This window comes from Chryseobacterium sp. 22458 (assembly GCF_052044975.1).
Classification (GTDB): Bacteria; Bacteroidota; Bacteroidia; order Flavobacteriales; family Weeksellaceae; genus Chryseobacterium.
This window is the reverse complement of record NZ_JBQEOA010000001.1, coordinates 1,484,030-1,599,372: the sequence shown is the minus strand read 5'-3', so window position 1 is coordinate 1,599,372 and position 115,343 is coordinate 1,484,030. Positions and strand designations below refer to the sequence as shown.

Sequence of the window (115,343 nt, the reverse complement as noted above, 5' to 3'; positions counted from 1 at the left end):
TTACGGATAACCTTTTGATGTACTAAGGTTGTCTCCTGACAAAATATTATTCTGGAAAAAATATAAATGGAATCTGTCTCAAAGCTGATGATTAGGCTAATATCGTAGCCTGTTAATGCATTATTGGGACAGCCTGTTTCTTATTCGATTATTTTACAGGCTTCTTTAATTTATAATTTCCGCTTGTCTGATCTTTTTCTATCGTGTAGCCGTTGCTGAGTTCCAGAGTCCAGCCATCTCCGGATATTTTTTTATCTGTTGTCTGGGTAGGATTGGATATGGAAATTTTATCCCAGTTTGGGCTCATCAATGCTCCGTTTTCAACTGTCAGGATGCCCCATTTATCTGTCACCCTGATGTTAGGATACACCGTACCTTTATCTTCTATCGGTACAATATTCCTTGGATCAAAAGAGATATTCATTTTCTCAAATTTGATCTCAAAATGCGGCTGATCAATGAATTTAAGCGTATACTCAGCAATCAGTTTTTTTGTTTTTTCTTCTCTTTCCGTTTCTTCTTCAATGATCACTCTTCCGTTATAAACATCAGCCCGGTTGCTGGCAGCTTCTTTTAAACCGTCAGGAATTTTGATCCGGAATGCTTTCACAAAATAATCCGTCAGATCGGTTGTGTCAGAAATTTTCCTGTTCCAGCTTTTATTTTTGGTATGCAGCAGATATCCATAGACCGGAGTTGTATGATAAGCAAATGAACGTACAAAGGTGGGTTTTTTTAAAAACTCGTCGATTCCGCTCGTGAGAAATTGGGGCATCTGTGCTTTGCTTCTTCCGCTGAACATGGCTCCTGTAAACTCAGCAATTCCTTCATTAAGCTCCAGCAAATTTTCAGTGGTATTTGAGTTCTTGTAAAGCGAATGCCTGTATTTTCTGAACATCAGAGCGTTAGTCAGATGCTTTTGTATTTCTTTTTCTGATGATGACTGAACTGCTTTCTTCAATGCCTCCATTTCCAGGCGGAGGTAGATTCTTCCGTCTTTCTGGTCCAGATGATTATTTTCAGCGTTGCTGAGCGTAAAACCTAATGAAGGCTGTATGCTATGAAACGACTCATGAGCCAGTAAATTGAGCCTGTTTTCCTTATCTTGAGGAAGCGGAAGCATGATCATTGCCCATCTTTTTCCATTCCAGTTGATTGCTGTATTGGCAATATTGATCTTATCCTGTAAAATCCCTGAATAGACATTTCCGGTAAGCTTTAACAGACCTTCAGTGTCAGGTTCATTGGCAAAAATTTCCCTTGTTTTAGGATCAACCAAAAGCATGGGGCCATATAAATCTTTATTCCATAACCCGGTATTCTGCTTTGAAGCTGTTTTTATTTCATCAAAAAAAACAGGAATGTTATCATAGGGTTTATGTTGTTCCTGAGCGATTGCGTTTTTTGTCAATAAAAGAAATGCAGTTATTAAAACAGTCTGTCTCATCGTAAATTTTTCTTTAGAATATGGTTTATAGTTTAAAATGCCTTGCTTTCGGGCGGTCCGAATATCTTAAAATTTTTTGTTTATCTCTTATAAATCTGTTTGATAAAACCCGCTGTCAGAATACATCCTGTTGTAGTCATTAAAATGTCGTAAAAATCCATCGGGCTTCCCATAAAGTATTGAATGATTTCCCAAATAATTAACCCGACAAAAGTAAAAAAAGTGGAGAACATCAGTTTTTTATTGAATGAACTGTCAGTCTGGAAAATCAATTTATAGTAAATGAAAAATACGGCACAAAATCCTGTTGCAGCAAAGAAATTGGGTAAAGTACCCTGGAGAAAATCAATGGCAGGAGAGAGCTGTAAATGTTTTGCTCTAAACCATTTCAGAATAAAAACAGCCGACATGGAAATTATTCCCCAATACCAGATCAGTTTTAATTTTCGATCGGTTTTTATATTGGATCTTATCTCATTTTTAATTTCATTAAAAGCCATCCTTGTTATTTTGAATAATTTATCTGTTTAATTTTGAATAAATGACCGTATCGATGAATTTTCCGTCATAAAATTCATTTTCTTTAAAATGTCCTTCCTTTATAAATCCGCATTTCTCCAGTACTCTTGCAGAAGCTATATTCTCAGGATCAATAAGCGCCTCAATTGAATGAAGTTCCATAGCAGAAAAACCATAATCCACCACAAGATTAATAGCCTCTGTGACATAGCCTTTTCCCTGATAACCGGGAAGCAGCATATAACCTATTTCTGCCCGGTAATGCTCCGGTTTAATATGATAATATCCTATTGTACCAATCATTTTAGAATCATCTTTTAGCGTTATGGCCCAATTGATAAGCTTATTGCTGCTGATTTTCTCCTCGATTATTCTTAGGTGTTCCGAAATCTCTTCAAGATTGGCAGCCGGTGGCTTAGGAATATATTGCATTATCTGAGGATCGGAACGTAAGGCAAAGAGCTCATGAATATCATTGGAGTCAGCACGCCGCAGTTTTAATCTTTCCGTTTCCAGCTCCGGAAATGTTGAGAAATCTATTGTAAGCATTATTAGTTTTGTATTTCGGTAAAGTTATAAAACTTTTCCACTGGCTGCTTCACAATATGGGATGATTAAAGAAATATTTTAAATTATTTAATGAAAAGGTTTGCCTATTTCATTTTCTGTATAAGAAATGATTGTTATTTTCACTCTTCAATGCTTATTGTTTTTTATCATTTATATTCCTTTGTATCATAAGTACAATGCAAATTCATGGAATAATTAAATATGGTATTAGTCTTTGAATTAAGTTAAATTCAACATACATTTATACCTTATTATTAAACATGAAAACGATAGAAATAACTGAGCTGAGATCAGAAAGGTTGATCCTTATTCCGTATACTGTAACCTTATGTGAAAATTTTTTGAACAATAACTTTAATGATCTTGATATTCTGAAGCTGAAAAGAGGTGAGGGCTGGCCTGATGCGGACGTGCTTGAAACATTGCCCAGGATCATCAATAATTTATCCAGGGTAGAAGGACCAACGGGATTTGAATCCTGGATGATCATAAAAAAAGATACAGGAGAGGTTATTGGTGATATTGGTTTTAAGGGTTTTGATGAGGAAACCAATAGCTGTGACATAGGATATGGAATCATTGGATCTGAACGCAGAAACGGTTATGCTGAAGAAGCTGCAGGAGTACTCATCCGCTGGGCATTTTCAAATGAGAGAGTATCCCACATCACAGCCCGATGCTTACCGGAAAATACAGGCTCTGTTAATCTGTTAATCAAACTGAATTTTGAAGAAGACAGGAGGGATGCCCAAATGATTCATTGGATTCTTCGCAGGCCGCTAACTAATGGGTAAGTTAATTACCCGTATTTTCAGAATTTTATTTTGTAGTAAGAACAAACTTCAGGTTTGCAAAATCTGTTTTAGCTTCAACCAAAGTACAGATTCCGCTGCTGTAGGTATAAGTAGTAGTGTTTCCGTTGGGCAGATTGATTCTGTATCTTTTGGAATCAACCTTCTGAATAGGAACCATTTTCTGGAATTTTTCCGAGAAAACAGATTTTAAATTTTCTGGCTCATTAAAATACAGAGTTGCGGTGGAGCAGAAAACAGACTGTTTTAGAGAACCATTCGCACCATCTTTATCCGAAAGATTATAAAAACTCCCGTTCCAGGTCGTTGTATTGTTCACTTTTAGTTTTCCGTTCATTGTCCGGTAAAGTTTTGCCTGTTGCAGAATATTTTGTTTAAAAGTAACATCCATTTTGTCATAAATCTCAATACTGTAGAGAATTTTTACTTTAGCCCGGGATTCAAAAAGATATTCGGTGGTATTGTCTTTTAAAGAACGTTCCACACGGATGGTGCCAATGGTTTTATAATCTTTTATAATAGAATAATTCAGATATTCTTTGATAACCGGTGTTACCATATTAGGTTGAAAATACCCCGGCAGCAATATTGAAAAAATCAGGAATGCTTTCATTATATGTCTTTTTTATAATAATTAACAGTTTCTTTGATAAGGTTGGCTATTGGCGTGCAGTGAAAGTTCAGTTTTTTACATTGGTAAATCCTTTCCTCTGCATTCATAACAGACATATCTGTAATGCAAATTTAGATATGCGAAAAGATTGAAATGTTCCGTAAGATAAATGCGAACTTATTAAATTAGTGAATTTTAATTATTTGAAAATGAGGTTGTTAAAATAAACCTACGTTCCGGTTTATAATCCTGAACCATTTTTTAGGGATCAGTCCCAAAAGTTGTGGATGTAGTGTTAAGTTTCTAAATTTGGAGGATGTATATTCCTGATGAATTAGTAAAGCTGTTACTTCCTGATTTTTTAGTAGAGCATTTTGATATCCTAAAAGCAGAAGATATTAAGGGAGTCCTTCATATCGAATTTGAGGAGAAGAATATTATCCCCCAAGAATTTTCTCATCGCCCCTATTTGTCTAATGGTTTTCATTCTTCGATTCTGGTTGAAGACTTTCCCTTAAGAGGAAAACAGGTTTTACTCCATATAAAAAGGAGAAGATGGCTTGATAAAACCACAGGAGAAGTACTTCAAAGAAACTGGAGTCTGATCGCAAAAGGAACTCGTATGACTGAGGATTTTGCGATGTTCTTAAAAAAAATTAGTCGATACTAAAGCATTCTCCTGCAAAGCTATTGCAGAGCTTTATGGACTTAACGGGAAAAAGTTTCAGAGACAATACAAAAACAGTCTTAGCCGGTTTGAATCCTGGCAACAAAAAACCCATGCTGAATATTGGCTTATTTTTCCTGAAAATATCTCAGAGCAACTATCAATTGATGAAGTTTCCTTATCAGATGGTGAGCTTTACACTGTCCTTACTTCGAAAATAGCAAAAGGCAGAAAAGGTAGTATTGTAGCCATTGTTAAAGGTACCAGGAGTGATAGGGTTGTAGAGCATCTTTTAAAAATAGACAGAAGGCTTCGTCTGAAGGTAAAAGAAATTACTCTTGATATGGCAGGTTCAATGAAGCTTATTGCCAAACGGTGCTTTCCTGATGCCTTGCAGGTAATAGATCGTTTTCATGTTCAGAAATTAGCTATAGAAGCCCTTCAGGAACTTAGGATCAGACACCGTTGGGAAGCTATTGAAAGGGAAAATAATGCTATTGGAGCTCCTTCAGAAGGAAACCAGGATATACAGAGTTTTGAGAACGGAGACAGCCGGAAACAACTTTTAGCAAGAAGTAGATATTTACTTTATAAAAGTCGTGAAAAATGGACGCTCTCTCAAAAACATAGAGCTCATATTCTTTTTACAGAATATCCTGATTTGAAAGAGGCTTATCAGTTAACGGATGACCTTAGAAAAATATATAATCAGAATATTCAAAAGTCTGTAGCGATGACTAAGCTGGCTCATTGGTTCAGAAAAGTGGAGGAAGCTGATTTTAAATCATTTTCTATCCTAAGAAAAACAATAATGAATCATTACAAGGAGATCTTAGCTTTTTTTGATAAAAGAAGCACTAATGCTTCCGCAGAATCTTTCAATGCTAAAATTAAAAACTTCAGAATGCAACTCAGAGTAGTGAAAGACAGAACATTTTTCCTCTTTAGACTAACCAAACTTTTTGCTTAGTCCACAACTTTTGCGCTTGATCCAGCGTACGTATATTTACCGAATATATAAAAAACAAATCCTCGAAAATCTTAGATTTTCGAGGACTTTTGCGGAGAGTGAGGGATTCGAACCCCCGGACCTGTTACAGTCAACAGTTTTCAAGACTGCCGCAATCGACCACTCTGCCAACTCTCCTTAAACTCCGGTAGTACCGTTGTTTTCAGTGGTGCAAATATAGAAACATTTTTAATACTGACAAAATATTTTTCCAATAAAATTGATTTTTTTTCAGTTGTCATCAGGGTTTACAGCGGTATGAAAACAAAAAAACCAGTGCTAAAACCTAACTTTCAGTTACTTAAATCTATGTTTGCTATGTTGTGAAAATTTTAAAATTTAACGGGAGTTTAAACAAATAGGTTCAAACAGAAGACTGAATTTGATTTCGAATATAAATAAGCTTTTCAAAAATGATGCACATTACCTGAAAATATATTCTGTTTTTGAATTGTGTATAAGAAAAGATGAGACAAATTCTTGCCTCATCTTTGATTTTTATTAAGGTAAACTTATCTTTTTACCCTGTTCAGGAAAAATATAATTAACCTTTAAAGGATTGTTTTCCAGGAGCTCCTTTTTTATAATTTCCGGATTATCTTTTGTCGGTTTTCTATGGGTAACTACAATATTCAGATCCTGTAGATTTTTTTGTCCCGTTTTTTCTCTGAGTTTTTCCAGTTCTTCCAATAAAAGATTGGGAGTAAGGTGACCAAACAACAGATGTTCCGGCTGGCTGTTCGGGAATGAAACTTCTATGAGTATGGTGTTTAATTGCTTCTTTTTCACCAGTGGAGTGATGCGTTCCCAGAGTTTATTAAGCTGTTCAGACTTCTCAATCCGGTCAGCTCCTGTATCTCCCAGGTAAAGAAGATAATGGTCATCTCTTCTGACAAGGGCAGCACTGCTTTTATAGGGATTTACGTGGCTCAGTTCATAGCCTGTTATAAAAAACGGAGTTTGAGGTGCCGGAATCTCTGTTCCTTCCTTAAGTTCGTTGTAATGATATTTTCCGAGCATCGGTTTTTGTCCCTGATCAGCGAAATTGATCCAGGTATCTGTGATGAAATAATGGTTTTGTAAAATTTGAACCACCGGTGACATGGCAAAAATATCCTTTTTAGAGTCTGCAGGAGAATTGATAATAAGGCCGGATAAATGATCCAGGTGGCCATGTGAAATAAAATAACCTTTGATTTGCTCTTTCAGAACCATTTCTTCCGGTCCGTTAAGGCTGTTCATCTGAATGGCTTTTCGTATGCCGGCATTCACTGTACCTGCATCAAGGCAGATAAATGTATTGTCTTTAGGGGGGGCTACTAAATAGGCAGATAAGTTGTCCTCTTGTTCCCCGCCATAGATGCCTAACGGAATAAGATCAAAATTTTGTGCCTGGCAGGTCATATGCATGATGAAGGCAAGTAAAGAAATTGCTGTTTTTTTCATTTTTTTAAGCTAAAAAACCTATCCTTTGGGGATAGGATAGGCAAATTTACATTATTTTTTCCCGATAAGAGGCCTTGCAAAAAGGGAATCCTTTGCCGTAGTCGTTAAAAATAAGCATGAATTGATCTGCTTTTCTGTCTTATGGATAATCAGGAATGTTTTTACCCAGAATGATATCTCTTCTGATTGTCATAAGCCCATCTTGCATATATGGCTTTACGATTCCTGAGCCTCCTCTTCCGGGTTGTTTTTTTCTCATGGCTTTTGTCAGGGAAGGATCATCATCAAACAGGTATTCATCCAGATAGTATTCATTTTTATCCGGTTCTTTGATGGTGATATGGATGTGCTCAGGTTCACTGCCGTCAGGATAGGCAGCAGGCCTGAAGGTATAAAATGTATATTGCCCGTTTTTTCCGGTCTTTACCCAACCCCGGAAAAATCCATGCCGTTTTGCCCAGCCTGTTTCATTGCCTCTGGTTTCATAAATCCCTTGTCTATTGGTGTGATAAATGTATACAATGATATTTTCTGCCGGTGTTTTTCCGTCTTTTTTGAAAACAGTTCCGGTTACCTTTAGCTGGGGTTTGTTTTGCCTGAATTTTGGAAGTGTATCTACGGGAGTTAATGTTTTATTTTGGTACTCATAGATCGCTTCACAGCCTTCACAAGGTCCTCCTATATTTTTTTTGATCTGACCTTGGCAGGATGTTAAACCTGATATCGTCAGTAGAATCCAGAAAGAAATACTTTGTTTTTTTAAGTCCATAGCTTGTCATGTTTTTTATGTGAATGTATTGGCGAAATTATGGACTGAAAAAAGGTTGTAAAAATAAAATGTTTTATCCTGATGAATTGGTAAGCTGACCTGAGGTACCTGTCGTAAAGCGTTTTTTGAATTCAGAAGCATAGGTCCTGCTCAATCTTACCAGAGTACCATCTGTCATCTGCAGATCATAATCGCCATTCAGGCGGGATTTGAATGAGCGTATTTTGGAAAGATTAACTACAGCGGATTTGTGTACACGGATAAAGACCTGATCATCCAATTGTTCAAGCATTGATTTCAACGTTTCAGAATGCAGATATCTTTTGTTTTCAAGGTGAATAGAAACATATGGAGTGGCAGAAGTGATCTGTATAATGTCTTCCGTATGGATGATCACATTATCTTTTCCATTATGGATAACGAATGTAGGAGAGACTGTGGCTTTTTCTGTATACACAGCATCAGGTTTCCGGACCGGGAGATATTGATAACCTAGAACAAATCCTGCATAGATAAGAACGGCTATAGAAAAGTCGTGGGTGAGTGTGTAAGAAAAGAATTTAAAAAGATCATATCTGCCCTGATAAAAAAAGAGAGACAAAATAGTTGCAATAAAAGGAAGCATTATAAGATGCACCGTAATCGGTAATATGATGAATAGTGCTGTTTTTGTATAGCTTATATGTGTTTCAGATTTCAACTTTTGATATAGAACCATTATTATGGGAATGTAGAGGACCCAAACGATCTTAAACAACAATGATTCGCTGAAATGAAAACTATAGCCGCTTCTTTTGGCCTCCCAGAAATCCTGAAACATATTTATAGTTGTAATGACAATAATGATTCCGGAAAGTATCATGAATAACTCTCCTGTATTCAAAGGAAAACGGAAGGGGGTTATCTTATTTGAAATCGGGGATGTCATCTCTTATAGTTTTTGTAGACTTTCGTTTTTTATCAAATATACTAAAATCATTGTGATGATGTTGAGTTACAAAATCTCTGTTGTTAAATCCGGAGCAATACCGCTACCTTCCGGAAATAGATTGAAGAATAAAGCTAAAACAGGGTGTTTAAAAAATATAATCAGAGATTTTATATGGTCAGTCCATGGTTGTTTTTGACTTCAGCCATGACAAATGTACTGTGCGTACTCCCGATAGAATCTACTGATCCTAGCTTATTGAATACAAAATCCTGATAATGTTTCATATCCCGGACCTGAACTTTGAGAAGAAAATCAAAATCCCCGGAAATATTATAGCATTCAGCAACTTCTTCGATTTCCAGAATTTCCTTTACAAAATCATACCCCACAGAACGGTCATGAATCTTTAATTTGATCTGGCAGAAAACAGTGAATCCACGGTTAAGCTTTTCAGCATCTAAAACAGCAGCGTATCTTTTTACAAAGCCTTCCTGCTCAAGCCTTTTTACCCTCTCAAAAACAGGGGATGGAGAAAGGCTTACCTCTCTGGCGAGCTCTTTCACAGTGAGTTTTGCATTTTTTTGAAGCAGCCTGAGAAGCTGTACGTCCTTATCATCGAGTTGTTCCACAGAATATTATTCTTTTAAATTATAAAATCGGTCAAATGTACAGAATTATATTCTTTTAAAATTATTATTAAAAGATTTGTTTGCTTAATTTAATGTGTCTAATTATTCATTTATTCTGTATGATTAATTTTACACAAAATTAAAATCTTTTATCAATGCTGTTGAGTGTTTATAAAAGAAACCGTTCTTTATATACTTCATCAAACAGGAAAGGTTTTACTTAAGGTAAATTAATAGGGAATCATGTGAGAATCATGAGCTGTCGCGCAACTGTAAGCAGCATATCAAAGGTTTCTGTCCAAAGATATCCACTGCCAAAAGCGGGAAGGATGACGGAAACCGCTGCAAGCCAGGAGACCTGCCTTTACTGAATTGACAATGCTTTCGCGGTCTGAAGCTTTTGGTCAAACAGATGATATATTGTATGCATTTTCTTTTTTGAGGATTTGCAGCATTCAGTATATCATTGTTTTCTATAGGTTTTCCGCAGAAGTATTACGAAGCATTTCAAAGAGCTTTATCATTAAGTTTAATTAAAAAAGTTTAAGAAAATGCAAACTCACATTCTGGGCTATCCGCGTATTGGTAGCAAAAGAGAACTTAAAAAAGCCTGCGAACAATATTGGTCAGGTCAAATTGTTTTGGAAGAACTTCTTGCTGCAGGAAGAAAGATCTGCAACCAAAACTGGACTATCCAAAAAGAGGCCGGGATAGACCTCATCCCGTGTAATGACTTTTCATATTATGATCAGGTATTGGATATGAGCCTTATTGTAGGTGCGGTACCATCACGTTACCACGAAGTAGTGCTTAAGAAAAACAATACTGAGCTGGATCTTTACTTTGCTATGGCAAGAGGCTATCAGAAAGAAGGATTGGATATCACAGCGATGGAAATGACCAAATGGTTTGATACCAATTACCATTATATTGTTCCTGAGTTTTACAAAAATCAACAGTTTAAACTAAGTTCGGATAAAATATTCAATGAGTTTGCCGGAGCCAGACAGGCTGGAATCAAAGCAAAACCTGTTATCATAGGGCTTGTTTCCTATCTTCTTTTGGGAAAGGAAAAAGAGGAGGGGTTTGATAAGCTGGATCTGGCAGAAAACCTTCTTCCTGTGTATATTGAAATCCTTACAAGACTTAAGGAACAGGGCGCTGAGTGGATCCAGTTTGATGAGCCGTTTTTAGCACTGGACCTAACGGAAAAAGCAAAACAAACGTATCAGTGGGTGTATGCTGAAATAAGAAAAAAGTTTCCCAAATTACAGTTTATTATTACTACTTATTTTGACGGATTAAAAGACAATCAGTCTCTTGCTGTCTCACTTCCGGTAGATGTTTTGCATATAGATCTGGTTAGAAATCCTGAGCAAATGGAAGAAATAGTGAAGATCATTCCTGAAAATTTAAGTCTTTCATTAGGCCTTGTTGACGGAAGAAATATCTGGAAGAATGATTATGAAAAGTCTTTGAAATTTATTACAGAAGCCGTTGATAAACTTGGATCTGAAAGAGTATTCATTGCTCCATCTTGTTCCTTACTTCATTCACCTTGCGATCTGGATGTTGAGACTGCCCTTAATCCTGAAATTAAAAACTGGCTGGCTTTTGCAAAACAGAAAGTAAAAGAAGTTGTTACCCTTAAAGAACTTGCTGCCGGAACAGACAATGAAAATAGTCTTGCAGATTTTGAAGAAAACAAAAAGGCTGCAGAAAGCAGAAAAACATCTTCCCTTATTCATAATGATAAGGTAAAGCAAAGAGCTCAGGCGGTCACCAAAGAAGATGCGCAAAGGAAAAATGCTTTTAAAACCCGTAAAGAAGAGCAGCAGAAAACATTACAGCTTCCTTTGTTTCCTACCACCACTATCGGATCATTTCCACAGACAGCAGAGGTAAGAAGCTGGAGAGCCCAATTTAAAAAAGGAGCCCTTACGTCCGAACAATATGATGCTTTGCTGAAAGAAGAAACCCGAAGAACTATCCGCTGGCAGGAAGATATCGATATTGATGTACTGGTTCACGGAGAGTTTGAACGAAATGATATGGTGGAATATTTCGGGGAACAATTGGAAGGATTTACATTTACGAAAAACGGCTGGGTGCAGAGCTACGGAAGTCGTTGCGTAAAACCTCCTGTAATTTTCGGTGATGTATCACGGCCAGCGCCTATGACCGTTTACTGGTCTCAGTATGCACAGTCTCAGACTGATAAATGGGTCAAGGGAATGCTCACAGGACCTGTTACCATCTTACAATGGTCTTTTGTTCGTGACGATCAGCCTCGCTCTGAAACCTGTAAGCAGATTGCCTTAGCGATTCGTGATGAAGTGGTGGATCTGGAGAACGCAGGGATCAGAATTATCCAGATCGATGAACCGGCGATCAGGGAAGGCCTTCCTTTAAGAAGAACCGACTGGCAGAACTATCTGAAATGGGCTGTGGAAGCTTTCAGAATTTCAGCCAGCGGAGTAGAAGATGCCACACAAATCCATACTCATATGTGCTATTCTGAATTCAATGATATTATTGAAAATATTGCTGATATGGATGCAGACGTGATTACCATAGAATGTTCCCGTTCCCAGATGGAACTTCTGAATGCCTTCGCCGACTTCCAATATCCGAATGAAATAGGCCCCGGTGTTTATGATATTCATTCGCCAAGAGTTCCGTCCAAAGAAGAAATGGCTGAGCTGTTGAGAAAAGCGCAGAACGTAATCCCTGCCCATCAGCTTTGGGTAAACCCGGATTGTGGATTGAAAACCAGGCATTGGGATGAAACTGAAAAAGCTTTAATAGCTATGGTTGCTGCTGCTAAGGAAGCATCTGTTGCATATGCGGTTTGTTAGTTTATTAATAAAATAATACCAACCCTTTACAAATAGTAAGGGGTTGGTTACTTATAGGCTTAGTATTAATAAAGTTTCTGAATGCGAAAGAATACCTCTCGCTGGTACAAGTGTCAGTGTATAGCAGGTTTCTCTCTGATCTCAGTGCCTGTTATTATAGGTGATGGTAAATTATCTTGGATGATTATGAAAAGCGAGACGTTATATTACCCAAATATCCTATTTTTACAACTTCTTTAAAAAACAATCAATAACCTTATTTAACCATTCTTTCAGACATGCAAAACACTTTTCCGGAAATGAGATCAGAGTCTTATAACCCAGGATATATTTCCGGGTTGAAATGGGGAATTACTGCTCTATTTGCCCTGTTGGCGATTGTTTTGCTCGTATTGCTTATATCAGATTTTTCTTCTAATCATATTTCTTCCCTCATAATCTATTGATTTCTTTTTCTTATTTTCGGGGCATTGGCTGGGGGATTGGTTTATGATATTGTCAGAAGTAAAGAACATAAAGTCAGTTGTTTGATAGTCAGCCAGAAGGGAATCTTATTTCTCAATAGCAATAACAAGGTTCTTTCGGAAATTAAATATCAGGATTTGGTGAAAAGTGAAAATCCGTATACAAAAGATCTGTTTTCTGAGACGGCTACAGGAAAAACGGATTTCAGAAAAAATTTTTTCGTTCATGAAAAAGGGGAGAACCGGAAAGTAAAAAAGAAACAAGTCAATTTTGATATCATTCCTTTGAAGAACAGGTATGATCTTATCGGACATTTTCTGAAAGGAGTAACGTTATTCAGGCCGGATCTGAGCATTGATCCTGAAGTGTATAAAGATTTTTATCTTGATGAAAAAACGTTTCGTTTTATGCCGGAAAACCTTAAAAAAGATATCGTGCTGAAGGTTGTTATTCTTGCAGTTGTTATCCTTGTGCTTGTCTTTATTATTCCGCTTTTTAAATAATTGATTGCAGTGATCATTTGTGTTTAAGAAAAAATCACTACTTTTATCACAACCAAGTAAATAGCTCGTTTTGAGAAGAACTCTTAAACTTATTACAGCTTAGTATCAGTCTCAGTAACCACAGGCTGATCATTCTTTCGTTCGGATAAATCTTATCTGAACAGGTTTTCATTTCATCCTATTATTACTCACATTGCTTGTAAGAGCATAATGATTTGCTATTCCGACATGGCCGGTTTTACCGATCAAAAACCGGAGTAGGAATCCACCTGTATCTTTTATTGAAGTATACTTCTCTGAAGCCTGTAATGCGTGAATAATAGGTAAAACTTACCAAAGAATATTAAGCACGATTATAAGTAATGAGTATACAGCATATATGGGAGATCAGAGCGAAAAACACTCCCTTGTTAAAAAAGAAATGCAATCATTGTGACAGCGACAGATTTGCATGCAGCGATAAATTCAGATTAAATGCCCAAAAAAAGAATATTGATATCTGGTTAATTTACAGATGTGTAAAATGTAATAATACGTACAATATGACCCTGTTTTCAAGGATCAGGACAGAATCTGTCAGGAAAGAAATATTCAGTAAAATGTCTGAAAATAATACAGAAATAGCCTGGGAATATGCATTTTCCCATGAGATAAGACGTAAAAATAATGTTGAAGCCGATACTGATAGCGTAGAATATGAAATATTATACCATGAAATTCACGAAGAAGAAATGATAAATCCGGATAGTGAAATGCTCACATTTAAAATAAGGTAACTATACGTTACTTTACACAAACATAAAAAAGTAAAGACCAACTACGACAGTTGGTCTTTTTTATTAATAATTTTAAATTTAACGTTATGAGAAATAAAAAAGAATCTATTTATCAAGCCCTTCAAGTATTAATGCAACTTGTTCAGGGCTTAGGCTTGCTTCCAATGAAGTCTTCACAAGCTGCTTAGTGTCTTCTATTGATTGGTTGTAAATAACTAATTGTTCTCCTGATAAAGAATCTTTAAGAGCTTTTAATTTATAGCCTAAGATAATTAAATTGACATTAGTTCTAAATTCATCTTCTTGTTGTGGTGTCATAATTTTTTGATTTTTAGTTTATCCAAATATAGTGAAAAAGGTATAATTTTTGTATTTTTGTAGAAATATTTATCGAACAAAAAAGGAAGCGTTAGCTTTATTCTGTTAATCTGAAATCTGGAAAATTTCTTTAATACAATGCAGAATAAACAGTGGACACTTGCACCAATATGGTGTGGGGTTGTCTTGTTTATATTGTATTGGCAATCCAGAGCCACAGATTAATAAGCAAGAGTTACAAACCCACGCCTTTCTTATTTATAATCAAATTTCTACATCGGGTTTGGGTGGATTTTAAAAAATTCATCTTATGAAAAAACTATTTTTTACACTTTTAGTAGCATCAACACCAGTATTATTTTTTGCACAGGAAGAAAAACCGAAAGAAACTGCAAAAGAATGTGATTTACCTAAAGACTTCAAAGAGCCAATCAAGAACAAACGTTTGAAAAAATTCGTAGCCATTGATAATGGAGTTGAAGAGAAAGAAGTAACCATTATCAGAGCACAAAACGGATTAGGTAGCGGAATCTATACAGCCTGTGTAAAGGGTCAGTCTATCCAATATCAGAAGATGGGGACTGTCTTTATGAGGGAATCAAATAATCCTTTCAAAAAGTAATTAAAGGATTTGCACAAATGCAAAAAAATAAATTCTTGAAAGTTCTTTTTGATAATGAACTATTCTTTCCTAAGTATAAGAATACTTCCAAAATGACATTTGGAAATTATTTGAAAACAATGGTATTAAATTGTATTTCATTTTCGGGTGGAGTGATATTTTTGGGTATGATTATTTTAGGAGCTGATATGCTTTTGAATTTAATTACGAGAAATAATGGAGAAAAACATATACTATATTTTGAACCACTATCAATGAATTATTATGTGATAGTTTCATTATGTGTTCTATTCTCTATTTATGCTTTGTTTTCTTTGTTTCACTATATATTTTATAGTTTTGATTACTTAGGAAAGCTATTAAGAATGAGTAAAAACGGTAAAGAATAATAAAAGGATTAATCGTGGAATTAATGCTTTTTGATTAGACATACAGTATCCTTATTTTTGTAATAATATGATTAACACCAATATAAAATCAGCTTTTGAACTTGCTCAAATTTTTCCTACTGAACAGGCTTGTATAGACTATTTGGAGGTTATGAAATGGAGCAAAATTCCTGTAAGCCCTTTTGATTCTACATCCAAAGTATATAAGTGTAAAAACAATCAGTATAAATGTAAAAATACTGGTAAATACTTTAATGTTAAAACAGGAACAATGTTCGAAAATTCAAAGGTTAGTCTTAGAAAATGGTTCTTAGCTATTTGGCTTGTTACTTCTCATAAGAAAGGAATAAGTTCTATACAGTTAGGAAAAGACATCGGAGTAAGACAGGCAACCGCATGGTTCATGCTCCAAAGAATCAGAGCCTGTTTTGGTATCGAAAACAATAACGAGCTAGAAGGAATTGTTGAAGCAGATGAAACATTCTATGGCGGTAAGAACAAAAATCGCCACAAAAATAAAAAGGTTCCACACTCACAAGGTAGAAGTTTCAAAGACAAAGTTCCTATTATGGGTATGCTTCAACGTGGAGGAAAGATGAACGCTTTTGTTGTAAATGATACAAAGAAAGATAGTATTCAACCTTTGATTTGTAGATATGTGAATCCAGAAACAACAATATTAATAAGTGATGAATGGTGGGCTTATAAAGGCTTGGATAAATATTATACTCACAATGTAATCGACCATTCTCGGAAAGAGTATGTAAGTTTGCAGGATAATTCAATACACACAAATAATATAGAAGGTAGTTGGAAAATCTTGAAAAATTCAATTTCAGGAATGTACAACCATGTTTCTAAAAAGCATCTTCAAAAGTATGTAGATGAATTTGTGTATAGATTTAACCTGAGAAAGGTCACAGACCAAGAAAAATTCATACATTTACTACAAAATAGTAATGTAAGAACTAGATACACAGAATTATGTCAATAAAGACAATTAAACAACTAAAAGAACAAGGAATGAAATACACTATTATAGATGGTGAAACATATTTCTTGGTAGAAGATGTCAAGAAAAATGAAGACTATCTTATAGTTGATTTAACACAAGTAATTCATAAAAACGGAATAGATATAATTCACGAAAAATACATTCATGAATTATCAGATTTCGATAAAATGATAAAACGAACATTAAAAAAAGATAACTAAATTGTTAATTATCTTTACCTTAATATAGTTTGGCTTTATATTTGTTACAATAGAAAAAGAGAGAGTGCCTCAACACTCTCCCTAAAAGTTCCCTTAAAAACTTTTTAATCTACATATTTAAACAGGAACCCACATAGGGAACGGTCTTTTGTAATATATCTTCACCCCGTTTACCAGACGAGATTTACGAAATATTAACTTATGCAAAACGCCATTAATCATCTTCGTTTCTAACATAATCTATCGAAATTTATTGAGGATGGTTAAACCTTAACAATTGCATCCTCTGACAAAAGTCAGGCGCTATCCAAAGGGATAACTAAAGCCCTCTTTATAAGGATAAGAGGGCTTGTTTTTTCGTTATTAGTAAAAAATATTCACTTAAAATAATTTTTGGGGTTATAGCATTGCTATAAACTTTTGCTTTGTTTCTTATTTCATGTAATGATTTTTAGTTTTAAAGCAAGTGAACTTTTCACATTGAAAAAGCTGGTAACAATTCCAAATACTAACAACAATAAATCTCGATTAGATGATGATTAATGTATGGCAAATATATAAAAACTTTAATAAGAGAGCAATAATAGCTCTCTTTTATTTTAACACGCTTGTGTAAACTTGCGTATAATTACCTAAAATAAAATGTCCTTTTGATTTTAATCTCAGAATATCAGCTGTTATCAGAACAGCTCTGAACCTTTCATCGGCTAAGCTGATCCGGCTTATTGAAGCTGATGCCATATGGTTTGACGGAAAACCCCTGCTAAAGAAACATAAAATTAAAAATGGAGATATTGTTCAGGTGCATAAGGCGAAGCTGAAGAGCGTTCTATAGAAAATGAATTCAATATAAAGATTGAATAAAAGTAAGGACCATTTCACCCGAAATGGTCCTTTTTATATGATAAAACAGTTTCTGTTTAAAAAATTAAGACGAAAAATCATCCAGCATATCTGCCGATGGAACAAAAAATAAAGTTCCGGTTTCTGCGGTGCTGAAATCCAGAATACGGTCGTAATTTCCTGCCGGATCTCCGATGAACATATTCGTGAGCATTTTCTCTACCGTACTGAAGGTGCTTGCATAGCAGATAAAATACGTTCCCATTTCGTTGGTAGAAACATTCCCGAAAGGCATATTATCCCGGACTACCTTAAAATCATCCCCTACATTGGCCAGTGCGATATGGGAGTTTTTAGGTTTTACCTCATCATCCATTTCTATATCCTGTTCTTTTGACCGGCCGATGACCTTTTCCTGATCTTCTACAGACAGAGATTTCCAGGCGTTCATATTATGGAGGTATTTCTGTACAAACAGGTAGCTTCCCCCTTCATATTGTGGATCTGCATCTCCAATGATGGCAAAAAAATCACGGTCTTTCCCATGCGGATTTTCAGTTCCATCTACAAAACCTAAGATTGATCTGCTGTCCCAATAACGGAATCCCTGCACCTCAACCACAGAGTCTGCAATATCATTCATGAAATCTGAAATGGTGGCAGCCATATCATAAGCAAAGCTTTTTTCATCGGCACGGATATGGAAGTGAAGATCACCTCTGGTACTTACAGCCGTATGTTTGCTGCCCTGTATGGCTTCGAATTTTTTGAATTCTTTTGGAAGGGGAGCAGGCAATTCGAGCTGCAGCCACGCTTCATACCCAATTCCCATTACACAGCTTGCTTTTGAATCCGGGAAACGGTCAAGGGCAGAATTATTCAGATTAATGATAAGAGCACACATTCTCTGGAAAACAGATTTTATTTTAGAAGGATCTGCATCCTGCTTGAAATTCCACACCAGAAAATACGTATTGTTATTGGGATAATCGGTGACATTTTGGGCGTTCATGTTTTTTTGTGTTTCGTTTGCTGGCATTTTTATTTCTTCTGATAAATTAAATTTAATAAATGATTATGGTACCGGGAGGTTTTTCTGTTCTTTTTGATTATTGCTTTTGTGTATTCATCGGTAGGGTTTGGGGTGGCTCCGGGTATTTGGTATTGGCAATTGGTTTTTAAGAGCTTTTCTCACTTTTCATACGCATTCAGAATCAAAACAGGTTTCACTCCGAAAAGCTGAGGAAAGAATCCAATACTTATCCAAACAACAATCAAACAGAGATAAGCGTCCGGAATACACTTACCGCATTTCCTGTAATTCTGATTCTTTGGGGAATGCTGTTGGAAACGGTGACCTCTACTTTCATTTCTCCCATCCGGTTGAGAGTTTCCCCCTGTCTTCCCGTAAATGTAAAAATTCCATCAGATATATTGATGATTTGATTCTGAATGAGATAGCCGCCCAATGGGCCGTTGGCATTTCCGGTAACTGGATCTTCCTGAATCCCGATTGCAGGAGCAAACATGCGGCCGTAAGTAAGAATATCTTTGTCATCAGAATCAAAAGTAAATACGAAGTAACCGTTGCATAATATTTCTCTGCTAAGATCTGCCAATGCTGCAAAATCCGGAGACAGATTATTTAATAAAGTCCTGCTTGTGATCCCGATCATTACTTTTGAATGGCCGGTAGAAGCAATCTGTACCGGACATCTCTTGTCAAGTTCTTCCATTTCCAATCCTAAAGCATGAATAATTTTTTGAGTAATTGAAGGATCAAAAACAGGATTCATACTAAAATCCCCCTGGGTCATGGTAATCTGATAATCATTGTCCTGTCGTATAATATCAATAGGTAAGATTCCTACCTGGGTCTGTATTCTAACCGTACAGGAATCCATCTGATCTTCTATTGCTTTGGCATATAAGGCTCCAATAGTGGCATGTCCGCAGATCGGGACTTCTGTTGTTGGGGTAAAATATCGTATGGAATACTCAAAATCATCACTGTCAGAGCCTGTAATAAAGGCTGTTTCAGAATTATTCAGTTCTCTGGCGATCAGCTGCATTTCTTCATCAGTCAGATCTTCAGCATTCAATACTACTCCGGCAGGATTTCCTTTAAATTTTTCTTTAGTAAAAGAGTCAATCTGATGTACAATGATTTCCTTCATCATCAATTATTAAACGTAAAGTAAATATAGTAATAAAAGGGAAACGAAAATATCCTGCCAATGGATTCAGACAACTGATTTACCCGATCAGTTGCCGGAAACTAAAGTCGGGATGGCGCATTTCTATTTCATTTTCCGATGATGCCCGTTGAGCTTCAGATGCATAAATAAACATCTGTTGTTCATAATCATTGACTGCTGCCTGTATTGACTCATATTTTCCGCAGGTAAGGTTTTCAGATAAAATCAAAGCATCCATCAGCCCGGTATTGACGCCCTGACCGGCAAAAGGTGGCATAAGATGAGCCGCATCGCCTATAAGGGTAACGGGCAATGGGCGTGATGTCTTCCATGGTTTGCTTAAAGGAAGCTTTCGTGTAGGCAGGCTCCGGAAAGATGAGGTTAATTGAAACAGCTGCTGATACAGCTCTCCCCAATTGGAAAAACGTTCTAAAAGAAATTGACGGATACTTTCCTCTCCCTGAAAATTATATTCTGTCTTATCCGGTATTTTAAAGATAACACCATAGGCCAGATTACCATTATTGTTAGGATTTATAACCAGTAGATTTCCCTCATGGGCAGCCATCAGCCTGTTACCATTGCATAAGCGGTACAGCTCAGGATACTGAATTTCAGGTTGTGGAAGATCACCCTGCAGGATCATCGTTCCGGTCTCTTCAATGGCAGTATCCGTAATGTATTTTCTGATACCGGACATTCCACCGTTGGCACCGATCACAAAATCTGCTGAAGCCTGTGTTCCATTTTCAAATAAGATCTGCCATTGGCCATCCGAAACCTTAACATCAGTACATTTTCTATCCCAAACAACGGTATGCTCCCAGAGGCTGCCCAACAGTAATGTTCTGAGGTTATTCCTGTTAATTTCAGGGTTGTCATACCTGTTTTCGTCAGTTATTGCTTTGGTAAACAGAGGTTTTGCTTTTTCATCAGTAACCGTAATTCCCATAGGCACGGCGATATCATAATAGGCATCCAGTAGTCCGGCTTTTTTCATGGCTTTCTGGCCTGTATCTTTATGCAGATCAAGGGTTCCGCCCCAGATCCTCGCCTGCGGATCTTTATCTCTCTCATAAACCGTTACATCTATATGGTGCTGCTGAAGTAATCTTGCCATCGTGAGCCCTACCGGACCAGCTCCTATAATAGCTACTTTTGAATCTTTTAATAACATATTTTTTACTTTTAAATGCTGGTACAAAGTTGAAGGTCATTTTAGGAATAAAATAACTATATTAGATTTAAAAATAATCGTAAAAGACTTTATATTGCAAGATAATCATACCATTCCGGACGTTCTGAAGATATTTGCCGAATTGTTGGGAACGAATCTGAAACAAAGGAAACTGGAAATTCCCTCCCGGTTTGGGAGTGGATATTGTGCCGGATTTATTTTTAATGAACACATACGGATGCTGATCAGCAATTATCAGCTTCATGAGAATATTGTCATGAAGAACCCTGAATTTAATAAGGTCAAGAAAATGCTCTTTTTTAAATTTCAGAATATTTTTCCCGGAACAGAAAAGCGTTCTGAAAAAAATATTGTACGAAAACTGCCTTCAGTACTGATAGGAACAAGTCGGCTCAATACGGATGACAGGGTTTCCATTCATACCAATACGGATACCATTAATATAGAAGTTGATGCAGATTATTTGCGTAAATTATTCCATGACGCAGATCAATCTCCTGTATTGAAAAGCCTGCTGCAAAATACAGAACCTTTTCTGTTTGAGCAGTTGATTTATCCTTCCCTTCAAAATATTGTCAATGAAATCGTTACTGAAGAAGTGGAAGATACTTTCAGACTGTTTTTTTTAAGGATTAAAGCTGAAGAACTGATATGCAGGTTACTGATGGAATTGGAAAAACGGAATGAAAAGCGCCTGTATGCTTTGAATACCCATGATATTGAAAAGATCTATGAGATTAAAGAACACATACTTGAACGCCTTGATATACCACCGGTTATTGATGATCTTGCCCTAAAAGCGGGGATGAGCTCCACTAAGCTGAAACGTCTTTTCAGGCAGATTTTTGGGGACAGCATTTTCAGCTATTATCAGGGGTTCAGGATGAAAGAGGCTGCATATCTGTTGAGTGAAAAGAGGTATACTGTTTCAGAAACAGGTTACGCATTAGGTTTTACCAATCTGAGTCACTTTTCAAAAATCTTCAACGAACATATAGGCATGAAACCGAAACAATATTCAATGATGAACTGACAGGGATCAAAAAATGGGTATTGTGGCTATTAAATATTCTCGCAGATTATGCAGACCCTTATAGAAAATCTGTGTAATCTGCACAATCAGCGAGAGATCATAATCATTTAAAACCTATGGCTTTCAATTTTATTGCAGCTAAAAGTTGCAGAGCAGAGATAGAGTAATTGTATTGTTTTTATTCTCGGGCAGCATTTATCAATCCCATTTATTACCGGTAGAAACCGCATATTTTCCTGCTCCGGTAAAGAAAAAGCTTAAACCGATTAACATATAGATTGCTAAAAGTTCCAGTGCCCAGCCTCCAAAGTCATTAAGTTTAAAAATATTAGCCGTCTGCGCAAGAATGGTCGCCGTAAAACAGTTTGCGGCAAAGATAAGACCCGCCAGCCGTGCCCTGAATCCTATAATCAGCATTACCGGTGCAATGATTTCACCTGCAAATACTCCATAGGCAAAAAAAGAAGGCAAACCATGCATGGTCATCATATCTTCAATAAATCCGATACCGTGGATCAGTTTATTAATTCCATATACCGACATTGGAAATCCAATGGCTATTCTGCTGATTAAAACTCCTAGATCAATGTTCTTTTTCATTTCTTAAATTATTTAAAAGTTATATTTTACAAATGCCCCGATATTTTCCAGGGTCTTTTTTCCGTTGTTGAACTGGTCAAAATTGGTGGCGGCACCATACATCATTTTATTCTGCTTTACTCCTAGTCTGATAAACTGTAATCCTCTCGGATAACCGCTATTGTCAAGATTTCCGATAGCCAGTACACTGAAATATCCCTGCAGGTTTTCTTTCAGGTAAGGCGTATATTCGAAAGAGACAGACTGTTCCAGTGAAAAGCCTTTCTGGTAAGTTGCTCCTATAGAGTAGGACAGTGAATAAGTGGGTTGGGTAATTTTATATTGTACATAAGCACTGAAGAAGGCACCCGGATTTTTCATTCCGAAAGCGGCATTCATGCTCAGCTTTTTGGTAAGATTATATACTAAGGTGTTTCGGATGAAGAATATATTCTCCTTGTCCCGGGTATATTCGGTATCGAACAGGGTAAGGTTGCTCAATTTCAGTCTGTCGTTCAGCTGATAATTGATCGTATGCATATAGGTATAGGAACGGTTCCCTAAGACAAGATCGGGGGTGTAAGAAAGTTTCTGTGCATTCAGTTCTAAAACCGCTGAAGCTAGTATTGTTATGGCGATTAATTTTGCCTTCATATTTCACTCATTAAAATCTGTGAGCAAAATTATTCAGGCCGGAACGGAATAAACTTAAGAAATCTTAAGAAACGTCTGAGAGGTGTTTTTTTCTCAGATAGCTCAGATATTCTACGGTGATTCCCAGATAGGAAGCGATCATGTATTGGGGGAAACGCTGTTCAATATTACGGTAAGCGGTAACAAAGTTTCTGTATTTGGTGTAAGCGTCTACCCTGGAATGTTCAAACGTTCTTTCCTGCAGGGTAACATAGGCAGACTGTATTTTCAGCCGCCAGAATTCAGAGATGGCAGGAACTTCCGTGTATAGTAATTCCAGATTATTTTTGCTGATCTGTACGATTGTAGTATCTTCATTGGCCTGGATAAACATTCTGGAAGGTAATTCACTCAGATAACTGTACAGATCATTCACCCACCAGTTCTCAATACCCAGCTGGGTGATATTTTCCTTACCTTTTTCATCAATATGGTAGGCATAAAGACTTCCTTGGACAATGAAACGCATATGTCTTGAAATCTGCCCTTCACGGAGCAGGTAATCCTTCTTTTTAAGGCTGATAAATTCCAGCTTTTGAATAATCAGATCAATTTCGTTGTCTTTTAAAGGAACAATTTCCTGGAAATGTTGTGTCAGCTGAGAAATAATGATATCTGTATCCATAATGAAGAATTGAAAACCTGCAGTTTCAGAGAATATTGCAGAGCTGCAAATTTACGTAAATATTATGGGACTTCCTGAGCGGTTAATTAAGTCGAAAATAATAGCGTTTCCGGTATTATGGGCAAATTGATGATGAAATTTTATTATATTTAACTGCGTGAATTGTAAGTTGTCAGATTCCGGACTTTTTTAGAAAAAGGTTGATGTATGATATTGAAAATTAACTATGGCATTAATAAACGATTTAGGTAAAATTATTGTATTTCTGTTCTTACTGTTGAGTGTTTTTCTGATAACAGCAAAAGCAGAACGCAAACTACCCAATTATTTATTTGCGGCCTTTCTCTTAATTTCTGTGGTTGATCTTTCCGGCTTTTTTCTGCCACCATCGGACTCTAAGATCATTAAAGGATTTAAACTGTCCAGTATCTTATTACAGCTTCCTTTGTATTTTCTATACGTTAATGCAGCCTGTTATTATAATTTTAGACTTAAGAAAAAGCACCTTTTACATGCCTTGCCTTTTGTATTCTTTTGGGGGTGGTTTGGGATAGCAGGAATTACCGGGCAAAATGACCGCATACTTGATATGGCTTCTACCGTTCAGTACTATGGTTATATCATTGCCGTATTTATAACCCTGAGAACATTCAGAAGATTGTACCGGGAAAACTATTCCAGCAATCATCATCTTACGTATAAATGGCTGATGCAGACCACGATTCTTTTTCTGATCGGGAACTGTTTTGTTATGCTGAGAGGTTTTGTAGAAGATAACGAAACGGTTTTTATGTATTTGTATACATTCTCGTCCCTTTTTGTATTATTTGTGATCAGCTGGTTTGTCTTGAATGCACTCTACCGTCCCAACCTTCTGGCAGGAATCAACAAAGATCTGGAACCTGTAAAATCTGTAGAAAAACCCAAAGAAGAACCTGAGCAGCTGAAAGTACTCCTGAATTTTATGCAGACAGAAAAACCTTACCTGGATGATAAGCTTACCCTTCAGAAACTTTCAGAGCAGATTCAGCTTCCGGAAAAGCAATTATCTGTACTGATCAATCAATATACAGGTAAACACTTCTTCGATTTTATTAATGAGTTTAGAATTAATGACGCTAAGAGATTCCTCAAAGATCAGCCCCAACTTACTGTAATGGAAATATTATATGAAGTGGGATTCAATTCCAGATCTTCTTTTTATACAGCATTCAAAAAAGAAACAGGGGTAACTCCTACAGATTACAGAAAATCAGGTGTTTAATAAGTGTCCGGTTTAAAGTCGGACTGATTTTCTTCCAAAAAAGTGTCCGGTTTCCGTTACCCGGATGTTTAAATGATCACAAAGTTTCAGATTTGCTTCATCATTAAATACTACAACAAATGAAGCCAACAATTAAACTGACACTGTTTCTTTTTTATGTCCTGAATTTCGGGATCTTTTCTGCACAATCCGGAACAAAAGATGAAATCAGGAAAGCTGATTCACTTATCAACAGTTATTCTGATCCCAACGCTCCCGGAATGGCAGTAGGGATTATAAGAGACGGAAAAATTCTTTACAAAAAAACATACGGATTTGCTAATCTTGAAGACAAAATTCCGGTAACGGATTCTACAGCTTTTGATATTGCATCGGTTTCCAAACAATTTACTGCATTTATTGTGCTTTTAGCCGGGAATGAAGGCAGACTGTCTTTAGAAGATGATATCAGAACGTATCTGCCGGAACTGAAAAATCTGCCTTATAAAATTACGATCAGGCAGCTGGCTAACCATACTCACGGATTGCCGGACTTTACAAGTATTAAAAGGCTTCAGGGATTTGGAGACGAATTCCGGGTAACGAATGATCAGGCGATAAAAACGGTTTTAGCTATTAAAAGCATCAATTTTAAACCGGGAGAACGGTATGCTTACAACAATACAGGCTTTATGCTTCTTGCTGAAATTCTGCACAGAGTTTACAAAAAAGAGTTCAGAGAACTTCTTAAGGAATATATTTTCAAGCCGCTGAAGATGACCGGTTCCATGGCTGTTAATGATCCGTTGAAAATAACTCCCAACAGGGCAGAATCTTATCAGGTAAGCGGTACAACATTTTTTAAATATCCTCTTGGGCAGATGGAAAACGGATCTTCCAATATTTTCACCACGCTGAATGACCTGTGTATATGGGCTTTGAATTATCAGCAACCTGTGATCGGAAGCCGGGAGATCTATGATAAAATGCAGCAAAATACTTTCCTGAATTCAGGAGAAAGAGTAGAGTATGGCCTTGGTCTGCAGACCGGAAAATATAAAGGGCTGGATATTGTCTTCCATGGAGGGGGTACAGCCGGGTACAGATCTTATATACTGCATATTCCTGCTTATCGGTTATCTGTTGTGTTGGCTGGAAATAAGGGCGCTTTTGACGGGCTTTTCATCGCCTATAAACTCGTTGACCTGTTTCTTGGAGATCATCAGGTGCTGCCTGCACAACCTCAGAAAAAGAGCTATACCTCTGCCGAACTTAAAAAATTTGAAGGAATGTATGAAATTAACCCTGGAAATTATCTCGATATATCAACGGACGGGAAGAACCTTTATCAGGGAGAAAGTAAAATGCCCTTAACCATCATGGGAGGTGATCAATTTGGTATTCCTGCCATACCAACAGCGAGCGTGACCTTTCATAAAGAGGCCCTTACTTTTAACGTAGGAGATTTTGCATTTGCTTGTAAGAAAGTAAAACTGGAACCGATAAAAGGGAATAAAGCAGATCTCGATAAGCTGGCAGGCTTTTACAGAAATGACGAATTCAATACCATTTATCAACTACTTGTAAATGATAATAAATTAATAGCCAGGCATCCCATCAACCCTGATGTTCTGTTGTATCCTTTAAGCTCAACCAATTTTTATTCTCATAAATCATTTTTGGGGCAGTTGGATTTCAGAAAAGATAAAAAAGGAAATATTACAGGATTTGTACTTGCCGGAGCCAATATTGCCAACGTAGAGTTTAAAAAAATAAAATAATTGACCGATCTTTTCTAAGTTGATTTATAGTCTAGGGATTGTGAAAATCATGTTATATGTATGGTTGTTTCAGGATTTGAAACAACCTTTTTTCTTATAGAATTTTAAATATAACTTTATTCGGCATTTATTTTGAAAGAAGAAAATAAAATGATAAATTAAAACAAAATTCGATAAATTAAAAACATATGAAAAACGTAAAAATTTTTATTACAGCAATGACCGTTCTCATGTTTGCTTCAGGCGTTTCAGCACAGCTTAGTCCAAAAGGGGCCGGTTCTGATAAAGACAAACATGGATGCAAAGGCTCTGCAGGGTATACTTTTTCAGTCTTAAAAAATGATTGTGTAAGACTTTTTGAGCAAAAAATACAGCTTAAAGAAGTGGATAATAAGAAAAGCTATACTTCTAATGCAACCATCATCATGAGTGAAGACGGCAAGCAGGCAGAATTATTCCTGCCTTCATCCGATGGAAGTCTTGTACTTGATAAAAAGGCATCCAAAAAAGCGGTTATCTATACAAAAGGGAAATATACGCTTACTAAAGTAAAAAATATTTACACCCTGAAACTGGCCAATAAGTTGGTTTTCAAAAGCTAAACAACTGAAAAAAACAATCTTGATTAGCATACAGAAGCTTATACATAGAAACCGGTTCAAATGAACCGGTTTTTATTCTATCTAAACATCATGGACCGAAAAAATTACCTTGCTTGCCCAATATCCAGTCTGTCAAATTTTCCTTCAGGATTTTTGTGGAATTTAAAAAATACCGGGAATGTGCCCCATTTTCCGGCATTAAATTTTCCATAAAGAGTTTGTCCGTCATTTTCAACCCGATCTATGCTGAGAAACGATTCTTTTCCCAGAGCATTGGAGAAAAAAGATTTGAAATCTACAGTATTGCCGTCATCTGTCATGACAGGGTTTTCTGTGAAAAAGCTATACCATTTTTTATCGCCTGACTGTAATGCTTCTATCGCCTGTTTTACAGTAGGATCTGTTATTTTTGATACATCCATTGTCTGTTGTTTTTTTGAAAGTTGTATTGTGGTCTTTGATTGTTGTTGATCTGTTTTTTGTCCACAGGCTATACATGAGAAACTTATCACCATGATGCTCATCAGTTTGTATTTTTTTATCATTGCTTTAGCTTTTAAGTGGGTGCTGAAGATAAATAATAAGCAGATTCAGACAGAGAAACGGAAGTTCTATGGCAACACCTTTTAAATCCCTGTTCATAAGATGAAAACACATGATCAGCAATATACCTGCTGCCATCAGAAAATTTCCCCAGACAAATGTTTTAGGGAACAGGATCATTACGGAAGCAAGTATGGTAACGGCGCCATTGATCATAAGTCCGGTTTTGTCAAAGCCCCATTTGCCAAACATTTCAGCCATTTCAGGTTTTCCTGAAATCATTGCCCACCCTTGTTTGAAGCCCATAAAGACCGCTGCAAGAATCAGTATTGAATTAATAACCTTTATAATCATTGTCCTGTTTTTTCATATTATTCATACAAATTTGCACGAAATGAATGAATGATCAATGGTGAATTTTTCGGAATTTTATTTTTTAATGAATTTTTATGAGAGACGGCTCGAATGCTTTTTAAAAGAAGAAAACCACAGTATGGCTACCACTGTGGTTTTCTACAACTAAGAACTATTAAACTATGATTCTGTCTTTAGGTAGCCAAAATGTAAAGCAGGTTCTTTTCCAAAAAGGCAAGAGAAAATATTCTGAAATTCATGAATATATCTGCATTTTATGGCATTTCCATATATCTTAAGTCCTTCCAGTATTTTTCTGGAACTCAGGTCGATATCGTATTTGATAAATGTTTCCGGCCGCTCATACCGTATCCGCTGTTCCGATGAATAGGTTCTTGAAAAACCGAATTTTTCAAGCCATTCCTCCGTAATCTTAATAGGTTTTATGGAATCAGCAGGAACTGAAACACTATGGATATCATTTTCAATTTTAACAAAATATGTCTGCCCGACACGCTGAAAAATCTCAGTGATCGTATAAATCTGGTTTTTGTACTCGACTAAGTTTCTGATTTTTAGATCTGCTACATTCATAATATTTTGAATTTTTAATGGTGAAAAGGTAAAGATGAAACTGCAAATACTATGCCCGGCATTGCATTATTAAGTCCTGTTTCAGGGAAGATTAGGTTAAATTTTTATTATAAAAAATTAATAAAGTGTTAAAACAACAGGGCTACAGCCTTTATAAGGATAATCTCATGAAAATGAATGTGGTACCTATGTGGTACTAGTTCTTCCAATCTCTTTGGGTATAATTAGCGGTGGCGAGCAGAAGAGCGGTAGTAATGGCGATCATCAGAATGCCAATGAAAACATTCCATGAATAGGCATGAAGTAGATAGCCGGTACCGCTTCCCAGAATACTTGAACCAAAATAATAAAACAGCCAGTAGATAGAGGTTGCTGAAGATTTTCCCCGTTTGGCATAGAGAGCCGTCATCTGGCTGGCCATAGTATGGGCGGCAAAAAATGAAAGGGTAAAGAGCCCAAGACCGGAAATAAGAACGAATATATTCTCTGAGAGCAACAAAATAGCTCCTAAAAGCATAGAAACAACGGATACCTTCAGGATATCATTCATCTGAAATCTTTTGGAGAGACGGCCCGTAACCATAGTTCCGAAAACACCGAAAATATACATTAAAAATATAAATGCAATGATGAAATGGCTTAAAGAGAAAGGAGCAGCCTCTAATCTGAAGGTCAGATAATTGTAGACACTTACAAAAACACCCATCAGCAATGCTGCAATGAAATACAGGCGAAGCATATAAGGGTTCGTAAGGAAAAATTTCATCTGCTTTACCTTCAGGTGATAATCTGTTTTCTGAGGATTAAAAAATTGAGATTTGGGAAATAATTTCCAGAATACCATTCCAAGAATTAAACTTTCTATTCCGATGATCAGAATAGCATTACGCCAACCGAATTCTCCGGCAAGAAGGGTTGAGAATATTCTTCCACTCATACCGCCGATCGTATTACCACTTAGATACATACTGATTGCCATTGGAACAGCTAACGCACTTACTTCCTCTGTAAGATAGGCGAGGGCTACCGCTGAGACTCCTGAAACAACAAAACCTTTGAGAATACCAATGACAATCAGAAGGTTGAGGCTTGGAACCCATGTTGACAGGATAGTGAGTAAAGCAGATGAGATCAGAGAAAATACCATCAGCCCTTTCCTGGAATAACTGTCGGCTTTAAAGGCAAAAAACAGAAGTCCCAGCGCCATACCGATTGTAGAAGATGATACAAGCAGTGAAGTATTGCCAACTGATACCTTAAAATATTCCGCAGCCATGGGCAGCAGTGGCTGAAAAAGATAAAGCTGTGCAAATACCGAAAGTCCGGAAAGAAAGATACAAAGTTTTATATACCGGAAACGCTGGCTTCCCTGGTCTGCTTTTTCAGATAGATTCATGATTTTTGCAGTTAAAAATGCACTGATTTCATAGAAAATAAGGTTTTGTAAATTTCCTGATTATTTTTCGAATGTAAAAATCATTATCTCAATCGCCATGATAGGTACTGCTTATAACGATATGAACACCGAATCGCTGAAAAATCAGTGATTTTATTAATGCATCATATCATAGACTTTGATCAGCTCAGCAATATTATTCACATCCAGTTTCTGAAAGATCCTTTTTTTATAGGTACTTACGGTAGACATCTGGATATTAAGCTTGTTGGCGATTTCGAGATTTCCGTTTCCGTCTGCCAGCAGTTTAAAAATTTCATATTCACGGGTCGACAGCTTCTCTGCAGGATTATCTCTTTTGTTCTGAATAATAAGCCCGATCAGTTCTGCCGGATAAAAGTAACCTTTTTCAATCACGGTTTTTACAGCGGTTTTGATCTCTTCTTCACTGCTCTGTTTATTCAGATAGCCTTCAGCACCTTCTCTGATGTACTGTATAGCCACATCCTTATCATAGCCTGAAAAAACAAGAATTTTTATATCTTTCCGTATCCCTTTCAGTTCGGAAATCATTTTTTTGTATTGGGTACCGGGCATATCAATATCCAGAATAAGAAGGCCGTATTGCTGGGTGGTTAGCTTTTTTTTGACCTGCTCATAGTTTTCTGCAAAATCTATTTCAAGACCAGGGAAAGCTGTTTCCAGTACCAGCGCCGTTCCTGCTCTTACTACGTAATGATCATCAGCGATTAATATTCTTTCTTTCATATAAATTAGTTTTTATTGAGCATAATTTCCACAACAGTTCCCTTGGGATGATTTTGTCTGAAACTGATTTCAGCATTTATCTTTTTGACCAAATGAATCACCATATGAAGCCCAAGGCCTTTTCCTTTAAAGCTTGGGGTTTCCAGTTTAGGATTTTTAAACAGGTTCATATAGGTGCTGATCTGATCTGCAGACATACCTGCTCCCGTATCAGCAATTGTTATTGTGGGTGTTTGGTTGTTTTCTGTAATATTCAGGGTAATTTCCCCATCAAAAGTATTTTTGACCGCATTATCCAGAAGATTGTGAATGATAGCTGTCAGAATACTTTCATTGACTCTCGAATAAACGGTATGTACCGTTATATTGGTAATGGAGGTACCTTTCTCTTTGGCAATTTCATGGAATAATCTTTTCTTGATATCCAGGATTTTATGAACAGGATATTCCTGCTCTTCAAAAATATTTTCGGCTTTATAAAGTTCTGTATATTCCTTCAGATTCAAAGTAAACTGATAAAGCTGTTCGGAGGATTTATAAATACTGTCAAAATACTTTTTCTGAAGCTCCACATCATCCGATTCATGAAGCTTTTGAGAAAGCATGGCAATGAACCTTATCGGCGTAGTAATATCGTGGCTGATGGTTTCTACAAGTTTTTTCTGATATTCTGTCTCCTTCCGCAGATCACTTTTTACCCCTTCAAGAGTAAGAGAAGTTTCTTTAAGCTCTGAATTTTTATTATGGACAATCTGCTTGAGTACCTTGTTTTTGATCCGTAAAAAATTGGTCATCAGCTGAACAATCACAATAATGATGATCAGAATAATGATGGATAGTGATACCCGGAACAGCAGCGTCTGATAAAAAAGCGGCTGGATCTTGAAGCGGATTGTTTTTTCTTCCAGTTTTCCATCCGGAGAAATAAGCATTCTTACGCTGAGCGTATATTCACCCGGAGTGAGATTGCTGATGCTGTATTTCAATTCCTTGCCTATGGCGATCGGTTCCCATTCTGTACTTTCTTTACCGGATATTCTGGCTTCTAAATAAAGATTTTCAAGGTTAGAATAATAGGGAATGTCTATAAAAATATCTGCTGTTTTATAATCATTCCTTAAATCGAGGGGCTGATGAAAATATCGGGTTTCGGCATTTCCGATCTTTATTCTTTCAATATAGAATCGTTTTTTATCAGGATAAAAAGTTTTGATACTCTCCGGATTGAAAAATACAAAACCATCCATTGAAGGAAATACAAATTCTCCGTTCTCCAGCGCATAGGCATTAGGTTGCGAATTTCCATTGAATTCATTGGACAGGAAACCGTCACGCTTGGTAAATCGATAATAATAAACAGGAGTTTTGCCGTCTGAAGCATATTGCAGAAGTTGGTTTTTCGGCACCTTAAACAAGCCGTTATTGGAAGATATCCAGTAAGATCCCTTGCTGTCTTCAAGGATATAATGGGCAGACTGAAGGTAGTTATTCCTGTCGTTAGGCATCTTGATCAGCTTTTGATTCCTGAAAAGATAAAAGCCATCCTTATCAGTAGTCACCCAGATCAGGTTATCCTTTGTTTTTATAATGTTTTTTATATGAATATTTCTCTGAATAGCTTTTACGGTACCGGTTCCAAGACTTACAGTATAAAGGCCGTCACTACAGCCTGCCAGGATCTCATTATTATTACACTGGATCAAAGTATTGACAGGATTTTTAAAATGACAGGTAAAATCCGGTTGGGAAAATATATCCTTTCTGGAAAGTCTTAGCTCATATCCGGAAGCATCTGAAATAGTGGAAGCATAAAAGTCACCGCTTTGAAAAAAAGCTTCAAATCCCTGCTTCATAAAAGTAGAATCTTTCTTTTTGAAACCAGAATTTGGATCAAATCTTATGACACTGCCTCTTTTTCGGATCAGAATATTTCCGGACCGGTCATGCATCATGAAATTGCTGTCGTTATTTCCAAACGGATACCGTCTGACAACACCATTTTTGTCAAATACAGTTCCATCTTCCGTAATGATCGTATTCTTACCGAGTGGCAGAGAAGCATAATAAATGTTATTGGAAAAAGGAGTTTCCTTTTTTGCCACATGAAAATCCGAAAGTTTGAGCACATTAAGACCGTTATTCAGAGTACCCAGATAAAGCCTGTTAAAATCCTTGCCATAATACATGGAACAGTAAGAATGGCTGCCTATTTCATCATATTTTACAAGAAACTTTAAAGCCAGATCAACACCGTTGCATTTCACAATATAAATGTTATTACGGTTGATGATGAAGATCTGTTTTGTGACCTGCTGCCAGTAGATTTTGGTCTCAGGATTATTGAACAGGGTAGGCTTTGCAGATACAGAAAGCTTTCCCTTGTCTATAGAATAAGTCTTCCGGGCTTTCATATCATTAATGAAAAGAACCCCATTGAATACAAAAATATTGTTAAGGTCCCTGTTGGAAAACGGAAGGGTTATTTTGGTTTCTTTTCCTTTTTCATCCCTGTAAGTTATGGTGTTTTTTTCCTTAAAAAGATAAGTTGAATTCTTTAGCCTGATATAATAATGAACATCATTATAAAAACTGGAGTTGATAATATTGTTGGTTACCCGGTGTAAAGAACTGTTGTCTTCAGAAAAAACGGCTTTATCATTGCTGTAAAGTCTGGTCAGCCTTGGGAATCTGTTTTTAATAATAATCTTATTTTGCTGAAAATTATTGAGAACCGTAATACTGTCTTGCAACGGATCTCCGATAAATTCTCCGAAATGAAGATTATTGACTCTGAAATTATTGAACGTGATGAATGAGCTTCCGTCATACCTTACAATTCCGTTTTCTGTAGAGATCCAGATAAAGCCGTATTTATCCTTGGCAATGGCCTTGGCGCTGCTTTGCGGAAGTCCGTTGTCTATATTATACCATGTGGAAGTATAGCGTTGTCCGTAGAAATTTATATATAAGCAAGCAAAAAACAATGCCCAAACTCTCATATGTGCAAAACTGATCTATGCTTTCTGCATCAGAGCAAAAAACGGTTAATAATAGTTTTTGTACAAGTCCAAGTTTTTTTAGTAAGCGGGAACGATTGAGAATAAATTTTTATCATTAAGGTTTCGTGGTCTTTCGTGTTTTATTTTTTTAAGTTGTAAAAGTAATGAAATTATAGACATAAACAGATATCTTCCAAACTGTTTTCATATGAGTTTTGTCTTTATTGGTAATGGATAAGGAGAATTACGGGATGGTTTTTGTAGAAATATTTCTACGGTTTGTGAAAATTTATTCTACAAAATAAACCTGTTTTGATACCAACCTGTTCTTTTTAACATTTAAAAAAGAACAGGTTGGTATTGGATACTTGTAGATTAAGTATAATGATTTTAAATGCATTACGTTGATTTTTAATATATTGATCTTGATGAGTGATTTTGAAAAATGCAATGATGAATTGTTTTAGACTTTGATTAAATATTTTTTGCATATTAGTATTTTTGTAGAAAAAATTTTACAAATGCATTGTGAAAATTCTACAGGAGATTTTTTGACCTGATGAAATGGTATCCCTACTTTTGCAAAATAGTTTTCATGGCTATCACAATTGGTTTTTACATTAAATGATTCTGAAAACACAAACAGTTTATCTCAATAAAAAGATCTCTCTTAAGGGATCTTTTTTGTTCTGAGCCATAATTCACAATAGGCATGATGGGTGTATCCTGTGTTCAAAGACTGTTGCTGAAGCATAAATGTAAATACCCGAAAAGTTCACCATGAAGTTTTATTTCTTATCATTAAATTTATATATTTAAACTGATTGCAAGAACAGATAACATGAAAAGAAGTGAAGAGATTACCCGCCACTATTTTGCCTTTTTAGAAAAACACATTCAGGATGTTATTACCGGTACTGTTCCCGAATTTTTGGAACTGAATGAGATCGCCGGAGAGCTTGCTGTATCCCATAAACATCTTACCGATACCATTAAAAAAGAAACCGGTCAGCATCCTTGTTATTTTTATGATGAAAAAATTATTGAAGAAGCTAAAAAGATGCTCGCTGCTTCTGATTATTCTGTGGCAGAAATCGCCCGTATATTTACTTACGATCCATCCAATTTTTCCAAGTTTTTTAAAAAAATGACAGGACTCACTCCTGGTCAGTTCAGAACTTCTGCCAAAATTTAATTTTTTCCTGTAAAATATCTCAGATGCTCCCGGTAGCAGGACAATTTTTGCATCTGTCTTCTCGTATTGGAGACTTAATCTTCCTCTGATTTTAGCGGAATGAAGAGTTTTTATCAATAAAAGAAAGAAGATGTAAAAAAAATAATCTTTTATAAATGAGAGGGTTGTAAAGAATAATCGTGCTTTTTTATTATTAATTTAGTTATATAGCTTTATTATTTTACTTTTTTTGTTAAATTTAGATAATAAAAAACTGATTTATATAAAAAAAACGGTTAGAGTTGCAGATATAAAATGAAGGAGTTTGGTTTACAGTGCAAAAGAATAAAATTATTGTGCCTTTAATAATATTTAATCTTTTATGCGTACCAAAGCCCTTTAAATAGTCATATATTTGTTTTTCGAACCACAACAAACAAGATTAAGGATGAGCATCAATTTCACAACAGCAACCATTAAAGACTTTGAGAATATACCAGACAATGATATGGCTCAAAGAGCTGAAATATTTTATGAATATTTAGACTTTGTAAAGTCTAACGGGCATATGAATTACAGACTGAAGAACACTTCAGGAACCAATGCCGTATTGAACGTAAATATTGCGGATCAGAACAGGGAGTTTGTTAGCTTTGTATCAAGTGATTACCTTGGGTTTACCCAACACCCTAAGGTAAAACAGGCAGCAATAGAGGGAATAGAGAAGTACGGAACAGGTACAGGAGCTACACCTCTTATCGGCGGTTACTTTGATTATCACAGCGCATTAGAGAAAAAAATAACAAGTTTCTTTAACCGTAATGAGGATGAAGCCGTTGTATTTACCACTGGCTATACAGCTAATAGTGCTACTTTGCAATGCCTGATGCTGAAAGAAGATCTGGCCATTTTAGATATGGCAGTACATGCCAGTGTGCATGAAGGATGTGCTTTTACAAATAAAAAAACATTTCCGCACAATAATTTGGAATCTTTGGAACACATTTTGAAGGTATCTGAAAATCTGTACCGTACGAAACTCGTTATTGTAGATGGAGTCTATTCCCAGGACGGGGATACTTCACGTATTAATGAGATCTATGACCTTGTGAAAAAGTACAATGCCTTTCTTATGGTAGACGACGTACATGGCGTTGGTATCCTTGGAGAAACAGGAAGAGGTACTCTGGAAGAAGCAGGATTGCTGGATAAAGTAGATATCATCACAGGAACATTCAGTAAAACGTTTGGAAACCTTGGAGGGTACGTAATTGCCAATAATAAACTGGCTTCTTTTATCAAATTCCAGTCCCGTCAGCAGATCTTCTCTGCAACAGCACCCCCATCATCCGCAGGAATCGTTAAAGCTATTGATCTTATTGATGAAGAACCCATCTGGAGACAAAAGCTTTGGGACAATATCAATTATTTCAAAAAAGGGCTTGACGACCTTGGATTAGATACAGGAATTACCCGTTCGGCAATTGTTCCCGTAAAGATCGGAGATCCGTTTGTAACGGGAGAAGCGGGGAAATTACTAATAGAAAAAGGAATTTATACAAATCCTATTCTCTATCCGGCAGTACCGAGAAAAGATGCGCGTATCAGAATGAGTGTAACGGCAAGACATGAAAAGGAACATCTGGATAAAACACTGAACGCATTTGAAGATATTAATAAAAAATTGCATATTGCAAAAAAATAATAAATTATGCCTAGAAAAGTAGTGCAGGGCCCCATTAGGGACAAAGAAAAAACCAAACAGAAACTGCTCGCTGCAGTTGGTAAAATTTTAAGAGTAAAAGGATACTCCGGTTTAAAAGTAAGTAAAATCGCAGCTGTAGCAGGCTTTGATAAAAAACTGATCTATGAGTATTTTGGAAGTACAGATAAACTGATCGACGAATACATCAAATCTCAGGATTACTGGAGCCAGGTGAATCAGGATGTAGATATGGATTTCTCTGACGGTGGACACGAACTCACCAAAATGGTAGTTCTGAACCAGTTTGAGAACCTGAAGAAAAACAAAGAACTTCAGAAAATCATCCTTTGGGAACTTTCAGAAAGTAAACCCATCCTTAAGAAACTGGTAGAACAACGTGAAGAGGTAGGAGAAGTATTATTCGGGAATATATCAGATCCTTATTTCGGAGGAGATATGGCAAAAAGACACAGAGCAATTATGGCACTGATCGTTTCCGGAGCCTATTACCTGAATCTTTACACCGGATACAATGCCAATAAATTCTGTGGGATTGATCTGAAAACAGAAGACGGCAGAAAAGAGATTGAAGAGGCTATCGTTGAGCTGATTGATTTTGCATACAATAAAAAGAAATAAAAATTAAAAGTTTTCCAATTTGAGCAGAAATAAGTTTTTTGTTGACAATTTGAAAACTTTTAATTTTCAAATTAAAACTATATTTCTTATTTTTGGCCAATGGAAAATTTTATAGTATCTGCAAGAAAATATCGTCCTCAGGAGTTTGATACGGTTGTAGGACAATCCCATATTACGGATACTTTAGAACATGCAATTGAAGAAAGCCAGTTAGCTCAGGCATTGCTTTTTTGCGGACCTCGTGGGGTGGGTAAGACTACTTGTGCCAGAATCCTGGCAAGAAAGATCAATGAGAAAGATGGCTCGGTTTCAGAAGACGGCTTTGCCTATAATATCTATGAACTGGATGCAGCGTCCAATAACTCTGTAGATGATATCAGGGAACTGATAGACCAGGTACGCTTTGCCCCTCAGGTTGGTAAATACAAAGTATATATCATAGACGAGGTGCATATGCTGTCTTCTGCCGCTTTCAATGCATTCCTTAAGACACTTGAGGAACCGCCGGCTCATGCGATCTTTATTTTGGCCACAACGGAAAAACATAAAATCATTCCTACGATTTTATCCCGCTGCCAGATCTATGACTTCAAAAGAATCGTGATTGAAGACATTCAGGCACATCTTAGAAATATTGCTCAGAAAGAAAATATCCAATACGAGGATGATGCATTGTACCTGATCGCCCAAAAGGCAGATGGAGCTTTAAGAGATGCACTTTCCATTTTTGACAGGCTTTCCACATTTTCCCAAAAAAATATCACCCTGGCTAAAGCTGCCGAAGTTCTGAATATTCTGGACTATGACCAATATCTCAATATTGTGGACCTTGCCAAGGAAAATAAAATTCCTGAAGTGCTTTCCGCTTTTAATGATATTGTTAAGAAAGGATTTGACCCTCATATATTCATTGCCGGATTGGGAAATCATTTCAGAGATCTGATGATGGCACAAAATACTTCTACAATTGATCTTATTGAAGTGGGAGAGAAGACCAAATCCAGATTTGTAGAACAGGGGCAGAAATGGGCCGCCCAACAGCTGATTGATGGTATCGAAATCTGCAACCATGCAGACATTAATTATAAAAACTCTAAAAATCCCAGACTTACGGTTGAAATTGCACTGATGCAGCTGGCTTCTCTGACAGCTAATTCAGGTGATACTAAAAAAAAAAATTCCTGATACTGGCCCCGTTTCTCAGTGAGAAGCAGGAAGTGAAAATGCCTGAAAAAGTTCAGGAGAAAAAGGAAGAAGTTAAAGCAGAACAAACTGCTGTTCCTGAGAAAGTTCAGGAAACTGCCGTAACGAAAACAAACAAACCATTATCAAGACCGGGAATTTCTTCCGGCTTCAGCATCAATTCTTTTTTGACGAAGGAAGAGAAGGTAGAAACAGCAGAAAACATTGCTGTGAAAGCAGAAAACCTCCCTCAAAACCATTTTACAGATACAGATCTGCAGATGGAATGGAAAATCATGCTTAAACAGTTGCAGGTAAAAAACAATTTTGTTTTTAATGCAGTAAAAACCTTCAAACTGGTAAAAGCAGACGAGCATAAGATCAAAGTTTTATTCCCTTCAGATTCTGCTAAAGTGGAATTTGATAAAATAAGTGGAGAATTTTTCAATCATTTCAGAACAAAAGTTCAGAACCACAGTATTGAGATAGAATACGAGAGAGACGTTGAAAATCTGAAGATTGAGGTCGTTACCAAAAGAAAAATATTTGAAAAATTTATTGAAAAAAATCCACTTTTGAAAGATCTTGATGATTTAATGAAGTTTGATTTGACATAATTTTTATATATTTGTCGAAGATTTCTGAGAAAAAACATTTTTCAATGAGATCAAATTATAATCAGAAACGCTGAAACAAAGACATTTCCAGAATAAAATGGAAAAATTATCTAACACATATCAGTCTTTTTTTGCACCCGCTAATTACTTTTTTAGCGGTTATTTTAGCTTTTCTGCTTCTTATTATAGAAATTTCAGAACGTATTACCGATTTTACTGGTATTGTTAACTGAATTTCTTTCCAAAAAATACAGGAGAAGTAGAGCCCTTTTATTATCCTGATTTCCTTTAAACAATTTTTTAACGGCATTTTTTGAAAAGAATTATAAATTAAATTTTATAATCAAAGGGCTATTGCTGTGAACTTAAAAAAAATATAAAAACAATAAAATTTAGAATAATGAATTTAAAAGATTTAAAAAATGAGTGGATCAACGGGCTTACACAACCCCTAATGATTGCTGGACCATGCAGTGCGGAAAGTGAAGCTCAGATGCTTGAAACAGCCAGAAGAATTAAAGAATCCAATGCACAGGTATCGGTTTTCCGTGCAGGAATCTGGAAACCCCGTACCAAACCTAACGGATTTGAAGGTGTAGGTGTAATCGGTTTGAACTGGCTGAAAAAAGTAAAAGAGGAATACGGCTTTAAAACAGCAACGGAAGTTGCCAATGCTCATCACGTTTTTGCCGCTTTAGAAGCTGATGTGGATGTTCTTTGGATTGGGGCACGTTCTACAGTAAACCCTTTTACAGTACAGGAAATCGCTATGGCATTAAGAGGTACTGACAAGCCGGTATTCGTTAAAAACCCTGTAAATCCGGATCTTGCATTATGGATTGGTGCCTTGGAAAGACTTTTGGGACAGGATATTAAAAACCTGGGGGTAATCCACAGAGGATTTTCAACATACCAGAAGACAAAATACAGAAACAACCCGAACTGGCAGATCGCCCTTGACTTCAAAAGCCAGTTCCCGAATATCCCGATGCTAATAGACCCTTCTCACATCTGTGGAAACAGAACTGGTCTTGCGGATATCACCCAGGAAGCTCTTAACGTAGGGTACCAGGGAGCTATTATTGAAACGCATTCCAACCCAGATGAAGCATGGAGTGATGCTGCTCAGCAGATTACTCCGGAAGTACTTGCTGAAATGATTGGGAATTTAAAAGTAAGAAGTACAGACCTGGCAGGTTTTGAAGGAGAAATGGGAAGACACAGAACATTGATCTCCGACCTTGATTTTCAATTGATTGAACTTCTTTCGCAAAGGATGAAGATTTCTGAAAAAATCGGGAAACTTAAAAAAGAAAATGACATTGCCATCTTCCAGCCGGAACGTTGGAAAGTAATTACAGAATACGCCACTCAAAAAGCAAAAGAAACAGGAATGTCTCAGGAGTTTATTGAAAAAGTTTTCAAAGCAATTCACGAAGAATCTATTGAAGTTCAGAATAATATTATGATCAACAGATAAAAGATTACAGGAATCAGGACTTAAAGATGAGGAACTTCTTCTGAATCTTTAATAAAAATTTTTCTGGAGCCTATAAAATCAGGGCTTAGGTATCGGGATTAAAAAGCTGAAATATTTGTTTAGCCCTAATTTCCGAATCCTAAGCCCTAATTTCTTATATTTGCACCAGTATTATCTATGAAAGGAAAAATCATTAAATCTACGGGCAGTTGGTATCAGGTTTTGGAATTGGAAACCAATAAGATTTTCGAGGCCAGAATCAGAGGAAAATTTAAATTAATTAAAACCAGACTTACCAATCCGCTTGCTGTAGGTGATTTTGTTGAGTTCCAGCTGGAACAGGATGATATTGCATGGATTACCAAAATAGAACCACGCACCAATTACCTGATCCGTAAATCTGTCAACCTTTCAAAAGAAGCCCATATTATTGCTTCCAATATTGATCTTGCCTGTTTTATTTTTACCTTAAAACATCCTGAAACTTCACTGGGATTCCTTGATAGATTTCTGGCATGTTGTGAAGCCTATAATATCACACCATTGATCCTTTTTAACAAAATTGATGTTTTACACGAAGAAGAAATCGAAATTGTAAAGGATATTGAGTTCCTGTATCAGGAGATTGGATATGATACTCTGGAAATATCGTCTTATTCGAAGTTGAATCTTGATCAGCTTCAGGACCTGCTTAAAGATAAAACTTCTGTATTTTTCGGGCACTCCGGTTGTGGAAAATCTACATTGGTGAATGCATTGCAGCCAGGGCTAAACCTTAAAACTTCAGAAATTTCCGATACCCATTTAAAAGGAAAACATACTACAACCTTTGCTCAGATGCATTTCTGGGACTTTGGCGGAAACGTGATCGATACTCCGGGAGTTCGTGAATTCGCTATGATTGATATTGAAAAAGAAGAAGTACAGCATTATTTCCCCGAAATTTTCAAAAAGAGGGAAGAATGTAAATTTCACAACTGCCTTCATGTCAATGAGCCGAAATGTGCAGTAATAGCATCCCTGGAAACCGGCGAGATCCAGCATTCCCGTTATGCCACTTATATCAAGCTTATGGATGAAGCGGAAGAAGCTTCTCAGAAATAATCAGACAGCTTAAAAAAACTGTAAAGTACTGAATTCTTGTAAAAAAATAAGCAGATTTAAATTTTTTGTGACTTTATGTCACTCGGACAAAATGTACATATTATCTGCCATTTAATCAAGTGTCATATTTTCTTATATAAAAAATCGATTCTGGAAGGCTTTTTCGGAATATACTTTTCCTATTTTATCTCTTTAATTGTTGTTCCTGGGTTAATCTGAATATATTATTCCGTTAGTGTATTTGAAAATGTATAAAAATGATCTATTTCTCTTTTTTGATGAAAAATATTTTGCATTTTTAAATAAGTCTTCTTTTCTGATTCATTTTTTCTGACAATAACTCTACTTTTTTCAGATTTATGCGTACTATCAAAATAAGAATGTCATAAAAAATGGTATACTGATGTTTGTTTCATTGATTGAGATAGAAGCAATAACGTAACAATAAGGTTTTAGAATGTTTTTTATGTTACAGTATTGTTAATAAACCTTGTTATTTTTTGGAAATAAAAAACCCAGCCGAAGCTGGGTAAAAACTAATAACCATGAAAACTCAAATTAAACATGAGAATCGCAATAGAATAAACAATTACTGTGCCAAAGTTTGGTTCATAATTTCTTAATAAAAGTTATTTTTATGTTAAAAAAAAATTAAAATAAAAATAAAAGATATTTTTTGTAATTTTGCCGCATTAAAAAAATTATACATTTATGTCTAACATTACATTCACTATGATTAAGCCTGATGCAGTAGCAGACGGACATATCGGTGCAATATTGGGTAAGATCGCTGAAGGAGGTTTTAAAATCAAAGCTTTAAAACTAACTCAGCTTACAGTTGCTGATGCAAAAAAATTCTATGAAGTACACGCTGAAAGACCATTTTATGGAGAATTGGTAGAATTCATGAGCTCAGGTCCTATCGTTGCTGCTGTTCTAGAAAAAGACAACGCAGTAGAGGACTTCAGAACATTGATCGGTTCTACTAACCCCGCTGAAGCTGCTGAAGGTACTATCAGAAAAATGTTTGCAAGAAGCATCGGTGAAAATGCAGTTCACGGTTCAGATTCTGACGAGAATGCATTGATCGAAGCTCAGTTCCATTTTTCAGGGAGAGAGATTTTCTAAAAAAATCATCTTACAAAATAAAAATCCGGGGATAATTCTCCGGATTTTGTTTTATATCAATAAGGCTGAATGTTTAAAGATTATTCTCAACAGCGCCTACCTTTTCTGTATAGAGTTCAAGTGGCTTGGTAAGAAGAACAGCAATGACCGTCATATTTTTATCAAGTCTTTCTTGGGGAATATCAACGTAAACACTGCCGGGTCTCGGGCTCCAGTAAAGCTTATTATAGATTTGGTGAGAAAGTAAAGTTCCTTCACCTACAACTCTTATCCTTGCAATTTCATTTTTTATTCCTTTCAGGGCAATGGGTCCTGTAGGGATTCCTTCTACAAAAAGATAAAGGGTTTGTTTATCCTTTGATAAAGCACTCATTCCCGGATAATGCCCTTCAGGTAATCCTTTTTCCGTTTCAAAAAAAGCCTCTGCATGTTTGCTGATCCAGTTAAAAGTTTCTGTATTCGCCTTGGAGGTTTTACCGATATTCATTTGAAGGCCGTCAATAGTAAGACCTTGTTGAGTCAGCAGGTTCTTGCCATGATATAAAGTATTCGCTAAATCATAAGCTGCCAGTTGGGAATTCTTGTTTTCCACTATTTCTTTAAGCGGATGTTCTTTCTCCTGAAAATCTTTCAGAAATACAGGCTGGGTATTAAAAATAAGCTCTGCCACGGTAACATCTTTGTCAAATTTTACCTTTGACAGATCCAATGTCAGGGTGTTGTCCTGATAATCCATATTGACCGGTGACTGATCATCTCCGACAATTTTTACGGCTTCCGGCTTGGTTGCCAATCCATGAATTTTAGTGAAGTTTTTTACCTCTTCAAGATAAAGAAACAGAGATTTTTTTGATGCGGATACGGTAGATTTTCCTTTATAGTTTTCAAAGGGAATTCCACGGTCTGTTTCATAGATGGCTTTTTTATATTTGGAGGTCCATCGGCCAAGATCTTTCAGTATTTCAACCTGCTTTTCAGGAATGCTTCCATCTGCCTTCGGTCCGATATCAAGTAGCAGATTTCCTCCCATACTCATCACATCCGTTAATGTCCGGATGATCATATTGGAACTTTTATAATTATTGTCATGAGGCTGATATCCCCATGAATCATTCATGGTATAGCAAAGTTCCCAGTACGGAGTTTGGGGTGCTGTTACAGGAATACCCTGTTCCGGAGTGTCGTAATCTCCATGCTTGTCAAGCCTTGAGTTGACAATGATTTCAGGGTTGGACTTTTTTAAAAGATCTAAAGTCTGGGCGGCTTTCCATTCTTCAGAGGTGTGCTCCCAATCTCCATCAAACCAGAAAAGATCAGGATGATACCGGGAAGAAAGTTCAGTAAGCTGCATTTGATAATATCTGATAAAATTCTGCCATCGTTTCGGATCATTTTTGATATCATATCGTTTTTGGGCACGGGTATAAATATCATAAGAGGAGTGGCTCCAGTCAGGCAGTGAAAAATAAAGACCTGTTTTCAGTCCTGAATTTTTAAGACTGTTAATGAAAGGACTTAATACATCTTTTTTTGCTGAAGAATTTCGGGGAATGGTAATTGCACTTTCTGCATTCGAGTTCCATAATGAAACTCCGTCATGGTGTTTCGTGGTAATTACTGCATATTGTGCTCCTGATTCTTTTATCAGATTCACCCATTGGTCCGGCTGATATTTTGAAGCTGAAAACCCGTTCAGCTGTTTCATGTAGTTTTCATGATTAATATAATTGTTGTAGAAAGACCATGATTCAGAAATTCCGTTGACAGAATAAATTCCCCAGTGAATAAAAATACCCAGTTTGGCATTTTTGAACCATTCCATTTTTTTGTTACTCTCAACAGATTGAGCTTTTGTAGCAATACTGCTGACTGATAAAGCTAAGCCAAGGAAAACTGCTTGAAACAGCCTGTTTTTCATTTTTTAATTTTAATGCTAAATATAAATAAATTCTTCAAGAATAAATTATTGTATTTTTAGATCTGAAAATAAATGGAACGTTTATTGTAAATTTTACTTAAAAAGAAGTTATGAAAATTCCAGCATTATTAATGGCGAGTTTAGTGGCGGTAGGAGTGTCTGCACAGACTACAAAACCTGCAGCCAAATCTAAGAAGCCGGTAAAGAAAGTAAAAAAGGTTGTGGCTACGGATACTACAGAAAAGCCAAAACCGGGAAAACCTAAACCTATTGTGAAAAAAGATACACTTGTACTTGGAGAACACGGCTGCCCAGCCTGTGGAATGGGATAAAAATGAAAAAGCCACTCTTAGGATTAGCAATGATGCCCGAAGCAGATTTTGTTTCTGCTATTTTACCCTTACTGCAGAATAATTCTGTGGAAGTAATGGAGTGGTCATTTGATACTTTTTATGAGGCAAAAGAACCGGAGTGGCTGGATGAATTGCTTAATTTTTATTCAGAAAACCAAAGATTGATCGGTCATGGGGTTTACTACTCACTGTTTGATGCCCTATGGACTGAAAGACAGGAGAACTGGCTGAAAAAATTAAAAGAAGAAGTCCGTAAAAGAAAATACAACCATATCACGGAACATTTCGGTTTTATGAATACCGAAAATTTTCATCAGGGAGTTCCTTTGCCGGTTCCCCTGCATTCTAAAACATTAAAGATAGGAAAAGACAGGCTGTACAGGCTTCAGGATGCTGTTGGCCTTCCTGTGGGAATAGAAAATCTGGCCTTTTCATTTTCTATAGAGGATGTAAAAGAGCAGGGTGTATTTCTTGATAAACTTATAGAAGACGTCAATGGCTTTCTGATTCTGGATCTTCATAATATATATTGTCAGGCCTGTAATTTTGAAATGGAAATGGATGAGCTTATCCTTTTATATCCGTTGGATAAAATAAAGGAAATTCATCTCTCCGGAGGAAGCTGGCAGGAGAGTGTGTATGCCAAAAAGAGGATTCGCAGAGATACCCACGATGATCTTATTCCTGAAGAAATTCTTGCTGTTTTGCCATCTGTGCTTGGCCAATGTAACAATCTTGAATATATAATTATTGAAAGACTGGGGCATACGATAAAAACGGATCAGGAAAAGATATCTTTCTTAGATGATTTTGCCAGGATCAGAAGGATAATCGATGATTCGGAAATTAAAAAAGGAAAGAAAAACAGATGGATCCGGAAAGAAATTGAGTTTTCAAATATTCCTGTTGAAGATGATGCTCTGCATGAAGAACAGTCCAGGTTGACAAAACTTCTTTTCGATAGTTCCGGAGCAGAAATGATCAAAGAACAGAGATTTCATTATTTTAAAACAGAAAACTGGGATCCGGATATGATTCTTGCAGCTCATAATATCATTAAAAAATGGAATCCCTATTAATCTCTCACTAATAATCACAAACCAAATTATATGAAAATGATAACTTTAGTTCTAATCATTACTGCCGTCCTTACTGCTCTGATAGGAGGGCTTTTTTATGCTTACTCATGCTCTGTGGTTCTGGGACTCGGAAAACTGTCCGATGCAGAATATCTGAAGGCAATGCAGCATATCAACCGGGAAATTCTTAATCCTGTTTTTTTCCTGAGCTTTATGGGAACAGCAATCCTTCTTCCGGTATCCGCTTTTTTATTTCGGGCTCAACCTCCTTTTATCTTTCTTTTGCTTGCAGCATTGGCTTATTTGATAGGTGTTTTTGGAGTTACTGTGGCAGGAAATGTTCCGATGAATGATATGCTGGATCAGTTTGATATTTCCGGAGCAACCACAGATGCCATCAAACAGATGCGTGACAATTTTGAAAGCAGATGGAATTTTCTTAATAATATACGGACTGTTTTTTCAGTCATCAGTATTATTCTGGTAGTCTGTGCCTGTATCTGGAATAAGGATATCTAAAAAATCAAAGAAATATAGGTAGAAATACTTAGAGTTAAATTCAGTATTTCTACGGATGTGTGGTATGTTTTTTATTCGGACATTTGGTATAGATAGCTGCACGAATTTATACTTTAATAATTGTGAAAAAAAATTAATAACCACGACTACTCAAACTCAAACAGAAAGACAGCCGGCCGGCTGTCTTTTTTATTTGTATTAAAAGGTAATGACCTTTAAATGGGTAGCAGTACAATAAGAAAGGCAGCTCCCGTGAGCTGCCTTTTACACTATATTGATTTTATTGTATTAAATCTTTAAAAGCTCAATAGTTCTTTCCGGACTTTCTGCAGAAAATACAGCATTTCCGGCTACTAAAACATCTGCTCCGGCTTCAAAAAGCTTTGAAGCATTGTCAAGATTTACTCCTCCGTCCACTTCAATAAGGGCTGTAGAGTTATTGCTTAAAATAAGATCTTTCGTTTCAGCAATCTTCTTGTAAGTGTTTTCGATGAATTTTTGCCCTCCGAATCCAGGGTTTACACTCATCAACAATACAAGGTCCACATCAGCAATGATATCTTCCAGCATAAGAACAGGAGTGGAAGGGTTAAGAACAACACCAGCCTTAGCTCCTTTGCTCTGGATGTGGTGAATGGTTCTGTGAAGATGGGTACATGCTTCGTAATGTACAGATACAAGATCAGCCCCATGATTGATAAATTCATCAACATATTTTTCAGGCTCAACGATCATCAGGTGAACATCCACGAATTTTTTAGCATGTTGCTGAACGGTCTTCATCACTGGAAAACCAAATGAAATGTTAGGTACAAATCTCCCGTCCATAACATCAATATGGAACCAGTCGGCCTGAGATCTGTTCAGCATTTCAATATCTCTTTGCAGATTCCCGAAGTCTGCAGATAAAAGGGATGGAGCAATAAGCTTCGTTTTCATTTTTACTTTTTATACTTTTACTTAGATTTCTATCTTTTAAAATGGATTATCAACCAGAATGTGATACAGGAAAATACTTCCGAATATCACTGCTTCTACGATGGTCAATTTGATATGATTAACTTTAATCACCAGCAATCTGTCAATTATCAATAATCCTAAAGGCACAAAACTGACAAAAAATAACATTTCCAGGATCATGTTGTATGCCGATCCCACTTTGGGTGGATCAAACAATTTATACACAGTTAAAAAAGCTATATAAACAAAAAACAGAGCAGTTAAAACTGATATAAAGGTTGGCTTACGGATTAAATGATAAAAAAACTTTTCCATTTTAATGATACTTCAGCTTCATTTCCGGCTTGATCTTCAGTATAGTTTCGTAGATCAGTTTGATGACGTTTCCTACATCTTCTTTAGATACCATTTCCACTGTTGTATGCATATAGCGCAAAGGTAAGGAAATTAAAGCACTTGGCACTCCTCCATTCGAATGAGCGAAAGCATCGGTGTCGGTTCCAGTAGCTCTGCTTGCCGCCGCTCTCTGGTAGGGAATCTTTTTGGTTTTTGCCGTGTCAATGATCAGTTCACGGATGGTATGATGAACACTTGGAGCAAAGAATACAACAGGTCCGGCACCACATTTCTGATCACCTTCTTTTTTCTTCTCGATCATCGGTGTGGTCGTATCATGGGTAACATCCGTTACGATTGCAATATTAGGCTTGATGGTATCAGCAATCATATCAGCGCCGTACAAACCAACTTCTTCCTGTACGGAATTGGTAATATAAAGCCCGAAAGGAATTGATTTCTTATTCTCTTTTAAAAGTCTTGCCACTTCAGCAATCATAAAACCTCCGATTCTGTTATCCAGTGCTCTGCAGACAAAGTATCTGTCATTCATTTCAAAGAATTCATCAGGATAAGTAATCATGCATCCCACGAAAATTCCCAGTTCTTCCACTTCTTTTTTGGAAGTTGCCCCGCAGTCGATAAAAATGTTCTCAATTTTAGGGGTAGGTTCATTCTGATTCGTTCTGGTATGGATTGCAGGCCATCCGAATACTCCTTTTACAATCCCGTTTTCTCCATGAATATGTACCACTTTTGAAGGAGCAATGGTCTGATCTGATCCTCCATTTCTGATCACGTAGATCAGGCCGTCATCCGTAATATAATTAACATACCATGAAATTTCATCAGCATGAGCTTCAATCACTACTTTGAATTCGGCTTCAGGGTTAATGATTCCGTAGCATGTTCCGTAATGGTCCACTTCAATTTTATCCACATAGGGTCTGATGTAATCCATCCATACTTCCTGTCCCTTATGTTCGTAACCTGTTGGCGATGATATGTTTAGATATTTTTCTAAAAATTTCAAAGATTTCTTTTCAAATTTCATAAAAAGGAATGATTTTTGCGTTTAATTTTTGTTCTTATAAGTGTAAAAATAATGAATTTTAGTAAGATTATCTGTCTTTTTATTTTCTTTTTTGGAGTCAGTGTTTTCGGTCAGAAGGATGGTATTGTAGCAAAACCACTCAATCAGTACCCGCCTGAATCCCTGAAAGTAGATGAATTCGGAAATAAATATTATTACGATGAGCAGCAAAAGATCAAGGTTTACGAAATCAATGGCGAGCCTGTAGTAGTACTGGATGAGTTGGTTTTGGTGAATAAGCCGAGATTTAATAACCAATTGGACAGGAATTACTATTATTTCCTGAACAAAAAGCTCTACAGGGTCTATCCACTATTCGTAACTGCATTGCAGCAGTACAGGGATATCCAGAAAGACATGAATGATATGGATAATAAGGCCAAAAGAAAATTTGTAAGAGAAAGACAGAATATGCTTGCCGACCAGTATGAAAAACAGCTAAGAGATCTTACCACTACTGAAGGACAGGTTTTCGCAAAGCTGATGAACAGAGCTACAGGTAAAAACGTCTATGAGATCATCAAAGAAATGAGAGGCGGGTGGAGTGCCTTCTGGTGGAATGTAAAAGGTAAAATGGCTGATATTGATCTTAAAGAGCGATATGATCCACATAAAAACAGAACTGATGAATTTGTGGAATCACTGCTTCAGTCTAACTGGAATTCCGGATATCTGCAGCCTTATCCTGGCGCCAATGATTTTAAAGTAAAGAAATAAGATATAAAAAATACCTGTAAGATGCTTACAGGTATTTTTCTTTTAATTTATCAAATACAATTTTGTCTACAGGAAGGGGAAAGGGATTGTCCGGTCTGTCAATTTCAATCCATTCTGTTTTTTCAATGCAGGGATCCAGGATCAGAAAATCTTCTTCATTGGTGATATTCACAATATAATAGATGGTAAGAAGCTGTTCGTTTTCTCTGAAGCGGGATACCAGAAAGTTTTCCTGGGTATAAAAATGTTCTACTACATCCACTTTTACATTAAGTTCTTCATCAAATTCACGGTGCAGACATTCCAGGACACCTTCACCATACTCCAGACCGCCTCCCGGAAATTTCATTAAAGGTTCACCGGCATATTCCTCAAATAAGGTCAGTACTTTTTTATCTTTTACCGCACAGGCATACACTCTAATGTTGATCTTGTCTATCATATATATAATGTATAATATTTTGTATAGCTAAGGTAAGCAATTTTTGCTATCGGTTTTCTGTTCTACATTTTAATTGCATTGATCATCTCTCTTTTTCCCGGTGGCCCCTGCTTTTTCTCTACCTGAAAGTTAAGTTCCTGGAGAATCCTTCTTACACTTCCTTTGGAAGAGTAGGTGGTTAATAATCCGTTAATAGCCATTTTGTCAGATACAAGCTCAAATAAGGGTTTTTCCCAAAGATCAGGCTGTACTCTGGCCCCGAAACAGTCGAAGTAAACAAGGTTGATTTCCGGTAAATCAATGTTCTTTAGGTCAAAAAAGTCACATTCTATCTTTTTTAAGTTGAATCCACTAATAATTTCAACTGACTTTTCCCAATCTGCCAGATGAATTTTCTGATAAATATTTTTGAACTCAGGGTTATCAAAAAGCTCAAAATATGCCAAATCGTTCACTTCAGATTCATTTATGGGGTATTTTTCGAGTGAAAAATAATTGATGACATGATTTTTGTCAGTTTTTAAATATTCATTAATTGTCACCAAAACATTCAAACCTGTTCCAAAACCGAGTTCTAAAATATTAATTTCGCAATCATTTATTAAATTCAGTCCATTTTTGATAAACACGTGTTCGGCTTCCTGAAGTGCCCCGTGATGAGAATGGTAGTTTTCATTTAATTCATTGATAAACAATGTTTTACTTCCGTCGTTTGTGGTCTTAATTTCTCTTTTCAAGCTAATTTTTTGTCAAATTTACTCTAAAATTTTTATATTTAGAAAATTATGTTAAATTTGTAGAACATCGTAAAAATTTTAAAAAATGATAATTCAAAAAACTGAAAACTCCAGAATTTCTACATTCGACCCGAACAATTTTTCATTTGGTGGTACTTTCATTGATCATATGATTATATGTGAGTACGAAAACGGAAAATGGGGTGATGTAAAATTAGTTCCTTACGGTCCGATACCATTTACACCTGCTATGATGGGAGTAAACTATGGACAAGCTTGTTTTGAAGGTATGAAAGCCTATAAAGACAAAGACGGGCAGGTTTTCCTTTTCAGGCCTGAAAAGAATTTTGAACGTATCAACAAGTCAGCGAAGCGTCTTGCTATGCCTGAGGTGACTGAGGAAATGTTTTTAGACGGATTAAAAGCATTGGTAGATATTGATAGAGAATGGATTCCGCAAGGAGAGGGAATGTCATTATATATCAGACCATTGATTTTTGCTACGGAAGAAGCTTTGAAAGCAAGAGTAGCTAATAAATATATGTTTGCTATCGTTGCAACACCGGCGAAAAGCTACTATTCAGAGCCGGTTTCTGTTAAAATTTCTGACCACTATTCAAGAGCTGCCAACGGAGGGGTAGGTTCTGCTAAAGCGGCTGGAAACTATGCAGCTTCTTTCTATCCTACACAACTGGCTATCGAAGAAGGGTATGAGCAGATTATCTGGACTGATGATGCTACCCACGAATATTTTGAAGAAAGTGGTACTATGAACGTATTTGTAAGAATCAACGATACGATCTATACACCGCCAACTTCTGAAAAAATCCTTGACGGGGTAACAAGAGACAGCTTCATTCAACTGGCTAAGAAAAGAGGAATTGAAGTGAAAATAGAGCCTATCGCAGTAAAAACAGTGATCGAAGCTTTAAAAGCAGGTTCTCTTAAGGAAGTATGGGGAGTAGGAACTGCAGTGGTAACCACTCAATTCCAGGCTTTAGGATATCAGGGTGAGAAATTGGAACTTCCAAGATTATCTGATGAAGAAAGCTATGCAGCCATCCTTAAAAAAGACCTTGTAGACCTGCAAAACAACCTTTCTGAAGATCCTTTCGGATGGAGAGTTGTTGTAGATCATGCATTTGAAACAGTTTAATAGTATTTAAATACACTATAACAAAGCCGGGAATTTTTCCGGCTTTTTGCTGTCATACTCTTTCATGATCATTAAATTTTATGGAATATCTGCACTTAGATTTTAACCACGGATTATACAAATAAACCATAGATGCAAACACATGCTTTATATAATTTACATGAATGGTTTAAAAGCTTTTGTAATTGATTCACAAAATGTGTATTTTCGCAGAAGTTTATGAAAAAAATACTCTTCATTTCAGCCATAACCCTGTTGAGCTGTAACAGAAATGCACAGCCGGCACATCCTCCTGTAGGCGGTGTTCTGAGCCAGAAAGATCTGGATATTTCTAAAAACAGGATGAAAAATCTGAACAGCCTGGAAAGAAGCCAGATTCAGGATTGGATCAATGGCCAGTCTGTGAAGTATTATCCTACGCAGCTGAATTACTGGGTGACGGCAGAAGGCTATGATAAAAGAGAAAGAAGACCGGATGACAGCCGGATTTCCTATTCTTACGAGCTGTACGATTTTGATCAGACTAAAATCTACGATCAGGCTTTTGAAAGAAGAGATGCCAGATTTGGCCATTTTGATGAACTGAAAGCGGTGGAGAATGCTTTGCGTTTTATACATGATGGAGAGGAAGTAACGCTTTTGGTACCGTCTTCTTTGGCTTACGGAACTTTCGGAGACGAAAAGAAAATAGATAACGATATCCCATTAATCATAAAATTAAAAGCTTTATAATACATGAAATTGTTTAACAAGAATATAATTCTGGCAGCGGCAAGTATTTCGCTGATGAGTTGTACCCCAATTTATAAAAAAATGAACGTAGACAAAGAAACTTACGAAGGTCTTAATGACGGACTTTATGCCAATCTTCAAACCACAAAAGGTAACATGATTGTGAAGTTTGAGGACAAGAAAGCACCAGTAACTGTAGCCAACTTTATCGGTCTTGCAGAAGGAAAAATCGATAACAAAGCTAAGGCTAAGGGAGTTCCTTACTATGACGGAACTATTTTCCACAGAGTGATCAAAGATTTCATGATTCAGGGAGGTGATCCTCAGGGAACAGGAATGGGAGATCCTGGATATAAATTTGAAGATGAAAGAAATGACCTTAAACACACTGGGAAAGGTATTCTTTCTATGGCAAACTCAGGACCTAATTCAAACGGTTCTCAGTTCTTCATCACTGAAGTGGCTACTCCTTGGTTAGACGGAAGACATACGATCTTCGGAAAGGTAGTAAAAGGAAATGATGTTATTGATGCTATTGCTAATGTTGAAAAAGGGGCTCAGGATAAGCCTAAAACAGATATCGTTTTAGAAAAAGTTTCTGTTTTCAGCAAAGGTGACGAGTACAAAAACTACGATGCTGCCAAAACTTTCAACGAAGGAAAAGCTAAAATCGCAGAAAACAATAAAGCTTTCATTGCTAAAGAAGAAGCTGAAAAGAAGAAAAAAGAAGAAGAATTCAAAGCAAACCAGGAGAAATTGGTTGAAAACCTAAAAGCTGGTATGCAAAAAACAGAATCAGGTCTTTACTATAAAATCACAAAAACTGCTGACGGTAAAGCTCCGAAAGCGGGTGACAATGTATCTGTACACTATGCAGGTAAATTGGTAGACGGAACTGAGTTTGATTCTTCATTCAAAAGAAATGAGCCGATCGAAATTCCAATCGGAATGGGAAGAGTGATCAAAGGATGGGATGAAGGTATCCTGTTATTGAAGGAAGGAGAAACTGCTACATTATTGATCCCGCCGGCAATGGCTTACGGAGAAAGAGGAGCAGGAGGGGTGATCCCGCCAAACTCATGGTTGATTTTCGATGTTGAGCTTGTAAAAGTAAAATAATTGAATCTTTTTAAGATATCAAAACCGTTCCGGAAGGAGCGGTTTTTTTGTGGATAAAAGTCCCGTAGAAATACGGATGTTGTATACATGTAAATTATTTCTATCTTTATCCGTCACCTATAAAACAAAATAAGAATATGTTTGATCTGAATTACGATGTAATAAAGCAGGAAATAGAAGCAGAAACGTGCAAAGAACACAATCTGCATCCGGAATTTGTAAAAACAGATGATGGATTTGGAATAAAAGCATGTTGTGAGCCTTTCCATAAAGAATTAGTAGCAAAATCTGAAAAAATGGTCGAAGAGCAGACTACTCAATTTCTTGAGAAAATGATGAAGGATATTTTTAAGGAATAAAGTAGCCGGGTTTCTATAAAAAAACCGCCCTTTCAATAAAAGAGCGGTTTTTCAGTAAAAGAAAGATTAAAAAGTTATATGTTTCTGCCTGATCTCTTCTTCATTCCTGTTCCGGCCAGGGAACTGATGAATACAAGGCCAAAGCCGATATAAGCAGCAAATGCTGTCAGATATATAATTAAGCTGTTTAAGCTTGGATTTGTGGTGTATACCAATACGGAAAAGGCGGCAAAACTCAATACCAAAAGCAGGCTCCAGATATGCATTTTTGCAGCATCTTCATTTCTCTTAAAAATCATTTCAAAAAAGGCTCTCATCATTACTAACATTTTAAGGGTTATACAATTAATTATTATAAAGGCATACGCATCACGGTAAAAAGAATGGCATATTCTTTTACTGGGCTAAGGTTCACGATGACTTTGCCATTTATTTATATCATAATACCGGGCTTAGAGTCCGGGATATATTTCAATTTTGAATCAAAAGATTCAGGGTTTTATTAATGATACCAGTCAGATACGGGGCGCAAAACTGCTGTGAAAAATCAACGGAGGTTAATCAATCACGTTCCCGTATCTTTTACGGCATCGTAGAAAAAAAAGGATTCATATACATCAATATGAACTTGAATCAGTGGAAAACTGAAAATCCACAGAAAACCTTTTTTCTCATCCTTAGTGCTTTTTTTAATTTTTTCTCAATACTGTACATGCTAATATCATGCCAAAGTGAGTATTTCACTATTAACGCTTTTGTTGTGAAGGTTGTATAAGGTTGGTTTTCAATGATTTTTGATTATTGTTTCCTTAAACAAAGAAAAAGACTTATTTTTAAATGAATTATATATCATGTAGAAATATATATATATTTAGATTGGTTTTTTAAAAAAGAAAAATAAATATTTCATTGTGATCAGAGAAGATCTAAGTAAAAACATTCAAAATTCTGTTGACAACCTTTTGCGATTGGCAAAAATGTCTTGCCGGAATATTATTTCCGATAATATCTTTTTTATCATATCCGATTTTAATGAATATAAAGGAGAGAATAACACAGAGCCAATAGAGTTGAGAAGCAGAATTAATAATTCAAAAACTTTACTTGATCTGAATTCTGCAATAGAGATTTTAAATAAGGACTACCATGACCTTTATGATGTTAATTTATATATTTTCAGATCATTTAAGAGAAGAACGATCATAGAGATTCAATTTTATCGTAAATCTAATTTTGATGCTGACTATTTTGCCTTAATAAAAGATAATTATCCGATGTTTCATTCTAAAATTTCAATACCGATTTATGCATTAGAGGGTGGCAAATTTGATGTGAACTGGGAGTCGGATGGAGGGTGGCACCATGCATGGAAGAGTTTTTTATTTAAAACTTTTATATACAAACGAAAAGTCAGGGGGAAATTAAAGAGTAATTCAGGTTTGGGCCGAAGCCGTTAGATGATTCTGATTAAAAAAGCCCATAAAAATTCTGATTTTCAAAATTTCTATGGACTGTTTATCTGGTCGGTTTATTTTACCAGTTTTTATCAATCATATAAATAATCTGCGTCATTGCGGTAGCTCCCAATAAAAGCTCTCTCCGGTTGACTTTATCAAAAGTATCTTCTTCTGTATGATGGATATCAAAATAACGTTGTGAATCCGGCATCAGTTCAGCCGCAGGAACTCCCATATCATGAAGCGGGTAAAGATCTGTCCCGGAGAACTGTTCCTCAAAGTTATACACTCCGTACGGAAGGAATAGTTTCGACCAGCCTTGAATCTGTTTTCTCTTTGTCTCATCCATATCTAGGGCAATTCCTCTTGGAGCAAAGCCTCCTGCATCGGATTCTATGGCAAAAAGATGCTTTTCATTCTTTTCTTTAGCTATCTTACCATATTGAATGCCTCCCTTTACGCCGTTTTCTTCGTTGGCGAAACAAACGACTCTGATAGTATGGTTATTCGGGATTCCCAGCTTTTTAAAAGTTCTAAGGACCTCGATGCTTTGTACAATTCCGGCTCCATCATCATGGGCGCCTTCACCTACATCCCAGGAGTCGAGATGTCCGCCTACAACGATGACACTCTGGTCTTTTTTACCGGTGATTTCACCGATCACGGAATGGGAGAGTTTTTCACCTTTCATCCCACAGTTGGAGTTGAGCTTTGCAGTGATCTTCTGGTTCTTTAATAATGCTTCCAGTTCGTCTGCTGTGGTACTGCCGATCGCTACGGCAGGTATTTTTGAAACATTGTTTTCGTAGCGCATTGCTCCGGTGTGGGGAACATCGTCAAAAGCTGAAGAAAGTGAGTGGATGATAGCAAATTTACCTCCTTTTTTGGCAGTTAAAGAAGCGGCAGTTGTTCTGTATTTGGCAGCATCACCATACCCTTTGAATGTTTCTATAAACGATTGGCTGAAAGGGTAGTTGAAGAACAGAATTTTATCTTTAACCTTATCAGCAGGAAGTTTGTCATATTCCTCCATAGATTTGACCATAATGATCTCTCCTGAAACATCTTTTCCGCCGGTACCTTCAGAATTTCCTAAAGAAAGCATTTTAAGACTTTTCCAGCTTCCGTTGGAGGTTTTGATGTGCAGCGATTCCTTGCCTCTTTCCCAAACGGGGATCATGACTTCCTGAAGCCATACTTTATCGGCTCCGGCGTCACGGAGTTTCTGCTCAGCCCATTTTACAGACTTTTCGTAAGCTTCTGATCCGCTCAGGCGGTGGCCGATGGTTTTTGTGAGCTCTCTCAGCTCAGTGTATCCTTTTCCGTTATTTAAAATTTCATTGGAGATTTTTTTAAATTGAACGGAGTCTTCTTTAGACTGGCCGAATGCAGCCATTCCGATAAGCAATAATGAGGTTCCTAATATCTTTTTCATTGTTACCAATTTTTATCAATCATATAAATAAGTTGTGTCATCACAACAGAACCGAGGAGGAGTTCTCTCCGGTTCACTTTTTCAAAAGTATCTTCTGCGGTATGGTGAATATCAAAATAACGTTGCGGATCCGGGACCAGTTCTGCTGTGGGAACACCCATCTCATGCAGCAGAGCAATATCCGATCCTGAATATTTTCCTTCAAAATTGTAAACGCCATAAGGTAAAAATAAATGAACCCAGCTTTTGATCTGATTTCTTTGTACGTCACCCATTTCCAGGGAAATTCCTCTTGGGGAAAACCCGCCGGCATCGGATTCTATGGCAAAAATATGTTTTTCGTTCTTTTCTTTGGCTGTTTTTCCATATTGTTTGCCACCTTTGGTTCCGTTTTCTTCGTTGGCAAAGCAAACTGCTCTGATCGTGTGGTTATTTTGCAGGCCTAATTTTTTAAAGGTCCTTAAGACTTCAATGCTCTGAACAATTCCGGCTCCGTCATCATGGGCCCCTTCGCCTATGTCCCAGGAATCAAGATGTCCGCCTACTACAATGACGCTGTTGTCTTTTTTACCTGTAATTTCACCAATAACGGAGTGAGACAGTTTTTCACCTTTCATCCTGCAATTGGAATTGAGTTTAGCAGTTACTTTTTGTGTTCTTAATAAGATTTGAAGTTCGTCTGCTGACGTATTGCCGATGGTAATAGCAGGAACTTTGGAGATATTATCTTCATAACGCATATTACCTGTATGGGGAACATCGTCAAATGCCGATGAAAGAGATCTGATAATGGCAAATTTACCGCCTTTTTTAGCGGTTAAAGAAGCTGCCGTCCTTCTGTAAGCACCAGCCTCACGGTAAGCAATAAAGGTCTGTACATGCTCTTGGTTAAATGGGTAATTAAAAAAAACGATTTTGTCTTTCACTTTCTCTACAGGCAGTTGATCATATTCTTCCAGTGATCTGACCATAATGATCTCGCCTGAAACATCTTTTCCGCCTGTGCCTTCGGAATTCCCCAAAGACAGCATTTTTATATTTTTCCAATTTCCATTGGATGTTTTGATGTGTAAAGATTCTTTTCCTCTTTCCCAGACAGGGATCATGACTTCCTGAAGCCATACCTTATCAGCACCGGCGTCACGGAGTTTCTGGGCTGCCCATTGTACGGATTTTTCATAAGCTTCAGAGCCACTTAAACGATGGCCGATATTTTTCGTAAGTTCCCTCAGCTCAGTGTAGCCTTTTCCGTTATTCAGAATCTCTGTGGATATTTTTCTGAATTGTATGGAATCTTCTTTAGTCTGGCCGGATAAAAAGACCAGTCCTAAAATTAATGATGAAAGGCTTGCTATCTTTTTCATATTACCAGTTTTTATCAACCATAAAAATCATCTGTGTCATGGCAACTGCTCCGAGAAGAAGTTCCCTTTTATTCACTTTATCAAAAGTATCCTGTTCGGAATGATGATAATCGAAATATCTTTGAGTGTCTACAACAAGTTCTGCCAAGGGAATATCCAATTTTTTTAAAGGTGAAATATCCTGGATGGCATCCGTCTGGTCAAAATCATAAACACCATAAGGCAGAAAATATTCTTTCCATGGGAAAATCAGTCTTCTTCTTTGAGGAGACATGTCTAAAGAAAATCCTCTTGGAGAATATCCTCCGGCATCAGTTCCCAGGGCAAATATGTGTTTTTCTTCTCTCTTTTTTACATAAGCAGCATACATTTCACGACCTTGACCACCGTTTTCACTGTTGGCGTATAAAACGACCCGGATGGTATGGTTGTTTTCATAGCCAAGCGCTTTGAGTGTTCTTAACACTTCAATACACTGGGCAACACCCGTTCCGTCATCAATGGCACCTTCGCCAATATCCCAGGAATCAAGCTGGGCACCCAGGACAATCACTTTAGAATCTTTTTTACCCTGGATTTCTGCAATAATATTCGGATTGGTAGTGTCTCCTTTTGATTCGGCAGTCATGTTGATTTTAGCCGTAACCTTTTGCTTTTTTATGGTCTTTTCCAGCTCATCTGCGGATCGTGTTCCTATTGATAAAGCAGGAATTTTAATTTTATCATCCGGCTCATAATAGATCATTTTGGCATGCGGAGTATCGTCATTAGCGGTTGTCAGTGATCTTATAATCAATGCTTTTGCGCCTGTTTTGGCAATTACGGAAGCGGAGATTAATTTTGATTTGGCTGTCAGTAAATAAGAATCACTCGTATTAATAATTTTCGGGTCCATCGGAACATTCACGAAAACTATTTTATCTTTTAGCTGGCCTAACGACATAGCGTTGAGCTCCGAAGTGGAATTGATTAAAACAATTTCACCCATGAGGTCTTTTCCTCCTGTGCCTTCAGAGTTTCCGAACGAAAGCATTCTGATATTTTTCCAGTCTCCGTTTGCTGTTTTTATTTGCAGGGATTCTTTTCCTCTGATCCACACAGGAGCTTTGGCTTCCTGTCTCCAGATCATATTGATGCCGATCTCCTTAAATTTTTTCTCCGCCCATTCTACTGCTTTTGCATAGCCGGGGGTGGCGCTGAAACGTGGCCCGATCCCTTTTGTAAGTTCTCCAAGATTTTCATAAGCCTTACCATTGGTCATGATCTCGTCTGAGATCTTTTTGAATTCATCGTGATAATTTAATTTTACAGGAATGGCTGTTTTACCTGCAGGCTTTTTCTGGATTTTTTTTTGAGAAAATAAAAATCCACTCAAAAAGAGTGGAAGTATAATGAATATTTTTTTCATTTTTTATTTACCTTTCTTTTACCGATGATAAAAGTAGGGAAAAAATAGGAAATTATTAAGGTTTCATGTCGTACATTAACAGTGCTGTAATCAATTTAGGCTCAATAAATGTACATTTCGGAGGCATGCTCAGTTTCAGGTCTGAAATTTTAATCATATCGTTAAAACTTACCGGATAGATCCCGAAGCCAACTTTTCCTTCACCACTGTCAACTTTCTCTTTTAAGATATTGATTCCGTTGATGTTGGAGGTTCCTTTTACATAAGAGATCTGTTCTGAGCTGTCCGGATCTTCGATCTTAAGAATATTTTTAAAAATATATTTATCTAAAAGATGGTGATCCAGGTTATCCAGAGACATTTCTTTGGAACGAAGGTCATGTTTTACGTGAAGTGAGTAGAATTTACCATCCATATACATAGAAATATGGAATTTCTGAGAAGGGTAGTATGGAGTTTCTCCTTTTTCGTGGATCAGGAAATACTGATCAAGCTGCTTCAGGAAATCTTCATTGGAAATACCATTCAGATCGTGTAAAAGTCTGTTGTAATCATGAATTTTGATCGACTGGTTTGAAACAATGAAACTGTATACGAAATTGTAAAGCTCAGTTCCGTTATGTCTTTTATTTTTTTCCTTATGACGTTTTGCATTCAGGGCAGTAGAACCAATCCTGTGGTGTCCGTCAGCAATATAAAACGAATCAATCTGATCAATCACTTCTTTGAACTGCTGTAGCTTCAGACGATTGTCTATTCTCCAGATCTTGTGTCTGATCCCTATAGAATCTATATGATTGAAGATAGGGACGTTTTTTTCCTCATGGTTCATCAGCAACTCAATTTTTGAGTTGGCAGGGTAGGTAAGCAGTACAGGTTCTGCCTGCAGGCTTACTTTTTCAAGGTAGTGAGCGAGTTTTTCTTTTTTCTGGGGGATGGTACTTTCGTGTCTTTTTATTTTTCCATTCCAGAAATCTTCAATGCTTGCAAGCCCAAGAAGGCCTCTGAAGATCTGTTTGTTGGGATAGATCTGTTCATAGAGATAATACGCTGAATTGTCCTGGACCAATTTCTTTTCTTCCAGAAGTTCTTCAAAAGTGGAACGGATTTTTCTCAGGTTCCGATCAATATCTTTAGATTTACTTACAACGTATGGTTTTATCATATTGATGTAAGTATTTTCAACTTGAGCCTTCTCTGCGATCTCCTCCTGGGTGAAATTATCCAGTGGATGGGTAGGGAAAGTACTCTCGATGTCTCTATGAGGTCTTATTCCACGGAAAGGTTTAAAAACAGGCATATTTATCTTATAGTTTCTTTTTGTAGCTTAATAATTTGTTCTGCAAGTTCGGTACCGATTTTCTCTTGCGCATCTATCGTATTTCCACCTACGTGAGGAGAAAGTGAAAGTGCCGGATTCATTAATAAAGGCAGTTCCGGGCTTGGCTCGTTTTCAAAAACATCCAATGCCGCTCCGGCTACTTTTCCTGAATCTATAAAATCAATCAGCGTCACTTCATTGATCACACCGCCTCTTGCAGTATTCACAATATAAACACCGTCTTTCATTTTTTCAAACTGCGGAGTGTCTATAATGTATTCATTCGTTTTCGGAGTGTTGATACTGATAAAATCAGCTTCTCTAAGGAATGCATCCATATCATTGGTAGAAGTGATCTCAAAGTTCACCGACTGCCCGTCAAAAAAATGTAAAGTAATTACTTCTGTTTTCGGGCTTCTTGTGAGAACCTGTACTTTCATTCCTAAAGCGATTCCTATTTTCACGACTTCCTGGCCAATGCTTCCGAAGCCGATTACTCCTAATGTTTTTCCTGAAAGTTCATAAGCATTGCTGAATGACTTTTTCATCGCATTGAAATGGGTTTCTCCCTCCAAAGGCATCAGTCTGTTCGATTCATGAAGAAACCTTGCCAATGCAATAAAGTGTCCGAAAACCAATTCAGCTACTGATTTTGAAGATGCTGTAGGGGTATTGATGACCTTGATTCCTTTGCTTTTTGCATATTCAACATCAATATTATCCATCCCGATACCACCTCTTCCTATGATTTTAAGACCAGGGCATGCATCAATCAGTTCTTGTTTTACCTTCGTTGCACTTCTTACAAGAAGAACATCCACATTATTGTCGTTGATAAAATTAATAACGTGATCCTGGGCCACTCTATTGTCCAGAACTTCAATTCCGGCTTCTTTTAAAGCGAGTTCTCCTGCTTTTGAGATTCCATCGTTTGCTAAAACTTTCATGTGTTATTTATTACAGATGTTAGATTTAAGATGTCAGAAATCAGACTTTGGGGTCTGCTGTCTGGTATCTGCTGTCTGATATCTTTTTTATTTTTCGGTCGCCTAATATAAGCTATTTTATCGACTTCATTACATCCACCAATACCTGTACACTTTCTAGAGGAAGTGCATTGTATAGGCTGGCTCTGTATCCGCCCAAACTTCTGTGTCCGTTTAGTCCGCTGATTCCTGCAGCTTTCCAGGCATTGTCAAATTCTTCTTTTTTACTTTCGTCAGTAATTTTGAAAGAAACATTCATCAGAGAACGGTCTTCTTTTACGCAGAACGTTTCAAAAAGAGGATTGCTGTCAATTTCATCATACAGAAGTTTTGCTTTTGCTTCATTTCTTTGTTCTGCTGCTGCAATTCCACCATTGTTTTCCAGATGCTGAAGTGTCAGTAAAGAAGCATAGATCGGGAATACCGGTGGGGTATTGTACATGGATTCTTTAGAAATATGCTGTGAATAATCCAGCATAGAAAGCATATTTTCTCTTCCTGATTTACCAAGAATCTCTTTTTTGATCACTACAAGAGTAACTCCTGCAGGTCCCATATTCTTCTGGGCTCCGGCATAGATCAGATCAAATTTGGAAAAATCAAGCTGTCTGGAGAAAATATCAGAACTCATATCACATACCATCAGAGTATCCACTTCTGGGAAGGATTTCATCTGGGTTCCATATATGGTATTGTTGGATGTGCAGTGGAAATAATCATATTCTGATCCCACTGTATAATCTTTAGGAATGAAAGAATAGTTTTCTTCCTTTGAAGAACCTACTACATCTACTGTTCCTAGTTTTTTTGCTTCTTTAATAGCTCCTGCAGCCCATGTTCCCGTATCCAGATAAGCTGCTTTTCCGCCTACTTTCATCAGGTTGTAAGGCACCATGGCAAACTGCATGCTGGCACCGCTTCCCAAATAAAGTACTTCATAATCATCACCCAGATTCATCAATCTTTTTACAATTGCACGTGCTTCGTCCATTACAGCAACGAAATCCTTGCTTCTGTGGGAAATTTCAAGAAGAGATAGCCCGATACCATTGAAGTCCAGGATAGCCTGTGCTGATTTTTCGAATACCTCCTGTGGTAAAATACATGGTCCTGCGCTGAAGTTGTGCTTTTTGTTCATATTTTTATTTTTTGGTTGCCTTCGGAATATTTTTTATTCCTTTAGCTTTATTTGTGGTTTTCTATTAAGTTTACTGAGGTTTTGATTAAAAAAAGCCGTCTCAAAAGCATGAGACGGAGTTCTTTTATTCACCGTGTAAGAATGCTTTTTTATTAAGCAGTGCTTCTTCTGATTCTACATGGTCTTCATCTGGTACGCAGCAGTCTACAGGACATACGGCAGCACATTGCGGCTCCTCATGGAATCCTTTACATTCAGTACATTTGTCTGTAACAATGAAATAGACATCGTCACTTACAGGTTCCTGAGGTGCATTCGCATCTACAGTAAGCCCTGAAGGAAGCGTTACAGTTCCTTGAAGTGTTGTACCCTCAGAAGCTTTCCAGTCTACGGCTCCTTCATATATTGCATTATTTGGGCATTCCGGTTCGCAAGCCCCGCAGTTAATGCATTCATCAGTTATTTTAATAGCCATCGCTAATTTTTTTTAAATTTGCACAAAATTACAAAATATTCCCCAATTTTAAAGTAATTATGAATACCGAAAATCAAGTTTTAGGACTTATTAAATTAAGTGATTATATAAAAGCGTTTTTAGCTAAAAAAACGGAGGATCACAATGAAGATGATGTAAATATTGAATTATTGTTAAAAAGATCGGAAATAGAGAATCCGTGGTTCACAGTTGATAATCAGAAATTTGCTTTGCAGCAATGGGCTGATCTTCTTACTGAAGACAACATTAAAAAGTGGCTTGAAAATTATTCAATCTCTAAAATTTCAAAGAGAGTAGGGTTAATTTTGGCAGGAAATATTCCTCTGGTAGGGTTTCATGATGTGATTTCTGTGGTGCTAAGCAATCATATTCCCGTAATTAAGCTGTCTTCCAAAGATAAATATCTGATTCCGTTTCTGTTAAAGAAATGGAAAGAGTTTTCTGATGGCCAGGTTCAGTTTGAATTTGTAGAGAGACTGGAGAATTTTGATGCTGTGATTGCTACAGGAAGTAATAACACGGCAAGATATCTGGAATATTATTTTAAAAACCATTTGAATATCATCCGTAAAAACAGAACTTCAATTGCTGTTTTAAAAGGAGACGAAACTGATGGAGAGCTTCAGCTTCTGGCAAAAGATATTTTCCAGTATTTCGGCCTGGGATGCAGAAATGTAACGAGGATTTTTATTCCGAAAGATTTTGTGATTGACAGGCTGTTTGAAAACTTTTTAGGCTTCCAGGATATCATCAATCATAATAAGTATGCTAACAATTATGATTATAACAGAGCGGTTTACCTGTTGAATCAGGATAAATTCTGGGATAATAATTTTGTGATGCTGAAAGAAGATGATAAACTGTTCAGTCCGCTTTCTGTAATCAATTTCAGCCGGTATGAATCTTTGGATGATGTGAAAAGTTTTATTGCCGAAAATGAAGAGAATATTCAGTGTGTAGTGGCAAAGGATGAACTTAGGCTGAATTCAATATCATTTGGTGAAGCACAGAATCCCGGACTTGATACGTATGCCGATAATGTGGATACGATGAAGTTTTTGGAATTGGTCTGATTTTCGTATCTTCCATCACTTATTTCACCTAATAACAAAATGAATCATATGAAAAAATTATTTCTGGGTCTTGCGCTTATAGGCGGCCAGCTGATGTTTGCACAGAAAGTTGTTGACCTTAAGGTTGAGAACAATCAGAAAAAAGAACAGCCAGCTACTATAAGCAAAGAAAAGGTAAATACTTATAATGATAATTTCCTTGCATTTATCAATGCTCTGCAGTCTTCCGACCGTAAAGCGATGGATGGCCTGCTTTCTGATAAAGTAAAAGAGATTGTTACGGATGACGTTCTTAAAAAAGTAAAGGACGGTATTGATTACAGTAAAAAACTTGAGATACTGAAAGTAGGGTACTATGTAACCATGGATGGTATCAGTCACCCTAATATCAAATATAAATATGCCGGAGATAAGTCTTCAAAAGAAGCGATCAGTGCTGTTTTTGAAGATGATGGAAAAATTCTTGGCGTATTACCGGCTAAGAGTGAAAAATGAAAATTAATTTCGAATTAAATTAAAAAATATTAACTATGATGACAGATGTTTTAGTCGCTCATTCTACAGAAGTGGAAAAAGCGGATTTTTACAAGAAGACCTATTTGCATGTTGCTTTATCTATTCTTGCATTTATTGGTGTGGAAACAGTTTTATTGAAGACTGTGCCTGTAGAAGTTATTGCAATGATGTTTCAGGGCAGGCTTACCTGGCTTTTAATCATCGGTGTATTCTGGTTAGCTTCTATTTTGGCTTCCAAATGGTCTCTTTCGCAGAGTAAATCTACTCAGTATTTAGGGTTAGGATTTTATATTTTGCTTGAAGCGGTTATTTTTATGCCGTTGCTTTTTATTGCTACCAATATGGCAGGAGGGGCGAATGTTATTTTTCAGGCTGCAACCCTTACTATTGCTATGTTTGCCGGGATTTCTGCAGTAGCATTCACTTCTAAAAGAGATTTTTCTTTTTTAAGAAATATCATCATCATCGGAGGATTTATTTCTATCGGTCTGATTATTGGTGGGATGATCTTCGGTTTTAATCTTGGGCTTTGGTTCTCTGTAGGAATGGTGATCCTGGCTTCTGCAACGATTTTATACCAGACAAGTAAACTGAAAGATTCATACGGAACCAATCAGTATGTAGGAGCTGCATTACAGCTTTTTGCTTCTATTATGCTGTTATTCTGGTATATTCTGAATATTTTGATGAGCAGAAGAAGCTGATCTTAAATCTTAGAAAATAGATATAGAAAAATCCTGATAGTGCTATCAGGATTTTTTTGTTTTATACTTGTCTCGGCTATTTAAGATAATGGCTGTTGTATTTTTATAAATAATTGCTTTTGTGATTAATCACAAGATCTATATAAGTTTTAATAAATTATATAGAGTATAATTTAATTATTTATCAATTGAGCCTAATACCTTTTGAGCAAATGAGTTTAAGGCATCTTTTTCACTCATTCCGTTCTGGACATTGCCATGAACTTCCAAAGCGCCGCAGATATTGGTAATAAGTTCTCCTGCTACATTCAGATCTTCCTCACTGGTTCCTCTGAATTCACAGAAGCTTTCCAGAACTTCCAATGTCTTTTCAAGGTTTTCAGGGGTCTGGTTTTGATAGAATTGTCTTATTATAGGTAGTTTCATTATTATAATTCGTTAAAAAGGTTAATTAAACTTTCTGCCTGGTTAGATTGAACCTGATTCACCAATTCACCGTTTTTGAAGATAGCGAAAGTAGGAAGGTTGTCTACCTTAGCTAATTTTCTGCTTTCAGGAAGTTTTTCTGCATCAACATATAGAAATGGAATGCTTTCATTTTCAGAAGCCAGTTTTTTGAATTTAGGCTTCATGATTCTGCAGTTTCCGCACCATGTTGCTCCATATTGAACGACTACTTTTTCATTGTCATTGACTATATTCTGTAATGTATCTTCGGTTAATTCTGTGTACATAATAGTTGTGTGTTGGTTAAATAATTGGGTAATAGTTATTCTTAGGTGAACGTAAAATTTCACCTGAATAAAGTAAAGAATAAAGGAATTGAAATAGAAGAAAATGAGATAAGCTTACAACAGCATCATGAAATTCATTTCAGTTTATCTCATTTTCATATTTTTTAGAATATATTAGTTCTTAGCTAAGTATTCTGCAGTAGAAGTTCTGTCAGCTTTCATAGCATCTTTTCCTTCTTCCCAGTTTGCAGGGCATACTTCACCGTGTTTCTGAACGTGTGTGTAAGCGTCAATTAATCTTAAGAATTCTTTTACGTTTCTTCCAAGAGGCATATCGTTTACCGCTTCATGGAAAATTTTTCCTGTTTCGTCGATAAGGTAAGTTGCTCTGTACGTTACGTTAGAACCTGTGAAAACTTCTTCTCCTTCTTCATTGTATTCGAAATCCTGGTCTACGATTCCTAATGTATTGGCCAATTGTCTGTGTGTATCTGCCAAAAGCGGGTAAGTTACTCCTTCAATACCTCCGTTATCTTTTGGTGTGTTCAGCCATGCAAAGTGTACTTCGTTAGTATCACAAGATGCACCGATTACTTTAGTGTTTCTTTTTTCGAATTCACCTAAAGCCTCCTGGAAAGCGTGAAGCTCAGTAGGGCATACAAAAGTGAAATCTTTAGGGTACCAGAATAAAAGAACTTTTTGTTGGTTGTTTACTGCTTCATCAAGGATGTTGATTCTTAGATCGTCACCCATTTCAGACATTGCATCAATTGTTAAGTTTGGGAATTTTTTTCCTACTAAAGACATAATTTTCTGTTTTTATATTTAAATTTCTTATGCAAATATAGAAAAGATTTATCTATCGAACAAATGAATTTTGATAAATAAAATCTATAATTGTTTTTGATGGCTGTTTCATAAAAAAGCCCTGAAACCAGGGCTTTTGCTATTTAATATCAGAATATATTAATTGTATTTTTCAAGAGTTTCTTTGATTCTTTTCATGGCTTCTTTGAGATCTTCCTCTGAAGCGGCATATGAAAATCTGATGCATTCAGGGCTTCCGAAAGAATAGCCGCCCACACATCCCACATGAGCATTTTCAAGAAGGAACATAGCGAAGTCGTCTGAATTTTTGATTTCAGTTCCGTTTAATGTTTTACCGATATAGTGGGAAATATCCGGAAAGAAATAGAAGGCAGCTTTTGGAAGCAACACTTTGAATCCCGGAATTTCTCTGATCAGCTCATACACAAGGTCTCTTCTTTTTTTGAAGGCATCAATCATGTATTTGTATTCAGACGGATCTGTTTTTAAAGCAGTAATAGATGCTCTCTGAGCCATGGTATTGGCCCCGCTGGTCATTTGCCCCTGAACTTTCTCACAAGCTTTAGCCAGCCATTCAGGACATGCTGAGTACCCGATTCTCCAGCCTGTCATAGCGAAAGCTTTTGACATTCCGTTGATCACTGCGGTTTGCTCATATACTTCCGGGAACTGGGCGATAGAAGTGGTCTTTGTTTCATAATTGATGAATTCATAGATCTCATCGGAAATGATCGTTACGTTAGGGTATTTCGCTATTACTTTAGCGATAGATTTCAATTCATCGTAGGTATAATATCCTCCGGACGGATTACATGGAGAGCTGAAAAGGATGGCTTTCGTTTTGTCAGTGATCGCTTCTTCTACCTGTTCTGCCGTTACTTTAAAATCCGTTACATAAGAAGTTGGAAGCATTACAGAATTTCCGCCCATCATTTTCACCATTTCATCATAGCTTACCCAGTAAGGTGCAGGAAGCAATACTTCGTCCCCGTCATTGATGATCGCTGCCAATACATTTAAAATAGCCTGCTTTGCCCCGTTGGAAACACAGATCTGGGTAGGTTTGTATTCTAAATGGTTATCTCTTTTTAATTTATAGGCAATGGCCTCACGCAATTCCAGGAACCCGGGAACAGGAGAGTAGTGGCTGTAGTTTTGGTTGATGGCATCGAAAGCGGCCTGTTTGATATTGTCCGGAACATCAAAATCCGGTTCACCAAGAGTTAAGCTGATCACGTCTATTCCGCTGGCTTTCATTTCTCTGGCTTTGTTTGACATTACAAAAGTCTGTGAGTATCCTAATCTTTTTACTCTATCTGAAAGTTTATCCATGTATTTTTTGAATTTTAACAAATATATAATAAAAACGTTTTGTGGGAGTAATAAAGTAAGGGGACTTTTGAAGACTTTTATCAGGTTTCTAAGGATTCAGAAAATTGGAAATAGTATCATTACCTGAATACAGGCTGTGTTTGAAAATGATATTGATCCGAAAATAATTCCAAAAGAAAGCACTGATTAAAAAGGAAATCATTCATGTTTTTTCATATACCTCTCCTGAAAATTTGAATAAAGCCAATAAAAACTTATTTTTGCAGACTATAATAATTCACATGTCTACATCGTTACTATTAAAATACTTTCCGGATCTTACAGAAACACAGTTGAAACAGTTTGCAAAACTGGAGACTTTGTACAATGAATGGAATGAAAAGATCAACGTAATTTCCAGAAAAGATATGGAATCGCTGTATGAAAAGCATATCCTGCATTCTCTGGGAATTGCAAAAGTGATGGAATTTGCTCCGGGCACCAAAGTTTTGGATATTGGCACCGGAGGTGGTTTTCCGGGAATTCCTTTGGCTATTTTGTTTCCTGAAACAGAATTTACCTTAATAGATTCTATCGGTAAGAAGATCAGTGTAGTAAACGCAGTAGCAGAAGGGGTAGGTCTTACCAATGTAAAGGCTATTCACGGAAGAGCAGAAAAACTGAAAGACAAATTCCACTTTGTAGTCAGCAGAGCCGTTACCCAGATGCCGGAGTTTTTAAGATGGCTGAAAGGAAAATTTGAAAAAGAACAGTTTAATCCCAAGCATAACGGAATTTTATATTTAAAAGGCGGTGACCTTGCAGAAGAACTTGCCGGGCTTAAATGTGAGATATTCAACCTTAAACACTATTTTGATGAAGAATTTTTTGATACTAAAAAAGTAGTTTATGTATCAAAAGGTAATTTCAATTCCTGATTTCATAAGATTGGGGAATAATTTTTGCTGAATATTTATTAATAATCACAAAATTGAAGGTTATGAAAAAGTTTTTAAATCTTGGATTTTCGGTATTGGCAGCAGGCTTTTTTCTGGTCTCCTGTAATGACGATGATTATGAAACCATTGAATCTGTTGATAAGATCAAAATAGACAGTGTAAAAATCGTAAGCGATACGATGGATGTTTTTGCCATACAAAGCATAAAAACCTATTCTACCTATCCGTCTCAATGTGAAGGATTTTATGGCTATGATTATATTTACAACAATAACCTGGAAAGAACGGTTACTGCCTATAAATACAGAACCAACGGGCCTTGTACCCAGGGAAATTATGTAGGTGCCAACCAGATCAATTTCAGCCCCCAAAAGAAAGGAACCTATACCTTTAAATTCTGGAATGGCGGAAACAGCTGGATTACCAAAACAATTGTGGTGGAATAATGAAACTGATTTTTATATTTTGTTTATTTTCTGTTCAAATGGCATTCAGCCAGAAAATCATGTGGCAGGAAGAACAAAAGCTGGTGTGGGATAATTTTAAAAGCCCTGTCAACAGAAAGAATAATCCGGACGTTGCAGCATATACCAATTGTGGTTGGGAATTTTCCGTTGTGAAGTCCAGCAATCCGAAATCACCTGTTACCATTAAGATTCAGGCCATATTCAATGAAGAGAAATCCTGGAAAGATGTAAAAAAGATCAACGATTACATTTTACTGCATGAGCAGAAGCATTTTGATATTGCTGAGCTGTTTGTAAGGAAGTTCAGAAAAGCAGTTGCCGAAAAAATCAGTACTTCAGGAGATTATAACAAATATTTTAAAGTCATTTACAACGGGATTTCTACTGATTATAAAAACTTTCAGATTTCCTATGACAGAGATACCCGCCATGGGATGAACAAAGAAAAGCAGGCTGAGTATAATGCTGCTATTTCTCAAGAATTAGACAATTTAAAAAGCTATCAATCCCTTTGAAATTTCTCAATAAGATTATCCAAGAGCTTCTGGCGCAAAACACAGACCTTTCTGTGTTTAATATTGTGCTTCCCGGTAAACGTCCCATTGTGTTTATCAGACAGATCCTGGAAGAAAACAATTATTCGGGATTTCTTCCCAATTTCTTTACAGTAGAGGAACTCATTAATAAAATTGCAGATAAACAGCCTATACAGGGAATTCCGCTCTGGCTTTTCTCATTTGATGTGTACAGGAGTCTGAACCTTATCCCCAGAGATGATTTTTCGGATTTCCTGAAGTGGTTTCCGACCCTGCAGAAAGACTGGGATGATATTCTGAAATTTTCAGATAGCGACCAGGCAGTTTTGCAATATATGTTTGATGAGGAAAGGATTAAGGAATGGGCTCAAAACCTTGGTGAAGATGATGATGTCCCAAGAAAGAAGTTTCTTAATTTCTGGCAGAATATGAACGTTTTCCTTCCGGAACTGAAAAGCCGTTTACAGGAAAAGAACTGGGCAACTTCAGGAATGATCCATGAAACAGCTAAAGCCAGTATCGGTGATTTTGCCAAAAATACTACCGAGCAGTTTGTTTTCTGTGGTTTCAATGCCTTTACGCCGGTTGAGGAAAAGCTCGTCAGAAGTCTTTTGCAGTGGAATAAAGCGCAGTGTTTCTTTCAGGCGGACCGTTATTATTTTGATGATGAAAGACAGGAAGCCGGGAAATTCCTCAGAAATCATAAAATGTGGAAAGAATTTGATGATAACAGAGCTTTTCAATGGATTGAAGATGACTTCACCCAACCTAAGAATATCAAAGTATATGAAGTTTCCGGAAACGTAACCCAAACTAAGGTGCTGCCGGAAATATTCAAAGAGATCAACAATAAAACCTATTCCAATACTGCTGTGGTGCTGCTGGATGAAAACCTTCTGCCGGCAAGTCTTGACGTAATGCATGGAGTGGAAAACCTGAATATTACAATGGGGTTTCCGTTGAAAAATCTGTCTTTCTCCAACGCAGTAAAAAGACTCTTTTACCTGCAGAAACAGCTTGAAAAGAACAAATCTTCTTATTACTACCGGGATATTTTTCCTATTCTGGAAGAACTTCCCAAGTCGGTAGAAGATGAGCAGATCATCAATGATTTCAGGGCGAAAGTGGAAGAACGGAATATTGTCTATATTTCGAGAAAGCTTCTACAGGAACTTTTGAACGGACTTTCTTATGCAAACCTTCTTGAAAAGGCAATAAGTACCAATGCTTACCTTGATATGCTGATCTCATTTTGTCAGCAGGTAAAATGGCTGGATATTGACGATATTCAGTATGAGAATGTCTCTCATTTTGAGAATGCTTTCAGGATCATCAAGAACCAGCTGACTCCTTACAATATTGAGATCAAAATGGAAACCCTGGAGATTCTGATCAATCAGCATATCAATTCCGAGAGTATAGACTTCCAGGGAGAGCCTTTGCGGGGATTGCAGATCATGGGATTGCTGGAAACCCGTCTTCTGAACTTTGAGAATGTTATCATGCTTTCTGTAAACGAAGGAAAACTGCCATTAGGAAATTCTCAGAATACCTACATTCCATTTGATATCCGCCGCTTTTTTGATCTTCATACTTTCCTTGAAAATGACAGCATCTATGCCTATCACTTTTACAGGCTGATCCAGGATGCCAAAAATGTGCATTTACTTTATAATGCATTAAGCTCGGGGGTCAATACCGGTGAGAAAAGCCGTTTTATCACCCAGATTGAAATGGAGAGTTCCCATGAGATCGAGCATTTGATTATTGAAAATTCCTCAGAACCTATTGCTACCAAACCTATCGAAATTTCAAAGACACAGATTGTACAGGAGCGCCTTCTGAAATGGAAAGAAAAAGTATCCGCTTCACATCTTACGAGTTATCTTTATAATCCCATAGATTTCTATCTGTCAAAGATTCTGAACACTTCGGAAACAGATGAAATTGAAGAGGAGTTATCTGTAAAGAATTATGGGAACCTTGTCCATTATTCACTTCAAGAAGTTTATGAAGTATTGAAGGGTAAGGTTTTAAAAGAAAGCGATTTAAATAATTCAATTAAAGCAATAGATCAATATATAAATATTGCGATCGAAAAGCTTAAACATCAGCCTGAGTTCTATGAAAAGGGGATGAATTACATCCATAAAGCGATTGCTAAGAAAGTGATCGAAAACGTTCTCAACCATGACCTTGAACTGATAAAGCAAGGGAATAAGCTGGAGATTATTGACATTGAAAGAAGGTTTGAAAATGTAGAATTCTACCTTGACGGAAATGATAAAATTTCCTTTTTCGGATTTATAGACAGGATTGATAAACTGAACGGCACTTTAAGAATTATCGATTATAAAACCGCAAAGATCAAAAACCTTAACGTAAAGATTGATGAAGAAAACGTTGACCAGTATTTCCACAACAGTGAAAGAAAGCAGGCACTTCAGCTTTGTATTTACCATTATGTAGTACAGCATCTTCCTGAATTCTGGGGATTTCCGATAGAAACCGGGATCTGGAGTTTTGCCGATGCTAAAAAGGGGATGGTTTCTCTGCAGTTTGATAAAGGAGATATTGATGATGCGATGAAATCTGTGAAAAGTCTTATCCTTGAGATTTTGAATCCGGATATTAATTTTGTGGAAACTGTAAAAGTGTATTAAGAATATTTAATACAGTAAATTGTATGCACTTCTGATTAATAATCAATATTTTATTTATTCTTTATTTCTTAAAGCAAAACTGTAAATCGATCAGTATGTTTTTTATGTATCTTTACTCTTTACTAACATTTTTAAAGTTTACAAGGAATAAACTTAAGAGTACTCATGAAAAAAATCCTGATATTTTTAGCTGTTGTTGTCTCTCTTATTATCAAATCCCAGCAAAAGAATGATTCTCTGAATCTTGCTCTTCAGAATGTAACCAAAGACACTAAGTTTGGTCTGGCACTCAGCGGCGGCGGTGCAAAAGGTTTTGCCCATATCGGGATTTTGAAAATGATCGATTCTCTCGGGATCAGGGTAGATTATATTACCGGAACCAGTATGGGAGGAATTCTGGGAGGTCTTTATGCTATGGGGTATAATGCTGACCAGCTGAAGCATACGGTCTATAAAGTAGACTGGAACAGGATTCTGAGCAATAAGATCCCTTATAACAAGGTTAATATCAGTGAAAAAGATGAATATGATAAATACATTCTGGAGTTTCCTGTAGTCAAAGGAATTCCGACCCTTCCCAGTTCCTATATTGAGGGACAGTATATGGGCGAGGTTTTGAATACACTTACTTTTAATGCCAAGCATATCAATGATTTCAGTAAGCTCAGGATTCCTGTAGAACTTACGTCTTCAGATATTGAAAATGGAGGGCTGATCATGCAGAAACAAGGATCCTTACCTCTGGCTATCCGGTCTACACTGGCTATTCCTGCGGCTTTTGCTCCTGTTTATATTGATGGGAAATTACTTGTAGATGGTGGACTCGACAGAAATTATCCGGCCAATGAAGTCCGGGAAATGGGCGCTGATTTTGTGATCGGAGGGTATACGGGGTTCAGGCTTTTTACCAAAAAAGAAATTGAAAACCCTATGAAAATGATCTATCAGACGCATGCCATCCGTTCTGTGGAAGATTTCAAGCACCAGAAAGGATTGTCCAATATCCTGGTAGATTTTGTGGATCCGTTAGGAGATATTACGACCAAAGACTTTGCCCGTTACAGGAAGATCATTAAAATCGGAGAAAAAGAGGCCAGAAAGCACCTCCCTGAATTCGTAGCCCTGGCAGAAACACAACGTAAGTTAGGCATCCAATATGAACATAAAATGATTGAAGAAGTGAAACTGCCTACAACAAAATTCACTTACAATGAAGAAGACGGTACACCTCTCACAGACAAAGCAGAAATTGAAGTCATTAAGAAGCAGATGGGGCTTGCGGAAGGGAAGTACTATGATGTAAAAACCGTGAACGAAGCAATAGACAGGGTGTTTGGTATGAGACAGTACGTAAAAGTGTATTATACCTATACCAACACCGGGGATGCCCTTACTATGAATATTTTTGTGAAAAGAGCTAAGAAAGGGGCTTTTAAGCTTGCTCTACATTATGATACCGAACAATCTGTCGGCATTATTGTCAATTATACCTACAGGAATATTATTCTGAACAGATCCAGATTTTTGGCAACAGTTGACATTTCAGAGCGTTTTAAAGCAAGACTGGCCTATCAGCAGTTCTTGGACAGCGGAGAACGTTTATGGCTGGATCTGGAAGCTAAAATGATCCATCTTAAGAGTAATGACCTTAACTTTAGGCTGTACGATGTGGGAAATGAGAGCAGCAGTGATAATTTTCCTAACCATATGTATCGTAATATAACCGGAAAAATTGCCCTGAATTACAATATAAGCCCGAATGCAGTGATTTCCCTGGGAACAGAATTCAGTACAGAAAGAATGTACAGTTTGCTGGATAAGGTTGATCAGGCTAAAATAGATAACTACAGTAAAAAACTTTATAACCACAGTAATTTTAATACGTTCCTGAAATTTGAACAGAATAATCTTAATAAAAGATATTTTTTCACAAAAGGAAACCATCTTCAGGTAAGTACAAGATTTTATTACGGTGATCGTTATGACCTGTATGACCTGAATACAGTACAGCCGCTGCTTTATCCTATACTGAATCCTAAAGAGCCCCATTATTATCAGCCTAAAAATCTGATTTCTTTTACTTTGAATGAAAACTTTGCGTATCCTGTCACCAGAAGACTTGCTGCCAAGGTCAATCTCTTTCTTGGAACAAGCTTTGGCTCAAAGAAAGAAGATAGAGTTCCTTATCTTTTTCTGAATCAGAAATACAATCTTGGCGGAAGCGAATATAATTATGACTTGCTGAGCCCGGAGTTCAATGGTCTAAGACAGAAAGAACTGCCTATGACTTCTGTGGCCAAAGCAGGGATATCATTTCAGTACAGAATTATGAAAAGATTATATCTTACCCCTTCATTCAGCTATGGTAAGGTAAGTGAAGAATATTCTCCGTTTGATAACAGCTTTGATATGTTCGGCTACGGAGTCAATCTGGGTTATGAATCTCTTTTAGGCCCGATAAATCTTAACATTTCAAGAAACAATCAGCTTGATTTCTCACGGATCTATTTCAGTATCGGCTTTAAATTTTAGGAAAGGAAGCTGGAAGTATTTGAAAGTAGGGAATGGGTGTAACGTTATTATTTTTAAATGATTACGTTGACATTCATGTGTTATTCGTTCAATAGTCACTTCTTCCAGCCTCTGGCTCCCTGCTCAATAACTTCTTTATTTCCTTGGGATGTCCGGACGGGGCATTTTGTAGTAACTCCCTGACATGGCTTTTAAAAAGGCAACAATGGCATCTATTTCCTGTTCATTAAGCTTTAAAGGCTTTACCAAAGGGTCGGTCACAGGAAAGTTCGGATCTGCCTTCTTTTCCTCAGGAGTAGGATTGATCATCTGCATTCCGCTGTTGTATAGACTCACAATGCCGTGCATATCATCCATTAAGCCATTATGCATCCATGGAGCGGTATAGTCCAGGTCTCTCAGAGAAGGAGTCTTGAATTTTCCAACATCATCCGGTTTTCCTGTGATATGATACAGGCCAAGATCTTCATATTCTCTTTTATAGTAGGTAAGTCCTATATTGTGGAAAGATTCATCAGTCAGGTATTTTCCATAATGACAGTTCATGCATCTTGCTTTGGTCCGGAATACATGCATGCCGTATATCTCTTTGTCGTTCATGGCCTTATAATCTCCGTTGATGAACTTATCAAGTTTGCTTGGCTGGCTTCTGATGGTTTTCTGGAAAGCTGCTAATGCTCTGGCGATCTTATCAAACGTAATCTTTTCGCTTTGATATGCTTCTTTGAAGAGGGTTCTGTATTCCTTTACTCTGGAAAGTTTCCCGGCAAGTTTATCCGGGTTCATATTCATTTCATTGTGAGCGGAAATAGGACCTACCAGCTGTTTTTCCAGTGTTGTTGCTCTTCCGTCCCAAAAATAGGAGGTCCTTTCTGCAATATTGAAGAGAGACTGGGTATTCCTCTTTCCCTGTAAATGATCATTACCTAAGGCTACTTCCTGGCCATCTGCCCATCCTAATTCAGGATTATGGCAACTGCTGCAGGAAATCTGGCTGGATGACGAAAGTTTTGGGTCAAAAAACAGCTTTTTTCCCAGTATAACCTCCGGAAGCTCCTGGGTTTCATAATAGTTGGAATCCCATTCTATAGCCTCAAATTCCTTCCAGTTGATTTCAGCATCTACAGTCGGCTTGGGCCAATATTGTAATGGTTTTTTGTAGTGAACAGCGACTTCTCCGTAGTCTACATTATGTTTTTGAAAAGTATGCTGCATACAGAAGAGTGAAATTCCTCCAACGAACATAATTAATTTAACATCTGAAAATTTCATGATAATAAATTTAAAAAATACTTCCTATACTGACCGCCCATTGAGAATTGCTGTCGTGTTTAAAATGGCTGTACATCATTTTGCCTCCCACAAAAATATTCTTCACAACAGGAACACTGAAATGAAAATGAATATCAAGTTTAGCCTGCCAGAAACCCGAAGCCTGAAAAGCATAATTGTCCTGAAGCATTTCATAGATGGCAGGTTTTCCGGAATTGTTGAAAACAGTATCTGTATGATAAACATGGGTTGTGGAAAGACCTAATAAGACGGAGAGCATCTGGTTTGATTTAAAAGTTTTTAACCACTGATAATCCAGTCCATACGCTATCTTACTTAATTCTATTCTTGATAGGGGACTGCTGTATCTTTCCTTTTCCTGAGCCCACCCGAAAAAAGGAAGAAAGGAAGACTTGGCATTATCATTGCCCATCTGTAAAAGTCCTTTGAAAATAAGATGATGGATCTTATGGTTGTATTTTTCCACACTGCCTATCTGAACGTAGTTTCTTGAATTTTCATTCAGAAAAAGATTTTCAGTTCCTTTTCTTTCCGTACTGTTACCGTCAGCGATAATTCCCCATACGATTTTCCCGGTATCAAAAAATCTTCCTAATGACACGTTGAGCTGTTGTTCTTCAACGCTGGATGCATTAAGATCCGAATATTCTGTCAGAAGCTTATCCATGTTCATTTTTTTTAACCCCAGATTCAGATACCAGTTTCTGTTGTCTGCCTCAAAGATTTGTATCCCACCCCCATATGACCAGCCTTCATAGTAGGCCTGTCGAAGTTTTCCGGAAAGAAGCTCATTATAATTTCCAAGTCCGCTCATATTATAGATCAGAGGATAGCCCTGGTTGCTTACAAAGCTCAGATAATGCTTCTGAGTGTATTTTTCAGCCTCCAGATAGGCGCCCAGTCTGAATTTCTGAAACATGAGTTTACTGGCACCAAGGGCCAGTGAAAAGTCTGCAGTTGTATTCTTTGGCCGTGGATCAGTATCTCTATAGCCCAATGTGGCTCTGTAGCTTCCGGCAATGCCTATGGTATACGAACTGATCTTTTTAGAATAGCCTCCTGAGAAACTATATCTTTCAAATTTCATATCACCACCTACACTGTCGGCTGCTACATAAGGGTAAATAAGGTCATAATCTGTATTCTCGTTCCATACCACCTGCTTGTTTTTTCCCTGTGAATAAGAAGCATTACCCCAAACCGTAGTTTTATCATCAAGAGCCTGTGAGGTGCGGGCTTCCGCCCCCCATAGATTGACTCCTTTTCCATTTTGCTTTAACTGGTTGGGAGTATCAGAATTTTCTGTAAAAAGACGGAAAGTGGTGATATTGTATTTCCTGGCGTTCATCTGGCTGGCAGGATTTATCGTGATACTGTTTTTAAGTAACCTTTCAACACTGTATTCTTCAGGTATTTTTCCTTTGATGGAATCATTGGTCTGAGCCTGAATAAAGGTGCCGGATAATACTGTAAACAGGATGGGTATGGAAAGAAAATATTTCATTTTAGTTGAATAATGAAGGTTTTACACCATGATCAAAATCTGCCGTAGAATTGTTGGTATCTTTAAGAATATTTTTACCTTCCATTGTTTTACCAATGATCTTTCTGCGTACAGATTTTCCGAAACGGTTTTTATCTCCGTCAAATGAAGTAACGGAAGTCCAGCCCATATCCAGCGAAGGTGAAGTTACCAGCCATTGGAAAGAGTCCTGTACACTTAAATTTACGACGTCTGTAATCCATTCATTTGGGATTTTAACAGCGGTTCCGTCCATAGGATAAATATCTCCCCCGAAACTAAGGTTGTAAGTATAGGTGTATGAATTCTGAGCCACCAGTGCCTCATTAGTCATTCCTTGTGGCATACGTGCCAGAGCGTAAGCATAATATCCCTGGTTATGAATTACCATTTTGTCGGAAACATTGATCATTTTCGGAACAGCAGGATTGTCGATGTCATCAGAGTTTTCTTTGAAAATCTGGAAGTTAGCGGTAGAAAGATTAACAGATGAAGGGTTGAAATCTTTGTGATTGATGGCGTCTTCAGCGATAATAATAGATTCACCCGGCTTTACAGGGTAGGTGTTTCCGGTCCCCGGGATTCTGATGATTGCTCCGGCTGACAGCGTAGTTCCCATGATGTTTGGGCTGTAATCCTGTTTTTCATTGGTCATAAAGCTTGACTGTATCAGCAGCATTCCGTCTGCATATAAAGTCTTGTCTGTATTATTGGTAATTTTAAAATACTGATCCCCGAAATACATGGCTCCCTGAGGTGTTCTTGTTCCGGTGAAGAAAATTTCTTCCAGAATAAGATCGCTGCTGTTTCCTGCTTTCAGAGAAAGTTCTATCGTTTTGTTGATCTCATTGCCGTTGATCACCACTCCGTTTTGTACTCCGGCTACTTTCGCTTCTATAGATCCGGATGGGTCTGAATAAACAATGTTTCCTTCTGCAATCATCTGATAGGTTCCGGAAGGAAGACTGACCTGTAAGGTATTGGTGTTTGAAAGCTCCTTGGTTATTGTAAACCCGGAGTTAAGTTCTTTGAAACTCAGAGTCAGTTTCTTATATTCCTTGACCTGAATATTGTCCGGAACTACTTTGAACTCCATTTTTAATAAGGTTTGAGCTTCCGGCGTTTCGTTGGAATCCGAAGAGCATGACGTAATACCGATGAAAGCACACACTACGAGTAGTGTTCTTAATACATGTTTTAGCATAAGTTGATTGAATTGAAATTGTTTATAAATTAAAGTTGATCTCCATTCCGAAATAAGGATCATAGGCTCCTTTTCTGTTGATCGTAATTCCGTTGATTCTGTAAGGTGCATAATAGCTGAAAAGCCTGCTTGCAAACATGGAGACCACAATGGCTTTATTCCTGAAGCTTTTGGTTACTTTCAGGTTAAGATTCATTTCCATGGGTCTTCTGACGGCATTATACAGATCCTGATTCTGAGCAATGATCAGGCTTTCAAGAATGCTTCCCTGCGCTGCTTCAGGATGGAAAGGGAAGATATTGCCATTCTGATCCACATAATGACTTGGAATCCCGTTCATACGGAGCATTTTTCGCATAGAATACCATGAAAACTGAAAAGAGGAAGAAAAAACAAGATCCAGTTTCGGAATATAAGTATCCATCATCAGATTCGTATTCAGAACTTCATTAACAGAGCTAGGTTCCATACCTTCATACAATCCGAGATAAGGATAAGGCTTTCCGCCAATCAGCAGATCCCGCCCTCTGTAGACAGGCATGCTGTTGCCATATTTTGTCCGGAACCAGGCTCCGTTCAGGGTAAATCTTGTATTGATTACTGGAATCCTGTTGGAAGAGTATTGGAATTCCACCCCTTCTTTATCTACTTTACTTCCATTTCGTTGTGTTGTATACAGGAAATTTTCATTTAAAGTCTGGTAGGGAAGTGTATTGATGTCCGGCGGGGAAGTGATGGCATCATGATTCAGTCCGGAGGGATCATATTTTTTGTACTGATAACCGGCATATTGATTCATAGAGCGGAAGGCATTGTGCATATTTTCCTTAAAGACGGTCACAGACAGCTGATGGGCTCCGATACCCAAATCAATCCTTGCTTCAAATTTTTCATTGACAGCAGGTTCTATTTCCGGATTTTGAGGGTTGTAAATCAGGGTTTTGTAATTGATTCTTCTGTAATTTGGATTGGTATGGAAGTAATTCAGCTGCTGAATGTCTTTATAAATAAGTTCCGGATAGAGCAGGTTAAGATCCGGAAACAGACTCTGTTTACCATATCCCAGGGTCAGGGCCATCTGAGTCTTTTTATTCATCCAGTCAAACGATGGAAGTTCCCATTGAAAATTGACTCTGGGGTCTGCATAGATTTTTCCTTTCATTTTAAAATGTGAAGGCAGGTTCATCATTGAATTTCCTCTTACCCCCAGCGCAAGAGTGAACTTGTGGTTTCCGGCATTCATGCTGCTGATCGATTCCAGAAATAGAGCAGAGGTGATATAGGCCGGGACGTCACGGTAGGCACGGGGTCTGAAAGTTGCCTTTGGGTCTATGGGTTTATAGGTGTCAAATTCCTGTCCTTTACCCCAGTTTTTACTCAATTGCCAGTCGAATCCTGCATTGATTTCATTTTTAACCGATTTAAAATCCAGCTGAAATTTATTGAGTATGGTAAAAAATACATCCAGAGGTTTTCCATCTACCAGGTAGTTGGAAATATACCGGGGCTCAGGATAGTAGCCGTCAAATTCTCCTTCAGTCTGCGATAAAGGAAAAGCTGTTGCATTCTCCAGCTGAATGAATTTAGTCTGTTTTATCTGATCAAACCTCTGATTAATTGTTGCCTGTATTTCTGTTGCCCGATAAAAAGATGGTTTGTCTTTCGTATAGGTAAAAAGATTAGACAGACTTACAAGATGATTATTCACCTCATAAGAATTCAGTTCAGAAAGATCAATGTCAGGATCAGATTTCGAGCCATCCAGAGAGCCCGTATAACTCAGATTGGTCTGCCATTTTGAGGTTCCATGGTTGTGTTTTTTTTCTTTTACAACAGCAAAATTGGCAGTGATTCTTTTATAATTTTCAAACCTGTCTCTTGGGTCAGCTTTGGCGTCCAGATAATCTATACCGGTGTTTATTTTCAGATCCTGATCTTTGTTTTCAAAACCTTTATTGACGGCAAAAAGTTTGGAATAACCATCTGCCTTGAATCTGGCTTTCCATTTTGTATAGCCTGACTTATTGGTGATTTTTACAATTCCTGAAGTCAGGTTTCCATATCTTACAGAAGGTATTCCACGGAGAATTTCCACATTTTCGATCTGATCTGTTGAAATGCTTCGCATATCTACGCCGCTGGCCAGATTAAGTCTTCTTTTCAGTCCGTTGTTGGTTTTATCCGTAAAATCGTAGGTATATTGAAGGTTGGCCCCGGAATTCAGTGGAGCTCCGTCAACAAGGAAGGTCGTTCCCATGGAAGAAGTATTATAATCACTTCCGGCTCTTCCGGTTTCACGAAGGCTTATTTTGTTCATCTGATTCAGAACCGGGTCACCTGACCTCCCTCCGGGAAGCAATTCCAAAAGATCTGAGAAACTTGAAGGCTGCAGGTGCTGCATGGCCCGCTGGTTAATAATAGATGAAGAGGTAAGCCCTTTTCCTTCTTTGGCGGTAATGACAACCTCCTCAATTGTATGTATTCTGTTGGTAAGAATGAGTGTAAATGTCTCCTCCTTTGTTATGGACAGGAGGTTTGAATATCCTGAATGATCATTACTGTCACTTTCTACCTTATATTTTCCAGGCGCTATATAAATGACCGCAATTCCTTTATCATTGCTGGATATAGCATACCTGTCTTGCTCTGATGAAATTTTGATTTCAGCACCTTTCACCGATTGTAAAGCGCTGTCTTTCACCTCAAAAGTAACCTTTAATGTAAGTTCCTGGGAAGAAATCGTTATCGCTGTAAAAAGAAAGAGAAAAATTAAAATCTGAAACCTCAGAGAGGAAAGGGAGTCATTGTGGACCATCTGGCATTATTCTTTCGGCAAAAGTAGGATGCCTAACATAAGTTTACTAATTTTATTTAGAATAATTTAAAATAATTGATATAAATCATTTACAGAATTGATGAAAATATTCTTACGAAAATTTAAATTTTACCCCATAATTGTCTTTTAAATAAATATATATGATGTTTATATAATGTTGTTTCTATCTATTTATTCAGTTTTATTTTTTTTAGAGTTATTTTAAATGATATTATAATAAAATTATTCATGTATTCTAAAAAAGCACTTCATTGCTGAAGTGCCCAAAAATTAACTTGAAATGATATTATAGAAAATGAAATAGTGTTCTGACTTTATAATTTTACTTTTTTATGAATATTTTTTCCGTTGACAAGATTCAACTGTACTACATACACCCCAGATTCAAGGCTTGATGATTCAAATACAGGTTTATTGACTTCCTGTTGAATTACCAGAGCACCAGAAATGCTGTAAATGCTGATCTTTTTAATATCGGTATTCGCTTTCACTTTAATCTGTCTGTTCTGGGTAAAAATATCCGTATTGTTTTCCGGCATCTGACCTGATATTGCTTTCGTGAACTGGAGATTATAGAATGGGGTTGCTACTTCAAAAGTATAGTTCTTATTCTCCAGATCCTGTAAACTGATACCTCCTGTTTGTCTGTACTGCTCTTTCGAAACGGTTTTAACAAGGTTTTTATCTTCATCAAAAATATATACTGCAGAAAGTTCATCCTGGTTAGTTTTTAACTTTAAAACCGCATTATTCTCAGACTGTACGATTTCGTTTTCTGCAATCTCTTTGGGTGTTGCTTTGATGTACGGAATCATTTTATTTTCATTGTTTTCCAATACTTTCAAAAGATAAACTCCGTCATTCAAAGAAGATAAGCTGCGTTCACCTGCTGATCTGTTTACTGCTTTTTCTTTATTAAAATCAGTGATCTCAAGCAGCTGCATATTCCCAAGGTCCGGTTTGATCTGAGAAGAGGATAAGGTTGGTTCTTCTGTTGGAGTTGCTGTTGCCTGCTTCCCAAAGAGAGAACCTGCTATAGCCCACTGATTGAGCAGTCCGCCACTCCTTAAAGTATTAAACTTGGCATTGGAAGCCAGGGTAAAAGGGACAATCCCGCCTACATGGCCTATAGGTCCCCAATAAAAAGAATCCAGCTTATATTTGTTCAGATCCCACCACGGATAGTATCCCCGCTGAACGTCAATCGTTTTAGAGGTATTTTCAGGCGGAATGGCCAGATCTACAGTGGAATGCCCAAGGGTCATAGGAGTTTTGTTGTACCAGTCGTAGACATCTTTAGGCTTCAGGCATTGTCTGAATGTATGGTTGGGGTTATTGGTGACATCATTCACAAAATTAGTCGTGAATAGCTTTCTCCAGATCACAGGTCCCCAAAGCAGACCACCATTGTCCTGCACTACATGATAGTTGTATCGATCCAGATACTCGGCAGAAATTACTTCTGAAATGTCATTAGTATAGGTTTGATACCCTGTATTATTGCAGCTGTGAAGAACATTGGCCAGAAATGAGCTGAACGGATAAATATCCTTTTCTAATACTCCTTTCTTTAAAGTAGTTTCCGACATATCATAAGGGCCGTCACCCATATAGGCATATTTGAATTTTATATTATCCGGGTTGGAAACACTTAATCTTTTCAGCGTAGACATAGCGGCATGAGCCCCTTGAGAATAGCCTGCCAGAAAGTATTCATCATAACGTTTTACATTCAGCTGTGCCAAAGCCTTATTGGCAGCCGTGATGAAATCTATAGTGGCTCCGGCTTCTGTTGCATAGTCTACATAAGGGTGAATTCCTTCTCCAGTACCCATCCCTACATAGTCAGGGGCCATTAAAATATAACCATTCAGCACGTAAGAAAGCTCCACAACAAATCCGGCAGTAAGGGCTCCTTTGAAATTGGAAGGAACATTATGCCTGCTGTCTGTAGTTCCGTGGTCAGAGACAATGGTAGACAGTTTAAATCCTACGTTGGGATACATCAAAAGTCCGGTAGCTTTTACAAGAACATTCTTTTCGTTTTTGGTGTAGTACGTTATCTTATAACCTTTCAACCCAACGTTGAAACTATTGAGATAGCTTACAAAATCCGGTGCGTTCTGCTCACCCAGATTATTGGCAATGAAATTGACAACTCCCTGCGGGGTCAAATCCAGTTTCTGTTCGGCGCTTACAAGATCTCCAGCCTGCTGGGCAAAATAGAACGGAGCTGTAAGTCCTATTAAAAAAGTTGTGATTTTCTTCATATAGTGAATTTTTAATAACGTCAAGGTAATAACTTTATTAAATTCACAAAAACATTATGACGTTAATAATTATTCATTGAATATAAATTCTCTGGAAAGTGAGTAAAATAAAAGAGTCTGATCCGAAGACCAGACTCTTGATTCTATATTTTTCTTTTCTTAGAAAGCGTTGATACCTGTAATATCTAAACCGGTGATCAGTAAGTGAACATCGTGAGTTCCTTCGTACGTAATCACAGACTCCAGGTTGGCAGCGTGTCTCATCATCGGGAATTCACCCATAATTCCCATACCTCCAAGAATCTGTCTTGATTCTCTTGCAATGTCAATAGCCATTTTTACGTTGTTACGCTTAGCCATTGAGATTTGTGCAGGAGTTGCTTTATGATCATTCTTAAGGTTTCCTAACTGAAGGCATAATAACTGAGCTTTTGTGATCTCCGTTAAGAATTCAGCTAATTTTTTTTGTTGAAGCTGGTAAGAACCGATGGGTTTTCCAAACTGCTTTCTTTCTTTAGAATACTGAACAGCTGTACAGTAACAGTCGATAGCAGCACCAATGACTCCCCATGAAATTCCATATCTGGCAGAATTCAGACAGGAAAGAGGTCCTTTTAATCCTGTAACTCCCGGAAGAAGGTTTTCTTTAGGCACTTTTACGTCATTGAACACCAGTTCTCCGGTTTTGGAAGCTCTTAGACTCCATTTATTGTGGGTTTCCGGAGTTGTGAATCCTTCCATTCCTCTTTCAACGATAAGTCCCTGTACTTTTCCTTCTTCATTCTTTGCCCATATTACTGCAATATCACAGAGAGGAGAGTTGGTGATCCACATTTTAGCCCCATTCAAAAGATAATGATCACCCATATCTTTAAAATAAGTTTCCATAGACCCGGGATCAGAACCATGGTTAGGCTCAGTCAATCCAAAAGATCCTATCATTTCTCCTGCAGCAAGTTTAGGAAGATATTTCTTTTTCTGTTCTTCAGATCCAAACTCATTAATCGGGAACATGACCAGAGAGCTCTGTACTGAAGCGGCAGAACGTACTGCAGAATCTCCTCTTTCCAACTCCTGCATGATAAGACCGTAAGAAATCTGGTCTAATCCTGAACCTCCGTATTCAACAGGAATATAAGGTCCTAAAGCCCCGATTTTCCCTAATTCTCTCATAAGGCCAGGAAGATCTGTATGATTTTGAGCTGCCTGATCAATCTGCGGCATTACAAAACTTTCCACCCAGTCTCTTACAGATTGGCGGATCAGTTTGTGTTCTTCAGTAAGTAAAGCATCAATTCCATAATAATCAGGGATGCTTGTAAGAGGATAATATGACATGATTTTTTGATTTTGTTAAAAATAACATTTTTCGTGGTGTCTGGAAAATTTTTTTGAAAACTTATCTTAATCCTGGTTTTCAAATAGATAATACATGGTTTTCCTGTTTAAAGAAGAAAATCCGTATTTTAAACCTCCTCATCATTGGAGATCGGGTACTGGTTGACAGCGTTGTGAACCTTAGTTTTGAATTTGTACAGGTAAGGCGCTTTGTTGGCAGAACCGTCGTAAAGCTTCTCCAGCCTGTCGAGAATATTTAAGCTTAAGATTTTTCTCTGGAAGTTATTTCTCCTGAATTTCTGTCCTAAAATGGTTTCGTAAAGAGCCTGAAGGTCTTTCATCGTAAACTTTTCCGGGAGCAGATTACTGGCTGCAACTTCCGTATTGATATTCATCCGCAGATATTCCAGACCGGTTTCTATAATTCTGTCGTGGTCAAATGCCATTTTAGGCAGTTTATTCACTTCAAACCATTCACAACTTTCGTTGAAAGCATCCGGAAAAGTATCAGCTATGGAAAAATCAATAAGACTGCAATATCCTACCGTGATGAATCTCTGAAAGATCCAGTGATCTTCCGGAACCTCTATTCCTTTGTTTTTCAGAAGGATCTGGTGTACATTGTTTTCCGTACGGTCTATTCTTCCGAAGGTATGAAACTGTTTTAAGAATAAATCTTTAAGATGCGTTCTTTCATACAAAACCCTTGCTGCAGCTTCACGAAGGTCTTCATCATTGAAAACAAAACCACCGGGAAGTGACCATAGATCCAGATCATGATACTTGAGAAGCAGTACTTTCAGAATATTATTATGAAAGCCGAATATGGTGCAGTCTACCGAAATATGGGCTACGAAATCTTTGGTGTCAATAAGTTCCCGAAGTGTTTCTTTGCTTTTTGTGTCTTTGATTTTCATGGCAGTAAAAATAAAACTATTTTCTAAATTTTTCTTTTTGCAAAATTAAAATACGCTAAACTAATCACAAAAAGTAGAATAACACATGATAAAATATACAGCGGATAAAAGTTTAGCATTTGTTTTCCGAACAGTACAGCCATGATAATGGAGCTTACAGAACTGCCCAGAGACGAAAAAATAACAATAAGTGAAGTGAAAAGATTAACCTTTTCTTTATCAACCTGTGCAATCATCCTGGAGTTGATAACAGGGTAGAGCGGTGAAAGGAATAAACCTATCACCGGAAATAAAAAAAGAATAAGCCTTGAATCTTCAGAATCAAAATACTGTAGACCTACAATGGTTATCAGCAAAAGGATAATGAAAATCATACAAGTAATATAATATCCGGGAAGTGAAAACCTTCTGATGATGTTGGCCGTTACCGTTCTTCCTGCATACGAAAACAACGACAGGAAAGAAGTGGCCTGAAGGGCAAAAAATGAATTCACCTTCAGATGGTTTTTATAGAAAGAAGGCAACCATGAATTGAATCCCTGTTCTACAAATACAATACAGAAGATCACTCCCAGAAATAATGCTACGGCCGGAGTGGTAAATCCTGAAAGCTCGGAAAATATATTTTTATTTTCCAAAGGCTGGGCCTCTGAAATATTGGCTTTTGAAAGAAGGAAAATGGTGATGGCAGATAAAACGGCAATCAGTAAAAAACCAAACTTCCAGAATTCGGAATACGGGCTGGAGATCAGCCACCCAAATCCGGTATTCACCACAAAGATCCCGATCATAAAAGAAGCCTCCACACTGTTCATGGTCTTTGCCAATGACTTTTCATCCGAAATATTATTCCTGATGATCCCGAAAACACAGATTTTTCCAATGGCAAAACATGCCCCGATAATGGCAAACCACAGTTTGTAGAACCAGAAAACCTCAACAAACGGCAGAAGGCAGGAACAGAATCCAACAATGGCCAGGGCTAAGATCAAAGCTTTTTTAGCTCCGGTTTTGTTGATGAAACTTACTGCAAAAAGAGAAATAAAAGCAATAGGAAGGTCTTTGAATGATTCCAGCAAGCCAAGTTCTCCGTAGGTGATATTAGCATCTGCAAGCTGCAGAATGATAAGTCCCATACAGTTTAAGACCATGGAAAAAATAAGAAAGGTCAATTTGAGCGGAAGAGAAATTTTTGAAAGCCTGACAGTCATTTTTGGGGATTAACTTGATTGAATATTTATAGGTTTTTATGAATTATTGATGCGAAGATATAGCTTTTAACCCTCAGAAATAAAAGAAAATTTAAAATATTTGTGAATGAAATGTTAATTAATTGAAAAAAAATATATTTTTATTGTCTCAATTTGAGAATTAAACAATAACTGTATATGAATGTAAGAATATCAAGAAGCTTAGGAGCGGTTGCCGTCCTCTATTTTACGGCCAGCTTCAGTGCCCAGACCCAGAAGAAGGACACGCTTTCCAGGGAAAATAAAATAGACGAAATCGTAGTAATCGGTTATGGTACTCAGAAAAAAAGTAATGTAACCGGAGCTATTGCCAGTATTAAGGCCAGTGATATAGAAAATATTCCGGCCGGTAAACCCGAACAGGTATTACAGGGAAGAGCTGCAGGGGTTTCTGTAGTTACCAATTCCGGACAGCCTGGTGCGGCTGCCACGGTAAGGGTACGGGGGATTACCAGCTTCGGGGCGGGAAGTAACAGCCCTTTATGGGTGGTAGATGGTATCGTAGTGGATAACATCGGATGGCTGAATCAGTCTGATATAGAAAGTATTGAAGTACTGAAAGACGGTGCATCCTCTGCCATCTATGGAGTTTCTGCAGCCAAAGGGGTGATCCTGGTAACAACAAAAAAAGGTAAAAAAGGAAAACTCACCCTTTCCTATAACGGATTCTATGGTTTTTCCAATGCTGCCAAAAAACTGGATCTTCTGGATGCCAGCCAATATGCCAGAATTATTAATGAAGGTTTTGTGAATGACGGAGGCGCACCAAGATTTGCCAATCCCGATTCCTTCGGAAAAGGAACCAACTGGCAGGATACTATTTTCGGAACGGGAGAAAAAACTTCTCATGAGGTAAGCATCACCGGAGGAAATGATAAGTCAAGTTATTATACCTCATTCGGATATTTTGATCAGTCGGGGATTGTCATGAGCGATATTTCTTATTACAAAAGAATAAACGGCAGATTCAACTCCAGTCATAAGGTAACGGATTACCTGACATTAGGGCAGACTTTTGCTTATACCCATACAAAATCCCAGGGAGTAAGTGCCAATGAAGAATTCGGGGGACCGCTGGCCTCTGCTGTCAATCTGGATCCTATTACCCCGGAAGTGGTAACCAACTGGTCACAGGTAGATCCGAGCGGCTATACAAATCCCTATATTATCCGTGATCCCAATGGCAACCCTTATGGAATTTCAAGGTATGTAAATAATGAAATGACGAATCCACGGGCTTTCCGTTCTATCCAGCAAGGGAATTACAGCTGGTCAGATGATTTTGTAGGAAACATATTTGCAGAGCTTAAGTTCCTTGATCATTTCACTTTCAAAACCAGTCTGAATGGGAAGAAGTCATATTGGGGAAGCCGCACCTTTACTCCAAAATATTATTTAAGTCCCAACTACAGCAATACAAATTTCAACAGCCTGAACAAGGTGGATGAAAATAAATTTGAGTGGAGTATGGAAAACACTTTAACCTATCAGAACAAAATCGGCGATCACAATTTTAATATTCTGGTAGGTCAGGGCGTATACCGTTATAATGTATCAGGAGGAACAAGCTTAACGTATAGTAATCTGCCTATAGAAAACTGGCAGGATGCTTCCTTTAATTTTGATATTTCTCAGGATAATATTACTGCAAAAGGATGGGACGGGATCCAGACCCGTAAAGCCTCTTACTTTGGAAGGATTATTTACGATTATGCAGATAAGTATTTATTTACAGGAACAATCCGTAGGGATGGTTCTTCAAAATTTGCAACCAATCAGCATTGGGGAACCTTCCCGTCTATGTCTTTAGGATGGAATGTGCATAAAGAGAATTTCTGGCCGGAAAATAAAGTGCTCAACAGCATGAAACTGAGAGGAGGTTACGGAGTGCTGGGAAATGATGAAATGGAAAACTTCAGATTTGCCAATTTTATGGTTTCAGGAAGTAATTACACCAATTCAGGAAATAATATCATCATCGGATATGCACCAAGTACGCTTGCCAATCCACACCTGAAATGGGAACAGACCAGCCAGCTGAATATTGCGGCAGATTTTAAATTGTTCAACAATTTCACGTTTACCGCAGACTGGTATAAGAAGAAAACAACCGATATCCTGAGACAAATCAATATTCCGGGGTATGTGGGAGTTCCTAATTTACCATGGTCAAACGTAGGAGATATGCAGAATTCAGGACTGGAACTTGAGCTGGGATACAAAAAGAACTGGGAAGATTTCACCTTATCAGTAAATGCAAACTTTGCTACGATCAAAAACAAAGTACTGCGCTTAGAGGATGATATCGATTATTTCAATCTTGCTTCCTTCCAGACGATGGGGCCTGTATCCAGAGTGCAGGTAGGGCAGCCTTACGGATCATTCTATGGCCAGACCTATAGCGGTGTTTTCCAGAACCAGGCACAGGTTGATAGCTATGTAAATTCTAATGGAGAAAAATTATTACCGGATGCAAGACCAGGTGATTTCATCTGGCAGGACAACAACGGAGACGGTAAAATTGATGAGAATGATAAAGTGAACTTGGGAAGTTCTATTCCAAAATATACTTTCGGACTTACGGTTAATTTAACGTACAAAGATTTTGACTTTATGATGTTTGCGCAGGGGCAGGCAGGTAACAAAATATTCCAGGGGCTGAGAAGATTAGACCTTCCCGATGCCAATTATCAGACAAGAATCCTTGATCGCTGGACAGGAGAGGGGTCTACCAACGATAATCCGAGAGTGACCCGAAATGACCCCAACCATAATTATTCATGGATGTCAAACTATTATCTTCAGAAAGGAGATTATGTGCGCCTGAAAATCGTTCAGTTGGGATATACACTTCCTAAGGACGTTACCAGCCGCTTTGGAATGAATAAAGTACGACTCTACATCACCGGAGAAAACCTTCTGACATTCACAAAATATACAGGGTATGACCCGGAAATTGCAGGAAGAAACAATTCTGAGCAGGACATCATTGGAGTTGACAGAGCTTACTATCCACAGGCCAGAACTTTCATGCTTGGAGCCAATATTCAATTTTAATACGTAAATAACATGAAAAATAAGAGATTTATATATAAAGGACTTGCTGTAACATTGCTGGCAGGGTTAAGTTTAGGCAACATTGCCTGTAGTGGTTCCTATCTGGATGAAGTAGAAAATTCAGGAGCTTTTAAAACGGAAGAGTATTTTCAGAATGAAACGCAATCATTTAGTGCATTGGTTTCCGTCTATGATGTTTTAAGGAAATATTCGGGAGGTTTCGAGAATACGGTGACTTTCTTTAATGCAGGATCTGATGATTTTTATTCAGGAGGCGGAAATTCCAATGACGGAGCAGGTATTCAGGGAATCAATAATTATGCGATCAATCCCAATACAATGCCAGCCAGCTATTGGAGAGATTACTATCAGGGGATTGCCCGTGCTACTCTTGTGATTGAAAGAGTTCCGGGTGCTTCTATGAATGAAAATATTAAAAAAAGATACATTGCTGAAGCAAAAGTGCTGCGTTCGCTGTACTATTTTGAACTTGTAAGAATGTTTGGAAACATTCCGCTGATCCTCAAAACAATAAAATATGACGATGACTACTGGAATATACCACAGGCAAAACCAAGTGAGGTTTACACCCAGATAGAAAATGATATTGTCGCTGCAATACCGGACCTGATGATGACAGCAACTGGCAATGACAGGGGAAGGATTACCCAGGGAACAGCCAAAGCAATATTGGGGAAAATCTATCTTTACGATAAAAAGATGCCCGAAGCAGCAGCTCAGTTGGCTGAAGTGAACGGTACACCCGGTGGAACCAGCCAGTTCGGATATAAACTTGTTGCCAACTATGCCGACTTATTTAAGGTAGGACCGGAAATTTCAGATCCCTATAAATTTTCTACAGAATCTATCCTTGAAGTAATGCATACCAATAAAGGAAATTCTGACTGGGGATTCTGGGGACAGGGGAAAGATGAAGGAAACTCTATCAATGCAATGGTAGGACCCCGTTCTTATTCCCGGACAGATATTCCGGGTAATGATGCTCCGGATATCTATTCAGCCTGGGCATTCAATACAGTAACAGAAAACTTTGTTACTTTTATGGGAACCGACCCTAGATTGAACGTAACGGTTTTTGATGCGAAAAAGCTCGTGAATGAAGGGAAAATCACTTACAGCCCGGCATTTGCAGATACCGGATATTTCCTGAAAAAGTATTTACCTACGAATGACCTTAGAAGTTCGCTTCCCGGAGCTACAGAACTGAATTTCAGACAGAATTATGTTGCCATAAGATTGGCAGATACCTATCTGATGGAAGCTGAGGCGTTGGGAGGCGCAGGAGGAAGAGCACAGGCCCTTTTGGATGCAGTACGGGCCAGAGTAGGCTTGCCATCAGTTCCTGTTTCCCTTCAGGCCATTAAAGATGAAAGAAGAAGAGAGCTGGCTGGTGAAGGACACCGTTGGTTTGACCTCGTAAGATGGGGAGATGCGCCTGCAAAACTCGCATTCAAAGGATTTAAAGCCGGTAAAAATGAAATTTTGCCAATTCCGTTTAATGAGCTGCCCAATACAATTATGCATCAAAATCCGGGATATTAAATATGGAGTTTCACAACTTATATAGTTTCTTTAAAGGTACTGCACTGCTATGCGGTGTGGTACTTTTTCCTTTATCATGCAGCTCAGTGGCTCAAAACAAAGGAAATGAAGTTCAGTATTGGCTTACCAAAGGAGATGAAAGCGTAAAATTGCAGCTTCAGGATCCGGTCAGATTTGTACCTGCTTCCAACAACTTTCAGAATATTGAAATTGATGCTACTCAAAAATTTCAATATGTTGACGGTTTCGGATATACATTGACGGGCGGAAGTGTTGAGGTAATCAATCGTTTATCTCCTTCAAAGAGAAAAGCTTTGCTTCAAGAACTTTTTGGAGCTGATAAAAACTCCATTTCCATCAGTTATTTAAGAGTAAGCATAGGAGCATCAGATCTAGATGGAGAAGTATTCTCATATAATGATCTGCCTGAAGGTCAGTCGGATCCTGCTCTTTCAAAGTTTAGTCTGGAAAAGGATAAAGCCCTGATTGCTATGTTAAAAGAAATTTTAAAAATTAATCCGGACATTAAAATCATTGCAGCACCATGGTCTCCACCGGTCTGGATGAAAGATAATGGAAAATCAAAAGGAGGAAGTTTAAAACCTGAATTCTATACTACCTATGCCAATTACTTTGTAAAATACATTCAGGGCATGAAAAAAGAAGGCATTACCATTGATGCCGTTACTCCTCAGAACGAACCGTTACATCCGGGAAATAATCCAAGCTTGTATATGCCGTCAGAAAAACAGGGTGAATTTATAAAAAATCATTTAGGTCCCGCTTTTAAAGCCAATCATATCAAAACAAAAATTGTGGTCTACGATCATAATTGCAACAAACCCGAATATGCTATTGATATTCTGAAAGATCCTGAAGCCTATCCATATATTGACGGTTCTGCTTTCCATCTGTATGAAGGAGATATTTCAGCATTAAGCACTGTTCACAATGCTTTTCCTGATAAGAATCTCTATTTTACAGAGCAATGGACAGGCTCGAAAGGAACTTTTGGTGAGGATCTGAACTGGCATGTGAAGAATGTCATTATCGGATCCATGAGAAACTGGAGCAAAACTGCTCTGGAATGGAACCTTGCCAATGATCCTCAATACAGGCCCCATACCGACGGAGGCTGCACGGAATGTAAAGGAGCTATCACGGTTTCTGATAGTGAGCATTTCACCAGAAATATATCTTATTACATCATTGCTCATGCGTCCAAATTTGTTCCGGCAGGTTCTCAAAGAATCGCTTCAACACAGACAGATCATCTGTCATCGGCTGCATTTATGACTCAATCTGGGAAAATAATCTTAATTGTTCAGAATGATCATCAGGCTGATGAGAATTTTAATATTAAATTTGCCGGGAAAACGGCTGCAGTAGCAATTCCCGGGCGTTCGGCAGCTACTTATATTTTTTAATCGACATTATGAAAAGAGTGTACTTCTTATTGGCATTTTCAACATTGGGAATGAATGTCTGCGGACAGAAAACAGTAGATCAGAAAGTAGCAGAACTGCTTTCTAAAATGACCCTGGAAGAAAAAATAGGGCAAATGGTTCAGTACAGCGGATTTGAATATGCCACAGGCCCCCAGCACTCCAATTCGGCAGCCGTTTTGGAAGAGATCAAAAAAGGAAAGGTGGGTTCTATGCTGAATGTGGCCGGTTCGGAAGAAACCAGGGCTTTTCAGAAACTGGCCATGCAGTCCAGACTGAAAATTCCTCTGCTGTTCGGTCAGGATGTAATTCATGGCTATCGTACTACTTTTCCTGTAAATCTGGGGCAGGCCGCAAGCTGGGATCTGGGATTAATAGAAAAATCGGAAAGAATTGCTGCTACCGAAGCATCTGCTTATGGGATTCACTGGACTTTTGCTCCTATGGTAGATATTGCCCGGGATCCGAGATGGGGAAGAGTGATGGAAGGTTCCGGAGAAGATACTTATCTGGGAACGAAAATAGGTTTAGCCAGAATTAAAGGATTCCAGGGAGCAGGTCTGGGAGGCCTTGATGCCGTAATGGCGTGTGCAAAGCATTTTGCAGCGTATGGTGCGGCTGTGGGCGGAAGAGATTACAACTCGGTAGATATGAGCCTCAGGCAGTTGAATGAAACCTATCTTCCTCCTTTCAAAGCTGCTGCAGAAGCAGGCGTGGCTACTTTTATGAACTCTTTTAATGATATTAATGGCATTCCGGCAACGGCCAATTCATATATTCAGAGAGATCTGCTGAAAGGAAAATGGAATTATAAAGGCTTTGTTGTTTCAGATTGGGGCAGCATTGGGGAAATGATCCCTCACGGATATGCAAAAGATGCTGCTGAAGCTGCTGAAAAAGCTGTTTTTGGCGGAAGCGATATGGATATGGAAAGCCGTGTTTATATGGCTGAACTTCCAAAACTGGTGAAAGAAGGAAAAGTTGATGCCAGATTGGTAAATGATGCAGCAGGAAGAATTTTGACCAAGAAGTTCGAAATGGGACTTTTTGACGATCCTTACAGATTCAGCAATGAGAAAAGGCAAAAAGAGCAGACCAATAATAAGGAAAACAGAAAGTTCGGAAGAGAATTTGGTTCTAAAAGTATTGTTCTTCTGAAAAATCAGGGAAATATTCTTCCACTTTCAAAAACAATGAAAACTATTGCTCTGATAGGACCTTTCGGGAAAGAAACTGTGGCTAATCATGGGTTCTGGTCTATTGCCTTCAAAGATGATAACCAAAGAATTGTTTCACAGTTTGACGGGATTAAAGGCCAGCTTGATAAAAACTCCACTTTACTCTATGCAAAAGGTTGTAACGTAGATGACCAGGATAAGACCATGTTTGCAGAAGCCGTGGAAACAGCAAAAAAAGCGGATGTTATCATTATGACATTAGGGGAAGGCCACGCCATGAGCGGTGAAGCGAAAAGCAGAAGCAATATCGGTTTTTCCGGAGTGCAGGAAGACCTGTTGAAAGAAATTGCAAAAACAGGAAAGCCGATCGTTTTGATGATCAATGCGGGAAGACCTCTGATCTTCAATTGGGCTGCAGATAATATTCCTGCTATTATGTATACGTGGTGGCTGGGAACGGAGGCTGGAAATTCTATTGCAGATGTTCTTTTCGGAACGGTAAATCCCGGAGGAAAACTTCCGATGAGCTTCCCAAGAACCGAAGGGCAGATCCCGATCTATTACAATCATTACAACACAGGAAGACCGGCAAAAAACAATACGGACAGAAACTATGTTTCAGCCTATATTGACCTCAATAATGATCCGAAATATCCGTTTGGATATGGCTTAAGCTATACAGATTTTAAATATTCTGATATGGTTTTGAATTCCACAAACCTTACAGGAAATCAGACTCTGAACATCAGTGTTACCGTTTCCAATACCGGAAAATATGATGGGGAAGAAGTGGTTCAGCTTTATATCAGGGATCTTTTCGGAAAAGTGGTAAGACCCGTAAAAGAGTTGAAAGGGTTCCAGAAAATATTCATCAAAAAAGGAGACAGTAAAAAGGTAGATTTTAGATTAACACCTGAAGACCTGAAATTCTTTGATTATGATTTGAATTTTGACTGGGAAAGCGGAGAATTCGATATTATGGTCGGAACCGATTCTCAACATATTCAGACCAAAAGAATCACCTGGACAAAATAAATTGAATTCAATTCAATAGGAGTAGGCTTTATCCCACTTATGAAAATATAAAAAGAACGGCTTTAGCCAAAACTTACTATACATGAAAATCAAATTCAGAAATATAATAAATATCTGTGTAAGAGGAATATTCTTTCTTTCTACCCTCAATTGTGCTTCTCATAAGCCGGATACTGGCAGAAAACTGATTTGGAATGATGAGTTTAACGGCAAAGGACTTCCGGATTCATTAAAATGGAATTATGATACCGGAGGAAGCGGTTTTGGAAATGAAGAAGCTCAGTTTTATACCAAAAACAGGCTTGAAAATGCCAGAATGGAAAAAGGAAATCTCGTAATTGAAGCCAAAAAAGAAAATTGGGAAAAGAATAAATATACTTCAGCAAGACTTCTAACCAAAGGAAAGTTCTCTTTTCAGTACGGAACAGTTGAGGTAAGGGCTAAACTTCCCAAAGGTCGGGGAACCTGGCCTGCCATATGGATGATGAGTGAAAAGATGAAGCAATGGCCGGATGACGGAGAACTGGATATTATGGAGCATGTTGGCTTTAACCAGGGCTATATTCATGCTTCGGTTCACACCAAAAAATATAACCACATCCAGGGAACACAGAAAACCGATACTTTATTTGTAAAAGATGCCAGTGAAAAGTTTCATGTATATAAAGCAGACTGGACTCCTGAAAAAATAGAGGTCTATATTGATGATAAGAAGTTTTTTACTTATGAAAATAAAGAGAAGAGCTATGAATCCTGGCCTTTTGATCAGCCGTACTTTATCATTTTAAATCTGGCAGTCGGTGGTTTCTGGGGCGGAAAAGAAGGAATAGACAATTCTGTTTTTCCACAGAAGTATTATATAGACTACGTTAGGGTCTATCAAAATAAATAATGAATAGGGGACGCAATCGTCCAAAATAAAAAATCATGAGAAAACTAATTGTAAGTTGTTTTGTAGTGGGTATTGTAGTGAATATCAATGCCCAGAATTATTGGAAAAAGCATGAAGGTAAAACAGCTAAAGTAATCCTGACCAATGCTAAGGCGGAAGAAAGGATGGTTGACAAAGGGGCGGTTAAGTTTGAACAATTCGGACAACCGAAAGAAACTGAGGCCTGTATTTTTATAGCACCCAATTTTAAATATCAGAAACTGATAGGAATAGGAGGTGCTATTACAGACGCTTCAGCAGAGACGTTTTACAAAATGCCGAAGAACAGGCAAAAAGAGATTCTGGATGCGTATTTCGGTAAAAACGGATTGGGATATACGGTTGTTCGTACCAATATGAACTCCTGTGATTTCTCCAGTGATTCCTATACTTATGTGGAAGATAATGATACGGCTCTGAAGACTTTTAATGTTGCTCATGACGAGAAATATAAGATCCCGATGATCAAAGAAGCCCAGAAAGCAATCGGAAATAATTTTACCTTTTATTTTTCTCCATGGAGTCCACCGGCCTGGATGAAATCCAATAAAAGCTTATACAAAGGAGGAAGACTGGAAAACCAGTATTACCAGACCTGGGCAGATTATTATATTAAATTCATCAGAGAATACGAAAAAAGAGGAATCAATGTCTGGGGATTAACGGTTCAAAATGAGCCTATGGCTACGCAATCATGGGAATCCTGTATCTATACCGCTGAAGAAGAAGGCGATTTCCTGAAAAACAATTTAGGACCCACTCTCTGGAAAAACGGATATAAAGATAAGAAAGTTATGATCTGGGATCACAACAGAGATCTTATTTATCAGAGGGCAACTACCACACTGGGTGATCCTGAAACATCAAAATATGCTCACGGAATCGGATATCACTGGTATGAAACCTGGAACAATAAAACCCAGCTTTTTGACAATTTAGCAGAAACACACAGAGCTTTCCCGGATAAATTCCTGGCATTTACAGAAGGCTGCAAAGAACAGTTTGCAATGGATAAAATCTATGATGTAAGCCTGGGTGAGCTTTACAGCAAGAATATGCTGAACGATTTCAATAAAGGAAATGCCTTGTGGACAGACTGGAATATCCTGCTGGATGAAACCGGAGGCCCCAATCATAAAGGAAACTTCTGCTTTGCTCCGATCATTGCTGATACCAAGACAGGAGAAGTATTCTACACCTATGAGTATTATTATATAGGCCATGTTTCGAAGTACATCAAGCCCAATGCCCAGAGAATCGGAAGTTCTTCCAACAGAGCTGCTCTGACCTCGTCAGCATTTATGAATGAAAACGGGCAGCTGGTAACAGTGATCATGAATGATTCAGACAACGATATTGAAACCAATCTCTGGATCGAAGGAATGGCTGCCAGGCTGAATGCTCCTGCGCATTCTATACAGACCGTGATCCTGTAATTTCATATTAATATATTTTTGACAGTATCGGCGGCCTCGAAGAGGCCGCCGATACGATTTTAATTCCATATGGAATTTGAGAAATATTTCAATTAAATTTTTATTTATTTAAATCATAATTAATTATTATTATTTTATTTATTATTAAATTTTGTTATAGTTAATTATTATTTGGTATTTTGGTTTTATTTTTTTTATAATTTTAATATATTAATAAACAAGCCGAAAACCATGAATTTATCAATAACAGACAAAGAATTTTATGCCGGATTACAGCAGCTTCCGAAACCTCAGTATCCATTTCCGGATTTTTCCCATCCTGATATGTTGCTGCAGAGAGAAGAATATTATCATTGGATAGATAAAGAATATGCCTTTCATACTAAAGAGGCTCGCGAAAAACATAAACGGCATCACCTGACTGATATTGCTGCAAGAGGTTGTCCTTTCCTGAAATCCATAGCAGAATTGAGACCTTTGGCTAATTATACCGCAAATGGAGCTATGATGGATGATTATTTTGATCGATGTACAAGGGAAGAAATGTATGGCATCATGCAACGGATCATGGTATTGCTATCCGGTGAAGATCCTGTTGAACCAGCTGAAAACGGTATTTTTCATTTATTCTGGGTGTTGCGGAAGGATGCCATACAATGTGATATTCCTGAACGTATTTACAGAAGATTTGTGAGATCAATACAGGATGTGCTGATGGGGTATTCTGAAGAAAAAGTGTATTACAGAACCAATAGCATACCACCATTACCTGTTTATCTTCTGATCCGGGAAGCAACAAGCGGTGTTCAGCCATATTGTGATTATGTGGTTCTTCAGAAAGACTATCGTCAGCTGCCTGACGGAATTTTTGATCATCCTCACATCAGACGTATTTATACGCTTTGTTCTCTGATGATTGGTATACACAATGATCTTATTTCATTACCGAAAGAACTTCATAGACAGGGTGATACAATGAATCTGGTAAAAGTTTTACAGCACGAAGATCAATTATCTTTGCAGGAAGCTTATATGAAAGCGCTGGAAATTCATGATCAGTATTTAAAAGAATTCTTGACTTTGCAAAACCATCTGCCTCCGTTTGGTGATTGGCAGAATGAGGTTTATAATTATATTCAGGATCTGGGAGTTATGGTAGCAGGAGTATATGCATGGCATACCAACGATACTTCCAGGTATGTGAATGGAGGGTATGTGGAAGGCGAGTTCTCAGGCCTGGAATAATCAAAAAACCCATGACAACTGATCATGGGTTTTCTATTTATTTTAAACGAAACTTTGCAGTCCGTTGTTTTTTATGAATGATTTTTATTCAGCATCATATTTACTGATTACTTTCTGAGTAACTCCTGAGCTGCTGAAACCTCCGTCGTGGAATAGGTTCTGCATTGTTACTTTCTTCGTCAGATCAGAGAATAAGGTTACACAGTAATCTGCACATTCAAGAGCCGTAGCATTACCTAGTGGAGACATATCTTCAGCATATCCAAGGAACCCTCCGAAACCTTTCACACCGCTACCCGCAGTAGTCATTGTTGGAGACTGAGAAACCGTATTTACACGTACTTTTCTTTCACCCCAATAGTTTCCGAAAGTTCTTGCAATACTTTCCAGATAAGCTTTATTATCAGACATATCGTTATAATCAGGGAATGTTCTCTGAGCAGCAATATAAGTAAGTGCCAAAATACTTCCCCATTCGTTCATACAGTCTTTTTCCCAGGCTACACGCATTACTTTATGGAAAGAAACAGCGGAAATATCCCAGCCTTTCTCCAACCAGTCGTAGTTCATTTCTGTATAGTGTTTTCCTTTTCTTACATTGATAGACATTCCGATAGAGTGAAGGATAAAGTCGATTTTTCCAAATTTTGCAACAGCGGCATCAAAAAGTTTTTCAAGATCTTCTACAGAAGTAGCATCAGCACCTATCACTTCAGAACCTGTTTTTTCTGCTAAACCATTAAGTTCTCCCATTCTCAAAGCAATAGGAGCATTAGATAAGATAAATTCAGCACCTTCCTCATGGCATCTTTCAGCAACTTTCCATGCGATAGATTGTTCATTAAGGGCTCCAAAAATAATTCCCTTTTTGCCTTTAAGTAAACCGTATGACATAATTTTTTAATGTTTATTATAATACAAATGTAGCAATAATTGTGGTTATGACATAATAAAAAATGGAGCCTTATCAATTTAAGACTCCATTTTCTTGAAAATATTTATATGACTGAAATTTTAATTGGTTTTCTTGTTCCATTCTGCTTTTACATCTTCCGCTGCATCCTTAGTTTTTTCCCAAGCCTCATCTGCCTTATCTTTGATGTCTTCCCAGGCATCAGATACATTAGCTTTTACCCTGTCAAACCAGTCTTCCTGATTAGCTTCCTCATCGTTATTACGTTTTTCATTAATATAAGCCTTGGCTTTGTCTGCCAGTTCATTGATTTTCCATTTGGAGTTATCCGTTGCATTCTGTAAAGAATTTTCTACATTATTCACTGCTTTTTCCGCTTTGTTGTAATCTGAATTATTCATAATAGTATAAATTTGGTTTGGTAACCGTAAATAAACAATAACCATTCCTAAAATCAGTTGATTCTGTTAAACTTTTCATAATCTTTTGTTATACTTTTCTAAATCAGTATTAAATTTATCCTGTAAAAATTGATAATTATGGAAAAAATACGTTGCGGATGGTGCGAAAAAGATGATCTGTACAGAAAATATCATGATGAAGAGTGGGGAAGACCTGTATATGATGATAAAACAATATTTGAATTTCTCATTCTGGAAAGTTTTCAGGCCGGACTGAGTTGGTATACAATCCTGTCTAAAAGAGAAAACTTCAGAAAAGCTTTTGACAACTTTGATTATCATAAAATGGCTGCTTATTCTGATCAGAAAATAGAAGAACTGATGAATGATCCGGGTATCATCAGGAACAGGCTTAAAATACTGGCTGCCGTTACCAATGCCCAAAAATTCATGGAAGTTCAGACTGAATTTGGAAGCTTTTCCCAATACATATGGGGATTTCTAGACGGAAAACCTCTTGACAGGGTTCCTGAATCTTTGGCTGATGTTCCCGCCACTACAGAAATTTCCGATGCTATTTCCAAAGATTTGAAGAAGAGAGGATTTAAGTTTATGGGATCTACCGTTGTTTATGCTCATATGCAGGCTACGGGCATGGTGAATGATCATATTGAAAACTGTTTTACAAGAATATAATGAATTTAAATATTAATCATTTTTAAGTGATTTTTTTAATGATAATTAAATTTGGTGTTAATCACTTTAAGCCATTTTTTTCTTAATAGTTATGAATGCTAAGTTTTATAATGTGTTGGAAATTAAACAATTTTCAATTATTGGTGAGTAAATGTATGATTACTCACTTTTAAGTGTTTTTAATTATTGAATCAGTAAAAATATTATTGATTTATTAAAAAATATGTATATTTGCATCCTCAAAAAACATAGTTGATGCAAAAAAATTGTAAATTTTGGTTAAGCCTTCTTTCTCTGCTGTTTAGTTTTGCTTTACATGCTCAGGTGGGGATCGGTTTACCAAATCCTGATCGTTCAGCTATGTTGCATATCAGTGCAAAAGATAAAGGAATATTATTACCCAGCATTGCTTTGACCTCAACTACGGATAATGTTACGGTACCTGCTCCGGCAGACGGGCTGATCGTATGGAATAATGGTAATGGGGGCTTTGCAGAAGCGGGATTTTACTACTGGTATCATTCAAAATGGAATAAACTCTTATCCAATACTGCTGAAACCACTAAAGGTGATGGTGAAAGCTGGAATCTTACCGGTACCAACGTGGGAAACTATGGAGGTGCCAATACCAATCTGTCATTAGGAACAAAAACACGGGATGATCTCGTCTTTAAGGTGAATTCTTCAACAGCCGGCAGATTGGGAGCTGATAATTCTGTAAGCTTTGGGCTCGGGGCAGATGCAGGACAGAATGGAATTGCCATCGGAAGTTCAAGTTCAGCATTTCAGGGCATATCAATTGGTAGTGCAGCAGCCGTTTCAGCTAATGATGCACTGGCAATAGGAAATAAATCTATAGCCGGAGGATTCAAATCAACAGCCATAGGATATAATGCACAAACCGGCAATAATGAATCCACTGCCATCGGAAACCACGCTTCGGCAACAGGATTTCAGTCTATAGCGCTGGGATATAATGCAAAAACCAATACAAATAGTGAGACCGCTTTAGGATATAATGCTGTTACCAACAGTCAAAACTCAACTGCAATAGGTTCGGGAGCTAATGCTTCGGGGCAATATTCGACAGCGATAGGATATGGAGCAACGACCTCACAGGCCAATACCATTGTGCTGGGGAATAATGATGTAAATGTAGGTATTGGCACGGGGGCTCCGAATATGTCTGCAAAACTGGATGTGAACGGGCAATATAAACTGGGAGAAAAGGGTACTGTGCAGAAAAACCAGATCACTTTCGAGGTATGGCCCGGAGTTTCTATCCATAATATGCCGCCGGGAAAATCTACAACCGTTGAGATTACGGTTCCGGCAGCTATGCAGCCCGGGTCTACAAGAGCTGTAGTAACAGTTTCTCCTGCCGGGGATTTTGCAGGAAATTCTTCCTTTTCAATTTCAAATCCAAGGCTGGTTTCAACGTCCAGGATTGCGATTAATCTTACCAATATATCAGGAAGTGCAGATAGTTTATATTCAGCACATTTTTATGTGATGATCAATGAATTTTAATTGAGATAATAAGTTTTATTATAGTTGATATGGTGTTAGGGCTTCCTTTGGGAAGTCCTTTTATTTTCTTATCCTGTTTATTTTTGAAATACATATCGTTAATATCATTATTTTTGGAATATGAAGAAAATAGGAATCATCGGCTACGGCTGGCTTGGGGAGAGAATCGCTAATGCCATGTCTGGTAAATATGAATTGTATACCACAACAACTACACCGGATAAAGCAAAAGAACTGAATGACAGAGGGATGAATGCAACAGTAGTTTCTTTTCCGGATTTTCAATTGGAAAAACCATTGCCGCAATGGGATGTCATTGAGAGTCTTGATGTTTTAATGATTACCATTCCGGTTTCAGAAAAAAGCTGCTGTGTAAGTTCTTTGTATAACAGGATCCGGAATTTATCATCATTTATTGGGAATTTTAAAGGGCAAATGTTTCTGATGAGTTCAACCGGAGTATATCCGGATGTTGCGAAGGAACTGACAGAGGAAGATATGCCTATTGAAAAAGTTTCAGGAGAAAGAATAGTAAGAAACACATATCCACAGACCAATATTCTGAGATTAGCCGGTTTGATGGGAGACAACAGACTGCTTAAAAATTATAATATAGCTGCTTTAGATGCTCCTGTTAATCATATTCATTATACTGATATCTGTTCGGCGATCATAAAAATGATTGAAAATGGATCAGAAGGAAAGCTCTACAATATCAGCGCTCCTCTTCACCCATCCAAAGATGCTGTGGTTCATGCCCAGAAAAGCCTGCCATTTGCCGAGGAAACAGAACCGGAAGGCAGAAAAATAATTTCCACAAAAATGATGACTGAACTGGATTTTGTATTTCAGTATGCTGACCCGAGGACTTTCCATTTGTAAGCATTGATTGTTGTTAAGTTATTTTTACTTACAGAATTTCTATTGATATCTTTGTGATTCCTAAGGAATCTCTGTGTTGTTTTTAACGTTTATATTTTGATTTCTACGGAATGAAAAGATGAGTGGTGAGTTTCAATGAATCATGAAATGAACAAAATTTTACAATAAAATTCCACTGGCTCTGGCTAAAACCATAAAAAATACCTCCGGAAATTTTTTCCGGAGGTATTTTTTTATAGGTAAATAAAATAATTACTTAATAATTCTGTCAAGCACCCATGTAATCAGGTTCTTTTCAGAAGCATGATGATCTGCAGAGAATTCTCCACGTCTTCTGTTGGCAATAACGTTATTTACAGTGATCGCTTTGTGACCCAACAATTTGGAAAGAGCATAGATCGCAGAAGTTTCCATCTCGAAATTGGTTATGCCAAGGTCATTTAATGTTTCAAGGAACTGATCATCCACTGCTTTTAAACGAAGCTGTCTTCCCTGTGGCGCATAGAACCCCGGGAATGTTGCCGTATTTCCGTGGTATTTGGCATCTTTATAATATTCTCCCATTTCTTCTGCCCAGTCTGAAAAATAAAGCATAGGCTTGATTCTTTCATAAGGGAATCTTTCAAGGAAGCTTTTAGAAAACTCATTTTCAAAGTTGTAATCCTGGTAGAAATGCATCAGCCCGTCCAATCCTACAACATTCTGGGTAACCAGCATATTGTCTACCTGTACATCAGGATTTACACTGCCGCATGTTCCCATACGGAATAGCTCAAGGGCTTTGTGTTCCGTTTTGAACTCTTTGTTCTTCAGGTCGATGTTCACCAAAGCATCCAGCTCGTTCATCACGATATCGATGTTTTCTGTACCAATACCGGTTGACATTACGGTGATTCTTTCACCACGAAGCGTTCCTGTATGAGTGTAAAATTCTCTTTTATTTTTTTTGATCTCTACCGTATCAAAATATTTTGAAACTTTTGCTACTCTGTCCGGGTCACCTACAAGGATGATTTTGTCAGCAATATCTTCAGGTAAAAGATTTAAGTGGTATACACTTCCGTCTTCATTCAGAACAAGTTCTGAGGCAGCAAGTTTGTTTAGCATAATATGTATATTTTTTGTTTTTTAATTAATGAGAATAGCATCTTTATAAGGAGAGGCCATCACTTCGTAGATGTCATTGTATTCTTCTACAATTCTTTTCTGGCCGTTCATTACTTCATATACGGTAACTACGGTCTTTTCGATGTTTTTAGGGTCTTTTCTTTGTGAGGTGACTTCGTAGAAATGATTGTCTTTTTGCAAAACGGAAATCAGTTCTTCTTTGGTAGAATTGTTGGAAGCCATCATTCCGGGGAACTCCATTACAATGTCTTTAAGATCCGTATACGTTTTATAAGGTTTGGTAACCCCGTTGGAATAAACATAAACATTAGGAATGGCTTTATCTTTCTCAAGACGTACCAGGTAATAATCATTCCCTTTTTTTTCAGCATACACGGCCATTTCCTGTTTCTTTTCAGACTGTTGTACCTGCTGCTGCGGTTTTTTCTTCTGTGAAAATGCCGTCATAGAAAGGAAGCTGGCAGCAAAGGCAATCAATAGCTTTGTTTTCATAATACTATTTTAGTTTTTGATGTGTTGAATTTAATTAAAATAATCCTCTCCCAATATCTCCTCACCATTATTTTACCGGTATTTTGGAACAACCGGCTTTTTCAGAATAATGAATTTTGATTTCGGGGTTTAAAATTAGTGAAAAATATGATACCGGAAATATAAACATTATTTAATCTGCTATTAAAACTGAGATAACATCAGATGAATACTTTTGCGCCTAAAAATTCATGAGATCGTATCCACTGCTTGTTGTTATCCTTCTGATAGGGTTTGCAGTAATGTCTTTCAATCCGGTTTATAAAGGAAAAGAAAGTGAAAATACATTTGTTAATCAGGGGCTTTCTGACTTTAAGACTCAACTTGAGAAGCTGAAATCAGATGTCCGCAAGTTTTCAGAAGACAGGATTACCCTTGAAGAATTACGGAAATCGTTGAGCAGTACGAGAAACTCATTCAAAGAAATTGAATTTTACATCGCTTATCATTATCCGGAATTTACCAAAACCCATCTGAATGCAGCGCCGTTATTTCATATAGAGGCTGCAGGAACCTCAGCTTATACATTGCCGCCGGAAGGTCTGCAGGTCCTGGATGAACTGATTTTTTCAGAAGAAGCAGGAGATGAAAAAGAAAAAATAAAGACCATCACCGATTTTTTATACAACAGCTATTCAAAATTCTACCTCAGCTCAGTGAAAAACGGCTTGAGCAAAGGAAACAACAGAACATTGCCTTTACGCATTGAGCTTATCAGGATCTATTCATTAGGAGTAACCGGCTTTGATACTCCGGGATCTTTAAATATTTCTGAAGAAGCAGAACACGCACTTTCGGGAATGCAGAAATACCTCAATGATGATCCTTATTTCAGGAATTATGATACCCGGAAGGCTGATCAGATTTTAACAGAAGCGATAAGCTATCTTTCAAAAAATACTGATTTTGAAACTTTCGACAGGATAGAATTTTATAAAAAATACATACAGCCGTTGTACGAAGAACTGGGTAGGTGGGACGGAAGACCTGATGATCTCAAAGAGTTTTCCGGATGGAATGTAGGTAATAAGAATTTTTTCAGCAGTGATTTTCTGGATCCCTATTTTTATACTTTATTGAAATCTTCAGAAGATAATCCGGAACTCCGTAATCTGGGTCAATCAATTTTCTATGATCAGAATTTGAGCGGAAACGGAAAAATGAGCTGTGCCACATGTCACCTTCAGGAAAATGCATTTACAGACCTTAAAGCCAGGTCGCAAAGCAATGTAGAAGGGAAAACAGTGCTGCGAAACTCACCATCCTTATATAATGCAGTTTTTGCCAAAAGATTTTTCTATGACCTGCGGGCTTTCTATCTTGAGCAGCAGGCAGAGCATGTAATCTATAATGAAGAGGAATTTAATACAAGCTATGAAAGTATTATTAAGAAAATGAAAACAAACCCTGAATATAAAAAAGTATTCCGCAAGGCGTTCAAAGACGGAAATATCAGTAAGGAGAACTTTTCCAAAGCTTTAAGCTCATATGTGGCTTCTTTGTATTCTTTCGACAGTGATTTTGACCGTTTTATGAGAAATGAAAAGAATGTTTCTGATGATGTGAAAAAGGGATTCAACCTGTTTATGGGGAAAGCGAATTGTGCTACCTGCCATTTTGCTCCTCATTTTTCCGGATTGGTACCGCCGTTTTTCAATGAAAATGAATCTGAAGTTTTAGGTGTCACAACCAAACCGATCAAACAGACTCCTATAGAACTGGATCAGGATTTGGGAAGAGGAAACAGCCCGGTGAAAAAAGAAAAATCATGGATTTATGATTATTCATTCAAAACAGTAACGGTCAGAAATATTGCCCTTACAAAACCTTATTTCCATAACGGAGCGTTTAATACGTTAGAAGAAGTACTCGATTTTTACAATGAAGGCGGCGGAGAAGGCTTAGGATTAAAAATGAAAAATCAAACGCTGGCTCCGGATAAACTGAACCTGACCGAACCAGAAATCAAACAGATTATTGCCTTTCTGAATGCACTTACGGATGTGAGTAAAGCGAAATAGACGGGATGTGTCACTCGGGATAGGTAGTACGATATTGTTTTTAATAAAACCAGGCTAAACTCTGAAACTTGTGTAAATGTCTACACTGGTTTCGGAATTTAGCCTGAAATTATTTTACAGATCGGGTCAATCTGTTTTATTTTGTTTGAATCAGCTTTTCCAGCTTATCAATCATTTCCTGCTGTTGCTTCAGCATACGCTCATAAAGTTCAATCATTTTGTCAAGAGGATTGAAAGTGGGTTGATTATTAAAAAAGGCAGGTTGTTGACAATTATCAAAAGAGGCTGTATTGGAAATAATGTTTATCGCTTGTTCTTCATCAAAATTCTCAATTGCTTCTGCCGGAACTTTAAGAATCTGAGCCACTTGAGCGAGAATATCAGACTCTACTGTTTCTTTTTGTTCCAAAAGAGAGATTTTCTTCTGATTCCAGTCGTCTCCTAATTCAAAGGCTAAGGCTTCCTGTTTGATACCCAGCATTTCACGGAAACGTTTGATATTTCTGCCCTGATGTATTTTTTTATTTTGCATAGCTGTGTCAATCATAATAACAAATATAAAGGTTTAAAAGATATGAATAAAGCTTGTTTTTAAAATAAATTATCTTCTAAAATATTCTTGTTTTCGAATAAAATTTCTCTTCTTTTACTGTTTTAGCTTGTTGAACATAACTGTTTTGAACCAATAAACAAATATGATAAACATACATGCCCATTAGAACATACAATAATTGTCTTTACATCCTACTCAAAACCCGAATCTCGAACCCCGTATCATTTAACACAAACTTAATCTCCTTAACATTAGGTTTTAAATTAATTAATATTCACGAATCTATATTTAAAATCCTATTAACAGAGGACGATTCTGAAAAAAATAGTTTTGCAGGGTCTAATAAATCAAATAAAAAATGAAGAAAAAACTACTAACAATCGGAGCCCTGGCTTTATTGGCGAGTACGGGAATCCATGCACAGACTTTCCTGTTCAATCAGGGAACATCCTGGAGCTACAAAGACAACAACCAGGCTCAGCCCGCCGGCTGGAATGCTAAAACCTATGATGTTTCATCCTGGGCTACGGGAAATGCACCACTGGGATATGGTGATCCTGTAACAACTACGATCAGTTCAGGGCTTACTACAGCATATTTTGCAAAGGATTTCACGGTAGACCTTTCTGCTCTTTCAGATAATATGGAGCTTGGAGTGATGAGAGATGACGGGATTGTAGTGTACCTTAACGGTGAAGAAGTAGTAAGAGACAATATGCCTGCTGGGGTGATTACTTTCAATACGTTTTCCAGTACAATCATTGACGGGGCGGCAGAAAATGTGTACAATATTTTCTCTATTCCGAAATCAAAATTCGTAAACGGTGTCAACAGGATTTCTGTTGAGTTACATAACAGAAGTGCAACCAGTTCAGATCTCAGAATTGATGCCTATCTTAAAACAACAGCCACTACTACAACACCTGTAGCCTGTAACGGAACCCACATCAGCTGCTTTACTTCTATTGTGCCTACTGCACAGACAGACAAACTGATCATTCCGGCAGAACACAAATACCAGCTTATTTTAAAAGAGGGTGACAGCTATACAGAAGGCGGAGGTCTGGTAGGAGGTCAGAATGACTTTACGGGATATGTTGCCAAAGCAGGAAGCAGTACCAACGGGTATCTTTCCGTAAACCATGAAACCAACCCTGGTGGAGTTACCATGGCAGAGATCAACTATAACGGCGCAACCAAACTTTGGGAACTGACCAAATCAAGAGCAGTAAGCTTCTCAGATCCAAGTCTTGTACAGACGATCAGAAACTGTTCAGGTGGTGTTACCCCTTGGGGAACTATCGTGACCGCTGAAGAATCTGTTACTTCAAATGATGTAAATGCTGATGGGTACAAAGATTACGGCTGGCTGGTTGAAATAGACCCTGCAACCGCTCAGGTGATCTCTAAAAACCCTAACGGAACCAAAGGTAAACTTTGGCAGATGGGAATCATGAACCATGAAAATGTAGTGATCAACAATGCAGGAACGGTAGCTTACTACGGAGAAGACGGTGGAACCCACATGGTGTATAAATATGTGATGGATACTCCGAATGACCTTTCTTCAGGAAACCTTTATGTATTAAAACTAGATCAGGGATTAACGGCAGGAGATCCTACAGTGTCTACTGCCACATGGATTCAGGTTCCGAATAAAGAAAAAACAGATCAGAACAATACAGCGCAACTGGCATTGTCATTAGGAGGAACAAGATTCAATGGGGTGGAAGATGTGGATATCAGCCCTCTGGATGGCAGAATCTACTTCACAGCAAAAGGATTGGATAAAGTATACCGTTTAAAGGATGACGGAGCAACGGCATCACAGGTAGAAACATTTGTAGGAGGAGCCAACTCAGTATATTCTTTCAATACTGCTCAGGGAATGAAGTCTGAAGCGTGGGGAGATGGAAATGATAACCTTACTTTTGATGAACTTGGTAACCTTTGGGTGCTTCAGGATGGTGGTAAAAACTATATCTGGGTAATTGCCCCTGATCATACACAGGCTAATCCGAAAGTGAAACTGTTTGCTTCCATGCCGGCAGGTGCAGAACCTACAGGACTTACATTTACTCCGGATCATAAATTTGGTTTCTTCTCAATCCAGCATCCGGATTCAACAATCTCTACGGATGTGGATGCTACAGGAAACACTATCAACTATAAAGGCAAGTCTGCAACGATTGTGATTGCTCTTAAAAATAACTTAGGAATCGAAGGTTCCTTGGGAACAATTGAAAACAAAACGGCTGAAAATACGGTATCAATAGCACCTAATCCTACTTCAGGAATGGTGAAGATCAATTCTGCAAAAGGATTGAAAGATATTACAGTAACAGCTTACAGCTTAGACGGAAAAATCGTTTATACAAAGAAGTTCAACGGTACCAATACCTCTTTGAATCTGGACTTTACACAACAGTTGGAAGGTTCACGTGTTTTAGTATTGAATATTGAAGCAGAAGGAGGTTTCCAGAAGACTGTAAAACTTTTAAAGAAGTAAACTATCAGTAATTCAGGAGTTCCGGCAGCAAAGCTGCCGGAACTCCTTTCTGTTTTTTAAATACCCTGCATCATTAAGAAAAATGAAATGACAAAGCATCTGATGCAATTGCACAGGCATTTAAAAAACTATAAATATTTTTATATGAAAAAGCTTTTTTTATTCATCTCCATTCTGGCAATTTCTCAGGCAAAAGCCCAGATCGATCCGGTAAAATATCCTACTTTTACCAATATTGAAGATGCTTTAAACAGTAAAAAAGCTGTTTACAGTGTAAGCTTCAGAGAAAAAGGAATGTTCAACCTTCCTCCACAGATCGTAAAGCTGGATTCATTGTTTTTCCTGAATATTATGGCCAATAAGCTTGAAAAAATGGATCAGGAGCTGTTTGCACTAAAAGAGCTGGAAATATTGAATGTCAACGAAAACAGTATTAAATATATTCCTGATGAAATCGGACAGCTTAAAAAACTGACCACTTTCTCCATGAATCTGAACAGTCTGACTGGTATTAATCCTAATCTGGCAAAGCTACAGAATTTAAAAGTCGTTCATTTTGATGCCAATAATCTGAATGTCTTTCCCGAGGCCCTGATGAATATTCCTGCATTGGAAGAAATTAACCTGCAGGGAAACCAGATCAGCTTTATTGCAGACGGGCTTTACAGGATCAGAAATTTAAAATTCCTGAACCTTTCCGATAATCAGATTAATGATCTCGGAAACTTATCTTTTCCCAAAAACTTAAAATATCTTGAACTGCAGCAAAATGCGATTGCAAAACTTCCGGAAAACCTGTTTAAGGCTAAAAACCTTGAATTCCTGAATGTAAGCGGAAACAATATCACAGAAATACCCCCCGGAATAAAAGGACTGAAAAATGTAGTCAGCATGAATCTGGCCAACAATAATCTGAAAGATATTCCTGTAGAAATCAGTCAGCTGAAAAATCTGAAAACCTTGATTCTTACAGGAAATCCTATAGAAAAAAATAAAATTGAAAATTTAAAGACCTTACTGCCGGATACCCGGATCTATTTCTAGATCTACCCGCCAACACGTTTGGTCTTGTATCCCATTTCTTTAAGGATATTCATTATTTTATCACGGTTATCTCCTTGAATGATGATCGTTCCATCCTTCTCAGAACCGCCTATGCCTAAGGTGGTTTTTATTTTCTTTGAGATTTTTTTAAGGTCTTCTTCACTGCCTTCCCAGCCTTCAACAATCGTTACAGGCTTACCGTTTCTCCCTTTTTTCTCAAATTTGCATACCAAAGGTTCCTTCTGCTTGAATGCTTCTTCAGGCATCTCAAAATCCTGCTCTTCATGATCAGGAAAAAGATTCTTCAATTGATCTCGTAAATCCATAGAGCAAAATTAAAAAGATTTACTGATTAATAAATAAAATTTATAAAATAATATGCTGGCTTTTCCGGAAATATTTGGTCTGATAATCTTCTGAAGTCATGTAAAATAAATATATAATTTCCCCTCATATGAAGATAAATCTCAGGTTATGCTGAAGTTTTTTATATTTTTGACGGATTTTATAACTTAAAAAACTAATATGAAAACCAACCACCTTGTTGCTGTTTTGCTACTGACTTTTGGAATCTCCAAAGCTCAGACCGCTTTCTCCGGTGATCCGCTAAATGCTGTATTTGAAACAAAAGATACCTACCGCTTCTGGAAAGCATTTGATACAATGGAAACTTCTAAAGAAAATCCGTTTGCTGACTATGTAAAAGATGGCTCTCCGGGAGTGAAAGGTTTTACAAAATTCAGAATCATCAATGCCGATTCATTATATTCAAAAGTAAAAAAGAGAAGGGAAGACTATCTGAAAAGCCGTAATGTGCTGGCTGGGATAAATCAAAAGGAAAAAAAGACAAGGGCAATCTACAGTGCCCTGAAATACTGGTATCCGGAAGCTAAATTTCCACCGGTATATTTTGTATACGGAAGATTTAATTCCGGAGGAACGTCCTCTAATGATGGAATTATCATCGGGACTGAAATGCTTAAAAACCTTGACGGCATTACCGGACTTATTGCTCATGAGCTGATCCACTTTGAACAGAATGTTGAAGGAAAAAACACTTTACTGAAACAATCTTTAGTAGAAGGCGGAGCAGATTTCATCGGGGAATTTATCTCCGGGGAACATATCAATCCCGTACCGTTCCAATATGGGGAGGCCCATTCTGATAGATTGTTCAAAGAATTTGTATCTATTCTGAAACAGGAAGAGCAGAAAGATTGGCTGTACGGAGTGAGTAAAAAAGATGACCGTCCCAATGACCTTGGATATTGGATAGGATATAAAATTACCGAAGCTTATTTCAATAAACAGACAGACAAACATAAGGCGATTCATGATATTCTGAATATTAAAAACCCTCTGTTATTCCTGAAAGAAAGTGGGTTTCTGGATCGCTATATCCAGGAATATACAAAGAAAAATAAAATGAAGTTCGACGACTTTTTTAAAGATTAGAACGGATTAGACAATCAGAATACTTTGATATAGAAGCGTTTTGAAATACAATAATTTATCAATCTGCGAAATCAGCATAATCTGCGAGACTTATTATTCTCTTACAGATCCTGTTGATTTTGCAGATTTTTTTTCTTTTATCCGATGCAGTATATAGAATAAAATGGAGATAAATAAAATTCAGGAGTCCAAATTCTTCTATTCATCGGAAATTCGGTAAATTTGTATAACAAAAGTTTTACAAAATGTCGAAAAAAGCAATACTGGCAATTCTTGACGGATGGGGATTGGGAACAAACCCGGACGTTTCCGCAATAGATAAAGCAAATACACCATTTATAGACAGCTGTTACCAAAAATTTCCTCATACTACCCTTGAAGCGAGCGGCCTTGCTGTAGGTCTTCCTGCAGGTCAGATGGGAAATTCTGAAGTAGGGCATATGAACCTGGGAGCCGGAAGAGTAGTGTACCAGAACCTGGTAAAACTGAATATGGCAGTGGAGAACGGAACGTTAGGCCAGGAAAAGGTCATTCAGGATGCATTTGAATATGCTAAAAAAGAAAACAAAAAAGTACACTTCATCGGTTTGGTTTCCAACGGAGGTGTACATTCACATATCAATCACTTAAAAGGGTTACTGACTGCAGCAAAAGATTTCGGCTTGAATGAAAATGT

General features: G+C 37.4%; 106 protein-coding genes, 1 tRNA gene and 1 riboswitch (2 of these 108 running past the window's edge). Of the genes, 54 read left to right on the top strand and 53 right to left on the bottom strand.

The window, feature by feature from the left end; translation table 11 throughout:
- Positions 1–10, top strand: the 3' portion of a protein-coding gene (locus ACTJJF_RS07130) for a hypothetical protein (RefSeq protein WP_312306113.1). It extends 485 nt beyond the left edge of the window; 10 of the gene's 495 nt are visible here — the last part of the coding sequence; the start codon falls outside the window, past its left edge; its stop codon occupies positions 8–10.
- 138 nt (positions 11–148) lie between these two features.
- Here the strand turns inward: ACTJJF_RS07130 and ACTJJF_RS07125 are convergent, their stop codons facing one another.
- From ACTJJF_RS07125 to ACTJJF_RS07115, 3 genes are all read right to left on the bottom strand, one after another.
- The gene (locus tag ACTJJF_RS07125; RefSeq protein ID WP_440699178.1) at positions 149–1,447 is read right to left on the bottom strand and encodes a hypothetical protein; all 1,299 of its coding nucleotides are present in this window, start codon (positions 1,445–1,447) and stop codon (positions 149–151) included.
- 80 nt (positions 1,448–1,527) lie between these two features.
- Positions 1,528–1,947 carry a hypothetical protein gene (locus ACTJJF_RS07120; protein WP_440699177.1) on the bottom strand — a complete coding sequence of 140 codons (420 nt, stop codon included), beginning with the start codon at positions 1,945–1,947 and terminating at the stop codon, positions 1,528–1,530.
- Positions 1,948–1,966: 19 nt separating this feature from the next.
- The gene (locus ACTJJF_RS07115) at positions 1,967–2,515 is read right to left on the bottom strand and encodes a GNAT family N-acetyltransferase (RefSeq protein ID WP_440699176.1); all 549 of its coding nucleotides are present in this window, start codon (positions 2,513–2,515) and stop codon (positions 1,967–1,969) included.
- A 281-nt stretch (positions 2,516–2,796) separates the two neighbouring features.
- Here ACTJJF_RS07115 and ACTJJF_RS07110 point away from each other — a divergent pair, with 281 nt between their 5' ends.
- Complete coding sequence (locus ACTJJF_RS07110) at positions 2,797–3,330, top strand: GNAT family N-acetyltransferase (protein ID WP_440699175.1); 534 nt, start codon at positions 2,797–2,799, stop codon at positions 3,328–3,330.
- A 25-nt stretch (positions 3,331–3,355) separates the two neighbouring features.
- Here ACTJJF_RS07110 and ACTJJF_RS07105 read toward each other — a convergent pair whose 3' ends face one another.
- The gene (locus tag ACTJJF_RS07105; protein WP_440699174.1) at positions 3,356–3,961 is read right to left on the bottom strand and encodes a DUF6134 family protein; all 606 of its coding nucleotides are present in this window, start codon (positions 3,959–3,961) and stop codon (positions 3,356–3,358) included.
- A gap of 316 nt (positions 3,962–4,277) precedes the next feature.
- Between ACTJJF_RS07105 and ACTJJF_RS07100 the strand changes: the two genes are divergently transcribed.
- Positions 4,278–4,631, top strand: a complete 354-nt coding sequence (locus tag ACTJJF_RS07100) for an ISAon1 family transposase N-terminal region protein (RefSeq protein ID WP_312301226.1) — start codon at positions 4,278–4,280, stop codon at positions 4,629–4,631.
- A 19-nt stretch (positions 4,632–4,650) separates the two neighbouring features.
- Positions 4,651–5,598: an ISAon1 family transposase gene (locus tag ACTJJF_RS07095; RefSeq protein WP_440699233.1), complete on the top strand. Its 948-nt coding sequence runs from the start codon at positions 4,651–4,653 to the stop codon at positions 5,596–5,598.
- 92 nt (positions 5,599–5,690) lie between these two features.
- Here the strand turns inward: ACTJJF_RS07095 and ACTJJF_RS07090 are convergent.
- The 5 genes from ACTJJF_RS07090 to ACTJJF_RS07070 form a co-directional block, all read right to left on the bottom strand.
- Positions 5,691–5,775 (bottom strand) — tRNA-Ser (locus ACTJJF_RS07090).
- A 363-nt stretch (positions 5,776–6,138) separates the two neighbouring features.
- Positions 6,139–7,083 (bottom strand): 3',5'-cyclic-nucleotide phosphodiesterase, encoded by a 945-nt coding sequence (locus tag ACTJJF_RS07085; RefSeq protein ID WP_312301285.1) that lies wholly within the window; start codon positions 7,081–7,083, stop codon positions 6,139–6,141.
- Positions 7,084–7,222: 139 nt separating this feature from the next.
- Positions 7,223–7,852 carry a dioxygenase family protein gene (locus ACTJJF_RS07080; protein ID WP_312301288.1) on the bottom strand — a complete coding sequence of 210 codons (630 nt, stop codon included), beginning with the start codon at positions 7,850–7,852 and terminating at the stop codon, positions 7,223–7,225.
- 73 nt (positions 7,853–7,925) lie between these two features.
- Complete coding sequence (locus tag ACTJJF_RS07075; protein WP_440699173.1) at positions 7,926–8,780, bottom strand: LytTR family DNA-binding domain-containing protein; 855 nt, start codon at positions 8,778–8,780, stop codon at positions 7,926–7,928.
- A gap of 170 nt (positions 8,781–8,950) precedes the next feature.
- Positions 8,951–9,412 carry an Lrp/AsnC family transcriptional regulator gene (locus tag ACTJJF_RS07070; RefSeq protein WP_312301294.1) on the bottom strand — a complete coding sequence of 154 codons (462 nt, stop codon included), beginning with the start codon at positions 9,410–9,412 and terminating at the stop codon, positions 8,951–8,953.
- Between the two features lie 194 nt (positions 9,413–9,606).
- Positions 9,607–9,792, top strand: a riboswitch (cobalamin riboswitch).
- A 171-nt stretch (positions 9,793–9,963) separates the two neighbouring features.
- Between ACTJJF_RS07070 and metE the strand changes: the two genes are divergently transcribed.
- The 3 genes from metE to ACTJJF_RS07055 all read left to right on the top strand — a co-directional run bounded on the left by metE (position 9,964) and on the right by ACTJJF_RS07055 (position 14,014).
- Entirely contained in the window at positions 9,964–12,270 is a 2,307-nt protein-coding gene (gene metE / locus ACTJJF_RS07065; RefSeq protein ID WP_440699172.1) for a 5-methyltetrahydropteroyltriglutamate--homocysteine S-methyltransferase, read from the top strand.
- A 602-nt stretch (positions 12,271–12,872) separates the two neighbouring features.
- A complete protein-coding gene (locus ACTJJF_RS07060) occupies positions 12,873–13,238 on the top strand; it encodes a hypothetical protein (RefSeq protein WP_440699171.1) in 366 nt (121 codons plus the stop codon).
- Between the two features lie 407 nt (positions 13,239–13,645).
- On the top strand, positions 13,646–14,014 hold the full coding sequence (locus tag ACTJJF_RS07055; RefSeq protein ID WP_440699170.1) for a DUF1062 domain-containing protein: 369 nt from the start codon (positions 13,646–13,648) through the stop codon (positions 14,012–14,014).
- A 105-nt stretch (positions 14,015–14,119) separates the two neighbouring features.
- Here ACTJJF_RS07055 and ACTJJF_RS07050 read toward each other — a convergent pair whose 3' ends face one another.
- Positions 14,120–14,332: a hypothetical protein gene (locus tag ACTJJF_RS07050; protein WP_440699169.1), complete on the bottom strand. Its 213-nt coding sequence runs from the start codon at positions 14,330–14,332 to the stop codon at positions 14,120–14,122.
- 310 nt (positions 14,333–14,642) lie between these two features.
- Here ACTJJF_RS07050 and ACTJJF_RS07045 point away from each other — a divergent pair, with 310 nt between their 5' ends.
- From ACTJJF_RS07045 to ACTJJF_RS07035, 3 genes are all read left to right on the top strand, one after another.
- Positions 14,643–14,954 carry a hypothetical protein gene (locus ACTJJF_RS07045; RefSeq protein ID WP_440699168.1) on the top strand — a complete coding sequence of 104 codons (312 nt, stop codon included), beginning with the start codon at positions 14,643–14,645 and terminating at the stop codon, positions 14,952–14,954.
- Between the two features lie 456 nt (positions 14,955–15,410).
- Entirely contained in the window at positions 15,411–16,337 is a 927-nt protein-coding gene (locus tag ACTJJF_RS07040; protein WP_440699167.1) for an IS1595 family transposase, read from the top strand.
- Positions 16,338–16,366: 29 nt separating this feature from the next.
- Positions 16,367–16,558, top strand: coding sequence for a hypothetical protein (locus tag ACTJJF_RS07035; RefSeq protein WP_440699166.1), 192 nt, complete (start codon positions 16,367–16,369; stop codon positions 16,556–16,558).
- Between the two features lie 928 nt (positions 16,559–17,486).
- Here the strand turns inward: ACTJJF_RS07035 and ACTJJF_RS07030 are convergent.
- The 3 genes from ACTJJF_RS07030 to ACTJJF_RS07020 form a co-directional block, all read right to left on the bottom strand.
- Positions 17,487–18,413, bottom strand: a complete 927-nt coding sequence (locus ACTJJF_RS07030) for a Dyp-type peroxidase (protein ID WP_440699165.1) — start codon at positions 18,411–18,413, stop codon at positions 17,487–17,489.
- A gap of 262 nt (positions 18,414–18,675) precedes the next feature.
- The gene (locus ACTJJF_RS07025; RefSeq protein ID WP_440699164.1) at positions 18,676–19,581 is read right to left on the bottom strand and encodes a PhzF family isomerase; all 906 of its coding nucleotides are present in this window, start codon (positions 19,579–19,581) and stop codon (positions 18,676–18,678) included.
- A gap of 76 nt (positions 19,582–19,657) precedes the next feature.
- Positions 19,658–20,776: an FAD-dependent oxidoreductase gene (locus tag ACTJJF_RS07020; protein ID WP_440699163.1), complete on the bottom strand. Its 1,119-nt coding sequence runs from the start codon at positions 20,774–20,776 to the stop codon at positions 19,658–19,660.
- A 94-nt stretch (positions 20,777–20,870) separates the two neighbouring features.
- On the opposite strand from ACTJJF_RS07020, the gene ACTJJF_RS07015 reads away from it, so the two are divergent.
- Positions 20,871–21,830 (top strand): helix-turn-helix transcriptional regulator, encoded by a 960-nt coding sequence (locus ACTJJF_RS07015; RefSeq protein ID WP_440699162.1) that lies wholly within the window; start codon positions 20,871–20,873, stop codon positions 21,828–21,830.
- 198 nt (positions 21,831–22,028) lie between these two features.
- Here ACTJJF_RS07015 and ACTJJF_RS07010 read toward each other — a convergent pair whose 3' ends face one another.
- From ACTJJF_RS07010 to ACTJJF_RS07000, 3 genes are all read right to left on the bottom strand, one after another.
- Positions 22,029–22,430 carry a DoxX family protein gene (locus ACTJJF_RS07010; protein WP_440699161.1) on the bottom strand — a complete coding sequence of 134 codons (402 nt, stop codon included), beginning with the start codon at positions 22,428–22,430 and terminating at the stop codon, positions 22,029–22,031.
- A 12-nt stretch (positions 22,431–22,442) separates the two neighbouring features.
- Positions 22,443–23,063, bottom strand: coding sequence for a hypothetical protein (locus ACTJJF_RS07005; RefSeq protein WP_440699160.1), 621 nt, complete (start codon positions 23,061–23,063; stop codon positions 22,443–22,445).
- 64 nt (positions 23,064–23,127) lie between these two features.
- Positions 23,128–23,727, bottom strand: coding sequence for a Crp/Fnr family transcriptional regulator (locus ACTJJF_RS07000; RefSeq protein ID WP_440699159.1), 600 nt, complete (start codon positions 23,725–23,727; stop codon positions 23,128–23,130).
- A gap of 226 nt (positions 23,728–23,953) precedes the next feature.
- Here ACTJJF_RS07000 and ACTJJF_RS06995 point away from each other — a divergent pair, with 226 nt between their 5' ends.
- From ACTJJF_RS06995 to ACTJJF_RS06985, 3 genes are all read left to right on the top strand, one after another.
- Entirely contained in the window at positions 23,954–24,991 is a 1,038-nt protein-coding gene (locus ACTJJF_RS06995) for a helix-turn-helix domain-containing protein (RefSeq protein WP_440699158.1), read from the top strand.
- Positions 24,992–25,110: 119 nt separating this feature from the next.
- Positions 25,111–26,751 (top strand): serine hydrolase domain-containing protein, encoded by a 1,641-nt coding sequence (locus ACTJJF_RS06990; RefSeq protein ID WP_440699157.1) that lies wholly within the window; start codon positions 25,111–25,113, stop codon positions 26,749–26,751.
- A 188-nt stretch (positions 26,752–26,939) separates the two neighbouring features.
- Entirely contained in the window at positions 26,940–27,353 is a 414-nt protein-coding gene (locus ACTJJF_RS06985) for a hypothetical protein (protein ID WP_312301322.1), read from the top strand.
- 104 nt (positions 27,354–27,457) lie between these two features.
- On the opposite strand, the gene ACTJJF_RS06980 is transcribed toward ACTJJF_RS06985, so the two are convergent.
- From ACTJJF_RS06980 to ACTJJF_RS06955, 6 genes are all read right to left on the bottom strand, one after another.
- A complete protein-coding gene (locus ACTJJF_RS06980; RefSeq protein WP_312301324.1) occupies positions 27,458–27,898 on the bottom strand; it encodes a hypothetical protein in 441 nt (146 codons plus the stop codon).
- 4 nt (positions 27,899–27,902) lie between these two features.
- Positions 27,903–28,250, bottom strand: coding sequence for a DoxX family protein (locus tag ACTJJF_RS06975; protein WP_440699156.1), 348 nt, complete (start codon positions 28,248–28,250; stop codon positions 27,903–27,905).
- A gap of 180 nt (positions 28,251–28,430) precedes the next feature.
- Positions 28,431–28,844 (bottom strand): hypothetical protein, encoded by a 414-nt coding sequence (locus ACTJJF_RS06970; RefSeq protein ID WP_065397522.1) that lies wholly within the window; start codon positions 28,842–28,844, stop codon positions 28,431–28,433.
- A 196-nt stretch (positions 28,845–29,040) separates the two neighbouring features.
- Positions 29,041–30,240 (bottom strand): MFS transporter, encoded by a 1,200-nt coding sequence (locus tag ACTJJF_RS06965; RefSeq protein WP_440699155.1) that lies wholly within the window; start codon positions 30,238–30,240, stop codon positions 29,041–29,043.
- Between the two features lie 156 nt (positions 30,241–30,396).
- Positions 30,397–31,008 (bottom strand): response regulator transcription factor, encoded by a 612-nt coding sequence (locus ACTJJF_RS06960; protein WP_440699154.1) that lies wholly within the window; start codon positions 31,006–31,008, stop codon positions 30,397–30,399.
- 5 nt (positions 31,009–31,013) lie between these two features.
- Positions 31,014–34,007 carry an ATP-binding protein gene (locus ACTJJF_RS06955; RefSeq protein WP_440699153.1) on the bottom strand — a complete coding sequence of 998 codons (2,994 nt, stop codon included), beginning with the start codon at positions 34,005–34,007 and terminating at the stop codon, positions 31,014–31,016.
- Between the two features lie 841 nt (positions 34,008–34,848).
- Between ACTJJF_RS06955 and ACTJJF_RS06950 the strand changes: the two genes are divergently transcribed.
- The 8 genes from ACTJJF_RS06950 to ACTJJF_RS06915 all read left to right on the top strand — a co-directional run bounded on the left by ACTJJF_RS06950 (position 34,849) and on the right by ACTJJF_RS06915 (position 43,036).
- The gene (locus ACTJJF_RS06950; protein ID WP_312301341.1) at positions 34,849–35,202 is read left to right on the top strand and encodes a helix-turn-helix domain-containing protein; all 354 of its coding nucleotides are present in this window, start codon (positions 34,849–34,851) and stop codon (positions 35,200–35,202) included.
- A 427-nt stretch (positions 35,203–35,629) separates the two neighbouring features.
- Positions 35,630–36,886, top strand: a complete 1,257-nt coding sequence (locus tag ACTJJF_RS06945; protein ID WP_440699152.1) for an aminotransferase class I/II-fold pyridoxal phosphate-dependent enzyme — start codon at positions 35,630–35,632, stop codon at positions 36,884–36,886.
- A 6-nt stretch (positions 36,887–36,892) separates the two neighbouring features.
- The gene (locus ACTJJF_RS06940; RefSeq protein ID WP_440699151.1) at positions 36,893–37,525 is read left to right on the top strand and encodes a TetR/AcrR family transcriptional regulator; all 633 of its coding nucleotides are present in this window, start codon (positions 36,893–36,895) and stop codon (positions 37,523–37,525) included.
- A gap of 99 nt (positions 37,526–37,624) precedes the next feature.
- Positions 37,625–38,710, top strand: coding sequence for a DNA polymerase III subunit gamma/tau (dnaX, locus tag ACTJJF_RS06935; protein ID WP_440699150.1), 1,086 nt, complete (start codon positions 37,625–37,627; stop codon positions 38,708–38,710).
- 38 nt (positions 38,711–38,748) lie between these two features.
- Positions 38,749–39,324 (top strand): hypothetical protein, encoded by a 576-nt coding sequence (locus ACTJJF_RS06930; RefSeq protein WP_440699149.1) that lies wholly within the window; start codon positions 38,749–38,751, stop codon positions 39,322–39,324.
- 400 nt (positions 39,325–39,724) lie between these two features.
- The gene (locus tag ACTJJF_RS06925) at positions 39,725–40,804 is read left to right on the top strand and encodes a chorismate mutase (RefSeq protein WP_123841939.1); all 1,080 of its coding nucleotides are present in this window, start codon (positions 39,725–39,727) and stop codon (positions 40,802–40,804) included.
- Positions 40,805–40,981: 177 nt separating this feature from the next.
- Positions 40,982–41,908: a ribosome small subunit-dependent GTPase A gene (gene rsgA / locus ACTJJF_RS06920; protein ID WP_312301354.1), complete on the top strand. Its 927-nt coding sequence runs from the start codon at positions 40,982–40,984 to the stop codon at positions 41,906–41,908.
- A gap of 711 nt (positions 41,909–42,619) precedes the next feature.
- Positions 42,620–43,036, top strand: coding sequence for a nucleoside-diphosphate kinase (locus ACTJJF_RS06915; protein WP_034722935.1), 417 nt, complete (start codon positions 42,620–42,622; stop codon positions 43,034–43,036).
- Between the two features lie 73 nt (positions 43,037–43,109).
- Here the strand turns inward: ACTJJF_RS06915 and ACTJJF_RS06910 are convergent, their stop codons facing one another.
- The gene (locus ACTJJF_RS06910) at positions 43,110–44,954 is read right to left on the bottom strand and encodes an alpha-L-fucosidase (protein WP_440699148.1); all 1,845 of its coding nucleotides are present in this window, start codon (positions 44,952–44,954) and stop codon (positions 43,110–43,112) included.
- Between the two features lie 110 nt (positions 44,955–45,064).
- Between ACTJJF_RS06910 and chrA the strand changes: the two genes are divergently transcribed.
- Genes chrA through chrI form a run of 3 tightly spaced genes read left to right on the top strand, consistent with a single transcriptional unit; the run spans position 45,065 to position 46,905 of the window.
- Positions 45,065–45,286: an MNIO class RiPP chryseobasin precursor ChrA gene (gene chrA, locus ACTJJF_RS06905; RefSeq protein ID WP_440699147.1), complete on the top strand. Its 222-nt coding sequence runs from the start codon at positions 45,065–45,067 to the stop codon at positions 45,284–45,286.
- Between the two features lie 2 nt (positions 45,287–45,288).
- A complete protein-coding gene (gene chrH, locus ACTJJF_RS06900; RefSeq protein WP_440699146.1) occupies positions 45,289–46,386 on the top strand; it encodes an MNIO family chryseobactin maturase in 1,098 nt (365 codons plus the stop codon).
- A 36-nt stretch (positions 46,387–46,422) separates the two neighbouring features.
- A complete protein-coding gene (gene chrI, locus ACTJJF_RS06895; protein WP_440699145.1) occupies positions 46,423–46,905 on the top strand; it encodes a chryseobasin maturation helper ChrI in 483 nt (160 codons plus the stop codon).
- A gap of 288 nt (positions 46,906–47,193) precedes the next feature.
- Here chrI and rpe read toward each other — a convergent pair whose 3' ends face one another.
- Both rpe and chrP read right to left on the bottom strand, forming a co-directional pair.
- Positions 47,194–47,844, bottom strand: coding sequence for a ribulose-phosphate 3-epimerase (rpe, locus tag ACTJJF_RS06890; RefSeq protein WP_065397539.1), 651 nt, complete (start codon positions 47,842–47,844; stop codon positions 47,194–47,196).
- 337 nt (positions 47,845–48,181) lie between these two features.
- A complete protein-coding gene (gene chrP, locus ACTJJF_RS06885; protein WP_440699144.1) occupies positions 48,182–49,255 on the bottom strand; it encodes a chryseobasin maturation metalloprotease ChrP in 1,074 nt (357 codons plus the stop codon).
- 51 nt (positions 49,256–49,306) lie between these two features.
- Here chrP and ACTJJF_RS06880 point away from each other — a divergent pair, with 51 nt between their 5' ends.
- Positions 49,307–50,011, top strand: coding sequence for a DUF4294 domain-containing protein (locus ACTJJF_RS06880; RefSeq protein WP_312301372.1), 705 nt, complete (start codon positions 49,307–49,309; stop codon positions 50,009–50,011).
- 25 nt (positions 50,012–50,036) lie between these two features.
- On the opposite strand, the gene ACTJJF_RS06875 is transcribed toward ACTJJF_RS06880, so the two are convergent.
- Together ACTJJF_RS06875 and mnmD are read right to left on the bottom strand one after the other, a co-directional pair.
- On the bottom strand, positions 50,037–50,453 hold the full coding sequence (locus tag ACTJJF_RS06875) for an NUDIX hydrolase (protein ID WP_312301374.1): 417 nt from the start codon (positions 50,451–50,453) through the stop codon (positions 50,037–50,039).
- Between the two features lie 62 nt (positions 50,454–50,515).
- Positions 50,516–51,190 carry a tRNA (5-methylaminomethyl-2-thiouridine)(34)-methyltransferase MnmD gene (mnmD, locus tag ACTJJF_RS06870; protein WP_440699143.1) on the bottom strand — a complete coding sequence of 225 codons (675 nt, stop codon included), beginning with the start codon at positions 51,188–51,190 and terminating at the stop codon, positions 50,516–50,518.
- A gap of 85 nt (positions 51,191–51,275) precedes the next feature.
- On the opposite strand from mnmD, the gene ACTJJF_RS06865 reads away from it, so the two are divergent.
- The 4 genes from ACTJJF_RS06865 to ACTJJF_RS06850 all read left to right on the top strand — a co-directional run bounded on the left by ACTJJF_RS06865 (position 51,276) and on the right by ACTJJF_RS06850 (position 54,556).
- On the top strand, positions 51,276–52,346 hold the full coding sequence (locus tag ACTJJF_RS06865) for a branched-chain amino acid aminotransferase (RefSeq protein ID WP_440699142.1): 1,071 nt from the start codon (positions 51,276–51,278) through the stop codon (positions 52,344–52,346).
- 219 nt (positions 52,347–52,565) lie between these two features.
- The gene (locus tag ACTJJF_RS06860; RefSeq protein WP_312301380.1) at positions 52,566–53,078 is read left to right on the top strand and encodes an FKBP-type peptidyl-prolyl cis-trans isomerase; all 513 of its coding nucleotides are present in this window, start codon (positions 52,566–52,568) and stop codon (positions 53,076–53,078) included.
- A gap of 81 nt (positions 53,079–53,159) precedes the next feature.
- Positions 53,160–54,197, top strand: coding sequence for a peptidylprolyl isomerase (locus tag ACTJJF_RS06855; RefSeq protein WP_312301765.1), 1,038 nt, complete (start codon positions 53,160–53,162; stop codon positions 54,195–54,197).
- A 137-nt stretch (positions 54,198–54,334) separates the two neighbouring features.
- A complete protein-coding gene (locus ACTJJF_RS06850; protein WP_312301381.1) occupies positions 54,335–54,556 on the top strand; it encodes a hypothetical protein in 222 nt (73 codons plus the stop codon).
- Positions 54,557–54,630: 74 nt separating this feature from the next.
- Here the strand turns inward: ACTJJF_RS06850 and ACTJJF_RS06845 are convergent, their stop codons facing one another.
- Positions 54,631–54,876, bottom strand: coding sequence for a hypothetical protein (locus ACTJJF_RS06845; RefSeq protein WP_312301386.1), 246 nt, complete (start codon positions 54,874–54,876; stop codon positions 54,631–54,633).
- 591 nt (positions 54,877–55,467) lie between these two features.
- On the opposite strand from ACTJJF_RS06845, the gene ACTJJF_RS06840 reads away from it, so the two are divergent.
- The gene (locus ACTJJF_RS06840) at positions 55,468–56,013 is read left to right on the top strand and encodes a hypothetical protein (protein ID WP_440699141.1); all 546 of its coding nucleotides are present in this window, start codon (positions 55,468–55,470) and stop codon (positions 56,011–56,013) included.
- Between the two features lie 76 nt (positions 56,014–56,089).
- Here the strand turns inward: ACTJJF_RS06840 and ACTJJF_RS06835 are convergent, their stop codons facing one another.
- The 7 genes from ACTJJF_RS06835 to ACTJJF_RS06805 all read right to left on the bottom strand — a co-directional run bounded on the left by ACTJJF_RS06835 (position 56,090) and on the right by ACTJJF_RS06805 (position 64,140).
- Positions 56,090–57,448: a M28 family peptidase gene (locus ACTJJF_RS06835; RefSeq protein WP_440699140.1), complete on the bottom strand. Its 1,359-nt coding sequence runs from the start codon at positions 57,446–57,448 to the stop codon at positions 56,090–56,092.
- Positions 57,449–57,450: 2 nt separating this feature from the next.
- Positions 57,451–58,812 (bottom strand): M20/M25/M40 family metallo-hydrolase, encoded by a 1,362-nt coding sequence (locus tag ACTJJF_RS06830; protein WP_440699139.1) that lies wholly within the window; start codon positions 58,810–58,812, stop codon positions 57,451–57,453.
- Between the two features lies 1 nt (position 58,813).
- Positions 58,814–60,220: a M28 family peptidase gene (locus tag ACTJJF_RS06825; protein WP_440699138.1), complete on the bottom strand. Its 1,407-nt coding sequence runs from the start codon at positions 60,218–60,220 to the stop codon at positions 58,814–58,816.
- A 55-nt stretch (positions 60,221–60,275) separates the two neighbouring features.
- Positions 60,276–61,520 (bottom strand): DUF1015 domain-containing protein, encoded by a 1,245-nt coding sequence (locus ACTJJF_RS06820; protein ID WP_312301399.1) that lies wholly within the window; start codon positions 61,518–61,520, stop codon positions 60,276–60,278.
- 2 nt (positions 61,521–61,522) lie between these two features.
- Positions 61,523–62,488 carry a D-2-hydroxyacid dehydrogenase gene (locus ACTJJF_RS06815; RefSeq protein WP_440699137.1) on the bottom strand — a complete coding sequence of 322 codons (966 nt, stop codon included), beginning with the start codon at positions 62,486–62,488 and terminating at the stop codon, positions 61,523–61,525.
- 112 nt (positions 62,489–62,600) lie between these two features.
- Complete coding sequence (gene serC / locus ACTJJF_RS06810) at positions 62,601–63,665, bottom strand: 3-phosphoserine/phosphohydroxythreonine transaminase (protein WP_440699136.1); 1,065 nt, start codon at positions 63,663–63,665, stop codon at positions 62,601–62,603.
- Between the two features lie 124 nt (positions 63,666–63,789).
- On the bottom strand, positions 63,790–64,140 hold the full coding sequence (locus ACTJJF_RS06805; RefSeq protein WP_047098990.1) for a 4Fe-4S binding protein: 351 nt from the start codon (positions 64,138–64,140) through the stop codon (positions 63,790–63,792).
- A gap of 59 nt (positions 64,141–64,199) precedes the next feature.
- On the opposite strand from ACTJJF_RS06805, the gene ACTJJF_RS06800 reads away from it, so the two are divergent.
- From ACTJJF_RS06800 to ACTJJF_RS06790, 3 genes are read left to right on the top strand one after another with little or no spacing between them, the layout of a single operon-like run.
- Entirely contained in the window at positions 64,200–65,234 is a 1,035-nt protein-coding gene (locus tag ACTJJF_RS06800) for an acyl-CoA reductase (RefSeq protein ID WP_440699135.1), read from the top strand.
- A 48-nt stretch (positions 65,235–65,282) separates the two neighbouring features.
- Positions 65,283–65,729: a peptidylprolyl isomerase gene (locus tag ACTJJF_RS06795; RefSeq protein WP_440699134.1), complete on the top strand. Its 447-nt coding sequence runs from the start codon at positions 65,283–65,285 to the stop codon at positions 65,727–65,729.
- 35 nt (positions 65,730–65,764) lie between these two features.
- The gene (locus ACTJJF_RS06790; RefSeq protein WP_440699133.1) at positions 65,765–66,454 is read left to right on the top strand and encodes a Bax inhibitor-1/YccA family protein; all 690 of its coding nucleotides are present in this window, start codon (positions 65,765–65,767) and stop codon (positions 66,452–66,454) included.
- A 177-nt stretch (positions 66,455–66,631) separates the two neighbouring features.
- Here the strand turns inward: ACTJJF_RS06790 and ACTJJF_RS06785 are convergent, their stop codons facing one another.
- The 4 genes from ACTJJF_RS06785 to ACTJJF_RS06770 all read right to left on the bottom strand — a co-directional run bounded on the left by ACTJJF_RS06785 (position 66,632) and on the right by ACTJJF_RS06770 (position 69,348).
- Positions 66,632–66,880 (bottom strand): DUF6952 family protein, encoded by a 249-nt coding sequence (locus ACTJJF_RS06785; RefSeq protein WP_101237843.1) that lies wholly within the window; start codon positions 66,878–66,880, stop codon positions 66,632–66,634.
- Between the two features lie 2 nt (positions 66,881–66,882).
- Entirely contained in the window at positions 66,883–67,188 is a 306-nt protein-coding gene (locus ACTJJF_RS06780) for a thioredoxin family protein (protein ID WP_027379513.1), read from the bottom strand.
- Between the two features lie 174 nt (positions 67,189–67,362).
- Positions 67,363–67,995: a peroxiredoxin gene (locus ACTJJF_RS06775; protein WP_047098363.1), complete on the bottom strand. Its 633-nt coding sequence runs from the start codon at positions 67,993–67,995 to the stop codon at positions 67,363–67,365.
- 159 nt (positions 67,996–68,154) lie between these two features.
- On the bottom strand, positions 68,155–69,348 hold the full coding sequence (locus tag ACTJJF_RS06770) for a pyridoxal phosphate-dependent aminotransferase (RefSeq protein WP_440699132.1): 1,194 nt from the start codon (positions 69,346–69,348) through the stop codon (positions 68,155–68,157).
- A 281-nt stretch (positions 69,349–69,629) separates the two neighbouring features.
- On the opposite strand from ACTJJF_RS06770, the gene rsmG reads away from it, so the two are divergent.
- The 5 genes from rsmG to ACTJJF_RS06745 all read left to right on the top strand — a co-directional run bounded on the left by rsmG (position 69,630) and on the right by ACTJJF_RS06745 (position 76,484).
- Positions 69,630–70,265 (top strand): 16S rRNA (guanine(527)-N(7))-methyltransferase RsmG, encoded by a 636-nt coding sequence (gene rsmG / locus ACTJJF_RS06765; protein WP_440699131.1) that lies wholly within the window; start codon positions 69,630–69,632, stop codon positions 70,263–70,265.
- A 62-nt stretch (positions 70,266–70,327) separates the two neighbouring features.
- A complete protein-coding gene (locus tag ACTJJF_RS06760) occupies positions 70,328–70,732 on the top strand; it encodes a hypothetical protein (RefSeq protein ID WP_232740635.1) in 405 nt (134 codons plus the stop codon).
- Complete coding sequence (locus ACTJJF_RS06755; protein WP_440699130.1) at positions 70,732–71,268, top strand: DUF922 domain-containing protein; 537 nt, start codon at positions 70,732–70,734, stop codon at positions 71,266–71,268. Before ACTJJF_RS06760 ends, ACTJJF_RS06755 begins: the two co-directional genes overlap by 1 nt.
- Positions 71,265–73,952 (top strand): PD-(D/E)XK nuclease family protein, encoded by a 2,688-nt coding sequence (locus ACTJJF_RS06750; RefSeq protein WP_440699129.1) that lies wholly within the window; start codon positions 71,265–71,267, stop codon positions 73,950–73,952. The genes ACTJJF_RS06755 and ACTJJF_RS06750 overlap by 4 nt, the downstream gene beginning before the upstream one ends.
- 165 nt (positions 73,953–74,117) lie before the next feature.
- Positions 74,118–76,484 (top strand): patatin-like phospholipase family protein, encoded by a 2,367-nt coding sequence (locus ACTJJF_RS06745; RefSeq protein WP_440699128.1) that lies wholly within the window; start codon positions 74,118–74,120, stop codon positions 76,482–76,484.
- Between the two features lie 135 nt (positions 76,485–76,619).
- On the opposite strand, the gene ACTJJF_RS06740 is transcribed toward ACTJJF_RS06745, so the two are convergent.
- The 8 genes from ACTJJF_RS06740 to ACTJJF_RS06705 all read right to left on the bottom strand — a co-directional run bounded on the left by ACTJJF_RS06740 (position 76,620) and on the right by ACTJJF_RS06705 (position 89,075).
- Complete coding sequence (locus ACTJJF_RS06740) at positions 76,620–77,699, bottom strand: cytochrome-c peroxidase (RefSeq protein ID WP_440699232.1); 1,080 nt, start codon at positions 77,697–77,699, stop codon at positions 76,620–76,622.
- A 67-nt stretch (positions 77,700–77,766) separates the two neighbouring features.
- Positions 77,767–79,281 (bottom strand): DUF6850 family outer membrane beta-barrel protein, encoded by a 1,515-nt coding sequence (locus tag ACTJJF_RS06735; RefSeq protein ID WP_440699127.1) that lies wholly within the window; start codon positions 79,279–79,281, stop codon positions 77,767–77,769.
- A gap of 1 nt (position 79,282) precedes the next feature.
- A complete protein-coding gene (locus ACTJJF_RS06730; RefSeq protein ID WP_440699126.1) occupies positions 79,283–80,503 on the bottom strand; it encodes a DUF4876 domain-containing protein in 1,221 nt (406 codons plus the stop codon).
- Between the two features lie 22 nt (positions 80,504–80,525).
- Positions 80,526–83,318 carry a TonB-dependent receptor plug domain-containing protein gene (locus ACTJJF_RS06725; RefSeq protein ID WP_440699125.1) on the bottom strand — a complete coding sequence of 931 codons (2,793 nt, stop codon included), beginning with the start codon at positions 83,316–83,318 and terminating at the stop codon, positions 80,526–80,528.
- Positions 83,319–83,653: 335 nt separating this feature from the next.
- Positions 83,654–85,609 carry a T9SS type A sorting domain-containing protein gene (locus ACTJJF_RS06720; protein WP_440699124.1) on the bottom strand — a complete coding sequence of 652 codons (1,956 nt, stop codon included), beginning with the start codon at positions 85,607–85,609 and terminating at the stop codon, positions 83,654–83,656.
- 159 nt (positions 85,610–85,768) lie between these two features.
- Positions 85,769–86,947 carry an acyl-CoA dehydrogenase family protein gene (locus tag ACTJJF_RS06715; RefSeq protein WP_312301466.1) on the bottom strand — a complete coding sequence of 393 codons (1,179 nt, stop codon included), beginning with the start codon at positions 86,945–86,947 and terminating at the stop codon, positions 85,769–85,771.
- 128 nt (positions 86,948–87,075) lie between these two features.
- Positions 87,076–87,864: an NUDIX hydrolase gene (locus ACTJJF_RS06710; RefSeq protein WP_065397572.1), complete on the bottom strand. Its 789-nt coding sequence runs from the start codon at positions 87,862–87,864 to the stop codon at positions 87,076–87,078.
- A 23-nt stretch (positions 87,865–87,887) separates the two neighbouring features.
- Complete coding sequence (locus ACTJJF_RS06705; RefSeq protein ID WP_440699123.1) at positions 87,888–89,075, bottom strand: MFS transporter; 1,188 nt, start codon at positions 89,073–89,075, stop codon at positions 87,888–87,890.
- Positions 89,076–89,252: 177 nt separating this feature from the next.
- Here ACTJJF_RS06705 and ACTJJF_RS06700 point away from each other — a divergent pair, with 177 nt between their 5' ends.
- From ACTJJF_RS06700 to ACTJJF_RS06670, 7 genes are all read left to right on the top strand, one after another.
- Positions 89,253–92,171 carry a SusC/RagA family TonB-linked outer membrane protein gene (locus ACTJJF_RS06700; RefSeq protein WP_440699122.1) on the top strand — a complete coding sequence of 973 codons (2,919 nt, stop codon included), beginning with the start codon at positions 89,253–89,255 and terminating at the stop codon, positions 92,169–92,171.
- 12 nt (positions 92,172–92,183) lie between these two features.
- Positions 92,184–93,734 (top strand): RagB/SusD family nutrient uptake outer membrane protein, encoded by a 1,551-nt coding sequence (locus ACTJJF_RS06695; protein WP_440699121.1) that lies wholly within the window; start codon positions 92,184–92,186, stop codon positions 93,732–93,734.
- A 2-nt stretch (positions 93,735–93,736) separates the two neighbouring features.
- Entirely contained in the window at positions 93,737–95,161 is a 1,425-nt protein-coding gene (locus ACTJJF_RS06690) for a glycoside hydrolase family 30 protein (RefSeq protein WP_440699120.1), read from the top strand.
- A gap of 8 nt (positions 95,162–95,169) precedes the next feature.
- Positions 95,170–97,392: a beta-glucosidase BglX gene (gene bglX / locus ACTJJF_RS06685; protein WP_440699119.1), complete on the top strand. Its 2,223-nt coding sequence runs from the start codon at positions 95,170–95,172 to the stop codon at positions 97,390–97,392.
- 82 nt (positions 97,393–97,474) lie between these two features.
- A complete protein-coding gene (locus tag ACTJJF_RS06680; RefSeq protein WP_440699118.1) occupies positions 97,475–98,284 on the top strand; it encodes a glycoside hydrolase family 16 protein in 810 nt (269 codons plus the stop codon).
- 35 nt (positions 98,285–98,319) lie between these two features.
- A complete protein-coding gene (locus tag ACTJJF_RS06675) occupies positions 98,320–99,759 on the top strand; it encodes a glycoside hydrolase family 30 protein (RefSeq protein WP_440699117.1) in 1,440 nt (479 codons plus the stop codon).
- A 231-nt stretch (positions 99,760–99,990) separates the two neighbouring features.
- Positions 99,991–101,004 carry a terpene synthase family protein gene (locus tag ACTJJF_RS06670; protein WP_440699116.1) on the top strand — a complete coding sequence of 338 codons (1,014 nt, stop codon included), beginning with the start codon at positions 99,991–99,993 and terminating at the stop codon, positions 101,002–101,004.
- 84 nt (positions 101,005–101,088) lie between these two features.
- Here the strand turns inward: ACTJJF_RS06670 and ACTJJF_RS06665 are convergent, their stop codons facing one another.
- Positions 101,089–101,898: an enoyl-ACP reductase FabI gene (locus ACTJJF_RS06665; protein WP_312301496.1), complete on the bottom strand. Its 810-nt coding sequence runs from the start codon at positions 101,896–101,898 to the stop codon at positions 101,089–101,091.
- 120 nt (positions 101,899–102,018) lie between these two features.
- Positions 102,019–102,318: a hypothetical protein gene (locus ACTJJF_RS06660; protein WP_440699115.1), complete on the bottom strand. Its 300-nt coding sequence runs from the start codon at positions 102,316–102,318 to the stop codon at positions 102,019–102,021.
- A gap of 138 nt (positions 102,319–102,456) precedes the next feature.
- Between ACTJJF_RS06660 and ACTJJF_RS06655 the strand changes: the two genes are divergently transcribed.
- The 3 genes from ACTJJF_RS06655 (at position 102,457) to ACTJJF_RS06645 (ending at position 105,426) form a co-directional block, all read left to right on the top strand.
- Positions 102,457–103,014 (top strand): DNA-3-methyladenine glycosylase I, encoded by a 558-nt coding sequence (locus ACTJJF_RS06655; RefSeq protein WP_440699114.1) that lies wholly within the window; start codon positions 102,457–102,459, stop codon positions 103,012–103,014.
- Positions 103,015–103,269: 255 nt separating this feature from the next.
- Entirely contained in the window at positions 103,270–104,544 is a 1,275-nt protein-coding gene (locus ACTJJF_RS06650; RefSeq protein WP_440699113.1) for a hypothetical protein, read from the top strand.
- Positions 104,545–104,664: 120 nt separating this feature from the next.
- Positions 104,665–105,426 carry a hypothetical protein gene (locus ACTJJF_RS06645; protein ID WP_440699112.1) on the top strand — a complete coding sequence of 254 codons (762 nt, stop codon included), beginning with the start codon at positions 104,665–104,667 and terminating at the stop codon, positions 105,424–105,426.
- Positions 105,427–105,678: 252 nt separating this feature from the next.
- On the opposite strand, the gene ACTJJF_RS06640 is transcribed toward ACTJJF_RS06645, so the two are convergent.
- Positions 105,679–106,533: a nucleoside phosphorylase gene (locus tag ACTJJF_RS06640; RefSeq protein WP_065397584.1), complete on the bottom strand. Its 855-nt coding sequence runs from the start codon at positions 106,531–106,533 to the stop codon at positions 105,679–105,681.
- 21 nt (positions 106,534–106,554) lie between these two features.
- Positions 106,555–107,046, bottom strand: coding sequence for a hypothetical protein (locus ACTJJF_RS06635; protein ID WP_312301509.1), 492 nt, complete (start codon positions 107,044–107,046; stop codon positions 106,555–106,557).
- A 230-nt stretch (positions 107,047–107,276) separates the two neighbouring features.
- On the opposite strand from ACTJJF_RS06635, the gene ACTJJF_RS06630 reads away from it, so the two are divergent.
- Positions 107,277–109,106: a cytochrome-c peroxidase gene (locus ACTJJF_RS06630; RefSeq protein ID WP_440699111.1), complete on the top strand. Its 1,830-nt coding sequence runs from the start codon at positions 107,277–107,279 to the stop codon at positions 109,104–109,106.
- A 136-nt stretch (positions 109,107–109,242) separates the two neighbouring features.
- Here ACTJJF_RS06630 and ACTJJF_RS06625 read toward each other — a convergent pair whose 3' ends face one another.
- The gene (locus tag ACTJJF_RS06625) at positions 109,243–109,653 is read right to left on the bottom strand and encodes a helix-turn-helix transcriptional regulator (protein WP_440699110.1); all 411 of its coding nucleotides are present in this window, start codon (positions 109,651–109,653) and stop codon (positions 109,243–109,245) included.
- 364 nt (positions 109,654–110,017) lie between these two features.
- Here ACTJJF_RS06625 and ACTJJF_RS06620 point away from each other — a divergent pair, with 364 nt between their 5' ends.
- On the top strand, positions 110,018–112,168 hold the full coding sequence (locus tag ACTJJF_RS06620) for an alkaline phosphatase PhoX (RefSeq protein ID WP_440699109.1): 2,151 nt from the start codon (positions 110,018–110,020) through the stop codon (positions 112,166–112,168).
- 144 nt (positions 112,169–112,312) lie between these two features.
- Complete coding sequence (locus tag ACTJJF_RS06615) at positions 112,313–113,212, top strand: leucine-rich repeat domain-containing protein (protein ID WP_312301520.1); 900 nt, start codon at positions 112,313–112,315, stop codon at positions 113,210–113,212.
- Between the two features lie 2 nt (positions 113,213–113,214).
- Here ACTJJF_RS06615 and ACTJJF_RS06610 read toward each other — a convergent pair whose 3' ends face one another.
- On the bottom strand, positions 113,215–113,538 hold the full coding sequence (locus ACTJJF_RS06610; RefSeq protein ID WP_047099033.1) for a translation initiation factor: 324 nt from the start codon (positions 113,536–113,538) through the stop codon (positions 113,215–113,217).
- Positions 113,539–113,737: 199 nt separating this feature from the next.
- Here ACTJJF_RS06610 and ACTJJF_RS06605 point away from each other — a divergent pair, with 199 nt between their 5' ends.
- Positions 113,738–114,667, top strand: coding sequence for a DUF2268 domain-containing putative Zn-dependent protease (locus ACTJJF_RS06605; RefSeq protein ID WP_440699108.1), 930 nt, complete (start codon positions 113,738–113,740; stop codon positions 114,665–114,667).
- A gap of 245 nt (positions 114,668–114,912) precedes the next feature.
- A protein-coding gene (gpmI, locus tag ACTJJF_RS06600; RefSeq protein ID WP_440699107.1) for a 2,3-bisphosphoglycerate-independent phosphoglycerate mutase crosses the window boundary here: on the top strand, positions 114,913–115,343 show its 5' portion. Its footprint extends 1,111 nt past the window's final position; 431 of the gene's 1,542 nt are visible here — the first part of the coding sequence; it begins with the start codon at positions 114,913–114,915; its stop codon lies beyond the right edge, outside the window.

Excerpts from the sequence above, each read along its gene's own strand:
- ACTJJF_RS06815 (WP_440699137.1), bottom strand. The coding sequence starts at position 62,488 with ATGAAAGTTTTAGCAAACGATGGAATCTCAAAAGCAGGAGAACTCGCT.
- ACTJJF_RS06605 (WP_440699108.1), top strand. The coding sequence starts at position 113,738 with ATGAAAACCAACCACCTTGTTGCTGTTTTGCTACTGACTTTTGGAATC.
- ACTJJF_RS06780 (WP_027379513.1), bottom strand. The coding sequence starts at position 67,188 with ATGTACACAGAATTAACCGAAGATACATTACAGAATATAGTCAATGAC.
- ACTJJF_RS06940 (WP_440699151.1), top strand. The coding sequence starts at position 36,893 with ATGCCTAGAAAAGTAGTGCAGGGCCCCATTAGGGACAAAGAAAAAACC.
- ACTJJF_RS06690 (WP_440699120.1), top strand. The coding sequence starts at position 93,737 with ATGGAGTTTCACAACTTATATAGTTTCTTTAAAGGTACTGCACTGCTA.
- bglX (WP_440699119.1), top strand. The coding sequence starts at position 95,170 with ATGAAAAGAGTGTACTTCTTATTGGCATTTTCAACATTGGGAATGAAT.
- ACTJJF_RS07000 (WP_440699159.1), bottom strand. The coding sequence starts at position 23,727 with ATGGATACAGATATCATTATTTCTCAGCTGACACAACATTTCCAGGAA.
- ACTJJF_RS07120 (WP_440699177.1), bottom strand. The coding sequence starts at position 1,947 with ATGGCTTTTAATGAAATTAAAAATGAGATAAGATCCAATATAAAAACC.
- ACTJJF_RS06630 (WP_440699111.1), top strand. The coding sequence starts at position 107,277 with ATGAGATCGTATCCACTGCTTGTTGTTATCCTTCTGATAGGGTTTGCA.
- chrA (WP_440699147.1), top strand. The coding sequence starts at position 45,065 with ATGAAAATTCCAGCATTATTAATGGCGAGTTTAGTGGCGGTAGGAGTG.
- ACTJJF_RS06635 (WP_312301509.1), bottom strand. The coding sequence starts at position 107,046 with ATGAAAACAAAGCTATTGATTGCCTTTGCTGCCAGCTTCCTTTCTATG.
- ACTJJF_RS06615 (WP_312301520.1), top strand. The coding sequence starts at position 112,313 with ATGAAAAAGCTTTTTTTATTCATCTCCATTCTGGCAATTTCTCAGGCA.
- ACTJJF_RS06805 (WP_047098990.1), bottom strand. The coding sequence starts at position 64,140 with ATGGCTATTAAAATAACTGATGAATGCATTAACTGCGGGGCTTGCGAA.
- ACTJJF_RS06830 (WP_440699139.1), bottom strand. The coding sequence starts at position 58,812 with ATGAAAAAGATAGCAAGCCTTTCATCATTAATTTTAGGACTGGTCTTT.
- ACTJJF_RS06735 (WP_440699127.1), bottom strand. The coding sequence starts at position 79,281 with ATGAAATATTTTCTTTCCATACCCATCCTGTTTACAGTATTATCCGGC.
- serC (WP_440699136.1), bottom strand. The coding sequence starts at position 63,665 with ATGAACAAAAAGCACAACTTCAGCGCAGGACCATGTATTTTACCACAG.
- ACTJJF_RS07110 (WP_440699175.1), top strand. The coding sequence starts at position 2,797 with ATGAAAACGATAGAAATAACTGAGCTGAGATCAGAAAGGTTGATCCTT.
- ACTJJF_RS06845 (WP_312301386.1), bottom strand. The coding sequence starts at position 54,876 with ATGATGAGAGCCTTTTTTGAAATGATTTTTAAGAGAAATGAAGATGCT.
- ACTJJF_RS06655 (WP_440699114.1), top strand. The coding sequence starts at position 102,457 with ATGGAAAAAATACGTTGCGGATGGTGCGAAAAAGATGATCTGTACAGA.
- metE (WP_440699172.1), top strand. The coding sequence starts at position 9,964 with ATGCAAACTCACATTCTGGGCTATCCGCGTATTGGTAGCAAAAGAGAA.
- ACTJJF_RS06800 (WP_440699135.1), top strand. The coding sequence starts at position 64,200 with ATGAATACCGAAAATCAAGTTTTAGGACTTATTAAATTAAGTGATTAT.
- ACTJJF_RS07030 (WP_440699165.1), bottom strand. The coding sequence starts at position 18,413 with ATGAACGCCCAAAATGTCACCGATTATCCCAATAACAATACGTATTTT.
- ACTJJF_RS06700 (WP_440699122.1), top strand. The coding sequence starts at position 89,253 with ATGAATGTAAGAATATCAAGAAGCTTAGGAGCGGTTGCCGTCCTCTAT.
- chrP (WP_440699144.1), bottom strand. The coding sequence starts at position 49,255 with ATGAAATTTGAAAAGAAATCTTTGAAATTTTTAGAAAAATATCTAAAC.
- ACTJJF_RS06660 (WP_440699115.1), bottom strand. The coding sequence starts at position 102,318 with ATGAATAATTCAGATTACAACAAAGCGGAAAAAGCAGTGAATAATGTA.
- rsmG (WP_440699131.1), top strand. The coding sequence starts at position 69,630 with ATGTCTACATCGTTACTATTAAAATACTTTCCGGATCTTACAGAAACA.
- ACTJJF_RS06795 (WP_440699134.1), top strand. The coding sequence starts at position 65,283 with ATGAAAAAATTATTTCTGGGTCTTGCGCTTATAGGCGGCCAGCTGATG.
- ACTJJF_RS07005 (WP_440699160.1), bottom strand. The coding sequence starts at position 23,063 with ATGAAGGCAAAATTAATCGCCATAACAATACTAGCTTCAGCGGTTTTA.
- ACTJJF_RS06955 (WP_440699153.1), bottom strand. The coding sequence starts at position 34,007 with ATGAGAGTTTGGGCATTGTTTTTTGCTTGCTTATATATAAATTTCTAC.
- ACTJJF_RS06820 (WP_312301399.1), bottom strand. The coding sequence starts at position 61,520 with ATGCCTGTTTTTAAACCTTTCCGTGGAATAAGACCTCATAGAGACATC.
- ACTJJF_RS06860 (WP_312301380.1), top strand. The coding sequence starts at position 52,566 with ATGAAAAAAATACTCTTCATTTCAGCCATAACCCTGTTGAGCTGTAAC.
- ACTJJF_RS06980 (WP_312301324.1), bottom strand. The coding sequence starts at position 27,898 with ATGATAAAAAAATACAAACTGATGAGCATCATGGTGATAAGTTTCTCA.
- ACTJJF_RS06645 (WP_440699112.1), top strand. The coding sequence starts at position 104,665 with ATGAAGAAAATAGGAATCATCGGCTACGGCTGGCTTGGGGAGAGAATC.
- ACTJJF_RS07080 (WP_312301288.1), bottom strand. The coding sequence starts at position 7,852 with ATGGACTTAAAAAAACAAAGTATTTCTTTCTGGATTCTACTGACGATA.
- ACTJJF_RS06745 (WP_440699128.1), top strand. The coding sequence starts at position 74,118 with ATGAAAAAAATCCTGATATTTTTAGCTGTTGTTGTCTCTCTTATTATC.
- ACTJJF_RS06740 (WP_440699232.1), bottom strand. The coding sequence starts at position 77,699 with ATGCAGCATACTTTTCAAAAACATAATGTAGACTACGGAGAAGTCGCT.
- ACTJJF_RS07100 (WP_312301226.1), top strand. The coding sequence starts at position 4,278 with ATGTATATTCCTGATGAATTAGTAAAGCTGTTACTTCCTGATTTTTTA.
- ACTJJF_RS06950 (WP_312301341.1), top strand. The coding sequence starts at position 34,849 with ATGAAAAGAAGTGAAGAGATTACCCGCCACTATTTTGCCTTTTTAGAA.
- ACTJJF_RS06620 (WP_440699109.1), top strand. The coding sequence starts at position 110,018 with ATGAAGAAAAAACTACTAACAATCGGAGCCCTGGCTTTATTGGCGAGT.
- ACTJJF_RS06770 (WP_440699132.1), bottom strand. The coding sequence starts at position 69,348 with ATGGATAAACTTTCAGATAGAGTAAAAAGATTAGGATACTCACAGACT.
- ACTJJF_RS06680 (WP_440699118.1), top strand. The coding sequence starts at position 97,475 with ATGAAAATCAAATTCAGAAATATAATAAATATCTGTGTAAGAGGAATA.
- ACTJJF_RS07020 (WP_440699163.1), bottom strand. The coding sequence starts at position 20,776 with ATGTTATTAAAAGATTCAAAAGTAGCTATTATAGGAGCTGGTCCGGTA.
- chrH (WP_440699146.1), top strand. The coding sequence starts at position 45,289 with ATGAAAAAGCCACTCTTAGGATTAGCAATGATGCCCGAAGCAGATTTT.
- ACTJJF_RS07050 (WP_440699169.1), bottom strand. The coding sequence starts at position 14,332 with ATGACACCACAACAAGAAGATGAATTTAGAACTAATGTCAATTTAATT.
- dnaX (WP_440699150.1), top strand. The coding sequence starts at position 37,625 with ATGGAAAATTTTATAGTATCTGCAAGAAAATATCGTCCTCAGGAGTTT.
- ACTJJF_RS06675 (WP_440699117.1), top strand. The coding sequence starts at position 98,320 with ATGAGAAAACTAATTGTAAGTTGTTTTGTAGTGGGTATTGTAGTGAAT.
- ACTJJF_RS07040 (WP_440699167.1), top strand. The coding sequence starts at position 15,411 with ATGATTAACACCAATATAAAATCAGCTTTTGAACTTGCTCAAATTTTT.
- ACTJJF_RS06665 (WP_312301496.1), bottom strand. The coding sequence starts at position 101,898 with ATGTCATACGGTTTACTTAAAGGCAAAAAGGGAATTATTTTTGGAGCC.
- ACTJJF_RS07010 (WP_440699161.1), bottom strand. The coding sequence starts at position 22,430 with ATGAAAAAGAACATTGATCTAGGAGTTTTAATCAGCAGAATAGCCATT.
- ACTJJF_RS06880 (WP_312301372.1), top strand. The coding sequence starts at position 49,307 with ATGAATTTTAGTAAGATTATCTGTCTTTTTATTTTCTTTTTTGGAGTC.
- ACTJJF_RS06925 (WP_123841939.1), top strand. The coding sequence starts at position 39,725 with ATGAATTTAAAAGATTTAAAAAATGAGTGGATCAACGGGCTTACACAA.
- ACTJJF_RS06695 (WP_440699121.1), top strand. The coding sequence starts at position 92,184 with ATGAAAAATAAGAGATTTATATATAAAGGACTTGCTGTAACATTGCTG.
- ACTJJF_RS06985 (WP_312301322.1), top strand. The coding sequence starts at position 26,940 with ATGAAAAACGTAAAAATTTTTATTACAGCAATGACCGTTCTCATGTTT.
- ACTJJF_RS06975 (WP_440699156.1), bottom strand. The coding sequence starts at position 28,250 with ATGATTATAAAGGTTATTAATTCAATACTGATTCTTGCAGCGGTCTTT.
- ACTJJF_RS06910 (WP_440699148.1), bottom strand. The coding sequence starts at position 44,954 with ATGAAAAACAGGCTGTTTCAAGCAGTTTTCCTTGGCTTAGCTTTATCA.
- ACTJJF_RS06710 (WP_065397572.1), bottom strand. The coding sequence starts at position 87,864 with ATGAAAATCAAAGACACAAAAAGCAAAGAAACACTTCGGGAACTTATT.
- ACTJJF_RS06990 (WP_440699157.1), top strand. The coding sequence starts at position 25,111 with ATGAAGCCAACAATTAAACTGACACTGTTTCTTTTTTATGTCCTGAAT.
- ACTJJF_RS06915 (WP_034722935.1), top strand. The coding sequence starts at position 42,620 with ATGTCTAACATTACATTCACTATGATTAAGCCTGATGCAGTAGCAGAC.
- ACTJJF_RS06730 (WP_440699126.1), bottom strand. The coding sequence starts at position 80,503 with ATGCTAAAACATGTATTAAGAACACTACTCGTAGTGTGTGCTTTCATC.
- ACTJJF_RS07035 (WP_440699166.1), top strand. The coding sequence starts at position 16,367 with ATGAAATACACTATTATAGATGGTGAAACATATTTCTTGGTAGAAGAT.
- ACTJJF_RS06760 (WP_232740635.1), top strand. The coding sequence starts at position 70,328 with ATGAAAAAGTTTTTAAATCTTGGATTTTCGGTATTGGCAGCAGGCTTT.
- ACTJJF_RS06785 (WP_101237843.1), bottom strand. The coding sequence starts at position 66,880 with ATGAAACTACCTATAATAAGACAATTCTATCAAAACCAGACCCCTGAA.
- ACTJJF_RS06850 (WP_312301381.1), top strand. The coding sequence starts at position 54,335 with ATGTTTGATCTGAATTACGATGTAATAAAGCAGGAAATAGAAGCAGAA.
- ACTJJF_RS07075 (WP_440699173.1), bottom strand. The coding sequence starts at position 8,780 with ATGACATCCCCGATTTCAAATAAGATAACCCCCTTCCGTTTTCCTTTG.
- chrI (WP_440699145.1), top strand. The coding sequence starts at position 46,423 with ATGATAACTTTAGTTCTAATCATTACTGCCGTCCTTACTGCTCTGATA.
- ACTJJF_RS06610 (WP_047099033.1), bottom strand. The coding sequence starts at position 113,538 with ATGGATTTACGAGATCAATTGAAGAATCTTTTTCCTGATCATGAAGAG.
- ACTJJF_RS06755 (WP_440699130.1), top strand. The coding sequence starts at position 70,732 with ATGAAACTGATTTTTATATTTTGTTTATTTTCTGTTCAAATGGCATTC.
- ACTJJF_RS07105 (WP_440699174.1), bottom strand. The coding sequence starts at position 3,961 with ATGAAAGCATTCCTGATTTTTTCAATATTGCTGCCGGGGTATTTTCAA.
- ACTJJF_RS07115 (WP_440699176.1), bottom strand. The coding sequence starts at position 2,515 with ATGCTTACAATAGATTTCTCAACATTTCCGGAGCTGGAAACGGAAAGA.
- ACTJJF_RS06945 (WP_440699152.1), top strand. The coding sequence starts at position 35,630 with ATGAGCATCAATTTCACAACAGCAACCATTAAAGACTTTGAGAATATA.
- ACTJJF_RS06640 (WP_065397584.1), bottom strand. The coding sequence starts at position 106,533 with ATGCTAAACAAACTTGCTGCCTCAGAACTTGTTCTGAATGAAGACGGA.
- ACTJJF_RS07125 (WP_440699178.1), bottom strand. The coding sequence starts at position 1,447 with ATGAGACAGACTGTTTTAATAACTGCATTTCTTTTATTGACAAAAAAC.
- ACTJJF_RS06970 (WP_065397522.1), bottom strand. The coding sequence starts at position 28,844 with ATGAATGTAGCAGATCTAAAAATCAGAAACTTAGTCGAGTACAAAAAC.
- ACTJJF_RS06960 (WP_440699154.1), bottom strand. The coding sequence starts at position 31,008 with ATGAAAGAAAGAATATTAATCGCTGATGATCATTACGTAGTAAGAGCA.
- ACTJJF_RS06855 (WP_312301765.1), top strand. The coding sequence starts at position 53,160 with ATGAACGTAGACAAAGAAACTTACGAAGGTCTTAATGACGGACTTTAT.
- ACTJJF_RS06835 (WP_440699140.1), bottom strand. The coding sequence starts at position 57,448 with ATGAAAAAGATATTAGGAACCTCATTATTGCTTATCGGAATGGCTGCA.
- ACTJJF_RS06790 (WP_440699133.1), top strand. The coding sequence starts at position 65,765 with ATGATGACAGATGTTTTAGTCGCTCATTCTACAGAAGTGGAAAAAGCG.
- ACTJJF_RS06705 (WP_440699123.1), bottom strand. The coding sequence starts at position 89,075 with ATGACTGTCAGGCTTTCAAAAATTTCTCTTCCGCTCAAATTGACCTTT.
- ACTJJF_RS06775 (WP_047098363.1), bottom strand. The coding sequence starts at position 67,995 with ATGTCTTTAGTAGGAAAAAAATTCCCAAACTTAACAATTGATGCAATG.
- ACTJJF_RS06650 (WP_440699113.1), top strand. The coding sequence starts at position 103,270 with ATGCAAAAAAATTGTAAATTTTGGTTAAGCCTTCTTTCTCTGCTGTTT.
- ACTJJF_RS06725 (WP_440699125.1), bottom strand. The coding sequence starts at position 83,318 with ATGGTCCACAATGACTCCCTTTCCTCTCTGAGGTTTCAGATTTTAATT.
- rsgA (WP_312301354.1), top strand. The coding sequence starts at position 40,982 with ATGAAAGGAAAAATCATTAAATCTACGGGCAGTTGGTATCAGGTTTTG.
- ACTJJF_RS06625 (WP_440699110.1), bottom strand. The coding sequence starts at position 109,653 with ATGATTGACACAGCTATGCAAAATAAAAAAATACATCAGGGCAGAAAT.
- ACTJJF_RS06930 (WP_440699149.1), top strand. The coding sequence starts at position 38,749 with ATGCCTGAAAAAGTTCAGGAGAAAAAGGAAGAAGTTAAAGCAGAACAA.
- ACTJJF_RS07045 (WP_440699168.1), top strand. The coding sequence starts at position 14,643 with ATGAAAAAACTATTTTTTACACTTTTAGTAGCATCAACACCAGTATTA.
- rpe (WP_065397539.1), bottom strand. The coding sequence starts at position 47,844 with ATGAAAACGAAGCTTATTGCTCCATCCCTTTTATCTGCAGACTTCGGG.
- ACTJJF_RS06670 (WP_440699116.1), top strand. The coding sequence starts at position 99,991 with ATGAATTTATCAATAACAGACAAAGAATTTTATGCCGGATTACAGCAG.
- ACTJJF_RS06720 (WP_440699124.1), bottom strand. The coding sequence starts at position 85,609 with ATGAAGAAAATCACAACTTTTTTAATAGGACTTACAGCTCCGTTCTAT.
- ACTJJF_RS07085 (WP_312301285.1), bottom strand. The coding sequence starts at position 7,083 with ATGAAAAAAACAGCAATTTCTTTACTTGCCTTCATCATGCATATGACC.
- ACTJJF_RS06995 (WP_440699158.1), top strand. The coding sequence starts at position 23,954 with ATGGCATTAATAAACGATTTAGGTAAAATTATTGTATTTCTGTTCTTA.
- ACTJJF_RS07025 (WP_440699164.1), bottom strand. The coding sequence starts at position 19,581 with ATGATGAAGGAAATCATTGTACATCAGATTGACTCTTTTACTAAAGAA.
- ACTJJF_RS06875 (WP_312301374.1), bottom strand. The coding sequence starts at position 50,453 with ATGATAGACAAGATCAACATTAGAGTGTATGCCTGTGCGGTAAAAGAT.
- ACTJJF_RS06825 (WP_440699138.1), bottom strand. The coding sequence starts at position 60,220 with ATGAAAAAAATATTCATTATACTTCCACTCTTTTTGAGTGGATTTTTA.
- ACTJJF_RS06715 (WP_312301466.1), bottom strand. The coding sequence starts at position 86,947 with ATGTCATATTATCCTCTTACAAGCATCCCTGATTATTATGGAATTGAT.
- ACTJJF_RS06965 (WP_440699155.1), bottom strand. The coding sequence starts at position 30,240 with ATGAATCTATCTGAAAAAGCAGACCAGGGAAGCCAGCGTTTCCGGTAT.
- ACTJJF_RS06865 (WP_440699142.1), top strand. The coding sequence starts at position 51,276 with ATGATAATTCAAAAAACTGAAAACTCCAGAATTTCTACATTCGACCCG.